This window comes from Streptomyces sp. NPDC058685, assembly GCF_042714725.1.
Lineage (GTDB): Bacteria > Actinomycetota > Actinomycetes > Streptomycetales > Streptomycetaceae > Streptomyces.
The window spans coordinates 1-112361 of record NZ_JBHXSL010000017.1 but is presented as its reverse complement, the minus strand read 5'-3'; the positions used below and the strand labels follow the sequence as shown (position 1 = coordinate 112361).

General features: G+C 70.1%; 102 protein-coding genes and 2 pseudogenes (1 of these 104 running past the window's edge). 38 read left to right on the top strand and 66 right to left on the bottom strand.

What is annotated here, in order from left to right; translation table 11 throughout:
- The 3 genes from ACFWU3_RS17035 to ACFWU3_RS17025 form a co-directional block, all read right to left on the bottom strand.
- Positions 1-206 carry the 5' portion of a winged helix-turn-helix transcriptional regulator gene (locus ACFWU3_RS17035; RefSeq protein ID WP_384437460.1) on the bottom strand. 244 nt of this gene lie to the left of the window's left edge, so the window shows 206 of its 450 coding nt (coding positions 1-206); it begins with the start codon at positions 204-206; the stop codon falls past the left edge of the window.
- An 86-nt stretch (positions 207-292) separates the two neighbouring features.
- Positions 293-1456, bottom strand: a complete 1164-nt coding sequence (locus ACFWU3_RS17030) for a thiolase family protein (RefSeq protein ID WP_384437457.1) — start codon at positions 1454-1456, stop codon at positions 293-295.
- Positions 1457-1584: 128 nt separating this feature from the next.
- A complete protein-coding gene (locus ACFWU3_RS17025) occupies positions 1585-2544 on the bottom strand; it encodes a GlxA family transcriptional regulator (RefSeq protein ID WP_384437454.1) in 960 nt (319 codons plus the stop codon).
- A gap of 118 nt (positions 2545-2662) precedes the next feature.
- On the opposite strand from ACFWU3_RS17025, the gene ACFWU3_RS17020 reads away from it, so the two are divergent.
- The 3 genes from ACFWU3_RS17020 (at position 2663) to ACFWU3_RS17010 (ending at position 3940) form a co-directional block, all read left to right on the top strand.
- A complete protein-coding gene (locus tag ACFWU3_RS17020; RefSeq protein ID WP_384437451.1) occupies positions 2663-2959 on the top strand; it encodes a putative quinol monooxygenase in 297 nt (98 codons plus the stop codon).
- Positions 2960-3052: 93 nt separating this feature from the next.
- Positions 3053-3592, top strand: coding sequence for a PaaI family thioesterase (locus ACFWU3_RS17015; RefSeq protein ID WP_384437448.1), 540 nt, complete (start codon positions 3053-3055; stop codon positions 3590-3592).
- Positions 3593-3610: 18 nt separating this feature from the next.
- A complete protein-coding gene (locus tag ACFWU3_RS17010) occupies positions 3611-3940 on the top strand; it encodes a DUF4326 domain-containing protein (protein ID WP_384437445.1) in 330 nt (109 codons plus the stop codon).
- 121 nt (positions 3941-4061) lie between these two features.
- Here the strand turns inward: ACFWU3_RS17010 and ACFWU3_RS17005 are convergent, their stop codons facing one another.
- Positions 4062-6230, bottom strand: coding sequence for a DEAD/DEAH box helicase (locus tag ACFWU3_RS17005; RefSeq protein ID WP_384437442.1), 2169 nt, complete (start codon positions 6228-6230; stop codon positions 4062-4064).
- Positions 6231-6381: 151 nt separating this feature from the next.
- A pseudogene (locus ACFWU3_RS17000) lies at positions 6382-6709 on the bottom strand (DNA-binding protein).
- Between the two features lie 457 nt (positions 6710-7166).
- Between ACFWU3_RS17000 and ACFWU3_RS16995 the strand changes: the two are divergent.
- The 6 genes from ACFWU3_RS16995 (at position 7167) to ACFWU3_RS16970 (ending at position 17922) form a co-directional block, all read left to right on the top strand.
- Positions 7167-8480 (top strand): ATP/GTP-binding protein, encoded by a 1314-nt coding sequence (locus ACFWU3_RS16995; protein WP_384437438.1) that lies wholly within the window; start codon positions 7167-7169, stop codon positions 8478-8480.
- Positions 8481-8506: 26 nt separating this feature from the next.
- Complete coding sequence (locus ACFWU3_RS16990; protein WP_384437435.1) at positions 8507-9322, top strand: RloB family protein; 816 nt, start codon at positions 8507-8509, stop codon at positions 9320-9322.
- A 109-nt stretch (positions 9323-9431) separates the two neighbouring features.
- On the top strand, positions 9432-12047 hold the full coding sequence (locus ACFWU3_RS16985) for an N-6 DNA methylase (RefSeq protein ID WP_384437433.1): 2616 nt from the start codon (positions 9432-9434) through the stop codon (positions 12045-12047).
- Positions 12037-13254 (top strand): restriction endonuclease subunit S, encoded by a 1218-nt coding sequence (locus ACFWU3_RS16980; protein ID WP_384437430.1) that lies wholly within the window; start codon positions 12037-12039, stop codon positions 13252-13254. The genes ACFWU3_RS16985 and ACFWU3_RS16980 overlap by 11 nt, the downstream gene beginning before the upstream one ends.
- Positions 13255-13537: 283 nt before the next feature.
- Positions 13538-17131 carry a type I restriction endonuclease subunit R gene (locus tag ACFWU3_RS16975; RefSeq protein ID WP_384437427.1) on the top strand — a complete coding sequence of 1198 codons (3594 nt, stop codon included), beginning with the start codon at positions 13538-13540 and terminating at the stop codon, positions 17129-17131.
- Positions 17132-17229: 98 nt separating this feature from the next.
- Positions 17230-17922, top strand: coding sequence for a M48 family metallopeptidase (locus ACFWU3_RS16970; protein ID WP_384437517.1), 693 nt, complete (start codon positions 17230-17232; stop codon positions 17920-17922).
- Between the two features lie 103 nt (positions 17923-18025).
- Here the strand turns inward: ACFWU3_RS16970 and ychF are convergent, their stop codons facing one another.
- Positions 18026-19114 (bottom strand): redox-regulated ATPase YchF, encoded by a 1089-nt coding sequence (gene ychF / locus ACFWU3_RS16965; protein ID WP_384437424.1) that lies wholly within the window; start codon positions 19112-19114, stop codon positions 18026-18028.
- 184 nt (positions 19115-19298) lie between these two features.
- Here ychF and ACFWU3_RS16960 point away from each other — a divergent pair, with 184 nt between their 5' ends.
- Positions 19299-19871, top strand: coding sequence for a DUF6542 domain-containing protein (locus tag ACFWU3_RS16960; RefSeq protein ID WP_384437422.1), 573 nt, complete (start codon positions 19299-19301; stop codon positions 19869-19871).
- A gap of 53 nt (positions 19872-19924) precedes the next feature.
- Here the strand turns inward: ACFWU3_RS16960 and ppgK are convergent, their stop codons facing one another.
- Positions 19925-20665 (bottom strand): polyphosphate--glucose phosphotransferase, encoded by a 741-nt coding sequence (gene ppgK / locus ACFWU3_RS16955; protein WP_384437418.1) that lies wholly within the window; start codon positions 20663-20665, stop codon positions 19925-19927.
- Positions 20666-20695: 30 nt separating this feature from the next.
- Positions 20696-21700, bottom strand: a complete 1005-nt coding sequence (locus ACFWU3_RS16950) for a 4-hydroxy-3-methylbut-2-enyl diphosphate reductase (protein ID WP_384437415.1) — start codon at positions 21698-21700, stop codon at positions 20696-20698.
- A gap of 223 nt (positions 21701-21923) precedes the next feature.
- Between ACFWU3_RS16950 and ACFWU3_RS16945 the strand changes: the two genes are divergently transcribed.
- The 4 genes from ACFWU3_RS16945 to ACFWU3_RS16930 all read left to right on the top strand — a co-directional run bounded on the left by ACFWU3_RS16945 (position 21924) and on the right by ACFWU3_RS16930 (position 25480).
- Entirely contained in the window at positions 21924-23234 is a 1311-nt protein-coding gene (locus ACFWU3_RS16945; protein ID WP_384437514.1) for an APC family permease, read from the top strand.
- Between the two features lie 39 nt (positions 23235-23273).
- Entirely contained in the window at positions 23274-24482 is a 1209-nt protein-coding gene (gene xseA / locus ACFWU3_RS16940) for an exodeoxyribonuclease VII large subunit (RefSeq protein ID WP_384437412.1), read from the top strand.
- A 29-nt stretch (positions 24483-24511) separates the two neighbouring features.
- Positions 24512-24763 carry an exodeoxyribonuclease VII small subunit gene (locus tag ACFWU3_RS16935; RefSeq protein ID WP_384437410.1) on the top strand — a complete coding sequence of 84 codons (252 nt, stop codon included), beginning with the start codon at positions 24512-24514 and terminating at the stop codon, positions 24761-24763.
- Between the two features lie 126 nt (positions 24764-24889).
- Positions 24890-25480: a malonic semialdehyde reductase gene (locus tag ACFWU3_RS16930; RefSeq protein ID WP_384437407.1), complete on the top strand. Its 591-nt coding sequence runs from the start codon at positions 24890-24892 to the stop codon at positions 25478-25480.
- A 136-nt stretch (positions 25481-25616) separates the two neighbouring features.
- On the opposite strand, the gene ACFWU3_RS16925 is transcribed toward ACFWU3_RS16930, so the two are convergent.
- A complete protein-coding gene (locus ACFWU3_RS16925) occupies positions 25617-26171 on the bottom strand; it encodes a DUF4245 domain-containing protein (RefSeq protein WP_384437404.1) in 555 nt (184 codons plus the stop codon).
- Positions 26172-26286: 115 nt separating this feature from the next.
- On the opposite strand from ACFWU3_RS16925, the gene glpX reads away from it, so the two are divergent.
- Entirely contained in the window at positions 26287-27318 is a 1032-nt protein-coding gene (gene glpX, locus ACFWU3_RS16920) for a class II fructose-bisphosphatase (RefSeq protein ID WP_313944346.1), read from the top strand.
- A 169-nt stretch (positions 27319-27487) separates the two neighbouring features.
- Here glpX and ACFWU3_RS16915 read toward each other — a convergent pair whose 3' ends face one another.
- The gene (locus tag ACFWU3_RS16915; RefSeq protein ID WP_313944347.1) at positions 27488-27841 is read right to left on the bottom strand and encodes a WhiB family transcriptional regulator; all 354 of its coding nucleotides are present in this window, start codon (positions 27839-27841) and stop codon (positions 27488-27490) included.
- A 152-nt stretch (positions 27842-27993) separates the two neighbouring features.
- Positions 27994-28653 carry a DUF1707 domain-containing protein gene (locus ACFWU3_RS16910; RefSeq protein ID WP_313944348.1) on the bottom strand — a complete coding sequence of 220 codons (660 nt, stop codon included), beginning with the start codon at positions 28651-28653 and terminating at the stop codon, positions 27994-27996.
- Positions 28654-28906: 253 nt separating this feature from the next.
- Here ACFWU3_RS16910 and ACFWU3_RS16905 point away from each other — a divergent pair, with 253 nt between their 5' ends.
- Entirely contained in the window at positions 28907-30604 is a 1698-nt protein-coding gene (locus ACFWU3_RS16905) for a fumarate hydratase (RefSeq protein WP_384437399.1), read from the top strand.
- Between the two features lie 84 nt (positions 30605-30688).
- Here the strand turns inward: ACFWU3_RS16905 and ACFWU3_RS16900 are convergent, their stop codons facing one another.
- A complete protein-coding gene (locus ACFWU3_RS16900; RefSeq protein ID WP_384437396.1) occupies positions 30689-32245 on the bottom strand; it encodes a ricin-type beta-trefoil lectin domain protein in 1557 nt (518 codons plus the stop codon).
- A 137-nt stretch (positions 32246-32382) separates the two neighbouring features.
- On the opposite strand from ACFWU3_RS16900, the gene ACFWU3_RS16895 reads away from it, so the two are divergent.
- The 4 genes from ACFWU3_RS16895 (at position 32383) to ACFWU3_RS16880 (ending at position 38251) form a co-directional block, all read left to right on the top strand.
- Positions 32383-33777, top strand: a complete 1395-nt coding sequence (locus ACFWU3_RS16895; protein WP_384437393.1) for a class II fumarate hydratase — start codon at positions 32383-32385, stop codon at positions 33775-33777.
- Between the two features lie 68 nt (positions 33778-33845).
- Positions 33846-34523, top strand: coding sequence for a DUF402 domain-containing protein (locus tag ACFWU3_RS16890; protein ID WP_384437391.1), 678 nt, complete (start codon positions 33846-33848; stop codon positions 34521-34523).
- A gap of 309 nt (positions 34524-34832) precedes the next feature.
- The gene (locus tag ACFWU3_RS16885) at positions 34833-36683 is read left to right on the top strand and encodes a SpoIIE family protein phosphatase (RefSeq protein WP_384437388.1); all 1851 of its coding nucleotides are present in this window, start codon (positions 34833-34835) and stop codon (positions 36681-36683) included.
- Positions 36684-36769: 86 nt separating this feature from the next.
- Complete coding sequence (locus ACFWU3_RS16880; RefSeq protein WP_384437385.1) at positions 36770-38251, top strand: catalase; 1482 nt, start codon at positions 36770-36772, stop codon at positions 38249-38251.
- A 75-nt stretch (positions 38252-38326) separates the two neighbouring features.
- Here ACFWU3_RS16880 and ACFWU3_RS16875 read toward each other — a convergent pair whose 3' ends face one another.
- On the bottom strand, positions 38327-40555 hold the full coding sequence (locus ACFWU3_RS16875) for a transglycosylase domain-containing protein (RefSeq protein ID WP_384437382.1): 2229 nt from the start codon (positions 40553-40555) through the stop codon (positions 38327-38329).
- A 288-nt stretch (positions 40556-40843) separates the two neighbouring features.
- Here ACFWU3_RS16875 and ACFWU3_RS16870 point away from each other — a divergent pair, with 288 nt between their 5' ends.
- The 5 genes from ACFWU3_RS16870 (at position 40844) to ACFWU3_RS16850 (ending at position 45791) form a co-directional block, all read left to right on the top strand.
- Entirely contained in the window at positions 40844-41779 is a 936-nt protein-coding gene (locus ACFWU3_RS16870) for an SPFH domain-containing protein (protein ID WP_384437379.1), read from the top strand.
- Positions 41725-42003, top strand: a complete 279-nt coding sequence (locus ACFWU3_RS16865; protein ID WP_384437376.1) for a hypothetical protein — start codon at positions 41725-41727, stop codon at positions 42001-42003. Before ACFWU3_RS16870 ends, ACFWU3_RS16865 begins: the two co-directional genes overlap by 55 nt.
- 226 nt (positions 42004-42229) lie before the next feature.
- On the top strand, positions 42230-42754 hold the full coding sequence (locus tag ACFWU3_RS16860; RefSeq protein ID WP_313944358.1) for a PadR family transcriptional regulator: 525 nt from the start codon (positions 42230-42232) through the stop codon (positions 42752-42754).
- Positions 42751-43434: an ABC transporter ATP-binding protein gene (locus tag ACFWU3_RS16855; RefSeq protein ID WP_384437373.1), complete on the top strand. Its 684-nt coding sequence runs from the start codon at positions 42751-42753 to the stop codon at positions 43432-43434. Before ACFWU3_RS16860 ends, ACFWU3_RS16855 begins: the two co-directional genes overlap by 4 nt.
- Complete coding sequence (locus ACFWU3_RS16850; protein WP_384437369.1) at positions 43434-45791, top strand: FtsX-like permease family protein; 2358 nt, start codon at positions 43434-43436, stop codon at positions 45789-45791. The genes ACFWU3_RS16855 and ACFWU3_RS16850 overlap by 1 nt, the downstream gene beginning before the upstream one ends.
- On the opposite strand, the gene ACFWU3_RS16845 is transcribed toward ACFWU3_RS16850, so the two are convergent.
- The gene (locus ACFWU3_RS16845) at positions 45792-46724 is read right to left on the bottom strand and encodes a LysR substrate-binding domain-containing protein (protein WP_384437366.1); all 933 of its coding nucleotides are present in this window, start codon (positions 46722-46724) and stop codon (positions 45792-45794) included.
- A 141-nt stretch (positions 46725-46865) separates the two neighbouring features.
- On the opposite strand from ACFWU3_RS16845, the gene ACFWU3_RS16840 reads away from it, so the two are divergent.
- Both ACFWU3_RS16840 and ACFWU3_RS16835 read left to right on the top strand, forming a co-directional pair.
- Positions 46866-47420 (top strand): peroxiredoxin, encoded by a 555-nt coding sequence (locus ACFWU3_RS16840; protein ID WP_327680734.1) that lies wholly within the window; start codon positions 46866-46868, stop codon positions 47418-47420.
- A 2-nt stretch (positions 47421-47422) separates the two neighbouring features.
- The gene (locus tag ACFWU3_RS16835) at positions 47423-47956 is read left to right on the top strand and encodes an alkyl hydroperoxide reductase (protein ID WP_384437361.1); all 534 of its coding nucleotides are present in this window, start codon (positions 47423-47425) and stop codon (positions 47954-47956) included.
- 144 nt (positions 47957-48100) lie between these two features.
- Here ACFWU3_RS16835 and ACFWU3_RS16830 read toward each other — a convergent pair whose 3' ends face one another.
- The 5 genes from ACFWU3_RS16830 to ACFWU3_RS16810 all read right to left on the bottom strand — a co-directional run bounded on the left by ACFWU3_RS16830 (position 48101) and on the right by ACFWU3_RS16810 (position 53766).
- Entirely contained in the window at positions 48101-48853 is a 753-nt protein-coding gene (locus ACFWU3_RS16830; RefSeq protein WP_384437358.1) for a hypothetical protein, read from the bottom strand.
- Positions 48850-50190 carry an AI-2E family transporter gene (locus ACFWU3_RS16825; RefSeq protein ID WP_384437355.1) on the bottom strand — a complete coding sequence of 447 codons (1341 nt, stop codon included), beginning with the start codon at positions 50188-50190 and terminating at the stop codon, positions 48850-48852. The genes ACFWU3_RS16830 and ACFWU3_RS16825 overlap by 4 nt, the downstream gene beginning before the upstream one ends.
- A 108-nt stretch (positions 50191-50298) precedes the next feature.
- Positions 50299-50988 (bottom strand): transglycosylase SLT domain-containing protein, encoded by a 690-nt coding sequence (locus tag ACFWU3_RS16820; protein ID WP_384437352.1) that lies wholly within the window; start codon positions 50986-50988, stop codon positions 50299-50301.
- Between the two features lie 388 nt (positions 50989-51376).
- Entirely contained in the window at positions 51377-52699 is a 1323-nt protein-coding gene (locus ACFWU3_RS16815) for a PhoH family protein (protein WP_313944367.1), read from the bottom strand.
- Positions 52700-53004: 305 nt separating this feature from the next.
- Complete coding sequence (locus ACFWU3_RS16810; protein ID WP_313944368.1) at positions 53005-53766, bottom strand: isoprenyl transferase; 762 nt, start codon at positions 53764-53766, stop codon at positions 53005-53007.
- A gap of 210 nt (positions 53767-53976) precedes the next feature.
- On the opposite strand from ACFWU3_RS16810, the gene mgrA reads away from it, so the two are divergent.
- Positions 53977-55014 (top strand): L-glyceraldehyde 3-phosphate reductase, encoded by a 1038-nt coding sequence (mgrA, locus tag ACFWU3_RS16805; RefSeq protein WP_384437349.1) that lies wholly within the window; start codon positions 53977-53979, stop codon positions 55012-55014.
- A 383-nt stretch (positions 55015-55397) separates the two neighbouring features.
- Here mgrA and ACFWU3_RS16800 read toward each other — a convergent pair whose 3' ends face one another.
- Positions 55398-55751 (bottom strand): winged helix-turn-helix transcriptional regulator, encoded by a 354-nt coding sequence (locus ACFWU3_RS16800; RefSeq protein WP_384437347.1) that lies wholly within the window; start codon positions 55749-55751, stop codon positions 55398-55400.
- A gap of 113 nt (positions 55752-55864) precedes the next feature.
- Between ACFWU3_RS16800 and ACFWU3_RS16795 the strand changes: the two genes are divergently transcribed.
- Positions 55865-57019: a winged helix DNA-binding domain-containing protein gene (locus ACFWU3_RS16795; RefSeq protein ID WP_384437344.1), complete on the top strand. Its 1155-nt coding sequence runs from the start codon at positions 55865-55867 to the stop codon at positions 57017-57019.
- Positions 57020-57074: 55 nt separating this feature from the next.
- On the opposite strand, the gene ACFWU3_RS16790 is transcribed toward ACFWU3_RS16795, so the two are convergent.
- The 4 genes from ACFWU3_RS16790 to ACFWU3_RS16775 all read right to left on the bottom strand — a co-directional run bounded on the left by ACFWU3_RS16790 (position 57075) and on the right by ACFWU3_RS16775 (position 60850).
- Positions 57075-58628 carry a DUF2079 domain-containing protein gene (locus tag ACFWU3_RS16790; RefSeq protein WP_384437341.1) on the bottom strand — a complete coding sequence of 518 codons (1554 nt, stop codon included), beginning with the start codon at positions 58626-58628 and terminating at the stop codon, positions 57075-57077.
- A gap of 145 nt (positions 58629-58773) precedes the next feature.
- Positions 58774-59556: a class I SAM-dependent methyltransferase gene (locus ACFWU3_RS16785; RefSeq protein WP_384437338.1), complete on the bottom strand. Its 783-nt coding sequence runs from the start codon at positions 59554-59556 to the stop codon at positions 58774-58776.
- Complete coding sequence (locus tag ACFWU3_RS16780; RefSeq protein ID WP_384437336.1) at positions 59556-59948, bottom strand: cupin domain-containing protein; 393 nt, start codon at positions 59946-59948, stop codon at positions 59556-59558. The genes ACFWU3_RS16785 and ACFWU3_RS16780 overlap by 1 nt, the downstream gene beginning before the upstream one ends.
- Before the next feature lie 98 nt (positions 59949-60046).
- Positions 60047-60850: a prepilin peptidase gene (locus ACFWU3_RS16775; protein WP_384437333.1), complete on the bottom strand. Its 804-nt coding sequence runs from the start codon at positions 60848-60850 to the stop codon at positions 60047-60049.
- A gap of 103 nt (positions 60851-60953) precedes the next feature.
- Between ACFWU3_RS16775 and ACFWU3_RS16770 the strand changes: the two genes are divergently transcribed.
- Positions 60954-61358, top strand: coding sequence for a DUF192 domain-containing protein (locus ACFWU3_RS16770; protein ID WP_384437330.1), 405 nt, complete (start codon positions 60954-60956; stop codon positions 61356-61358).
- Between the two features lie 98 nt (positions 61359-61456).
- Here ACFWU3_RS16770 and ACFWU3_RS16765 read toward each other — a convergent pair whose 3' ends face one another.
- The 17 genes and pseudogenes from ACFWU3_RS16765 to ACFWU3_RS16685 form a co-directional block, all read right to left on the bottom strand.
- A complete protein-coding gene (locus tag ACFWU3_RS16765) occupies positions 61457-62524 on the bottom strand; it encodes a phosphotransferase family protein (RefSeq protein ID WP_384437327.1) in 1068 nt (355 codons plus the stop codon).
- A gap of 85 nt (positions 62525-62609) precedes the next feature.
- Positions 62610-63491 carry a hypothetical protein gene (locus tag ACFWU3_RS16760; RefSeq protein ID WP_384437325.1) on the bottom strand — a complete coding sequence of 294 codons (882 nt, stop codon included), beginning with the start codon at positions 63489-63491 and terminating at the stop codon, positions 62610-62612.
- A 283-nt stretch (positions 63492-63774) separates the two neighbouring features.
- Positions 63775-65100 (bottom strand): hypothetical protein, encoded by a 1326-nt coding sequence (locus tag ACFWU3_RS16755; RefSeq protein ID WP_384437322.1) that lies wholly within the window; start codon positions 65098-65100, stop codon positions 63775-63777.
- An 83-nt stretch (positions 65101-65183) separates the two neighbouring features.
- Positions 65184-65813 (bottom strand): OmpA family protein, encoded by a 630-nt coding sequence (locus ACFWU3_RS16750; protein WP_384437319.1) that lies wholly within the window; start codon positions 65811-65813, stop codon positions 65184-65186.
- The gene (locus ACFWU3_RS16745) at positions 65813-66388 is read right to left on the bottom strand and encodes a hypothetical protein (RefSeq protein ID WP_384437316.1); all 576 of its coding nucleotides are present in this window, start codon (positions 66386-66388) and stop codon (positions 65813-65815) included. The genes ACFWU3_RS16750 and ACFWU3_RS16745 overlap by 1 nt, the downstream gene beginning before the upstream one ends.
- A gap of 50 nt (positions 66389-66438) precedes the next feature.
- A pseudogene (locus tag ACFWU3_RS16740) lies at positions 66439-67059 on the bottom strand (pilus assembly protein TadG-related protein); the annotation flags it as partial.
- 44 nt (positions 67060-67103) lie between these two features.
- On the bottom strand, positions 67104-67349 hold the full coding sequence (locus ACFWU3_RS16735) for a hypothetical protein (RefSeq protein WP_313944382.1): 246 nt from the start codon (positions 67347-67349) through the stop codon (positions 67104-67106).
- A gap of 123 nt (positions 67350-67472) precedes the next feature.
- Complete coding sequence (locus tag ACFWU3_RS16730; protein ID WP_384437313.1) at positions 67473-68309, bottom strand: response regulator; 837 nt, start codon at positions 68307-68309, stop codon at positions 67473-67475.
- A gap of 44 nt (positions 68310-68353) precedes the next feature.
- On the bottom strand, positions 68354-69736 hold the full coding sequence (locus ACFWU3_RS16725; RefSeq protein WP_384437310.1) for a sensor histidine kinase: 1383 nt from the start codon (positions 69734-69736) through the stop codon (positions 68354-68356).
- A 105-nt stretch (positions 69737-69841) separates the two neighbouring features.
- Complete coding sequence (locus ACFWU3_RS16720; protein ID WP_384437307.1) at positions 69842-70729, bottom strand: DUF5936 domain-containing protein; 888 nt, start codon at positions 70727-70729, stop codon at positions 69842-69844.
- 15 nt (positions 70730-70744) lie between these two features.
- Positions 70745-71686 (bottom strand): type II secretion system F family protein, encoded by a 942-nt coding sequence (locus tag ACFWU3_RS16715; RefSeq protein ID WP_384437304.1) that lies wholly within the window; start codon positions 71684-71686, stop codon positions 70745-70747.
- Positions 71687-71824: 138 nt separating this feature from the next.
- Positions 71825-73165, bottom strand: coding sequence for a CpaF family protein (locus ACFWU3_RS16710; protein ID WP_327680780.1), 1341 nt, complete (start codon positions 73163-73165; stop codon positions 71825-71827).
- Positions 73166-73205: 40 nt separating this feature from the next.
- A complete protein-coding gene (locus ACFWU3_RS16705; protein ID WP_384437300.1) occupies positions 73206-73559 on the bottom strand; it encodes a TadE/TadG family type IV pilus assembly protein in 354 nt (117 codons plus the stop codon).
- The gene (locus ACFWU3_RS16700) at positions 73556-73909 is read right to left on the bottom strand and encodes a TadE/TadG family type IV pilus assembly protein (RefSeq protein WP_384437297.1); all 354 of its coding nucleotides are present in this window, start codon (positions 73907-73909) and stop codon (positions 73556-73558) included. The genes ACFWU3_RS16705 and ACFWU3_RS16700 overlap by 4 nt, the downstream gene beginning before the upstream one ends.
- Positions 73910-74057: 148 nt before the next feature.
- Positions 74058-75305, bottom strand: a complete 1248-nt coding sequence (locus ACFWU3_RS16695) for a CpaE family protein (RefSeq protein ID WP_384437294.1) — start codon at positions 75303-75305, stop codon at positions 74058-74060.
- Positions 75306-75312: 7 nt separating this feature from the next.
- Positions 75313-76026, bottom strand: coding sequence for a Flp pilus assembly protein CpaB (gene cpaB, locus ACFWU3_RS16690; protein ID WP_384437291.1), 714 nt, complete (start codon positions 76024-76026; stop codon positions 75313-75315).
- A gap of 112 nt (positions 76027-76138) precedes the next feature.
- Positions 76139-76969 (bottom strand): hypothetical protein, encoded by an 831-nt coding sequence (locus ACFWU3_RS16685; protein WP_384437511.1) that lies wholly within the window; start codon positions 76967-76969, stop codon positions 76139-76141.
- Between the two features lie 487 nt (positions 76970-77456).
- Here ACFWU3_RS16685 and ACFWU3_RS16680 point away from each other — a divergent pair, with 487 nt between their 5' ends.
- Positions 77457-79157 carry a chitinase gene (locus ACFWU3_RS16680; protein ID WP_384437288.1) on the top strand — a complete coding sequence of 567 codons (1701 nt, stop codon included), beginning with the start codon at positions 77457-77459 and terminating at the stop codon, positions 79155-79157.
- A gap of 90 nt (positions 79158-79247) precedes the next feature.
- Here the strand turns inward: ACFWU3_RS16680 and ACFWU3_RS16675 are convergent, their stop codons facing one another.
- Positions 79248-80567 (bottom strand): Nramp family divalent metal transporter, encoded by a 1320-nt coding sequence (locus tag ACFWU3_RS16675; protein ID WP_313944393.1) that lies wholly within the window; start codon positions 80565-80567, stop codon positions 79248-79250.
- A gap of 210 nt (positions 80568-80777) precedes the next feature.
- On the opposite strand from ACFWU3_RS16675, the gene ACFWU3_RS16670 reads away from it, so the two are divergent.
- The gene (locus ACFWU3_RS16670; RefSeq protein ID WP_384437284.1) at positions 80778-82130 is read left to right on the top strand and encodes a M14 family metallopeptidase; all 1353 of its coding nucleotides are present in this window, start codon (positions 80778-80780) and stop codon (positions 82128-82130) included.
- 81 nt (positions 82131-82211) lie between these two features.
- On the opposite strand, the gene ACFWU3_RS16665 is transcribed toward ACFWU3_RS16670, so the two are convergent.
- The 4 genes from ACFWU3_RS16665 to ACFWU3_RS16650 all read right to left on the bottom strand — a co-directional run bounded on the left by ACFWU3_RS16665 (position 82212) and on the right by ACFWU3_RS16650 (position 86086).
- Positions 82212-83687 (bottom strand): GntP family permease, encoded by a 1476-nt coding sequence (locus ACFWU3_RS16665; protein ID WP_384437281.1) that lies wholly within the window; start codon positions 83685-83687, stop codon positions 82212-82214.
- A 121-nt stretch (positions 83688-83808) separates the two neighbouring features.
- On the bottom strand, positions 83809-84219 hold the full coding sequence (locus tag ACFWU3_RS16660; protein ID WP_327680796.1) for a RidA family protein: 411 nt from the start codon (positions 84217-84219) through the stop codon (positions 83809-83811).
- 107 nt (positions 84220-84326) lie between these two features.
- Complete coding sequence (locus ACFWU3_RS16655; RefSeq protein WP_313944397.1) at positions 84327-85079, bottom strand: IclR family transcriptional regulator; 753 nt, start codon at positions 85077-85079, stop codon at positions 84327-84329.
- A complete protein-coding gene (locus ACFWU3_RS16650; protein ID WP_384437508.1) occupies positions 85076-86086 on the bottom strand; it encodes a sugar kinase in 1011 nt (336 codons plus the stop codon). The genes ACFWU3_RS16655 and ACFWU3_RS16650 overlap by 4 nt, the downstream gene beginning before the upstream one ends.
- A 196-nt stretch (positions 86087-86282) precedes the next feature.
- On the opposite strand from ACFWU3_RS16650, the gene ACFWU3_RS16645 reads away from it, so the two are divergent.
- On the top strand, positions 86283-87587 hold the full coding sequence (locus ACFWU3_RS16645) for an amino acid deaminase (protein ID WP_384437277.1): 1305 nt from the start codon (positions 86283-86285) through the stop codon (positions 87585-87587).
- 14 nt (positions 87588-87601) lie between these two features.
- Positions 87602-89212, top strand: coding sequence for an amidohydrolase family protein (locus ACFWU3_RS16640; protein WP_384437274.1), 1611 nt, complete (start codon positions 87602-87604; stop codon positions 89210-89212).
- A 40-nt stretch (positions 89213-89252) separates the two neighbouring features.
- On the opposite strand, the gene ACFWU3_RS16635 is transcribed toward ACFWU3_RS16640, so the two are convergent.
- From ACFWU3_RS16635 to ACFWU3_RS16625, 3 genes are all read right to left on the bottom strand, one after another.
- On the bottom strand, positions 89253-89882 hold the full coding sequence (locus ACFWU3_RS16635) for an alpha-ketoglutarate-dependent dioxygenase AlkB (protein ID WP_384437271.1): 630 nt from the start codon (positions 89880-89882) through the stop codon (positions 89253-89255).
- A 46-nt stretch (positions 89883-89928) separates the two neighbouring features.
- Complete coding sequence (locus tag ACFWU3_RS16630; RefSeq protein ID WP_313944401.1) at positions 89929-90135, bottom strand: hypothetical protein; 207 nt, start codon at positions 90133-90135, stop codon at positions 89929-89931.
- Positions 90136-90226: 91 nt separating this feature from the next.
- On the bottom strand, positions 90227-91102 hold the full coding sequence (locus tag ACFWU3_RS16625) for a serine protease (protein ID WP_384437268.1): 876 nt from the start codon (positions 91100-91102) through the stop codon (positions 90227-90229).
- Positions 91103-91318: 216 nt separating this feature from the next.
- Between ACFWU3_RS16625 and ACFWU3_RS16620 the strand changes: the two genes are divergently transcribed.
- A complete protein-coding gene (locus ACFWU3_RS16620; RefSeq protein WP_384437265.1) occupies positions 91319-91591 on the top strand; it encodes a chaplin in 273 nt (90 codons plus the stop codon).
- A 114-nt stretch (positions 91592-91705) separates the two neighbouring features.
- Here the strand turns inward: ACFWU3_RS16620 and ACFWU3_RS16615 are convergent, their stop codons facing one another.
- From ACFWU3_RS16615 to ACFWU3_RS16605, 3 genes are all read right to left on the bottom strand, one after another.
- Positions 91706-92566 carry a tyrosinase family protein gene (locus tag ACFWU3_RS16615; protein WP_313944404.1) on the bottom strand — a complete coding sequence of 287 codons (861 nt, stop codon included), beginning with the start codon at positions 92564-92566 and terminating at the stop codon, positions 91706-91708.
- 18 nt (positions 92567-92584) lie between these two features.
- Positions 92585-93046: a tyrosinase family oxidase copper chaperone gene (locus ACFWU3_RS16610; protein ID WP_384437262.1), complete on the bottom strand. Its 462-nt coding sequence runs from the start codon at positions 93044-93046 to the stop codon at positions 92585-92587.
- A 139-nt stretch (positions 93047-93185) separates the two neighbouring features.
- Positions 93186-93689 carry a hypothetical protein gene (locus ACFWU3_RS16605; RefSeq protein WP_384437259.1) on the bottom strand — a complete coding sequence of 168 codons (504 nt, stop codon included), beginning with the start codon at positions 93687-93689 and terminating at the stop codon, positions 93186-93188.
- A gap of 219 nt (positions 93690-93908) precedes the next feature.
- Here ACFWU3_RS16605 and ACFWU3_RS16600 point away from each other — a divergent pair, with 219 nt between their 5' ends.
- Positions 93909-95156 (top strand): cytochrome P450, encoded by a 1248-nt coding sequence (locus ACFWU3_RS16600; RefSeq protein WP_384437256.1) that lies wholly within the window; start codon positions 93909-93911, stop codon positions 95154-95156.
- Positions 95157-95161: 5 nt separating this feature from the next.
- Here the strand turns inward: ACFWU3_RS16600 and ACFWU3_RS16595 are convergent, their stop codons facing one another.
- The 4 genes from ACFWU3_RS16595 to ACFWU3_RS16580 form a co-directional block, all read right to left on the bottom strand.
- On the bottom strand, positions 95162-95665 hold the full coding sequence (locus tag ACFWU3_RS16595; protein WP_384437253.1) for a DUF5949 family protein: 504 nt from the start codon (positions 95663-95665) through the stop codon (positions 95162-95164).
- Between the two features lie 45 nt (positions 95666-95710).
- Positions 95711-96286 carry a DUF4352 domain-containing protein gene (locus tag ACFWU3_RS16590; RefSeq protein ID WP_384437250.1) on the bottom strand — a complete coding sequence of 192 codons (576 nt, stop codon included), beginning with the start codon at positions 96284-96286 and terminating at the stop codon, positions 95711-95713.
- Between the two features lie 448 nt (positions 96287-96734).
- The gene (locus ACFWU3_RS16585; protein ID WP_384437247.1) at positions 96735-98048 is read right to left on the bottom strand and encodes an FAD-dependent oxidoreductase; all 1314 of its coding nucleotides are present in this window, start codon (positions 98046-98048) and stop codon (positions 96735-96737) included.
- A gap of 90 nt (positions 98049-98138) precedes the next feature.
- A complete protein-coding gene (locus tag ACFWU3_RS16580; protein WP_384437505.1) occupies positions 98139-99485 on the bottom strand; it encodes an ATP-grasp domain-containing protein in 1347 nt (448 codons plus the stop codon).
- Between the two features lie 173 nt (positions 99486-99658).
- Between ACFWU3_RS16580 and ACFWU3_RS16575 the strand changes: the two genes are divergently transcribed.
- Positions 99659-101110: a glycoside hydrolase family 26 protein gene (locus ACFWU3_RS16575; protein ID WP_384437244.1), complete on the top strand. Its 1452-nt coding sequence runs from the start codon at positions 99659-99661 to the stop codon at positions 101108-101110.
- Positions 101111-101120: 10 nt separating this feature from the next.
- Here the strand turns inward: ACFWU3_RS16575 and ACFWU3_RS16570 are convergent, their stop codons facing one another.
- The 10 genes from ACFWU3_RS16570 to ACFWU3_RS16525 form a co-directional block, all read right to left on the bottom strand.
- Complete coding sequence (locus tag ACFWU3_RS16570) at positions 101121-102269, bottom strand: GNAT family N-acetyltransferase (protein WP_384437242.1); 1149 nt, start codon at positions 102267-102269, stop codon at positions 101121-101123.
- The gene (locus ACFWU3_RS16565) at positions 102269-102937 is read right to left on the bottom strand and encodes a lipopolysaccharide biosynthesis protein (protein WP_384437239.1); all 669 of its coding nucleotides are present in this window, start codon (positions 102935-102937) and stop codon (positions 102269-102271) included. Before ACFWU3_RS16565 ends, ACFWU3_RS16570 begins: the two co-directional genes overlap by 1 nt.
- Positions 102934-104088 (bottom strand): glycosyltransferase, encoded by a 1155-nt coding sequence (locus ACFWU3_RS16560; protein ID WP_384437502.1) that lies wholly within the window; start codon positions 104086-104088, stop codon positions 102934-102936. Before ACFWU3_RS16560 ends, ACFWU3_RS16565 begins: the two co-directional genes overlap by 4 nt.
- A gap of 5 nt (positions 104089-104093) precedes the next feature.
- The gene (locus ACFWU3_RS16555) at positions 104094-104840 is read right to left on the bottom strand and encodes a polysaccharide deacetylase family protein (protein WP_384437237.1); all 747 of its coding nucleotides are present in this window, start codon (positions 104838-104840) and stop codon (positions 104094-104096) included.
- Positions 104830-106443: a murein biosynthesis integral membrane protein MurJ gene (gene murJ / locus ACFWU3_RS16550; protein WP_384437234.1), complete on the bottom strand. Its 1614-nt coding sequence runs from the start codon at positions 106441-106443 to the stop codon at positions 104830-104832. Before murJ ends, ACFWU3_RS16555 begins: the two co-directional genes overlap by 11 nt.
- Positions 106440-107825 (bottom strand): O-antigen ligase family protein, encoded by a 1386-nt coding sequence (locus ACFWU3_RS16545; RefSeq protein ID WP_384437231.1) that lies wholly within the window; start codon positions 107823-107825, stop codon positions 106440-106442. The genes murJ and ACFWU3_RS16545 overlap by 4 nt, the downstream gene beginning before the upstream one ends.
- 2 nt (positions 107826-107827) lie before the next feature.
- Entirely contained in the window at positions 107828-109306 is a 1479-nt protein-coding gene (locus ACFWU3_RS16540; RefSeq protein WP_384437228.1) for an exopolysaccharide biosynthesis polyprenyl glycosylphosphotransferase, read from the bottom strand.
- Positions 109303-110517: a glycosyltransferase family 4 protein gene (locus ACFWU3_RS16535; RefSeq protein WP_384437225.1), complete on the bottom strand. Its 1215-nt coding sequence runs from the start codon at positions 110515-110517 to the stop codon at positions 109303-109305. The genes ACFWU3_RS16540 and ACFWU3_RS16535 overlap by 4 nt, the downstream gene beginning before the upstream one ends.
- Before the next feature lie 63 nt (positions 110518-110580).
- The gene (locus tag ACFWU3_RS16530) at positions 110581-111669 is read right to left on the bottom strand and encodes a DUF3344 domain-containing protein (protein WP_384437220.1); all 1089 of its coding nucleotides are present in this window, start codon (positions 111667-111669) and stop codon (positions 110581-110583) included.
- Between the two features lie 67 nt (positions 111670-111736).
- On the bottom strand, positions 111737-111892 hold the full coding sequence (locus ACFWU3_RS16525; protein ID WP_384437217.1) for a hypothetical protein: 156 nt from the start codon (positions 111890-111892) through the stop codon (positions 111737-111739).
- Between the two features lie 21 nt (positions 111893-111913).
- Here ACFWU3_RS16525 and ACFWU3_RS16520 point away from each other — a divergent pair, with 21 nt between their 5' ends.
- Positions 111914-112207, top strand: coding sequence for a hypothetical protein (locus ACFWU3_RS16520; RefSeq protein WP_384437214.1), 294 nt, complete (start codon positions 111914-111916; stop codon positions 112205-112207).
- Positions 112208-112361 lie beyond the last annotated feature (154 nt).

Here is a 112361-nt window from a genome sequence, read left to right as displayed (position 1 = left end):
TGCTCCCGGCGCACGGCCCCCGCCGTCTCCAGCTTGCGCAGCCGGGCCGCGAGGATGTCCCGGGACGCCCCGGTGTTGCGGATGATCTGGTCGAAGCGCCGTACGCCGTGGCTCAGTTCGCGTACGGCGAGCAGTGTCCAGCGCTCGCCGACGAGATCGAGCGCATCCGCGATGGAGCACTCCCTGGGCTGGACGCTCTTCGGCATACGGTTCATTCTAGGCCGCCCGTCTGTGCGGCCGGACGCCGTGGAAGCGCTGGTGGGCGCCCTCGGAAAGGCGGCCCACCGGCGCTTCAGAGGCGTTCGACGATGGTGGCGTTGGCGAGACCGCCGGCCTCGCACATGGTCTGCAGCCCGTACCGTCCCCCGCGGTCCTCCAGGTTGTGCAGCAGCGTGGTCATCAGGCGCGCGCCGCTGGCGCCCAGCGGATGCCCGATCGCGATGGCGCCGCCCCGCACGTTCAGCCGGTCGGCCCCCACTCCCGTCTCCCGCTGCCAGGCCAGCACCACCGACGCGAACGCCTCGTTCACCTCGAACAGGTCGATGTCCCCGATGCCCAGACCGGCCCGCGCGAGGACCTTCTCGGTGGCGGGCATGATCGCCGTGAGCATCAGCAGCGGATCGTCCCCGGCCACGGCGAAGGAGTGGAAACGGGCGCGCGGGCGCAGACCCAGCCGCTCCGCGACGTCCGCGCCCATGATCAGCAGCGCGGCCGCGCCGTCGTTCACCGGTGAGCTGTTGCCCGCCGTGACCTGCCAGCCGATCTCGGGGAAGCGCTCGCCGGTCGGACCGTCGTGGTACGCCGACCGCAGGCCGGCCAGCGCCTGCGCCGAGGTCCCCGGCCGTACGGATTCGTCCCGCTGCCCCGCCCAGGCGACCTCCCGGTCGAACTCCCCTGACTCCCAGGCGGCCGCGGCCCTGCGGTGGGACTCCAGCGCGAAGGCGTCCATCTCCTCGCGGGAGATCTTCCAGCGCGCGGCGATCAGCTCGGCGCTGATGCCCTGTCCGACGAGGCCGTCCGGGTAGCGCTCGGCGAGCCGTCGCCCGTAGGGGTCGCTGCCCGGCAGCACGTTGGAGCCCATGGGCACCCGTGACATCGACTCGACACCACAGGCGATGGCGATGTCGTAGGACCCGCTCATCACACCTTGCGCCGCGATGTGCGCGGCCTGCTGGGACGAGCCGCACTGGCGGTCCACGGTCATACCGGGGACGCTCTCGGGGAACCCGGCGGCGAGCACCGCGTTCCGGGTGATGTTGACGGCCTGGTCGCCCACCTGGGTCACGCATCCGCCGATGACGTCGTCCACGAGGCCGGGGTCGATCCCGGCGCGCTCCACCAGCGCGAGGAGCGTCCTGGCGAGCAGGTCGACGGGGGGTTCGTCGTGCAGCGCCCCTCCCGGTTTCCCCCTGCCGACCGGCGTCCGAACAGCCTCGACGATCACCGCGTCCCGCACTGTGCCTCCCGCGTTCCCGCGGCCCACCCGGTGGACCGCCCGAGTGGGTTGGAATTCACAACCCACCATGCGACGATGCATCCGTGGCGATAGAGTTGTCAATCCCAACCGACTCCTGCGCAGGCGTTTCAGCGGCCTCGCAGCGTCGCCGCCGTGCTGCCGGTGCGCTCGCGCAGCAGGATGCGCAGGGTGTTGGCGTGCTCGTAGCCGACCTTGCGGGCGATGGAGTCCAGCGACAGATCGGTCGTCCGCAGCAGATGCGAGGCCCGCTCCACCCGCAGGTCCTGCACAAAGCGCACCGGCGAGGTCCCGAGCACGCGGCGCACGGTCCGCTGGAGCGTGCGTTCGCTGACGCCCAGGGAGCGGGCGGCCTCGGCGACGTTGACCGGGCCGTCGAGATGGAGCCTCACCCACTGCTCGAAGGCGGCGACCACCGGATCGCTCTGGGCCAGCGCGCTGGGGATGGTGTACGCCGACTGGGAAGGCCGCTCGTCGACGACGAGGTAGCGGGCCACGAGGTCCGCGAGGGCGGGGCTGCCCATCCGGACGACCGCGAGCGCCAGATCGACGTGCCCGAACGCCGCACCCGCCGTCGTCACACCGTCCGATGTGGTGACCATCCGCGTCTCGTCGAGCGTCACCGCCGGGTAGCGCTTGCGGAAGACCGGCGCCAGCCACCAGCTGGTCGTCGCCCGGCGTCCGTCCAGTACGCCCGATTCGGCGAGCAGGAACGTACCCGTACACGCGGATGCGACCGGCGTCCCCCGGTCACGCGCATCGGACACGAGGCGCCGTACGGCTGCCGAGTCCGGGCCGCCGACATGGTCGAGCAGCGCTTCGGGACGGCGTTCCGCGAGCGCGGGCACGATCAGCAGGCCGGCTCCCCCGGCCCGGGCGGCGGGCGCCGTGGTCACGACGTGTCCCGCGCCCGTACGGATGCGGCGCCGGAATCCGATGGTGGTGACCTGCCAGGCGGGTGGCGGCTGCGGAAGCTCACCCCGCATCGCGTTGGCCCCCTCGATCACATCGAGCACCGCCGAGAGCCCGGAATCGAACACACCGTCGTAGACGAGCACCGCAACATCCATGGCGGAAACGGTATCGGATGCGTCGTTCACGCCACTGGGAGCGGCCGGGACGCGACCCTACGTTTGCGGGTGTCCCGCTGGACGGGACTCCCACCACGACGCGACGGAGCGACACACCATGAACATCGGACTGCTGGCCAGGATCGAGGCACGGCCGGAGTACGCCGGCCAGGTCGAGGCGATGCTGGGCGACGCACTGCGGCTCGCCCGCGAAGAGGACCACACCGTCACCTGGTTCGCGTTCAAGGAGAGCGACACGGTGTTCGGGGTCTTCGACACCTTCGAGAACGAGGAGGGGCGGACGGGCCATCTGCGCGGCCGTATCGCCGCCGCGCTGACGGAGGCCGCGGGGACGATGCTCTCCTCGCCGCCGGACATCCGGCCCGTCGACCTGCTGGCCGTCAAGCTCCCCTGACCCATGAACCGCCCGCGGGCCGTTTCCCGGCGGCCCGCGGGCCCCATCCCCCATCCCCCATCCCCCATCCCCCATCCCTTGAGGAGATCCCCCATGCCCGAGCTGACGAGCCTGCCCCGGACGGTGGAGTTCACCGAGCCCCGGAGCCGTACCCACACCTGGTCCCTGCCCACCAGCTACGAGGCCGCCGGCCGGCTGACCGGACTCGAACTGCTCCGCCTCACCATCGACGGCGGACTGCCGCAGCCGCCGATCTGCGGCACGCTCGGCTTCCGACTCGTCGAGGCGGACGAGGGCCGCGCCGTCTTCGAGGGCGACACCGGCGAGCACCTGCTCAACCCCATGGGCTCCGTCCATGGCGGCTATCTCGCGACACTGCTGGACTCGGCACTGGGCTGCGCCGTGATGACCACCCTGGCGGCCGGACGCGCCTACACGACGGTGCAGTTGGGGGTGAACCTGGTACGCCCGGTGTTCGCCGACACCGAGCGGCTGCGCTGCGAGGGAACGGTGATCCACGTGGGCCGCACGACGGCGACCGCCGAGGCACGGGTGACCGGGGCCGACAGCGGCAAGCTGTACGCCCACGCGACGACGACCTGCGCCGTGTTCGCCTGGCAGGGAACGTCCTGACGCCGGAGGATCCACTCCATGACCGCAACGACTGTCGTCAATCTCAAGGGCCACCGCGACGACCCCGGCTACGCGGACGTCGTCTACGTCGGCCGGCCCATGCACCGCGGGGGCTGGCACCTCGCCGGATCCCCGCTGGCGAGCCCGTACCGGCCGGGGAAGGACGGCAACCGGGAGGAGGTGGTGGCGATGTACCGTGACCATCTGCTGTCCCGGCCGGACCTGTTGGCGATGCTTCCCGAGCTGCGGGGCCGCAGGCTCGGCTGCTGGTGCGTGCCGGAGCGCTGCCATGCGGAGGTCGTGGCGGAACTGGCGGACGCGGGGTACGGGGAGGCCGGCGGTGCGTGACGGCGGGCGGTGAGGTGCCTGGGGCGGTGGGTGCCGACGGGCGCTGAGGTGCCGGGGGCGGTGAGGTGCCGGCCGGCGCAGAAGTGCCGGCGCACCGCGTCCGCGCGCCCTCCCCGAGGACTCAGCCCCGAGCCGCGAGCCGTCGCTGTTCCTCCTCGACGATCTGCCGGGCCAGAGATCCGTCCGAGACGTCGATCGCGTCGGGAGTGGCCTCCGCGACATCGCTGCGGCGCGCATAGGCGTCGAACAGCCGTGACTTGTTCTCCAGGATCTCCAGCATCCGCTTGTCCACCCCGCTCGTGGCGAGCAGCCGGTGCACCTGCACGGCGCGTACCTGGCCCATCCGGTGCGCGCGGGCCACCGCCTGGTGCTCGATGGTCGGCTTGATCTGCGGCTCGCAGATGATCACGACGGAGGCCGCCTGAAGATTGAGCCCGACCCCGCCGGCCTCGATCTGGGCGAGGAGCACGGCATGTCCGGCCACCGCACTGAACTCGTCCACGATGTTCTGGCGCCGCCCGGGCGCCACGCTCCCGGAGATCGGGCCGTACGCCTGCGGGCCCAGCGCCTCCCCCACCGTCTCCAGCACATCGCGGAAGTAGGAGAAGACCAGCACCTTCAGCCCGTTGTCCGCGGCCTCGGCCACCAGCTCGCGCAGCCGTTGGAGCTTCGCCGACTTCTCCGCGTGGACGTACGCCGCCCGGCGCATGGCCATGAAGTTGCCCGCGTCCACGGCCTCGGCGTAGGCGTCCAGGTCCGCGACGCTGAGCTCCTCCCACTCGTCCGTGTGCAGCAGGCTGGGCAACTCGGTGAGTACGTCCTCCTGGTTGCGCCGCAGATAACACGGCGCCACCGCCCTGCGGAACGCACGCGAACCGACGGCACCCTCGACTCCCCCGATCTCGGGGGCCAGTTCGGGCTGGAGGTGGCGTACGAGGCTGCGGAACTCCGCGACCCGGTTCTCCATGGGTGTCCCCGTGAGAAAGAGGACCCGCTCGCACTGCGCGGCCCACTCGGTGACGGTTCTCGACCGCCGCGCCTCGGGGTTCTTCACGTAGTGCGCCTCGTCGACGACCAGCATGCCCAGCTCCCCGGCGCCGGGGACGGGGAAGCCGCGCAGGGCGTCGTACGTCGTGACGGCCACCCCGCCGCCGTCCTTCCACTCCGCGAACGCCTCCCGCCGGTCCGGACCGTGCAGCGGGATCGCCCGCAGGGCGCTGCGCGCGGAGACTTCCCGGGTCCAGTTGATCAGCACGCTCGCGGGGCAGACCACCATGAAGTGGCTCTGCCCGGTCGCGGCGAGGTGCGCCAGGGCGGCGATGGCCTGGATGGTCTTGCCGAGGCCCATCTCGTCTCCGAGGACGACGCGCCGCTGGGCCAGCACGAAGCGCGCGCCGAAGGACTGGTAGCCGCGCAAGGAGACCCGGCGGAAGGTGTCGTCGAGCGGCTGCGCGCGCACCCGCTCGGCCACCTCACCGGGCAGGAACCCCTCCGCCGCCGCGAGGTCGGGCCCGCGGCCCGCGATCTCGGCCAGCAGGCTGTAGTACTCGGCGGAGCGCAGCTCGAAGTCGACCCACGCCTCGACGTCGTCGGCCGGCGCACGCAGCAGGTCGACGGAGGCCTGTCCGAGCAGTACGGGTACGTCGTGGCTCCTCGCTTCCTCGGTCACCGCGAGGACCTCGGCGAGCGCGGCGTGGACCCGCTCCCGCCGCTCCTGCCCGGCGAGCCACATCCGCAGCCGCCCACCGGCCGGCGCGGCCGCCACGAGCAGCGGCCCGAGCCGGCGGTCCAGCGCCTCGGCGGCGTCGACGGCCCGACGGGCGTCGGGACCGGCCTCGACGAGCCGGTGCAGGGCGGCGACGAGTGCGGAGGTGCGGGGCTCGGGGTTGTCGACGTCGATACGGACGGCGATGGTCTCCCCGACGGCCTCGGCGATCTGCCGGGCGGCGGCGAGCGCCTGATCGGCCGTCTGCTGCCCGACCCCGGGGATCTGCCGCAGCCGGTACCGGTCGGCGGCCAGCACGTCTCCCACAGAGCGGTACCCGGCCGCCTCGATGACGCCGAGCCTCAGCCGCCCCTCGGTGACGTCCTTCAGCCGCGCGACGGGTATCGCGGCGAGCTCACGGCCGGCCAGCTCGTCGTGCAACGGAGCGAGGGCGACCCTGACGGCCTCGACGGCCCGCCGATGATCCCCGAGAACCGCTTGCGCGGCCCCGTGCAGCGCGCCCCCACCACCGAGCACCTCCCGCGCCCGCCGCCCACCCGGTACGGACCCCGCACTCACTGCCATGCCGCCCCTTGGTGCGTTTCTGCCACTGCGTGGCTGGCATCTTTCCACGGGGTGGTGGCAGGCCGTCGAGACCAGGCGGCGAGCCGGCCGGGCCACAGGGCGTCGTCGGCCGGCGGCGGGGCACCGTGGGAGAGGTGGAGACCAGGGGAAATCACACCGCCACGAGCCGGACCCGCTCGCCGCACAGCTTGGCCATGTCGTCAATATCGGACGTCAGCATGACCACGGGGCGGTGCTGTCGCAAACGCGGCCTCGGCGACGACCGCATCGATCGCGTACTCGTGTCCGTGCAACCCGGCATTCATCAGCAACTTCGAGGCCGCCCTTGCCTCTTCGTCACCGACCGGGACGACCCGCAGCCCGGAAAGCACCCCGTTCAGGCGGGACTTGTTCGTGCGGGCGTGGACGGCTTCGATGAGAATCAGGGGCCCGACCCCCAAGAGTCGGACCCCTCCTGACCTGCATGTTCGCCAGATCAGCGACGTGGTGAAACGTCAGCCGCTACACGTTGAAGCACATCCGGGCAGAGCTACGAGGAAGATCGCCACTGAGGGCGAGCGCCGCCCCCGACAGTCGAGGTAACCCGAAGAAGCGGCAGGTACCCGAGCGCCAAGCCTGCTGGGACACCCAGCGTCGCCAGGGCCCGACCAGTCATGCTCATACCCGCGCCTGACACCCTCCAGCATCAAGATCATCCGCTAAGACGCATCGTCCCCCTTCTAGACGATCATCGAAGATCGAGGGGGGCTGCTCCGGCTTCGGAGGAGCCGGAGCAGCCACCACCACGACGTTGCTGCACATAGATACTCTCTCGCCTGTTAGCAGGGCCGGGACTGGCCGCTGTCAGTCCACCGGCATAGGCTGCGCTTGCGGATAGTCCGCATGGGTTCATGTAACAGCAGACGGGACTTCAACCCGTCTCAGGGGAGGTCGAGGGTGCTCCTCCGCTTTCGGGTGGCCAATCACCGCTCGATCCGCGATGAGTGCGAGCTGTCGTTGGTCGACACCGCAGCTGGTGCCAGTGCAGCGCGAGTGACCACGCTCCGTGACCAGGGCAAGGCTGTGTCAGTCCTCCCCGTGGTCGGCATCTTCGGTGCGAACGCTTCAGGCAAGACGAACCTTCTTCGGGCTCTGTTCGATATGCGGGACGCCGTACGGACATCATTCGCCGAGTGGGCTGCCAAGCCGAGCGTGCCGCGGCAGCCGTTCAAGCTAGACGCGGAAGCCGTGGACGAGACGACGCTCTATGAAGTCGATCTCATGCTGGGCGTGAAACCCGTCCGTTACACGTACGGCTTCGAACTCTCGGACGAGCGGGTAGAAGCTGAATGGCTGCACGCCTACCCGGAGGGTAAACGCGTCGTCTGGTTCGACCGAGAGGCTGACCGCCCAGAAGCGGAGGGCGGAGAGTTCCTCTTTCCCAGCTCCGATCCCGACTCTGACTTCGGATTTCTCGGGAAGCAGGACGTACTCGTGCCCGTCACCCGCCCCGACGCTCTCTTCTTGTCCACGGGTGCCACCCTGAACGACCCGCAGCTTACCGCCCTCCACAGGTGGTTCTTGAACAATTTGTGGCTTATGACTCCCGGCCGGGACGTCAAAGCCAGAAGTGACTGGACCCGGCGGCTACTAGCCGATCCGAAGCGCGGCAAGGACTACCGAGAGTGGCTAATCGAACTGCTTTCCGTTGCTGACCTGGGTATCAGCGGCATCGACATCGACCGCGAGACTGGCGAGATCACCCTGCGCCATCGCAGCTCGGACGGTAGAGACGTCGCCCTCGATTTCCTCGGCGAGGAATCGCTCGGGACACACTCCTGGTTCGCTTTCCTCGGCCCGATGCTCTCCGTCCTCGATGCCGGCGCAGTGCTCCTGGTGGATGAGCTCGATTCCAGCCTCCATCCCACATTGGCTGCCGAGGTCGTTCGACTCTTCCAGGACCCGAAGTCCAACCCACGCAGTGCGCAACTGATCTTCACCACGCACGACGCAACGCTCCTGGGCACTGCAGTCCTGGATCGCCCGCTTGCCCGCGAACAGGTGTGGATCACGTCGAAGAAGACCTCAGGCGCGACGGACCTGTATCCGCTCGCAGCAGCCGGACCTGGCGATGACGAGGACCTGGAACGCGGATACCTGCGTGGTCGATACGGAGGTTCACCCCGTGTCAGCGTGGGCGAGATTGCCCGCGCTCTGGCCTGGCGGGAGAAGGAACGGGAACGCGAGCAGGAGGCGAAGGCGTCAGCGTGAGCGGGTGGGGCGGGCAAGAGCAAGCATTGGGCCTCGATGAGCGCGAGGCGGCGCCGAGGAAGCGGAAAAGGCGCACGGGAAGCAACGACAAAGAGCGTTCGCTGACGACCGTTCAGGTAGCGGAGTATAAGCAAGAGCGGGTCCTCTATGTGGGCTGCGAGGGCGAGTCGACGGAACCCGATTACCTGGATTACCTGGTCAAACGCTTTGGGTCTGGAGAGAGGACGGGGCAGCCTTTCCGAATCGTCCCCGTTTGCAAGGCGAATGGTCTTCTGCCGGAGCAGGTTGTTGAGGCTGTGCGCGAGCATGCCGCCACGGACGAGACCTGGGCGCTTTTCGACCGGGACGAACACACTCAGATTCCACAGGCGCTCGAATACGGCGCGGCCGATAGTACGGAAATTTGCTTCTCCCACCCATCCTTCGACCTGTGGCTGCTTCTTCACTTCCAGGCGTACGGCGGGCGCCAGAGCGGGAAGAGTACAGACGTAGTGAACAAGCTCCGCGCGACCGATCCGGCGTTTAAGCGCTTCGACAAAAAGAATGACAAGAGTATCCAGGGGTCGCGTCGAAAAGCGCTTGAGGGGAGAACTAAGGCAGCCATTGCGCACGCCAAGAGTCTCGTCTCGCAGTGCGAACACGGCGCGTGCAAAGCAAGCCAGCACAAGGCCACTCCTGTCGACCGCACCAGTCTGGACAACCCCGACCACCTGCCTCAGTCCCCCCGCAAGTGGGCTGCACGCTCCGGGCATGCTCTGGACTGCAAGATCTTGGACCGGGACCCGTCCACCGATGTGTGGCGTCTCCTCGTCAGCCTGGGCATCGAGCACGACGACGACTGACGCAGCCTCTTAAGATCGACTACGTCGAGCGGTTTCCGCCCGAAGCCCCGGGGCCACTACGCTGCCCTGGCACTCTCCCTCACTTCCGACCCCCACGAAGGACCGGCGCGTGGCCCGCATCACCCTTCCCCAGCTGGAGCGGCACCTCTTCGCGGCCGCCGACATCCTGCGCGGACGCATGGAGCCTTCCGACTACCGGGACTACATCTTCGGAATGCTGTTCCTGAAGCGCGCCTCGGATGAATTCGAGCCTGAGTGGAAGCGCGTCTATGAGGAGCGGAAAAAGGAGACCGGCAGTGTGGAGCTGGCCTTGAAACGGGCCGACAACCCCGACTTCTACCGCCACGTCTTTTACGTCCCGCCACGTGCTCGCTGGTGGACCGGGCCGCACGTGCTCGACCCCGAACATCAGGAACAGACCGTGCCGGGAATCGAGGGTCTCACCGCAGAGACCAGGGGACCGGACGGAAATCTGATGAAGGTGGGGGAATACCTGGACAAGGCGCTCGTCGCACTCCAGGAAGGCAACAGCAGACTGTCCGGCGTCGCCTCGCATATCGAGTTCAACGCAGTCGCCGGCAACAAATCCCGCTTTACACCGAACGAACTGCTCGCCCTGATCCGGCACTTCAGTCTCTATCGGCTCCGCAACGAAGACTTCGAATTCCCCGACATGTTGGGGGCGGCATACGAGTACCTGTTGGGCCGGTTCGCGGACTCCGCCGGGCAAAGCGGTGGCGAGTTCTACACACCGCGCTCTGTGGTGCGGATGCTGGTACGCCTGCTCGACCCGCAGCCGATGGAAAGCGTCTACGACCCCTGCATGGGCTCCGGTGGCATGCTGATCGCCGCCCGAGAATACGTCGAGGAGCACGGCGGCAACCCCGACGAGCTCGGCATCAACGGCCAGGACCGCAATCCTGCGTCCTGGTCGATGGCCAGCATGAACATGGTGCTGCACGGGATCCGGAAGTTCGACCTCCAGCATGGCGACACGCTCACTGAGCCGCTCCACCTTGACGAGAACAGACGCCTGCGCACCTTCACCAAGGTCCTCTCCAACCCACCCTTCTCCCAGCCGTACGACCAGGCGCAGGTGGCCGCCGCCGACGCTCTACACGGCACGCGCATGAACTGGGGATGGGCACCCGAGAAGGGCAAAAAGGCCGACTTGATGTTCGTCCAGCATATGGTTTCGGTGCTGGACGAGCGGGGTGTGGTCGCCGTGGTGATGCCGCACGGGGTCCTTTTCCGCGGAGGCAAGGAGAAGGAGATCCGCGAGGAGCTGCTGCGCGACGACTGCGTAGAGGCGGTGATCGGCCTCGGCCCGAACCTCTTCTACGGCGTCGGCATCCCCGCCTGCGTTCTCATCCTGCGCCGGCCACGCCGTAAGCACCCCGACCGGAGCAAGAAGGTCCTCTTCATCAACGCCGATCGGGAGTTCACGGTTGGCCGCAACCAGAACGAGCTGGGCCCCGAGCACGTCGAGAAGATCGTCACGGTGTTCCAGCGGGGGCGGTCCCTGCCGGGCTACTCGCGATGGGTGGAGGTGAATGACCTCCTCGCGGAGGGAGCCAACCTCAACATCCGCCGCTGGGTAGACAATTCACCGCCTGCAGAACCGCAGGATGTGCGGGCTCATCTGTACGGCGGCGTCCCGGTCAAGGAAGTAGCAGCGCAGTCAGACCTGTTCGGGGCATACGGAGTCGACGCGTCCACGTTGTTCGCCGCACGCGTCGGCGACCCCGACTACTACAACTTCCTGCCCGAAGACCCTGATGCCACTGTCAGCCGCATTGCGGAACAGGCCGCCACGAAGGAAGCCTCGCTGCGGGCGGCGTACGCCGACTGGTGGAAGAAGGGGGCACTCCTCTTCTCTCAGCTGGCTGAAGATGGAAAGTTGATGGATCTGCGAGCCGGGCTAATCGCTGGCTTCACGGAGTCCATCGGGGGCGTGAAGGTTCTCGACGAGTACCGCACGTCGGGCATCATTGCCGATTGGTGGACGCACGCGCGTTATGACATGAAGGCTCTGGCCGCTGGTGGTTTTGCCCGCGTACTCGAAGGCTGGGTCGACTCGACAGAGGCAATCGTGAGGCCGGCAGAGGGTGCTGTCAGCAGCACCGGCTCTGCAAAGAAGCCGAAGGTAACGATCTCGGCTGCCGATCGCCGCCGCGCGATGGACCAGATGGTCGTACGTCACCTCATCCCGGAATTCCTCACGCAGTACGCAGTCGTAGAAGCGGAGGTCGCAACAACCGACGCAGCGTTCAAGGAAGCGGCGGAAGCGGTATCGGCGGCTAAGCCGACGCCGGAGGAGGGCGAGGACGAGGGTACTTCTCCTGAGGAGAACGCTGCCGAGCCGGTCTCGTCGGATGAGCTAGCCCGTCTTGAGGCTGAGTGGGCAAGGTGCAGGAAGGCTCGTACGGCAGCTATGAAGAAGCGCAAGGCGCTCGACGACCGGTTCCTGACAGAGCTGATTGCAGCCGCGGACGTCGTCCTCGCAGACAAGGAGCGGACTCAGGAAGTTGTCCTGACTGTCCTCAACGAGGATCTGACGGGACGGCTCGACGCGGCAGTCGCAGTAGGGCGCCTGGAACTGGTCGCAGTGTTTCGGCGGTGGGTGGAAAAGTATGCGGTGTCGTTGAGCGAGTTGGAAGGAGAAAGCGACCTGGCAAAGGGGGAGCTAGGGAAGTGGCTTGAGGAGCTGGGTTATGAGCGGTAAACACACGGTCAAGACAGCGAGCTCTTGCAATTGGCGATCTGTGCCACTGGGAGAAGCTGGAACATGGCTGTCAGGAGGGACACCCAGCACCTCTAACCCCGCCTACTGGGATGGTGATATCCCGTGGATTAGTGGCGCAAGCCTCAAGTCATTTCGGATTTCCGATTCTGAGCGTCGTCTAACCCCCCTGGGGGCGAAGACCGGTTCGCGACTTGTCGCCAAGGGCACAACCCTGTTCGTGGTTCGAGGAATGAGCCTCAAGTCCGAGTTCCGCATCGGTGTCGCAGCACGAGATGTGGCATTCGGACAGGACGTCAAGGCGCTCATCCCTGCCGACGGAATCGACGCCTACTTCCTCGCCCATTCCATGCGGGCGCATACCGATCAGATCCTGCGCCTGGTAGAAGATACGAGCCACGGCACTGGGAGACTGGATACCGACCGTCTCCAGGAACTTGCGATCGGTGTCCCTCCACTTCAGGAGCAGCGCCGGATCGTCGCCGCGCACTCGGCATTTGAGCGGTGGATCGTGGCGCTGGACGGAGTGCTTGAAAAGCTCCGAGTTACAGAGCAAGCACTGGCCCCCGCAAAGTGGGATGAGTGGGATCAGGTCCCTCTAGAGACCGTTGCAACAGTGGCGGCCGGCGTAACGCTCGGCTCAGAGCCCGTGGGGGATGGGACGGTTGAGCTGCCCTATCTGCGCGTCGCCAACGTTCTGGACGGTCGCATCGATACGACTGACGTGAAGCGAGTCCGGATTCTCAGTGCACAGTTCGAGCGGTACGCTCTCAAACCGGGAGATCTGCTACTCACAGAAGGGGGAGACCTCGACAAACTTGGCCGGGGCGCGGTCTGGGATGGCCAGATTGAGCGCTGCCTGCACCAGAACCACGTCTTCCGGGTCCGATGCGGTGAACGCATGACGCCCGACTTCCTCGCGCTATACACCGCCTCGCCCGTCGGACGTGCGTATTTCCAGCGAGTCGGCAAGCAGACGACGAACCTCGCATCGATCAACTCGACGCAGGTCAAAAAAATGCCGGTCCCTGTGCCGCCGCTGGACGAGCAGGAACGGCTTCTGGGGCCGCTCCGGGCCGCTCGGAAGCGGGCCGGGGAGCTGGAGAAACAGATCGCCAAACTGCGCGCGGTTCAGCGAGGCGTGATCGAAGACCTGCTCACCGGTCACTCGAAGATGTCCGAGACCTGAACGGATCCGCCACTTCGTCACGGACGGCCATTCCCGCAAGCTTGGTGATACTTGCCGCGGCGGGCGCCCCGATGGGACGAGGCGCCGCAGACGAGGAAGCATACGTACCGGCGATACGCGACCAGAGGCTTCGATTCGGCACTGTCCCAAGTCTCTTGCTGCCCCACCTCACGGCTTGGTCAAAGGCCGAAACGCCTCTGGCTGGATCACTGTCCAGACGTAGGGTTGCCCTATATCCCAGGATGGCACTGGTACGTACTTGTGAGAGGCAGGGAGTTCAGCAGTGGGTGGGCAGCAGGGGCTACCAGAAGACGCCGGACTGGAGCAAGCGGGACCGGAGCATCTGAAGACCGAGAAGCCGCTGATCAGGCAGCTGGTCGGACTCGGGTGGGAGCACCTGGAAGGAGCCACTCCTGGAAAGCCGGTCAGCAGCGCCGCACTGTCTCAACGAGCCACGTACAAAGATGTCCTCTACGGGGATCGCTTCCGGGACGCCGTAGCCAAGATCAACCCTGCCCCCGGAGGCGGCGGAACGTGGCTGACTCCCGCCCAGCTCGACCGTCTCCTCGCCCTCGTCCTGGGCACCGCCCCAGGCCAGGGGCCGGCCGAACGAGGGGTAGCCGCCAACCTCGCGGTCACGAAGTTGCTACGCGATGGCGTCAATGCCCGGACCCTGCCTGGCTGGCGGAAGGGCGACCCCGAGCATGTCCAGCTTGTCGACTGGGACGGGGAAAACGGCGGGCGTAATGATTTCCTGGCAGTGAGCCAGTTCCGCGTGGACCGCGAAGGGCTGTCCCATGTCACCCCGGACCTCGTGCTATTCGTCAACGGGCTGCCTTGGGTTGTCATCGAATGCAAGGCCCCGCTCACCTCTGGAAGCGACAGCAGGGCTGCCTTGGACGACGCTGTCGGCCAAGTCTGCCGGTACGCAAGCCTTGAGTCCCCCGCGCCTGTGCCGGAGTTCACTCGGTACGCTCAGGTCCTGATCGGCACCGACAGGACCTACGCCGAGCTCGGCACCGTCACCTCAACCCCCGAGTACTTCACGCCCTGGCGCACAACTGAGCCCGCGCCCGCCGATGGCTGCGACACCGACATGGCCGTGCTGGTCACGGGGGTGCTTACCCCCGGCCACCTTCTGACGCTAGTGCGAGATTTCACCACTGAGCGCGGCCAGGGCGGTCACACGCTCAAGGTAGTCGGTCGTTATCAGCAGTTCCGGGCCGTCCGCCGGCTCGCCCGAGCGCTCAGGGAGCGCACGACAGCGATCGCGGCAGGACACGAGGCCAGCCAGCGGGGTGGGGTCATTTGGCACACTCAGGGCTCTGGCAAGAGCCTCACCATGGCCTTCCTGGTGCGTCATCTCAGGAGCAGCCAGCAGCTCAAGGCGCACAAAGTCGTTGTCGTCACGGACCGCATCGATCTCGAGAAGCAGATTCTGGAGTCGATGGCCGCGGCTGAGGAGACCGTCCACCGAGCGGAAGGGGTGGCGGACGCACGTGCTCACCTCGCCGTCCGAGTGCCCGATGTCGTCTTGGTCATGCTCCAGAAGGCCCAGCGCGACGACACCGCTTACGACGGGCGCGAGGAGAAGCTGGGCACTGCGGGCCAAGAGAAGACACACGTTCAAGTCAACGTCGCCAATCCCAGTTCACGCATCGTGGTCCTCATCGACGAGGCTCACAGAGGCCAGGACCGCTGGCTACACGCCCGGCTTCGAGCACTGTTGCCCAACGCCGTGCTTGTCGGTTTCACCGGAACGCCCATTATCAGCGACGCACGCAAGAAGACCGAGGAGATCTTTGGGCCGATCGTCGACACGTACACGCTGCGTGACGCCGAACAGGACCGATCTGTCGTGCCAGTGCGCTACGAGGCGTACGACGTGCCTTTGGAGGTCGTTGAGAAGGCCGCGTTGGACGCCAAATTCGACACTCAGGTTCCTGCTGATCCGCAGCAGCGTGAACGCGTGCTGCGGAAGTTTGCACGCCGGAAAGAGGTGCTCGAAGCCCACTCTGTGATCGCGGACAAGGCCGACTACATGCTGCGGCACTGGGCGGTCAACGCTATGCCCGACCGATTCGGTGCCCAGTTGGTCGCAGTGTCCCGGCGTGCGGCTGTCCGGTACCGGAGCGCTCTGCTTTTCGCCCGTGACCGACTGGTCCGCCAGCTCGATGCCCTGGACCCAGCCCTACGCCACGATCCGGCAGCAGTGCTCGGTGCCAACGAGGAGACACGAGAGCTCCTGGCCGTCCTCCCCCACCGGGATGTCCTCGCTTCCATCGACGCCGCAGTGGTGATCCACGGTGATCGGCAGAAAGATCCCGCGGATTGGCGGGACTGGACATTGAAATCCCGGCAAGACTCGCACATCGAGCGATTCAAAGCGGGACTTGGCGATCCGCTCGGCTCTGCGGTCGATCCGTCTTGGGATGTTGATCCGCACGGGATGCCAGGTCAGGGACTGTTCTCACCCGAGGCACCTGTGACTGATGTCTGGACAGCTGGGGAAGAAACCAGCGAAGTGACGGATAAGGATCGTTGGGATACCACGGACGACGATCAGGAAGCAGCCGAGCCGTTGGCCTTCCTCGTCGTCCAGTCGATGCTCCTGACAGGCTTCGACGCACCCGTTGAGCAGGTCCTCTACTTGGACTGTGCCCTCTCCGGTGTGGGACTTCTCCAAGCCGTAGCGCGCACTAACCGCCCATACCCACGCAAGAGGTGGGGCTTGGTCGTCGACTTCGTGGGCATCGGCAACGATTTGGCCCGCTCGTTGCGCGACTACGAACAACATCACCTGCGCCAGGTCTACGGCTACCAGGACGTCAGCGTCGACCACCTCGCACGGGACTTCGCGGGAGATCAGCCCACCGGGGACGGACTGCTCCTTCAGGCAGACGCTGCTGCCGACAAGCTCCTGAAAGACCTGCACAGCTCTGTCTCCCGCTTCCTAGAAGCACGAAACCTAGCCTCGTACGACATCTACGGAACCATTTCCCTGGCCGACGAGCAACGCCGTGAGGCGCTCCTGGAAGAGCTAGCCGACCCGCTGGCACGTGGTGAGTTCGACGAGCTGGTGCGCGCCTTCCTTACCGCCCTCGGCGCTGTCCTTCCCCGTCCGTACGCACTCATCTACGAGCAACTGGCCGGCCACCTCGGCGAAGTCCAGTATCTGGCACGTCAGAGCTACCTGGACGGTCGCGACGAGTTCAGCCCGCGCCGGTACGGCGCCAAGGTGCGCAAGCTCATCGCCGACCACATCCGGGTCACCGGTGTTGAGTTGCGGATTCCTCCCGTCGCGCTGACCGCGCCCGACTTCATGGAACGCGTCGAAGCGAACCAAGACGTACGCGCCAGGACCCGCTACATGATCAGTCGGCTGCGTACGCACATCACAGCGAATATCGGCACGGACCGTGCGCGCTATGAGCTCTTCAGCAGCCGCCTGGAAGAGATCGTCCAGCGGATGCGCCAGGATTTCGAGCAGGCCGCTGCCGACCTCACCCGGCTCGTCGGAGATGTCACAGAGGACGTTGAGGAGCCGGGTCCGAGCCTCGATCCGCTGACTGAAGGGCCGGTGTACCGAGCGCTGACTAGAGAGCTGGAGCAGGGCGACTCTGTCTCCGTGCCTGAAGACGTAGATCTCTACGAGGCAGCGTGCAGCATCTCCGTGGACATAGCCGCGTTGGTGAGACAACCGCACTTTCCGGCACAGCCCGATGCGCGCGACGATGTACGCAGGGAGCTCCGGTTCAGAGTGGCAGACCACCTCCACATCGAGTGGGAGGCGACCGCCGACCTGGCGGCCGGGCTCTTGGAGCTCGCCGTGGAGCGCCGTGACGACTTCCTGCGCTACGGGAGACGGTCCCGTTAGCAGATGCAGCGTCGGCGGCGCTCACGGCCCCTGTCAGCGCCAGATGGTACGAATGACTGGTGAGCCTCACCGTCCAGTCCGCCCTCGCGTCACTCCCAATGCCAAGGGAGTGGACGTGGCAGGTCGTCGTGCGACCACGGCGCCGGACGCTGGGGATTGAGATCCGGGAGGACGGCGGTGTGCTCTTCGCTGTGCCGGCGGACGCCGATCCACAGGCCGTCGCTGAAGCTGTACGCTCTCGGCTGCCCCGGCTTGCCGACGAGGTAGAGCGACGCAGGCATGGCGGAGGGGAACCTGTCAAGGAGCTGGTGGGCGGGACGAGCTTCGCGTACCTCGGGCGCCGCCACCGGCTAAAAGTAGTGCAGGCCGGTTCGGATAAGCGGGTGCGACTGAACCAGGGCTGGCTGGAGCTTCCAGAGACTGAGTCCCCGCGACAAGGTGCTCGCCTGATTGCCCAGTGGTACACAGCGCGAGGTACACGATGGGCATCCGCCCGCGCTGCACCTCTGGCTGAGCGCACGGGTGTCACTCCACGGGGTGTGACGGTCCAAGAGCTTGGAGAACGATGGGGAGCCTGCGAGCCTGACGGCTTTATCAGGCTGCACTGGGCACTCATGCAGCTACCGCCGAGCCTCGTGGATCTGGTTCTCGTCCATGAGCTCACACACCTGAAAGTACCTACCCACGGTGCGGCCTTCCGGCGCAGAATGCGTATGACGCTTGAGGACCTTGACACTCTGGAGCGCCAGTTCAGCGAAGCAGAGCCGAGTCTGTGGCGCGGAGCCATCTGACCGCTAGTGCATGCACAGATTGAGAGCCACGCAGAAGGGCCCGCCTACGGAGGCGGGCCCTTCATGCTCGCGTTCCCGAGAACGAGAGTGGTTTAAATTTCAACTAGATGTTGAAGCGGAACTCCACCACGTCCCCGTCCTGCATCACGTACTCCTTGCCCTCCATCCGCGCCTTCCCCTTCGCGCGCGCGTCCGCCACCGAGCCCGTCTCCACCAGGTCCTCGAAGGAGATGACCTCCGCCTTGATGAAGCCCTTCTGGAAGTCGGTGTGGATCACACCCGCCGCCTCCGGAGCCGTCGCGCCCTTCTTGATCGTCCAGGCGCGGGATTCCTTCGGGCCCGCCGTCAGGTACGTCTGGAGGCCCAGCGTCCGGAAGCCCACGTGGGCCAGCGTGGCGAGGCCCGGCTCCTCCTGGCCCACCGACTGGAGGAGTTCGAGCGCCTCCTCGTCATCGAGTTCGGCGAGGTCCGACTCCAGCTTCGCGTTGAGGAAGATCGCCTCCGCCGGGGCGACCAGCGCGCTCTGCTCCGCCTTGAACGTGTCGTCCGTCAGCTCGTCCTCGTCGACGTTGAAGACGTAGAGGAACGGCTTGGTGGTGAGGAGGTGCAGGTCGTGCAGGAGCTCCTCGTTGCCGGAGCCCTGGACGATGCCCGCCGAGAAGAGCGTGTCGCCCTTCTCCAGGATCTCCTTGGCCTCCTCGACCGCCTTGACCTTCGGCGCGATGTCCTTCTTGATCCGCGATTCCTTCTGCAGGCGCGGCAGGACCTTCTCGATGGTCTGGAGGTCGGCCAGGATCAGCTCGGTGTTGATCGTCTCGATGTCGTCCTTCGGCGAGACCTTGCCGTCGACGTGGACGACGTTCTCGTCCTTGAAGGCGCGGATGACCTGGCAGATCGCGTCGGACTCCCGGATGTTCGCCAGGAACTTGTTGCCCAGGCCCTCGCCCTCGCTCGCGCCGCGCACGATGCCGGCGATGTCGACGAAGTCCACCGTCGCCGGGAGGACCCGCTGGGAGGAGAAGATCTCCGCCAGCTTGGTCAGGCGCGGGTCGGGGACGCCGACCACGCCGACGTTCGGCTCGATCGTGGCGAACGGGTAGTTGGCCGCCAGCACGTCGTTCTTGGTCAGGGCGTTGAACAGGGTCGACTTGCCGACATTCGGCAGGCCGACGATTCCGATCGTGAGCGACACGTTGGCGACTTCCTGAAGTGAGGACTGGCGATGGGCGCCCGGCCCGATGGTGGGCCGATCCCCCAGTTTACGGGCGGCCCCGGCCGCGCAGCGACGGGTGCCGGGAGTCGAACTCTTCGCCAAGGTCACCCAAAGGGCGTGTCCTGTGCCTGATTCCTCCCCACTCGCAACCTACGTTGGTCCGGTGGAGCAGCACAGGACGAGCAACCCCCGGCGCCGGCAGCGCCCGCAGGCACCCCTTTCGCCTCCCGGGCCCCTCTCCCCGCAGGTCGCGGACGGCCCCGCCGTGTACGGGGTACGGGCGGCCCGTCCCGCACGGAACGTGCCCCCCGTGGTCCTCGCCCTGCGCAGACTGCCCAACCCCCGGCTGACGGGTATCGGCGGCGGGCTCTTCGCGTCCGCCACCATGCTGGTGCTCGGCTCGCTGGTCTGGCTGCTGTTCGACGGTTCCGCCGTGGTCTACGGGGTGCTGTTCCTGCCCGTGTGCGCGCTGACCGCGCTCTGGGTGCGCGAGGCGGACCTGGTCACCGCCCCGATCGGTGTGCCCATCGCCTTCGCCACCGGAATCGTGCCGATCTCGGGCGGTGAGGGCGGGATCGGCGGCCAGATCATGGCGGTGGTCACCTCGCTCGCGGTGCACGCCGGCTGGCTGTACGGCGGAACGCTCGTGGCGGGGCTGATCACCTGCGTACGCAAGGTGCGGGCGATGTCACGACGCAAGCGCCGCACCAGGCCCGCACCCCCGCCCCGCCGCTAGGTCCTGTCGCCCGGACAGGACCTGGAACCTCTCTCACGCGGAGAGGAGCGGCGTCACTTGCTCGCCGACGCCATCGCCGCGCCCACGATGCCCGCGTTGTTCTGCAGTTCCGCCGGAACGATCTCGGCCCTGATCCCCTCGATCAGCGGCACGAACTTGTCGGCCTTGCGGCTGACGCCGCCGCCGATGATGAACAGCTCGGGCGAGAACAGCATCTCCACATGGGCCAGGTACTTCTGCACCCGGTGCGCCCAGTGGGGCCAGCTCAGGTCCTCGTCGTCCTTGACCTTCGTCGACGCGCGCTTCTCCGCCTCGTGACCGTGCAGCTCCAGATGGCCGAGCTCGGTGTTGGGCACGAGCCGGCCGTCGACGAAGAGTGCGCTGCCGATGCCGGTACCGAAGGTCAGCAGCATGACGACGCCCTTGCGGCCCCGGCCCGCGCCGAAGGTCATCTCCGCCACGCCCGCCGCGTCCGCGTCGTTCAGCAGGGTCACGCCGACGCCGCCCAGACGCTCATTGAGCAGTCCGGCCGCGTCCACGTCGATCCAGCCCTTGTCCACGTTGGCCGCGGTGCGGGTGACGCCACTCGTCACCACGCCGGGGAAGGTCACGCCCACCGGCCCCGACCAGTCGAAATGACGCACCACTTCGACGACGCCGTCCGCCACCGCATCCGGCGTCGCCGGATGCGGGGTCAGCACCTTATGTCGTTCCTGCGCCAGGTCACCGCGCTCCAGATCCACGGGAGCGCCCTTGATGCCCGATCCGCCGATGTCCACTCCGAACACGTTCATGGACACAACGTTACGGGCAGGGCCCGTCGGTTACTCCCCGGACGCCCGACCCGCCAGCTTCGCGGCCTCCGCGCGCAGATCACGCCGCAGCTCCTTGGGCAGCGAGAAGGTGATGGACTCCTCGGCGGCCTTCACGATCTCGACGTCCTCGAAGCCGCGCTGCGACAGCCACTCCAGCACGCCCTCGACGAGCACGTCCGGTACGGACGCGCCCGAGGTGACGCCGACGGTGGCGACGCCCTCCAGCCAGGCCTCGTCGATCTCGTCCGCGAAGTCGACCAGGTGCGCGTCGCGTGCGCCGGCGCCGAGGGCCACCTCGACGAGCCGGACGGAGTTCGAGGAGTTCTTCGAGCCGACGACGATGACCAGGTCGGCCTCGGCGCCCATCTGCTTGACCGCGATCTGACGGTTCTGCGTGGCGTAGCAGATGTCATCGCTGGGCGGGGAGATCAGCTGCGGGAACTTCTCCTTCAGCTTGTCCACCGTCTCCATCGTCTCGTCGACGGACAGCGTGGTCTGGGAGAGCCAGACGACCTTGGACTCGTCGCGCACCTCGACGTTCGCGACATCGTCCGGGCCGTCGACCAGGGTGATGTGGTCGGGGGCCTCGCCGGAGGTGCCGATGACCTCCTCGTGGCCGTCGTGGCCGATGAGCAGGATGTCGTAGTCGTCGTTCGCGAAGCGGACCGCTTCCTTGTGGACCTTGGTGACCAGCGGGCAGGTCGCGTCGATGGTGGCGAGCTTGCGTTCCGCCGCCTCGTCGTGGACGACCGGGGCGACGCCGTGCGCGGAGAACATGACGATCGATCCCTCGGGGACCTCGGCCGTCTCCTCGACGAAGATCGCGCCCTTCTTCTCGAGGGTCTGCACGACGTATTTGTTGTGGACGATCTCGTGGCGGACGTAGATCGGCGAGCCGTACTGCTCAAGGGCCTTCTCAACAGCGATCACGGCGCGGTCCACGCCCGCGCAGTAGCCACGGGGAGCGGCGAGGAGGACGCGGCGGGCAGGAGGCGTAGCAGTCATGCCCCCCATCGTAAGGCCGCCCAGAAGAGGCGGGAGATCACCGCCCGGGGGAAGACTGATGAACGGTACGCGACGGACGGAGGGCGGGATGGCCGCGGCGGACATGTCCCGGCCGGACGACGGGAACAGCGGTCCGGACGACGGGAGCAGCGGTCCGGACGGCAGGGACGGCGGGCACGGCAAGGACGAAGCGGGCTCAGGTCTGCGGCGCAGTCTCGGTTTCCGTGACCTCATGGTCTACGGGCTGCTGTTCATCGCGCCCATGGCGCCCGTCGGCATCTTCGGCACCCTGGACGCGAAGTCGGACGGCGCGGTGGCGCTCGTCTATGTCGTGGCCACGATCGCCATGGCGTTCACCGCATCGAGTTACGCGCAGATGGTGCGGGTCGCCCCGCAGGCCGGGTCGGTCTTCACCTACGCCCGCAAGGGGCTCGGCGAGGGGCCCGGCTTCATCGCCGGGTGGATGGCGATGCTCGACTATCTGCTGATCCCGGCGGTCGCCTACCTCTTCTCGGGCATCGCGCTGGAGGCGCTGATCCCGGAGGTCGACCGGTGGGTGTGGACGGGGATCGCGGTCGTGGTGACCACGCTCCTCAATCTGTGGGGCGTGCGGGCCGCGGCCCGGGTGGGCTTCGCGGTGCTGGCGATGGAGATCGTCGTCCTGCTGGTCTTCGCCGTGTCCGCGGTGGTGGTGCTCGCCCGGGACGGAGCGCAGCGCGGCTGGCTGTCGCCGTTCACCGGGGACGCGGGCTTCTCGATGACGGCGGTGCTCAGCGCGGTCTCGGTCGCGGTGCTGTCGTATCTGGGGTTCGACGCGATCGCCTCGTTCGCCGAGGAGGTCACCGGCGGGTCGCGGAAGGTGGCCAGGGCGGTACTGCTCTGCCTGGGCCTCGCGGGTTTTCTGTTCGTCGCGCAGACCTATCTGGCCGCGCTGCTCGAACCGGTGTCGTCGGCGGAGCTCGCCGCCGATCCGGCGGCACAGGGCTCGGCGTTCTACGACGCGGTGGACGCCTCGGTGGGCACCTGGCTGCACGATCTGGTGGCGCTGAGCAAGGCGATCGGCGCGGCGTTCGCGGCGCTGGCCGCGCAGGCGGCGGCCGGCCGGCTGCTGTTCGCGATGGGCCGGGACCGCCGGCTGCCGCACATGCTGTCGCGTACCGACTCGGGCGTGCCACGGGTCGCGCTGCTGCTGGCGGCCGCGGTGACGATGGCCGCCGCGGTGTGGGCGGCGCGGCTCGACGACGGTCTGGACCAGCTGGTGTCGGTGGTCGACATCGGGGCGCTCACGGCGTTCGTGCTGCTGCACGCGAGTGTCGTCGGCTGGTTCGTCGTGCGCCGGGCGGAGGGCCGCCCGGACTGGCTGCGGCATGTGCTGGTGCCGGTGGTCGGCACCGCCGTGCTGCTCCTGGTGATCGCCGAGGCGGCCCGCTCGGCGCAGCTGGTGGGCGCCGTCTGGCTGGGGGTGGGACTGGTGGTCCTGGCGGTCCAGTGGAGGCGCCCGCGCACCCCCTTGCCCGGCGCGGAGTCACGCGGCGGGCCGTGACGGCCGGTGTTGTCGTACGCGGCCGATACGCTCGCCCGTATGGCTCTCAACACGTCAGCGGACGCGCCCCTGCCGGTCGGTGAGGTGTCACGGCTGATCGGCGGGTGGATCGACCGGCTCGGCGCGGTCTGGGTGGAGGGGCAGATCACTCAGCTGTCGCGGCGGCCGGGCGCGGGAGTCGTCTTCCTGACCCTACGCGATCCCTCGTACGACATCTCGGTGAGCGTCACCTGCTTCCGGCAGGTCTTCGACGCGGTCGCGGACGTCGTGGCGGAGGGCGCGCGGGTCGTGGTCCACGCCAAGCCCGAGTGGTACGCCCCGCGCGGACAGCTGTCGTTGCGTGCCGTGGAGATACGGCCCGTGGGCATCGGCGAGCTGCTTGCGCGGCTGGAGCAGCTGAAACGGACGCTGGGCGCCGAGGGGCTGTTCGCCCAGGAGCGCAAGCGGCCGCTGCCGTTCCTGCCGCACCGGGTGGGTCTGGTGGTCGGCCGGGCGTCCGCGGCGGAGCGGGACGTCCTGGAGAACGCCCGCCGTCGCTGGCCCGCGGTCCGTTTCGAGGTGCGCAATGTGGCCGTGCAGGGCGTGCACGCGGTCGCGCAGGTGGTGCACGCGGTCAAGGAGCTGGACAGCCTCCCGGACGTGGACGTGATCATCGTGGCGCGGGGCGGCGGCAGCGTGGAGGACCTGCTGCCGTTCTCGGACGAGCAGCTGGTGCGCGCGGTCTCCGAGTGCCGTACGCCGGTGGTGTCGGCGATCGGGCACGAGCCGGACTCGCCGCTGCTGGACCTGGTGGCCGATCTGCGGGCGTCCACGCCGACGGACGCGGCGAAGAAGGTCGTGCCGGATGTCGGCGAGGAGCTGGAGCGGGTGCGGCAGCTGCGGGACCGCGCGCTGCGCACGGTGCGGGCCCTGCTCGACCGCGAGGAGCGGGGACTGGCGCACGCGCTGGCCCGCCCGGTGATGGAGCATCCGCAGCGGATGGTGGAGGAGCGCGAGGCCGAGGTGGACGCGCTGGTCGCCCGCAGCCGGCGGGTGCTCGGCCATCTGCTGGACCGTGCGGACTCCGAGCTGTCGCACACCCGCGCGCGGGTCCTGTCGCTGTCGCCGGCGGCGACCATGGAGCGCGGTTACGCGGTGCTCCAGCGCACGGACGGGGCGGTCGTCAGCTCGCCGGACGATGTGGCGGCGGGCGAGGAGTTGCGGGCGCGGGTCTTCGAGGGCGAGTTCGCGGTACGGGTGTCCGAGTGAGTACGAACGGGGCGAATAGGGTGGGCGGCATGGCAGCCAGGACGGAAGAGAGCACGCTCGGCTACGAGCAGGCGCGGGACGAGCTGATCGAGGTCGTGCGCCGCCTGGAGGCCGGCGGTACGACGCTCGAGGAGTCGCTGGCGCTGTGGGAGCGCGGCGAGGAGCTGGCCAAGGTGTGCCGCCACTGGCTGGAGGGCGCCCGCGCCCGTCTGGACGCGGCTCTGTCCGGTGGCGGCGACGGCGACAGGGAGACCGACGACACCGCCGATTCCGACGACTGAGCAGGTCAGCGGCGTGTGGAGTGTGAGTCGGATCACGATCGGCGTGTAGTTGAAATTTAATCCATCGGGACAGGGTTGACCCCCGCGTACTGAGCACACCCTGCACCACCGGAAGGTTCGACCAGCATGACTCTCGTTCTCGACTCCGCCGCCCAGGATCTCCTCTTCCGTGAGGCCCGCACCGCCAACACGTTCACCGACGAGCCGGTGACCGAGGAGCAGGTGCAGGCGATCTACGACCTGGTCAAGTACGGCCCCACGGCCTTCAACCAGAGCCCGCTGCGAGTCGTCCTGGTCCGCTCCGCCGAGGCCCGCGAGCGCCTGGTGGGTCACATGGCCGAGGGCAACCGGCCGAAGACCGCCGCCGCCCCGCTCGTCGCGATCCTCGCCGCGGACAACGAGTTCCACGAGGAGCTGCCGACCCTGTTCCCGCACTTCCCGCAGGCCAAGGACGCCTTCTTCTCCGAGCGCCCGGTCCGTGAGCAGGCCGCCGGTCTCAACGCCGCCCTCCAGGCCGCGTACTTCATCGTCGGCGTCCGCGCCGCCGGTCTGGCCGCCGGCCCCATGACGGGCTTCGACCCCGCGGGCGTCCAGAAGGAGTTCCTGGACGGCGACCACACGCCGCTGATCGTCGTGAACATCGGCAAGCCCGGTGAGGACGCGAGCTTCCCGCGGTCGCCGCGGCTGGCATACGAGGACGTCGTGACGACCGTCTGACCCGCAGGGCACAGCAGAAGGCCGCCGCACCCCTGAGGGTGCGGCGGCCTTCGGTATGTCTGTCTCCACCTCAGGACGGTCCACCGTCAGAGGCCGTGCCGCGGGAAATCCGGGGTCCTGTGCGGCAGGTTCCGCCTCAGGGCGCCACGGACGGCTCCGGAGCCTTCTCCGCCTCCAGCGCCGCGGCCATCTCCGCGAGCCGCGCCAGGGACGCCGTTCCGGTCACCACGGTCGTCGAGCCCTTGTCCTCGCGCACCAGGGCGTCGTACTTCGCACCCTCCCAGCGCTGCCAGGTCACGCCGTTCACCTGCTGGGTCTTCTCGGTCCGCTCGGCGCGCTGGCTGACCTTCGCCACGTACTTGCGGGCGGGCTCGGTCGACTGCTCCACCGCGACGTACTCGCCGTCCGGGTCGAGGAACCCGAGGTGCCAGGCGTCGGCGGAGGTCCGCGCGTACGTCACCGAGGTCGGCTTCCACTCCTTCGGCAGGCCCTGGGGCGCCGCCACCGGATAGGGTGCCGCTCGCCGTGCCGTCAGCAATTCGACCCGGTAGTCGACCGCCTTGACCGGATCCGCTTTGTCGTCGTGCGGAATGAACACATAGATCACCGCGACGACGGCTCCGATCACCGCCATCGACAGCACCATGTCGCGCACCGTCTGTCTGCCTCGCATACCTGCCACGCCCCCCATGGTCGCATCAAGGGTGCGTGCTCAAACGTGGCCCCCACTGCTCATTTTGTCGACGTACCGATAGAGTCGCAGCACCCTCTATTCCGGCCGTCGTCGTACAGAAAGGTGCGCTCCGATGACCGACAACAGTCTGCCGTCCCAGCTCGAGGTCTCTCCCGAGGCTCCCGACCGCAACCTGGCCCTGGAGCTCGTCCGGGTCACCGAGGCCGCCGCCATGGCCGCGGGCAGGTGGGTCGGCCGCGGCGACAAGATCGGTGCCGACGGAGCGGCCGTCAAGGCCATGCGGACCCTCGTCTCCACCGTCTCGATGAACGGCATCGTCGTCATCGGTGAGGGCGAGAAGGACGAAGCCCCCATGCTCTTCAACGGCGAGCGCGTCGGCGACGGGACCGGTGCCGAGGTCGACATCGCCGTCGACCCGATCGACGGCACCACGCTCAACGCCAAGGGCATGCCCAACGCCATCGCCGTACTCGCCGCCGCCGACCGCGGCACCATGTTCGACCCGTCCGCGGTCTTCTACATGGACAAGCTGGTCACCGGCCCCGAGGCCGCGGACTTCGTGGACATCAACGCCCCCGTCTCGGTGAACATCCGCCGCGTCGCCAAGGCCAAGCACTCCGCGCCCGAGGACGTCACGGTCGTCATCCTTGACCGCCCCCGCCACGAGGGCATCGTCAAGGAGATCCGCGAGACCGGCGCGCGCATCAAGTTCATCTCGGACGGCGATGTCGCCGGCTCGGTGATGGCCGTGCGCGAGGGCACCGGCGTCGACATGCTGATGGGCATCGGCGGCACCCCCGAGGGCATCATCTCCGCCTGTGCGATCAAGTGCCTCGGCGGCACCATCCAGGGCAAGCTGTGGCCGAAGGACGACGCGGAGCGGCAGCGCGCGCTCGACGCGGGCCACGACCTGGACCGGGTGCTGCACACCACCGACCTGGTCAGCGGGGACAACGTCTTCTTCGTCGCCACCGGCATCACCGACGGCGAACTGCTGCGCGGAGTGCGCTACCGCTCGGAGACGGCCACGACGCAGTCCCTGGTGATGCGCTCCAAGTCGGGCACGATCCGCCAGATCGACTCCACGCACCGGCTCTCGAAGCTGCGCGCGTACAGCCAGGTGGACTTCGACCGGGCGCAGTGAGCCGGGCCCGGTGAGCCGGACGCGGTGAGCCGCGGTGCGGTGCGGATGCGCCGCGGCGCCCGAACCGGGCCTGCGGCACACCGCGGCGGTACGACAGAACGGCGACGAAAGGGGCGCCCCATGTGCGGGGGCGCCCCTTTTCGTCTGTCCTTCGACTGTCCGCGTCGTCTCAGGCCGCGGACTGCGACTTCTTGACCTCGACCTCGCGCCGCCTGCGCCTGGCCAGCACCACCCGGCGCTCCGCCGCGGTGAGGCCGCCCCACACGCCGTACGGCTCGGGCTGGAGCAGTGCGTGCTCCCGGCACTCGACCATCACCGGACAGCGGGCGCAGACCCGCTTCGCGGCCTCCTCGCGCGACAGCCGTGCGGCGGTCGGTTCCTTCGAGGGGGCGAAGAACAGCCCGGCCTCGTCCCGACGGCACACCGCCTCCGCGTGCCAGGGTCCGTCCTGATCCGACCTGGCGGGTGCTCGCTGGGCCGGAACGGCGGTGACCTGCAAGGACTGGTAGGGCAGCTGCAGCACGGTCTACTCCTGACGACGGCTTCGCGAGCGAGAGACGATGCAGCACTCCCTACCCGCTGTACGCACTCCTATTCACTGCGTGGTACCGCGCTGAGGAGGCGCGGAACGGCGCAGCGGCGTGCGTGGCCGAAAACCGCCCATGAGGGCGGACGTCAGCGGAAGTGTTTCCGCAGGCGATCGTGGAGGTCGGAGACCCTCCGGCCGCGTTTCGGCTTGGCTTCGACATTGCCGAAAACCGTGTACCCGTTGACGACGACCACGGGCGCCTCGGGGTCGGCCGACTCCAGGGTGAGCACCTCGAAGTTGCCGAAGAAACCGGTGCCGCTGCCGCGCAGCGAGATGTTCTCGGGTACCCGCACCTCGACGTTGCCGAAGATGGCCGTCGCGTTGATCACCGTGAGCCGCTGTTCGAACAGCGCCTCGGTGAGGTCGATCTCGATGCTCCCGAAGAGCGAGAAGGCGTTGGTGCGGCGGCCGACGCGCCAGCGGCCCTTGCGCACGGAGCTGGAGAAGACGGCGATCAGGTTCTCGGCCGGCCCGGCGGGCGCCTCCGGCCCGTAGGCGTACGCACCGGACTCGCCGCTCCTGCGGGTCGCGGGCAGGTCCTGGACCAGCGGTTCGAGTTCGCCGACGGTCTTGGCCCGATAGGCGGCGTCGATCCGCTCGGCATGCTCCTCGGCGTCCAGCCGGCCCTCCGCCAGGGCGTCCCGGAGGATGTCGGCGATCCGGTCCCGGTCGGCGTCGGACGCGCGGATCCCCGCGCCGGGCTCCGCGGGGACGACGGGCTTCTGGGGCTGCTTTTCGAGGTCCACGGAACCAGCCTAGCGAAACGCGATAGATCGCGACTAGGGCCTGTCGTGCGGATCAGGCCGGATCGGTGAGTGGGGGTCCCCCCGCGCCCGCAGGGCGCAGGGGGAAGGTCGGGTGCGTGCGATCCGCGCCGCGAGGCGCCCGGGCGCCGGGTGAGCCTTACCTCACAAGCTCAGGGCCCGAGGGCCGTTCTACGCTGGGAGCGCGCCGCCAACGGAGGCGGCGCTGCTGTCTGCCGAGTGAGGAATGGCCGTAATGCCCTCTGTCTCCCGCCCACCCAGCCCTGCGTTCGCGTACTCCGATCTGCTCCCGCTGGGAGAGGACACCACGCCCTACCGGCTGGTGACCGCCGAGGGCGTCTCCACCTTCGAGGCCGACGGTCGTACCTTCCTCAAGGTCGAGCCCGAGGCGCTGCGCACGCTCGCCGCCGAGGCGATGCACGACATCTCGCACTACCTGCGGCCCGCCCACCTCGCCCAGCTGCGCCGGATCGTGGACGACCCGGAGGCATCCTCCAACGACAAGTTCGTCGCGCTCGACCTGCTGAAGAACGCCAACATCGCCGCCGCCGGCGTGCTGCCCATGTGCCAGGACACCGGCACGGCCATCGTGATGGGCAAGCGCGGCCAGAACGTCCTCACCGAGGGCGGTGACGAGGAAGCCCTCTCCCACGGCATCTTCGACGCGTACACCAAGCTCAACCTGCGCTACTCGCAGATGGCTCCGCTCACCATGTGGGAGGAGAAGAACACGGGGTCGAACCTGCCGGCCCAGATCGAGCTGTACGCGACCGACGGCGGCGCGTACAAGTTCCTCTTCATGGCCAAGGGCGGCGGCTCCGCCAACAAGTCGTTCCTCTACCAGGAGACCAAGGCCGTCCTGAACGAGGCCTCCATGATGAAGTTCCTGGAGGAGAAGATCCGTTCGCTGGGCACGGCCGCGTGCCCGCCGTACCACCTGGCCATCGTCGTCGGCGGCACCAGCGCCGAGTTCGCGCTGAAGACCGCCAAGTACGCCTCCGCCCACTACCTCGACGAGCTGCCCGCCGAAGGCTCCCCCACGGGGCACGGCTTCCGTGACAAGGAGCTGGAGGAGAAGGTCTTCGAGCTCACGCAGAAGATCGGCATCGGCGCGCAGTTCGGCGGCAAGTACTTCTGCCACGACGTCCGGGTCGTCCGGCTCCCCCGCCACGGTGCCTCGCTGCCCGTCGCCATCGCCGTCTCCTGCTCGGCGGACCGCCAGGCCACCGCGAAGATCACCGCGGAGGGCGTGTTCCTGGAGCAGCTGGAGAAGGACCCGGCGCGCTTCCTCCCCGACACGACGGATGAACACCTCGGCGAGTCCGCCGAGGCGGGTGACGTCGTGGAGATCGACCTCAACCGGCCGATGGACGACGTCCTCGCCGAGCTGACCAAGTACCCGGTCAAGACCAGGCTCTCGCTGACCGGCCCACTGGTCGTGGCGCGCGACATCGCGCACGCCAAGATCAAGGAGCGGCTGGACGCGGGCGAGGACATGCCGCAGTACCTCAAGGACCACCCGGTGTACTACGCCGGCCCGGCGAAGACCCCCGAGGGTTATGCCTCCGGCTCCTTCGGCCCGACGACGGCCGGCCGGATGGACAGCTACGTCGAGCAGTTCCAGGCGGCGGGCGGCTCCAAGGTCATGCTCGCCAAGGGCAACCGCTCGAAGCAGGTGACGGACGCGTGCGGCACGCACGGCGGTTTCTACCTGGGCTCCATCGGCGGACCGGCCGCGCGGCTCGCGCAGGACTGCATCAAGAAGGTCGAGGTCGTCGAGTACGAGGAGCTCGGCATGGAAGCCGTGTGGAAGATCGAGGTGGAGGACTTCCCCGCCTTCATCGTGGTCGACGACAAGGGCAACGACTTCTTCACGGAGCCGGCTCCCGCGCCGACGTTCACCTCCATCCCGGTGCGTGGCCCCGGCCTGTGAACGGCTCGCTCCCCGTTCCCCGCGCCGCCCGAAGGACGGCGCGGGGAACGGGAGTTGCTCCGATCTCTCAGATCGGGCCCGCGATCAGCTGAAGCGCTGTGTCGCGGCGCCCGAGCACGGCTGGAGCCGCAGCGGCTCCCGCGCGGCCGCGTGCGTCACACACAGCCCGTGCGCCTCGGCGGGACGCAACGTGCCCGCGGTCCGGACGAAGCGCTGGTTCGCCGCGCCCGAGCAGTCCCACAGGACCAGGGCCGCTCCCGGTGTGTACTGCCCTCGCGGCACGTCCACGCAGCGGTCCTGCGTCAGCTCCGTGAGCAGCGAGCCGCGTGCCCCGTCGAACCACCAGCCCTGGTTGCGGCCGCCGTGGCAGTCCCAGCCGACGACTCCGGAGCCGTTGCGGGTGACCGCGCCCGAGACGTCCGCGCAGGACCCGGTGCCCTCGTTCTTCAGGGGCTTGAAGGCGTCGTCCCAGGCCCCCGCGAACAGGGCCGGGTTCTGCCCCGATGCCGCCGGTGCGCAACTCGCCTCACGCAGACCCGAGGTGTAGAGCTGGGTCAGGCAGGAGGCGAAGGCCGCATGGCCGCGCGCGTTGGGATGGAAGGACTGGCGCACGGAGTTGGAGTCCGGCGGGAAGGGCAGGCTGAGGTCGATGTAGAGGCCCCGTGCCCAGGGCTCCTGCATACAGACCTCGTGGCCGTGGAAGAGCCGGGAGTTGTCGAGATAGACGGCTCCGGTGGAGCGCGCCACCTGGCGCATCCCGCGCTCGAAGGCCGGGACCGCGGTGTTGCGGCCCCACACGGTGTCGGAGTCGTAGCCCATTCCGCCGCACAGCAGCTTGCCCGGGAACTGCGGGTTGTCGCGGAAGTCCGGGCCGATCGGGCTCGGGTAGCCCATGACGACCAGCTGGTAGTCGCCGTCGGCGTACCCGGCGTCGCGCATCACGGTGCGCAGGTCGCGCACGGTCTGCTCGACCTTGGGCACGAGACCGTCGACCCGCGCCTGCCAGCCGGGCGCGTACTTCGGCTCGCAGGGCCCCTGGAAGGTGACGAAGCGGATCACGCAGTCGGTCATCACCGGGCCGAACTGCAGGTCGTCGTTGGCCCCGGCGACCAACAGGACCATCTTGATACGGGTGTTGCGCGCCTTGACGGCCAGATTGTCGCTCTGGACCAGTTCGTCGGCGTGTTGCTTCGAGCCGCCGATCCGGATGTTTCCGGTGCCCGCTCCGGAGCAGGCGACGTTGTACGTGACGTCCGCGGCGATGCCCGTGCGGTGGATGGCGGCCTCGGGCGAGCGATGACACCAGTTGTCGGGGCCGTTGGTGCCCGGCTCGTAGGTGCCGACGCCCTCCCCGGAGATCTCGCTGTCGCCCAGCGATATCAGGCCGGTCCTGCGCTCGTCGAACGGGCGCTCCGCGGGGGTGCCGTACAGCTTGACGGCCTCTGCCGCCCGAATGGCCTCCAGCCCGGGCGGAAGGGGTACGGATGCGGTGGTGCGGGTCTGGTCCGCGGTGGCCGCCGGTGCGGTGACCGCCAGTCCGCCGAGCCCGGCCGCGAGCGCGGCGGTGACCGCGACGGTACGACGGAGTCTGTGCGTGGTGCTGCGCGGGCAGGGGGATCTTCCCCCGAACAGATGCAGCATTGCGCCTCCCCGGTATGTGGTTGCTCCGGGTATTTACTGGCAGGTAGCGCAATGGGGAATAGGCAGAACAAGACAAGTGCTCAACTTTTTCGGGGGTTCGGGACCCGGATGGCAGAGCACCAGGAGGTAGGACACCGATGTCCGACGCGAGCGAGTACCGCATCGAGCACGACTCCATGGGCGAGGTGCGGGTGCCCGCACACGCCAAGTGGCGGGCCCAGACCCAGCGCGCGGTGGAGAACTTCCCCGTGTCGGGGCAGCGGCTCGAACGGTCGCACATCGAGGCCCTGGCCCGGATCAAGGCGGCCGCCGCGCGGGTGAACGCCGAACTCGGCGTCCTGGACAAGGACATGGCGCAGGCCATCGCGGAGGCCGCGGCCGAGGTGGCGGAAGGCCGCTGGGACGAGCACTTCCCCGTCGACGTCTTCCAGACCGGCTCCGGGACCTCGTCCAACATGAACACCAACGAGGTCCTCGCCACCCTCGCCACCGAGCGCCTCGGGCGCCCGGTGCACCCCAACGACCATGTGAACGCCTCGCAGTCGTCCAACGACGTCTTCCCCTCCTCCATCCACATCGCCGCCACCGCCGCCGTGACCCGGGACCTGATCCCGGCCCTGGAGCACCTGGCGGAGGCGCTGGAGCGCAAGGCGGCCGAGTTCGCGGACGTGGTCAAGTCCGGGCGTACGCACCTGATGGACGCCACCCCCGTGACCCTCGGCCAGGAGTTCGGGGGCTACGCCGCGCAGATCCGGTACGGCGTGGAGCGGCTGCTGTCCTCCCTGCCCCGGCTCGCCGAACTCCCCCTCGGCGGTACGGCGGTGGGCACCGGCATCAACACCCCGCCCGGCTTCCCGGCCGCCGTCATCGCCGAGGTGGCCCGTTCCACCGGACTGCCGCTGACCGAGGCCCGCGACCACTTCGAGGCGCAGGGAGCGCGCGACGGCCTGGTGGAGACCTCCGGGCAGCTGCGCACCATCGCCGTCTCGCTCACCAAGATCTGCAACGATCTGCGCTGGATGGCGAGCGGACCGCGCACGGGTCTCGCCGAGATCAGCCTGCCCGATCTCCAGCCCGGCTCCTCGATCATGCCGGGCAAGGTCAACCCGGTGATCCCGGAAGCCGTCCTGATGGTGGCCGCCCAGGTCACCGGCAACGACACCACGGTCGCCGTGGCCGGCGCCGCGGGGAACTTCGAGCTGAACGTGATGCTCCCGGTGATCGCCAAGAACCTGCTGGAGTCGGTCCGGCTGCTCGGCAACGCCGCCCGGCTGCTCGCGGACCGCACGGTCGACGGCGTCACCGCGCATGTCGAGCGCGCCCGCGAGTACGCCGAGTCCTCGCCCTCCGTGGTCACTCCGCTCAACAAGTACATCGGCTACGAGGAGGCGGCGAAGGTCGCCAAGAAGTCGCTCGCGGAACGGAAGACGATCCGTGAGGTCGTGCTCGAATCCGGCTATGTGGAGCGTGGAGCGCTGACCCTGGAGCAGCTCGACGAGGCCCTTGACGTGCTGCGGATGACCCGGCCGTGACGCCGAGGCGCCACACGCCCGCCACCCGCGTCGCGGCGTCGAGCGGGCGGTACTCCTAAGATCTCCTCATGAAAGGCTCGGAACGCATCGAACGCTGGACGCCCGGGGACCACATCCTCTGGCGCTATCGCGGCCATGCCCCGGATCTCTCCGGTCAGGGCGTCCACATCTGCCGCCCGGTGACCGTCGTGCAGGACACCGACGAGGTGCTCGCGGTGTGGCTCGCGCCGGGGACGGAGTGCGTGAAGCCGGTGCTCGCGAACGGCACTCCCGTCCACGAGGAGCCGCTCGCCACCCGCTACACGGCTCCCCGCACGGTCACCCGCGGCCACTGGTTCGGTACCGGGGTGCTGAAACTGGCCAGACCGGGCGAACCGTGGTCGGTCTGGCTGTTCTGGGAGCCGGGCTGGCAGTTCAAGAACTGGTACGTGAACCTCGAGGAACCCCGCACCCGCTGGTCGGGCGGCATCGACTCGGAGGATCACTTCCTGGACATCTCGGTCGATCCCGACCGTAGTTGGCGCTGGCACGACGAGGACGAGTTCGACCAGGCGCAGCGCGTGGGCCTGATCGGCCCGGAGAAGGCCGAGCGGGTGCGCCTCGCGGGTGAGGAGGCCCTGCGGACCGTCCGGGCCTGGGGAGCGCCGTTCTCCGACGGCTGGGAGCACTGGCGCCCCGATCCCGCCTGGCGGGTGCCGGAGCTGCCCGCGGACTGGGCCCGTGCGGCCGTGCAGCTGACGTCCTGAACAGGGCGGAGGTCGCAGGTGCGATGTGACTGACTCCCGTCCAGGAACACGCTCCGGCGCATACGACCTCGTGAGACTCTTGATGCGCCCCCTGGGGGCAAACGTAGGATCGTCGTCCGCAAGGCTGCGCCGTTACCGCAACTGTTGAGCGCAGCACCTGACCTGACCGTAAGTCATCTCGGAAACATCACCAGGGGGTGGAGCTGTGCCGGATGCCTGCCACCCTGTCGACCCCACCCGCAGAGCGGGTATACCGCCTCAAGAGGCGAATGCATCGCACCACCGGCCCGGACGGACGGAAGCCCACGCGTGACGGAGCAGCCCACCTCCCACGAAGGCCGGCAGCCCTTGGCTGCCCGGTCGCAGGAACGCACCCGGCCGCGGGCGGAGGCGACCGGTCCGTCGGCCGTTCCCTCGCCCGGCGGCCCGCCGCAGGATCTGGCGGGCACGGCCCGGCGCGAGGGCGACCGGCTGCGTTTCGTGGGAGCAGCGACCCGGCGGATCGCACGGGGCATCGACCTCGACGAGATCGTCCTCGGGCTCTGCCGGGCGACCGTGCCGACGTTCTCGGACGCGATCCTGGTCTATCTGCGGGACCCGCTGCCGGTCGGTGACGAGCGTCCCGTCTCGCCGTTCGTGTTGCGGCTGCGCCGTACGGACCGGCTGCGTTTAGCAGAAGAGGACGCCGATCTGGGCAGCTCGGGGCCCATCCCCGTGATCGACCCGCACAACGACCTCACACCGGCCGCCGAGCTGTGCGAGGTCCGTTCGGGCGGGGCGCTGTCCGAGGTGCTGCGCGGTGTGCGGCCCGTGTTCGGCGACTCCGCGGCGGCGAGGGCCGCCCTGCCCGAGCTGCTCGGCGCGGACCGGACCGTGCCGAACGGCCATCGGGCGATACTCGCCCCGCTCCGCGGGCGGCGGCGGGTGATCGGTGCTGCCGTCTTCCTGCGCCGGCCGGACCGGCCCGCCTTCGAGCCGAACGACCTGCTCGTCGCCGCGCAGCTGGCGACGCACACAGCGCTCGGCATCGACAAGGCCGTGCTGTACGGGCGCGAGGCGTACATCGCCGACGAGCTCCAGCGCACGATGCTGCCCGACTCGCTGCCCCAGCCGACCGGTGTCCGGCTCGCCTCGCGCTACCTGCCGGCGGCCGAGACGGCCCGCGTCGGCGGTGACTGGTACGACGCGATCCCGCTGCCGGGCAGCCGGGTGGCGCTCGTCGTGGGTGACGTCATGGGGCACTCCATGACATCGGCCGCGATCATGGGACAGCTGCGCACCACGGCACAGACGCTGGCGGGCCTCGATCTGCCGCCGCAGGAAGTGCTGCACCATCTCGACGAGCAGGCCCAGCGGCTCGGCACCGACCGCATGGCGACCTGCATGTACGCGGTGTACGACCCGGTCTCGCACCGCATCACCATCGCGAACGCGGGCCACCCGCCGCCCATCCTGCTGCATCTGGGCGGGCGGGCCGAGGTGCTGCGCGTACCTCCGGGGGCGCCGATCGGCGTCGGCGGGGTCGACTTCGAGGCCGTGGAGCTGGACGCCCCGGCCGGAGCGACGCTGCTGCTGTACACGGACGGCCTGGTCGAGTCCCGGCTGCGGGACGTGTGGACGGGGATCGAGCAGTTGCGGGAGCGGCTGGCCGCCACCGCCCAGCTGACCGGACCGGACCACTCGCCGCCGCTGGAGGCGCTCTGCGACGACGTGCTGGACATGCTCGGCCCGGGCGACCGGGACGACGACATCGCGCTGCTCGCGGCCCGTTTCGACGGGATCGCGCCGAGTGACGTCGCCTACTGGTTCCTGGAGCCGGAGGACGCGGCACCGAGCCGGGCCCGCCGTCTCGCCCGCCGGGCCCTGGCCCGCTGGGGTCTGGAGGAGCTGAGCGACTCGGTGGAGCTGCTGGTCAGCGAGGTCGTGACCAATGCCGTGCGGTACGCGGAGCGGCCGGTGACCCTGCGGCTGCTGCGGACGGACGTCCTGCGCTGCGAGGTCGGGGACGACTCCCCGCAGCTGCCGCGGCAGCGCCGGGCGCGGGACACGGACGAGGGCGGACGAGGGCTGTTCCTGGTGAACCGGCTGGCCAGGCGGTGGGGAGCGACCCGGCTGTCGACCGGCAAGGTCGTCTGGTTCGAGCTGCCCACTCGTACGTAGGCCAAATCTGGACCCTGTCCAAATGTTGCCGACATCGCATCTGCGGAGTTAAGTGGGGCACACGGCCGAAGCGACCACATTCCTCAATGAATGGGAGGACGCTCGTGACCGAGTCATCCCCCGCGACTCCGTACACGACCAACAACGTCGGCATCCCCGTGGAGAGCGACGAGCACTCGCTCACCGTCGGGGCCGACGGCCCGATCCTGCTCCAGGACCACTACCTCATCGAGAAAATGGCCCAGTTCAACCGTGAACGGGTGCCGGAGCGAGTGGTCCACGCCAAGGGATCGGGGGCGTACGGCTTCTTCGAAGTGACCAACGACGTCAGTCAGTTCACCCGGGCGGACATGTTCCAGCCGGGCAAGCGCACCGAGATGCTGGCCCGCTTCTCGACCGTCGCCGGTGAACAGGGCTCGCCCGACACCTGGCGCGACCCCCGCGGGTTCGCGCTGAAGTTCTACACCGAGCACGGCAACTACGACCTGGTCGGAAACAACACGCCGGTCTTCTTCGTCCGGGACACGATCAAGTTCCAGGACTTCATCCGATCCCAGAAGCGCCACCCGGTCACCGGGCTGCGCAACAACGACATGCAGTGGGACTTCTGGACCCTCTCCCCCGAGTCGGCGCACCAGGTGACCTGGCTGATGGGCGACCGGGGCGTGCCCAAGACCTACCGGCACATGAACGGCTACGGTTCGCACACCTTCATGTGGATCAACGCCGGTGGCGAGCGGTTCTGGGTGAAGTACCACTTCAAGACCGACCAGGGCATCGACTATCTGACCCAGGCCGAGGCCGACGAGCTGGCCGGGTCGGACGCTGACAAGCACCGGCGCGATCTGTACGAGTCGATCAAGGCGGGCGACGCGCCCTCGTGGACCCTGAAGGTGCAGGTCATGCCCTTCGACGACGCGCCCGACTACCGCTTCAACCCCTTCGACCTGACCAAGGTGTGGCCGCACGGCGACTACCCCCTGATCGACGTCGGACGGATGACGCTGAACAAGAACCCCGACGACTACTTCATCCACATCGAGCAGGCTGCCTTCGAGCCGTCCAACATGGTGCCGGGCATCGGCCCGTCGCCGGACAAGATGCTGCTCGGCCGGCTGTTCTCCTACCCGGACACGCACCGGTACCGGATCGGCCCGAACTACGCGCAACTGCCGCCCAACCGTCCGCACTCCGGCGTGAACTCCTACGCCAAGGACGGCCCGATGCGGTATGTGCCGTCGAACGCGGCCATGCCGTACGCGCCGAACTCGTACGGCGGTCCCGCCGCCGACTACCAGCGCTTCGGCGACCCCGCCGGCTGGGCCACCGCGGGCGAGATGGTGCGCGAGGCGTACAAGCCGCACCGGGAGGACGACGACTTCGGCCAGGCGGGCACGATGGTCCGTGAGGTGCTCGACGACGCGGCCCGTGAGCGGCTGGCGTCGAACGTCAGCGGCCATCTGCTCGGCGGTGTCACCAAGCCGGTCCAGCAGCGGGCGCTGCAGTACTGGCGCAACATCGACAAGAATCTCGGCGACCGCATCGCCAACCAGGTGAACGGCGGCTGACCGCCTTCGGCGCCGTCCCCCGCACGACCGTGCCCGCGGTACCCGGCATCCGGGTCCGCGGGCACTGTGCTGCCGTCAGGACCTGAGGTTGAGGCCCGGCTCGTCCGGGTGGCCCGGATCACCGTCACCCGGGTCGGGCGGCGGGGTGAAACTCGGCGGACCGGACGGCGACTTGGTCGGCGTCGGCGTCGGGTCACCCGTCGGCGGCTCGGTCTCCGACTCCGTCGGGGTCGGGGTCGGCGTGTCGTCGGGCTTGTCCGTCTCGGACTCCGAGGGCGAGGGGGTCGGCGTGGGCGTCGGTGTGGGGGTGGGTTCGGCCGTCGCCGACTCGTCGACGTCGAGATCGAACTGCGCGTCCGAACCGCCGCCGAGCGCGCCGGTCGTGTACGCCTTCCAGATCTTGGCCGGGACGCCACCGCCGTTGGCGCGGCCCTCGTTGACGGTGTTGGTCAGGGTGACCTGGCCGGTGCCGTCGGACTGCTCGCCGAACAGGCCGACGGCGGTGACGATCTCGGGGGTGTAGCCCACGAACCACGCCGAGCGGTTGTTCTCCGAGGTGCCGGTCTTGCCGGCGGCCTGGTAGTCGCCGGCCGCGTTCACACCCGAACCGCTGCGGACGACGCCCGTCATGGCGGCGGTGACGGTGTCCGCGGCCTCCCGGCTGATGACCTGGGCGCCGACCGGCTCGACCTTGCGCTCGGCCTCGCGGCCCTCGCGCTCGGCCGACTTCACGATCGTCGGCGTGATCTTCTTGCCGTGGGCGTCGAGGCTCGCGTAGACCGCGGCCATGTCCCAGGTGGAGGCGCCCATCGTGCCGAGCGACATCGCCGGCTGCTCGGGCCAGCCGTCGCCGTCCGTCATCCCGAGGTCGAGCGCGGTCTTCTTCACCTTCGGCGGGCCGACGTCGACGATCATCTGCGCGAAGACGGAGTTGATCGAGCTGTTGGTGGCGCGCTGGACGCTGACCTGGCCGTAGTCCTTGTCGTCTTCGTTCTCCGGCGCGAAGGCGACGTCGCTGCCCTCGACCGGGCGCTTGCTGGTGCCGTCGTACCGGGTCTGGAGGCCGATCGTGCGGCCGTCCTGGGTCTCGGAACCGTTCTCCAGGGCCGAGGCGAGAACGACGGGCTTGAAGGTGGACGCCGGCTGGTAGTCGCGGCGCGTGGCGTTGGAGAGCCAGTGCTCGGTGGCACCGACGCCGCCGTAGAGCGCGAGGACCTTGCCGGTCTTCGGGTCGACGGAGGTGGCCCCCGCCTGGACGGTGGCGTCGGCCTTGTCGCCCTTGCGGTCGAGCTTGGCCTCCAGCTGCTTGGCGACCGCCTTCTCCAGGGCCTGCTGGCGCTTGCGGTCGATGTTGAGCGTGATCGTCCAGCCGCCGGCCTTGATCTCCTCCTCGGAGATGCCCATGCGCTCCATCTCGGCCTCGGCGGCGTCGACGAGGTATCCGGTCTGGCCCACCTCCAGGCCGGGAGCGGCCTTGGGGGGCTTGGGCACGGGGAACGTCAGGCCCTGGCGGACCGAGCTCTGAAGCCAGCCCTCCTCGACCATGTTGTCCAGCACGTAGTTCCAGCGCTGGGTGACCAGCTTCTTGCCGGTCTCCGACGCGATCGCCCAGTCGTACTGGTTGGGGGCCTGGAGCAGGGCGGCGAGGTACGCGCCCTGGCTGACGGTCAGCTTCGAGGCGTCGACACCGTAGTAGGCCTGGGCGGCGGCCTGGATGCCGTAGGCGTTGCGGCCGTAGTAGCTGGTGTTGATGTACCCGGCGAGGATCTCGTGCTTGTCCTGCTTCTGGTCCACCTTGAGGGAGATCACCAGCTCCTTGAGCTTGCGCGTGACCGTCTGTTCCTGGCTCAGGTAGTAGTTCTTGACGTACTGCTGCGTGATGGTCGAGCCACCCTGCTTGCCCTTGCCCCGGAGGGTGTTGAGCACACCGCGGGTGGTGCCCTTGAAGTCGATGCCGGAGTCCTTGAAGAACGTCTTGTTCTCCGCGGCGACGAAGGTGTACTGGACGTTCTTCGGGATCTGCTCCAGCGGCACGATCTCGCGGTTGATCTTGCCCGTGCGGGTGATGACCTTGCCGTCGCTGTACTTGTAGACGTTGCTCTGCATCTCGGCCTGGGCGTTGGCCGAGGGCACGGGGACGAGCAGATAGATGATGAAGAACGCACCCAGGACGAGCAGGCAGAAGCCGAGGAAGGTGCCCAGCAGCTTCCTCCAGGTGAAGAAGCGCCGTATGCCCGTCCGCCCGGCTCTGTTCGCCCGGCGCGCTCCGCGCTGCCGGGCCTGTCGCGCTTCCGCTCGACCCATCGCTCGTCCGCTCCGCTCTTCGGTCTCTGTCCGTCGTCGCCCTGGTGCTGGTGGTGGGTGGTGCCTTCCGGGCTCCGGACCGGAAGCAGCTCAGAAAGCTAACACCGGTCACCCAGACAAACGGCTACCGATCCGGTCTTTTCCGGACGTGACAATCAGCACCCCGTCTCATGGAACCGACTCACGAGGGGTGCGGAGGGTTGCGGCAGGCGTTAAAGTGTTATCACTTTGCTAGCCGGTCGGGCTGCGCCCAACAGGGCTGCCCGGCCCGGGAAACGGGGAGCGCACATGTCTGCTGCCGGATCGACGACACCCGACGACGTACCCGAGATGCCGGCCCCACAGGTCCGGGAAGTCCCTGCTCACAGCATCGGCGGCGGTCTCGCCCTGCTCCTCGGCCTGCTCGGGCTCGCGGCCGGGGTCGTGCTCGTGGTCGCCGGCTCCGCGTCCGGCTCGACCGGTCTGAAGGTGGCCCTCATCACGATCGGCGTCATCGTGGCGATCGCGGCGTTCTTCGCGATGTGCGGGCTCAACATGGTGGCGCCGGGCGAGGCGCGGGTCGTCCAGCTCTTCGGGCGCTACCGCGGCACGATCCGCACCGACGGACTGCGCTGGGTCAACCCGCTCACCTCGCGGAGCAAGATCTCGACGCGCGTGCGGAACCACGAGACCGCGGTCCTGAAGGTCAACGACGCCTACGGCAACCCCATCGAGCTGGCGGCCGTGGTGGTCTGGAAGGTCGAGGACACCGCCCAGGCCATGTTCGAGGTCGACGACTTCCTGGAGTTCGTCTCCACCCAGACGGAGGCGGCCGTGCGGCACATCGCAATCGAGTACCCCTACGACGCGCACGACGAGGAGGACCTGTCGCTGCGCGGCAACGCGGAGGAGATCACCGAGAAGCTGGCGGTGGAACTGCGCGCCCGGGTGGACGCGGCGGGTGTGCACATCATCGAGTCCCGCTTCACCCATCTCGCCTACGCGCCCGAGATCGCATCCGCGATGCTCCAGCGCCAGCAGGCGGGTGCGGTGGTCGCCGCACGGCGGCAGATCGTGGACGGCGCGGTCGGCATGGTGGAGGCGGCCCTGGCCCGGCTGACCGAGCAGGAGATCGTGGAGCTGGACCAGGAGCGCAAGGCCGCCATGGTGTCGAACCTGATGGTGGTGCTGTGCGGCGACCGGTCGGTGCAGCCGGTCCTCAACACGGGCACGCTCTACCAGTGACGCCCCCGCCCGAGCGGAAGCAGGTGCTGCTGCGGCTGGACCCGGCGGTGTACGAGGCCCTGGCCCGGTGGGCGTCCGACGAACTGCGCAGCGCGAACGCGCAGATCGAGTTCCTGCTGCGCAGAGCGCTGTCGGACGCGGGCCGGCTGCCGTCCACGACCCGCCCGATCCCGAAGAGGGGCCGCCCGCCGATCGCACGGCCGGAGGAACAGCAGGAGCAGTGACAAAGAACAGCGGACCCGCGCGAGACCGCGCGGGTCCGCTTCTTCCGTGGCACCGGTCTTCCGTGGCACCAGTCTTCCCTGGCCGGTCTTCCGTGGCACCGGGCCCGGCACCTGCCGGCCGACAGCACCGCGCCGGGCCCGATGACCGCTTCACCCACGGGTCCCCCACATGGCTCTACACCCCGGGTATACACACCATGTATACGCCGTGTGTAGAGTGCTCCGCATGTCCATCGGTCACACCCTCCTCGGGCTCCTCGAGTCCGGTCCGCGCCACGGCTACGACCTCAAGCGCGCCTTCGACGAGAAGTTCGGCCACGACAGGCCCCTGCACTACGGGCAGGTCTACTCGACCATGTCCCGGCTCCTGAAGAACGGGCTCGTCGAGGTCGACGGCGTCGAGGCGGGCGGCGGGCCCGAGCGGAAGCGCTACGCCATCACCGACGCCGGGATCACCGACGTCTCACAGTGGCTCGCCGAGCCGGAGAAGCCGGAGCCGTACCTCCAGTCGACCCTCTACACCAAGGTCGTCCTCGCCCTGCTCACCGGCCGCAGTGCGGCCGATCTGCTCGACAGGCAGCGTGCCGAGCATCTGCGGCTGATGCGCGTCCTCACCGACCGCAAGCGCCGCGGCGACCTCGCCGACCAGCTCATCTGCGATCACGCCCTCTTCCACCTCGAAGCCGATCTGCGCTGGCTCGAACTGACCGCCGCCCGGCTCGGGCAGCTCGCGAAGGAGGTCGGCGCATGACCCCGGCCGGCTCCCTGCTCGTGGCCGAGGACCTGCACAAGGCGTACGGCTCGACCCCCGCCCTCGTCGGGGCCTCCTTCTCCATCCACCCCGGCGAGGTCGTCGCCGTGATGGGGCCGTCCGGCTCCGGCAAGTCGACGCTGCTGCACTGTCTGGCCGGGATCGTTCCGCCCGACTCGGGCGCGATCGGCTACGGCGGGCGTGAGCTCACCGACATGTCGGACGCGGAGCGCAGCACACTGCGGCGTACCGAGTTCGGCTTCGTCTTCCAGTTCGGCCAGCTCGTACCGGAGTTGACCTGCCTGGAGAACGTGGCCCTGCCCCTGCGGCTCGGCGGCACCCGGCGCAAGGCCGCGGAGCGCGCCGCGGCGGAGTGGATGGAACGCCTGGAGATCGCCGACGTGAGCGGCAAGCGGCCCGGCGAGGTGTCGGGCGGTCAGGGCCAGCGGGTCGCCGTGGCCCGTGCCCTGGTCACATCGCCGCGCGTGCTGTTCGCCGACGAGCCGACCGGCGCGCTGGACTCGCTGAACGGCGAGCGGGTGATGCAGTTGCTGACCGACTCGGCCCGCGAGGCGAACACGGCGGTCGTCCTCGTCACCCACGAGACCCGGGTCGCCGCCTACTCCGACCGCGAGGTCGTCGTCCGCGACGGCAGGGTCCGCGACATGGCGGGCGTCTGATGAACCGCGGCTCCTCCTGGATACGGGACCTGGCGCTGGGTCTCCGGTTCGCCGTCACCGGCGGGCGGCCCGGCTGGGCCCGTACCGCCCTCACCGCACTGGGCGTCGGTCTCGGCGTCGCCATGCTGCTGTTCGCGGCGTCCGTGCCGGGCCTTCTGCAGACGCGTGACGACCGCGCGATCGCCCGCGCGGTGAGCCTCGACGAGGCGAAGCCGTCGAACAGCTCCTTCCTCTTCAACCGAACCAGCACGCTGTACCGCGGTGACACCGTCAACGGCCTCGTGATCCGTCCCGACGGCGGCGACGCCCCCACACCTCCGGGCCTCACCGAGCTGCCCGCTCCCGGCGAGATGGCCGTCTCCCCCGCGCTGGCCGAACTGCTCGACTCCCCGGGCGGCTCCCTGCTGAAGGACCGCTTGCCGTACAAGGTCGGAGCGACCATCGGCAAGGAAGGTCTGACCGGGCGGGCCGAACTGCTCTACTACGCCGGCAGCCCCGTCGGCCTGGAGACCGGCGCCGAGGGCCGGGCGGACCACTACGGTGACGCGAGCCCCGGCGATCCCCTGAACGCGGTGCTGCTGCTGATCGTCGTGATGATCTGCGTCGCCCTGATCCTGCCCGTCGCCGTGTTCATCGCCACCGCCGTGCGCTTCGGCGGGGAGCAGCGCGACCGCCGGCTGGCCGCTCTGCGTCTGGTGGGTGCGGACCAGGCGATGACCCGTCGCATCGCGGCGGGCGAGTCCCTGGGCGGCGCGCTGCTGGGTCTCGCCACGGGCGCCGCGCTCTTCGCATGGCTGCGGCAGCTCGCCGGTTCGGTGACCGTCTGGGACGTCAACGCCTTCCCCTCCGACATCGTCCCGAGCCTCTGGCTGACGGTACTGATCCTCGTCGCGGTGCCCGCCTCGGCGATCGGTGTCACGCTCTCCGCGCTGCGCCGTGTGTCCATCGAGCCGCTCGGCGTCGTCCGCGACGCGGCTCCGCGGCGGCGCCGACTGTGGTGGCGTCTGCTGCTCCCGGCCGTCGGTGTCGCGCTGCTGCTGCCCCAGTCGGGGAGCATCGGCATGGAGGAGACCGGCATCGCCACGTACCAGATCGCCGCCGGCGCCATGCTGGTGCTGATCGGCACCACCTCACTGCTCCCGTGGCTGGTGGAGGCGGTCGTCGGCCGGCTCAGGGGCGGACCGGTGGCCTGGCAACTGGCCGTACGGAGGCTCCAGTTGAGCAGCGGTACGGCGGCCCGTGCGGTGAGCGGAATCGTCGTCGCGGCGGCGGGGGCCATCGCGCTCCAGATGCTGCTGACCGCCGTGCAGAACGACTTCATGCGACCGACCGGGATGGACTCGGCCCGCGCGCAGCTGGAGACGCGGGTGCCGGCCAGGAACGGCACCCTGGCCCGCGGCATGATCGACGAGTACGCGCGGACCAAGGGCGTCCTCGGCGTGGTCGGGTTCATCGAGGCGGGTGTCGAGCGGCCGGGGCCGCAGCGTGCGGGTGAGGACTTCATCCCCACCACGCAGTTGACCGTCGGCGACTGCCCCTCCCTGAAGGAACTGGCGAAGATCTCCTCGTGCCGGGACGGCGATGTCTTCATCGTCCGGACGCCCGAGGGTCAGGGACCGCCCGACGACTACCTCGCCAAGACCGCTCGGGCGGGCGCCCAGGTCAACCTCCATCCGGAACAGTGGAGCCAGGGGAGGACCACGCGCCCCGCGCCCGCCCTGTGGCGGGTACCGGAGTCGGCCCGCACGGTGGACTCGCGGCCCGATCCGATGGGGGACCTGGCCTTCGGCATCATGGCCACACCGTCGGCCATCGACGTCAAGGCGCTGATGTCTCCCGAGGCCAGGACGATGATCAAGCTCGATCCGGCGGTACCGGACGCGGCCGAGTACGCCCGCAACACGGCCGCCGCCATCGACCCGCTGACCTTCGTCAACACGCTGCAGAACTTCGAGCGCGACAGTCAGTATTCCAGCGTCCGCACCGGGCTGTTCGTCGGCGCGACCGCCACGATGCTGCTGATCGCCGCGTCCATGCTCGTCTCCACGTTGGAGCAACTGCGCGACCGCAAGCGGCTGTTGTCGGTGCTGGTCGCCTTCGGCACCCGGCGGGCCACGCTGAGCTGGTCGGTGCTGTGGCAGACGGCCGTGCCGATCGTGCTGGGTCTGACCCTGGCGACCGGCGGCGGGGTGGGCCTCGGTCTGGTGCTGCTGCGGATGGTGGACAAGCAGGTCGAGGACTGGTGGGTGTTCCTGCCGGTCAACGCCGTCGGCGCCGCGCTGATCCTGCTGGTGACACTCCTCAGCCTGCCCGTGCTGTGGCGCCTGATGCGCCCCGACGGACTGCGTACGGAGTAGTCAGCCGAGAACCCGCACGGGCAGGGAGCGCATCGCGTCCCGCAGCGCCAGGGCGAACTCCTCGAACTCGCCCTGGCGTGCCGCTCCCGAGCGCATCGCCAGGGCGATGCGGCGCGCCGGGGCCGGGTCGGCGAACCAGCCCGTCTGGAGTCCGCCGCGTCCGGTCTCCACGTCGACCGCCGTGCGCGGCAGCAGGGTCACGCCGAGTCCGCCGGCGACCAGCTGCACCAGGGTGGAGAGCCCGGCCGCGGTGGTGGTCACCGGTGTGCCGTCGCGGCGGCCGGCCTCCCGGCAGATGTCGAGGGCCTGGTCGCGCAGACAGTGGCCCTCGTCGAGCAGCAGCAGCGGGAGTTCGCGCAGCGCGTCGCGCGGTATGTCCTGGCGGCCGCCGAGCCAGTGGTCCTCGGGGGTGACGAGAACGAAGTCCTCGTCGAACAGCGGTAGTTCCTCGATGCCGGGCACCCCGAGGGGGACGGCGAGCAGCAACAGGTCGAGGCGGCCCGCCGCCAGCCCCTCCAGCAGCGAGGAGGTCTGCTCCTCGTGGACCTGGAGGTCCAGCGCGGGGTACTTGTCGTGCACCAGGCGCAGGACGTTGGGCAGCAGATAGGGCGCGACGGTGGGGATCACGCCGAGCCGGAGGACTCCGGTGAAGGGCGCCCGTACCGCTTCGGCCTCCTCCATCAGCTCACCGACAGCGTCCAGCACCGCCCGGGTCCGGGCGGCGAGCCGCTCGCCGGCGGACGACAGCAGCACCTTGCGCGTCGTGCGCTCGACGAGCTGGACACCCAGTGCCACCTCCAGAGCGGAGACGGCTCCGGAGAGTGCCGGCTGACTCATCCCGATTGATGCCGCCGCGTCCCGGAAGTGCAGATGCTCGGCCACGGCCGCGAAGGCACGCAGCTGTGCGAGGCTCGGCTGTTTGCCCCTGTTCATGCCACCCACTGATAGCTACCTCCGATCGCGACGACCGAGTCTAGCTATTTCTTTGATCAATGCACTCTGTGCCAGGATCAAGATCCGTCCAACCCCCTGGAACACCCCAAAAGGGAATTCCATGTTTTGCAAGGAGAGCGCGTGCTCACTGTTGGTGACCAGTTCCCCACGTACGAACTCACCTCCTGCGTCTCGCTGGAGACCGGCAAGGAGTTCGAGGTGATCAACCACAAGTCCTACGAGGGCAAGTGGAAGGTCGTCTTCGCGTGGCCCAAGGACTTCACCTTCGTCTGCCCCACCGAGATCGCCGCCTTCGGCAAGCTGAACGACGAGTTCGCCGACCGCGACGCTCAGATCCTCGGCTTCTCCGGTGACTCCGAGTTCGTCCACCACGCCTGGCGCAAGGACCACGCCGACCTGCGTGACCTGCCCTTCCCGATGATGGCCGACTCCAAGCACGAGCTGATGCGCGACCTCGGCATCGAGGGCGAGGACGGCTTCGCCCAGCGCGCCGTCTTCATCGTCGACCCGAACAACGAGATCCAGTTCACGATGGTGACCGCCGGCTCCGTCGGCCGTAACCCCAAGGAGGTCCTGCGGGTGCTCGACGCCCTGCAGACCGACGAGCTGTGCCCCTGCAACTGGAAGTCCGGCGACGAGACCCTCGACCCGGTCAAGCTGCTGGCCGGTGAGTGATCATGGCACTCGATGAGCTCAAGTCCGCACTGCCGGACTACGCCAAGGACCTGAAGCTAAACCTCGGTTCGGTCATCGGCAACAGCGACCTCCCGCAGCAGCAGCTGTGGGGCACCGTGCTGGCCTGCGCGATCGCCTCGCGCTCGCCGAAGGTGCTGCGCGAGCTGGAGCCGGAGGCCCGGGAGAACCTCTCCCCCGAGGCGTACACCGCCGCCAAGTCCGCCGCCGCCGTCATGGCGATGAACAACGTCTTCTACCGGACCCGGCACCTGCTGTCGGACCCGGAGTACGGAACGCTGCGCGCGGGCCTGCGGATGAACGTCATCGGCAACCCGGGCGTGGAGAAGGTCGACTTCGAGCTGTGGTCGCTGGCGGTCTCCGCCGTCAACGGCTGCGGCCAGTGCCTGGACTCGCACGAGCAGGTGCTGCGCAAGGCGGGCGTGGACCGCGAGACGGTCCAGGAAGCCTTCAAGATCGCCGCGGTGATCCAGGCGGTCGGGACGACGCTGGACGCCGAGGCCGTCCTCGCCGAGTAGACGAGCGACGACCGATCCACGCGAAGGGCCTCTGCCGACATCACGCCGGCGGAGGCCCTTCGCGTGGGTCCGGGGGTTTCGGGGGTCCAGGGGGCCGGAAGTCCGGGGGTCCGGGGCTGCCCGCTGTCCGCCCGCTCAGCTCAGCTAGCTCCGGAGCTTCGCCATCAGCGCCCGCATGTCCTCGACCATGAAGGGCCTGATCTCTGACGCGTCGGCCGGGGTGACGTCGGTGTCCGCTCCGGACAGGGCGCCGGGCGACACGGTCATGGTGAGGACGGCCTGCCCGTCCAGCACATGCAGGCCCGGGATGCCGGAACCGCCGGACCGGACGAAGTAGGCGCGCTCGCCCAGCCCTTCGACCCGCTCCATGGCGATCTCGGTGTCACCGAAGAACATGTCCGTGCCCACGTCGGCCTCGAACTCCGGCCCCGGGTCCGTCTTCTTGTGCAGCGCGTACGTGACGAACACCGTCGTCGGCGTGTGCTGGTCCGCCTCCTCCGCGGCGGAGTCCACCAGGTGGATCCAGCAGGTCGCCATGTCCCTGGCCGCGTGCTCGCGCCCGGACGGCCGCGGGGAGTCCACCTTGCCCAGCGTGGTGGACAGCGCCTTCACCTCCGTGTCGAGGCAGAGGTTGCGGCTCTCGCGGTAGGCGCCCATGTCCGGGCCCCGGCTCTCGTGGACGTACAGCACGGCCGCCCACACCGCCGAGGCCACCAGCGCGCCACCGAGAGCCCACCGCCGGGCCTGCGGGGGCGGGCGCCGGAACCACGGCTCGTCCGCCGTCGAGACGGTCTCCCCGGCGGCGTCCCGGTCCCCCGCGCCGTCCCTCCGCTGACCGGGGATCTCCGGTTCGCCGAACGGCTCCTCGTCACCGACCAGTTCCGGCTCGGAGATCACTCCCGCTCCTGCGGTCCGGGCGCGCCTTCGGGAACGGCCACGGCGCCGGGCGCCACCTCGACGATCGTCGCGCCGTGCGGCGGAGGCGCGGCGAGCAGGGCCTGTTCCTGGCTGTACACCCGCAGATAACCGACGACGGTGTTGGTCACGGCCACCAGCGGCACCGCGACCACCGCTCCGCCGATGCCGGCGGTCAGGCCGCCCGCCGCGACCGCGAGGACGACGGCGAGGGGATGCACGCGGACCGCGCGTCCCAGGATGAAGGGCTGCAGTACGTGCCCCTCGATCTGCTGCACGGCCAGGACGACGATCAGCACCATCAGGGCGGTGAACACGCCCTGGGTCACGAGCGCGACGACGACCGCGAGGGCGCCCGAGATGACCGCGCCGACGAGCGGGATGAAGGCGAACAGGAAGATGAACACGGCGAGCGGCACGGCCATCGGGACATCGAGGAAATAGATGCCGATACCGATGAATATCGCGTCGATCAGGGCGACTATCACCGTGCCGCGCACATACGCGGTCAGGGTGCGCCATGCCCGCGGCCCGGCTCCGGCGACTCCTTCGCGGGCCTGCGCCGGGACCAGCTTCAGCGTCCACTGCCAGATGCGCTTCCCGTCGTACAGCAGGAAGAGCGTGGAGAACATCGCCAGCAGGATGCCGGTGAGGATCTCCACCATCACCGTCACGCCCTGAAGGCCGGCGGACGTTATCTCCTCGGTGTTGGTGCCGATCGTGTCGCTGAGGTTCTTGGCGATGTCGTTGATCTGCGACTCGGTGACATGGAAGGGGCTGTCCAGCAGCCAGCGCTTGAGCTCCTCGATGCCGTCCCGGACGCGGTCGGAGAGGTTGTCGAGATTGTCCATGACCTGCCACACCACGAACCAGCCGACCAGGCCCATGATGACGAAGCCGGCGATCGCGGTGACCGCGGTGGCGAGCCCGCGCGGCAGGCCGATCCGGCGCAGCCGGGCCACGGTGGGCTGGAGCATCGCGGTGACGAGCAGCGCCGCGACGAAGGCGAGCACCACCAGCTGGACGGCACTGATGATCCTCATCAACACCCAGAGCGTGCCCGCGAGTACGAGAAGCCGCCAGCCGGCCTCCGCCGCGACCCGCATGCCCCAGGGGATGGCGGAGATGGGGTCGGGCTTGGCCACGACAGCCGGGGCGTACGCGGGCGGCGCCGGTATCCGCTCGGGGCGGGGGGTGGCCACGACGACCTCGTCGGCGAGGTCGTCGGCCACGGCTTCCTTGCGGCGCTCGTCCAGCCGCTGGGACGCACGGGTGATTCCCGCACCCAGCCCCGCGAGCCAGCCTGGCAGTCCTGACATGATCTTCTCTCTTCCCCCCACTGCTCCCCCCGCATTCCGAACGACGGTACACGCACGAAACCCCTCACCGTAGGACGGTGAGGGGCCGCGTGAAGTTGAGCGACGGCTCTAGTACCAGTTGTTGGCCTGCCAGAACGACCACGCGCCGCAGGGGCTGTCGTAGCGCTCGTTCATGTAGTTGAGGCCCCACTTGATCTGGGTGGCCGGGTTGGTCTGCCAGTCGGCGCCGGCCGAGGACATCTTCGAGCCGGGCAGGGCCTGGACGAGACCGTACGCACCGGAGGACGGGTTCTGCGCGCGGTAGTTCCAGGTGGACTCGTGGTCCACGATGTTGCTGAAGCACTGGAACTGGTCGGCGGGGACCATCTGCCGGGCGATCGCCTGAACCTCGGCGACGGAGTAGGAGCCCTTCGCGGAGAAGCTCGAAGCGTCGCGCACGGAGTCGCGGTTGGCCCGCTCTTCCTTCTCGCGCTCGGCCTGCGCCTTCTCCTCGGCGGCTTCCTTCTTCGCCTTGGCGGTCTTCGCCGCCTCGACGCGGGCAGCTTCCTCGGCGGACTTCTTGGCCGTCGCGTCGGCGGCGGCGGCCTGGGCGTCGGCCTGCTCCGCGAGGGAGGAGACCTGAACCTGGGCCTGCTGGCCCATGGGAATGTCTGCGAGGAGAGTCGCGTCGGCGGCCGTCGCCTCGAGCGTGTCGCCCGCGGGCTGGGTGTTGCCCGAGGCAACGCCCACAACAGCTCCGACGGTGGTGACCGCGGTGGCTGACGCCACGGCGAATCCCCGGACCGAGATCCGGCTCACACGGTTTCCTTCCAGCATCGCGCGCATGGGTGACCTCGCGTACGAATCGTGCCCCTGGCGCTGGCCTCCTCACTGCATGGGGTCACAGGAGGCGCTGGCCCGGTGGGCAACTCCCCTGCGGGAGAGCCCATGAAGCTCGCGGGCGGCACACGACGGCAGGTCTTGAGTTGTGTGTTGCGGTGCACCACGGGTGGTGCGGGTGTGTCGTATGCGGGGCCTGACGGAAGCAAGACTCTGCCGGAAGCCGACGCCGCAAGGCAATTCTTCGTTGCGTGTGAAAGCTCACATGCCGTTTGCCTCAGGAGTTTTACGGAAACCGGCGCACAGCACGACGCCGCCCGGCTACGCTCTTGCGTCTGCCGGGCGGCGCCAACTGCCGTATTAGGTGCTAGATCTGGCCTTCCTCAAGCATTTCGGTCACCAGTGCGGCGATCTGCGATCGCTCGGACCGGGTGAGGGTGACGTGCGCGAACAGCGGATGGCCCTTCAACTTCTCGACCACGGCGACGACTCCGTCGTACCGCCCCACGCGCAGATTGTCCCGTTGCGCCACGTCATGCGTGAGAACGACCCGGGAATCAGCCCCGATTCGGGACAGAACGGTCAACAGGACGTTCCGCTCCAGGGACTGGGCCTCGTCCACGATGACGAACGCGTCGTGCAGCGAACGGCCCCGGATATGGGTGAGCGGCAGCACCTCGAGCATGCCGCGCCCGAGGACCTCCTCGATCACTTCACGGCCCGCCACGGCGGAGAGCGTGTCGAAGACCGCCTGCGCCCAGGGGCTCATCTTCTCGGCCTCGGTGCCGGGCAGATAGCCGAGCTCCTGCCCGCCCACCGCGTACAGCGGCCGGAAGACCATCACCTTCTGGTGCTGTCGGCGCTCCAGGACCGCTTCGAGTCCCGCGCACAGCGCGAGCGCCGACTTTCCGGTGCCCGCGCGGCCGCCGAGCGAGACGATGCCGACGTCCGGGTCGAGGAGCAGATCGAGGGCGATGCGCTGCTCGGCGCTGCGGCCGTGGATGCCGAAGGCCTCCCGGTCACCACGCACGAGCCGGACGTTGCCCTCGGCCGTGATCCTGCCGAGCGCCTTGCCGCGCTCGGACTGAAGGACCAGTCCGGTGTGGACGGGCAGCTCGGCAGCCTCGGGGACGTAGAGCGTCTCCTCGCTGTAGAGCAGATCGACCTGTTCGGCCGAGAGCGACATCTCCGCCATTCCGGTCCAGCCGGAGTCGGTGATGGCGAGCTCGGCGCGGTACTCCTCGGCCAGCAGGCCGACGGAGGAGGCTTTGATCCGCAGAGGCAGGTCCTTGGAGACGACCGTGACGTCGTACCCCTCGGCCTGGAGATTTCGCGCTACCGCCAGGATCCGTGAGTCGTTGTCCCCCAATCGGAAGCCGGCCGGAAGGACGCCGGGATCGGAGTGGTTGAGCTCGACACGGATCGTGCCGCCGAGGTCGCCCATGGGGATGGGGGCGTCGAGGCGTCCGTACCGGATACGGAAGTCGTCCAGCAGGCGCAGGGCCTGACGGGCGAAATAGCCGAGTTCCGGATGGTGCCTCTTGGCCTCCAGCTCCGTGATGACCACGATCGGGAGCACGACTTCGTGCTCGTCGAAGCGGGTCATGGCGTTCGGGTCGGCCAGCAGGACGCTGGTGTCGAGAACGTAAGTGCGCCTGTCGGGCATGCGGCGCTTTGTGCTGTTCACCACGGAAGGACGTACCCCCTCGGACGAGGTCGGGCTGCGACGGCGTCGCGGGCGACTGGGCCGGGCTCTGGCCACGATGCGCGGGCCGAGCACCGGCCCTCCGCGCGGTCCGCACAGGGGGTGCGTTCCTTCGTGTGCAAAGGGCCTCCCGGGTGAGCGGTCTCGGCCGCTCACTGAGATACGACGTTCGTGGATCGGACGTCGACCTGGAAGGGATATTCCCTCGAACACGCGCTGCCATGCCATGGCATATGACGACGTGTGGGTGAACAGAGGGTGATCAGCGCCGCGGAGGCCCCGCGGGGACCTCAGTTTCCGTAGCGGCGGTGGCGCGCGGCGTAGTCACGGAGCGCACGCAGGAAGTCCACCTTGCGGAACGCCGGCCAGAAGACTTCGCAGAAGTAGTACTCCGAATGGGCGCTCTGCCAGAGCATGAATCCGGACAGCCGCTGCTCGCCGCTGGTGCGGATGACCAGGTCGGGATCGGGCTGGCCGCGGGTGTACAGATGTTCGGAGATGTGTTCGACGTCGACGATCTCGGCCAGCTCCTCGAAGCTGGTGCCCTTGTCGGCGTGCTCCAGGAGCAGGGAGCGGACCGCGTCCGCGATCTCCTGCCGCCCGCCGTAGCCGACGGCGACATTCACCAGTATTCCGTCGATGCCGTCGGTGGCCTGCTCGGCCTCCTTCAGCACGGACTGGGTGCGGGCGGGGAGCAGGTCGAGCGTGCCCACGTGGTGCACGCGCCAGCGGCCGTCGGCCGCCAGGTCGCGGACCGCGTTCTCGATGATGCCGAGGAGCGGGACGAGCTCCTTCTCCGGACGGTCCAGATTGTCCGTGGACAGCAGCCAGAGGGTGACGACCTCGACATCGGTCTCGGCGCACCAGCCCAGCAGCTCCTGGATCTTGCTGGCGCCGGCCTTGTGACCCTGTTCGGCGGTACCGCCGGATGCCTTGGCCCAGCGACGGTTGCCGTCGAGGATGACGCCGATGTGCTTGGGCACCTGGGCGTGGTCGAGTCGGCCCTCCACCCGGCGTGCGTAGAGCCCGTACACCAGGTCACGCAAGTTCACGCCAGTCCACCTCTCGGTTCCGTCGGGCTCACCCGCCCTGTACCCGGGGCCCGGCCCGCGGCGCGGCCGCCGTCGGGCGCCCTGCCCCGGGTGAACGCAGCACCGGCCTCGGCCCCCGCCGGGCGGCAATCCCCGAAGCCGCAACAGTACTGCGCACGGGCCACAGCCACCCAACCCGGTCTGTCACAAGTCCGTGATAAGGAGGGATACGTGACTCATACCTCCCCGTTCCTCGCTTCTCCCGAACGCTACGACTCGATGGAGTACCGCCGCTCCGGCCGGTCGGGACTGAAGCTCCCCGCCCTCTCGCTCGGCCTGTGGCACAACTTCGGCGACGACCGCGCCCTCGACTCGCAGCGCTCCATCCTGCGCCGCGCCTTCGATCTCGGCGTGACGCACTTCGACCTGGCGAACAACTACGGCCCGCCGCCGGGTTCCGCCGAGCTCAACTTCGGCAAGCTCTTCGCGCAGGACTTCGCGCCCTACCGCGACGAACTGGTCATCTCGACCAAGGCCGGTTATCTCATGCACCCCGGGCCGTACGGCGAGTGGGGATCCCGCAAGTACCTGCTCTCCTCGCTCGACGCCTCCCTGGACCGCATGGGGCTCGACTACGTCGACATCTTCTACTCGCACCGCTTCGACGCGAACACTCCTCTCGAGGAGACGATGGGCGCGCTGGCGACGGCCGTGCAGCAGGGCAAGGCGCTGTACGTGGGTGTCTCCTCCTACACCGCGGAGCAGACCGCCGAGGCCGCCCGGCTGCTGAAGGAGATGGGCGTCCCCGCCCTCATCCACCAGCCCTCCTACTCGATGATCAACCGCTGGATCGAGGACGACGGGCTGCTCGACACCCTGGAGAGCGCCGGCATGGGCTGCATCTCCTTCGTGCCGCTCGCCCAGGGCCTGCTGACGAACAAGTACCTGAAGGGCATCCCGGAGGGCTCGCGGGCCACCCAGGGCAAGTCGCTGGACCCGAAGCTCCTTTCCGACGAGGTCGTGCGCCGGCTGAACGGGCTGAACGACATCGCCTCCGGCCGCGGCCAGTCACTGGCTCAGCTGGCCATCAGCTGGGTGCTGCGGGATCCGCGGATGACCTCGGCCCTGATCGGCGCGTCCAGTGTGAAGCAGCTCGAGGAGAACGTGGCGGCTCTGGCCGGTGCGCCGCTGAGCGAGGATGAACTGCGGGAGATCGACACCTACGCGATCGACACCGAGGGCACCAACATCTGGGCGGCCCGCAGCTGACGGCTGACGCCGCGTGAGGCCGGGGGAAGCGGTGGCCTCCGCGCACCGGCGGAGAGGGGCGGAAGTCGCTCACCTGACGGGTGCGGCGGCGGCCGCACGGGCCGGGACAGAAAACCGGGCCGGTCCGTGGGGGGGATACGGACCGGCCCGAGGGGGGGTTTCCACCATAACCCTTCGTAAGTGGTGGTGCGTGCCACGCCGTGCCGGAACTACGCCACGGATGCGGCGAACGGAGGGCCCCTTGTAGCCCGGGAGCCCGGAAACCAGGGGCTTTTGGGCTCTTCGGGCATCCCGGGCCGTACCCCCCAGGGGGGACCCCGGGTACGGGCGCGCCGTTGACGCGGTGACGGGGTGTAGGGAACGGCCGTCCGTCGGCCGGTCCGTCAGGCCGAGGATTCTTTCGTCTTGTTGGCGATGATCTGCTCCATGAAGGTGTCGCCCCACAGTCCGAGGGGCAGCAGCGCGGTGTTCAGCGCCTCCCCCAGCTCGGTGAGGGAGTACTCCACCCGGGGCGGCACTTCCCGGTAGACCTCGCGGTGCACCACACCGTCCGCCTCCAGCTCGCGCAGCTGCTGGATCAGCATCTTCTCGCTGACGCCGCCGACATGGCGCTTCAGCTCCCCGAAGCGGTGCGTGCCGTCGTGCAGCGCCCAGAGGATGAGCGGCTTCCACTTGCCGCCGACGACGTCCACGGCGGCGTCGAGACCGCAGCTGTACGCACTCTTCACCTTGGCCACGGCAACTCCTCCGACACCCTCGATACTTACCGTTTCGCCAGTACACCACCGTTCGCGGAGCGCGGTCCGGAACGAGGACAGGATCTGGCCTACACGGCTCCTACCGTCCTGTCATGACGACGCGCGAAGTGACATGGACCGAGGCATCCGCCCGCAGGCTCCGCCGCCAGGGCCTGGTCACCCCCGCCGAGGACTCGCCCGCCCGGATCACCGCCGCCATGCTCGGCGCGCACGCGCAGGTCCTCTCCGCCGCCGAGCTGTCCGTCGCGCTGCGCCTGGACGGCGGTGCGACCCGGACGAGCGTGCGCGAGGCGCTGTGGACGGAGCGCAGCCTGGTGAAGACGTACGGACCCCGCGGCACCGTCCATCTGCTGGCGGCCGAGGACATGCCGATGTGGACCGGGGCGCTCTCCGCGATCCCCGCGGGGTCGAACCCGATGCCGCCCGATGTGCGGATGACGGACGACCAGACGGAGCAGGTCCTGGCCGCCATCGGCGACGCGCTGACCGGCGCGGAGCTGACGATCGACGAGCTGACCGAGGCGATCGTGGAGCGCACCGGTCCGTGGGCGGGCGATCGGGTGATGGATGCCTTCCAGGACAAGTGGCCCCGGTGGCGCCAGGCGACACATCTGGCGGCGCACCGCGGGCTGCTCGCCTTCGCCCCCAACCGCGGGCGCAAGGCGACCTGCACGAACCCCGGCGTCACGCCGATGGAGGGGCCGGCCGCGCTGGAGGTCCTCCTGGAGCACTATCTGCGGGCGTACGGACCCGCCTCACCCGCGCACTTCGCGAAGTGGCTCGCCGCTCCGCGCGCCTGGGCGGCCGGTCTCTTCGAGTCATCGGCGGCCGACGGCCGGATCGAGGAGGTCGTGTTCGCGGGTGAGCGGGCATGGGTGGCGGCCGGGGACACCGAGTTCGCCGACGAGGCACCGCGCGGGGTGCGGCTGCTCCCCTACTTCGACGCGTTCACCATCGCCTCGCAGCCACGCGAGCTGCTCTTCCCGGGCGCCGCCCGCGAGCGGGCGCTCGCCGGTGGTCAGGCCGGGAACTTCCCCGTCGTCCTCGTCGACGGGGAGGTCCGTGGGGTGTGGCACCAGAAGCGGTCGGGAAAGCGGATCGCGGTGACGGTCGAGCCGGTGGGCACGGCGCTGGAGCGCGCCCGGACGCATCGTGCACTCGAGCGTCAGGTGGAGCGGGTCGCCGAAGTGCTGGAGGGGACGGCGGAGCTGACGGTCGGTACGGTCACGGTCGGGCCGCATGCCTGAGCGGCGGTCCGTACGGTCACGGTCGGGCCGCATGCCTGAGCGGCGGTCCGTACGGTCACGGTCGGGCCGCATGCCTGAGGCGCAGCAGGGTGATGCCGTCCTTCTCGGCGATCCGCTCGTAGCCGTACCGGCGCTCGGCGGCGTCGAGTTCGGCGGCCTGCTTCTCGGGCGGATAGGGCCAGTGGCCGGTGCGGTACGGCCAGGCCTCGGGTGCCTCCCGGTCGTGGATGATCCACTCGGCCGTCGGGCGCGGCAGCCGGTCCTTGTCGTACTCGTAGAGCCGGGCGTCGACCGGGAAGGTCGGGAAGAGCACCACGTCGCAGCGTGAAGTGAGCTGGGGCACCAGGCGGTTGGAGGCGGCCACGGACGCGCCGTCGGGGATCTTCGCGAGCAGGGAGCGGGCGGCCTCGATGTGCGGTGTGGTGCGCCATGTGGCCCGCTGCGCCAGCTGGGCCAGGGGGAACGACGGCAGCATGACGACGGTGACGGCGAGGACCGTGGCGAGGGAGGCCCGCACCTGCCGCGCGGCGAGCGGGTGGTCGGCCGCGCCCCAGCGCCGCAGGGTGTCGATGAGTCCGGCGAACACGATCGGCATCAGAACGGCGCTGTAGTGGAAGGAGGTGCCCCAGTGGAAGCCGTTCTGGGAGAGCATCCGCCAGGCGAGCGTGGGCACGGCCAGCAGGGCGAGCGGGGAGCGCAGGGCGAGGAGCGCCGAGGGCGCGAACACCAGGATGAGGGTCATCGCCTTGATGTCCGGGCGCAGCGCGTCGAGCGGGGCGAAGACGAGGGTGCCCAGCAGGGTGGAGTGGCCGCCCTCGCCCAGGTTCACACCGTGGGCATAGCCGCCGGCCGGGTTGAACGCGGGGAGCAGCACCTTGATCTCGATCACCGAGGCGATCACACCGGCGGCCGCGGTGGCGACGCCGAGAAGCCGCGGTCCCTTCCAGGCGACGAAGCAGCCCAGCGCGGCGAGCGTGAGGCCCAGGTCCTCCTTGACCAGGACCAGCGGCGCCGCCCAGGCCACGGCCGCTCCCCAGCGCCGCCGGCCGAGCGCGACGACGGCGAACGACAGCAGCGGTACGGCGAGCGCGACCTCGTGGAAGTCGAAGGCGGCGGCCGACGCGATGCCCCAGCTGAGTCCGTACCCGAGGGCGACGGCGTGCGCGGACCTCCGGCCGAGTACGCGCTGCGCCCAGGCCACCAGCGGTACGGCGCCGAGCGCCAGCAACGCGGACTGGGCGAGGAGCAGACACAGAGGGGAGGGCCACAGGCGGTAGAGCGGGGCGAGAACGGCGAGCGCGGGGTGGAAGTGGTCGCCGAGAAGATGGAAGTTCTCCCCGCGCAACGGGACGATCGGGGCGCGCAGTTGGGAGTAGGCGCGGATGGCCTGCTCGAAGATGCCGAGGTCGTAGCCGGTGGTGCGCAGCAGCAGATGACGGCGCACGGCGACGGTGGCGTAGAGCAGGAAGAAGACCGCCGCCCAGCTCCAGGGGAGGAGGGCGGCGGGGAAACGGGGAGCGGTGCGTGTTGCGGGCTCCGGCGAGGGCGCGGGGACGAGGGATCGCAGGACGCTGCGCCGAACCGCCGAGTTGTCAGAAAATGTCCGCATACCTCCGGATGCTAGTACCTCGACCGGCAATGTCCGCCCGTTGGGGAGCGTCGTCCGGTGCGTGCCATCGCACGGCGGCCGGCAGCCCTGGTAGCGGCGCCGGAAGCGGCGGCACGGCAGGGCGGCGCTTGCCGAGGGAGGCGGACTAGACGGGCTTGACCGCCTCGATGAGGAAGCGCGTCGTCGTGGCGACGAACGGTCCCTGCGACTCGATCCGTTCGTGGAGTGCCGCGAGCTGCGGACGGTACTGGTCGACCGTGAACCCGGGGACCATCCAGATGACCTTGCGCAGGAAGTAGACGACGGCCCCGATGTCGTGGAACTCGGTCCGCAGCGACTCCGCCCGCAGATCCACCACATCGAGCCCCGCGGCCTGCGCCGCGGCCCGCGCCGCCTGCGGGTCACGGGCGCCGCGCACCTCGGGCGGCTGCGGCCCGAGGAAGTACTCCACCAGCTCGAAGACGCTGGCCGGGCCGACCTCCTGCGAGAAGTAGGTGCCGCCGGGCCGCAGGACGCGGGCGATCTCCTGCCAGTACGCACGGACGGGATGGCGGCTGACGACGAGGTCGAACGCCTCGTCGGCGAACGGCAGCGGCGGCTCCTCGGGATCGGCGACGACCGCCACGCCCCTCGGCCGCAGCAGGGCGGTGGCCTTGGCGACGTTCGGCGGCCAGGCCTCCGTCGCGACGGCGAGCGGCGGCAACACCGGTACGGAGGCGAGCACTTCACCGCCACCGGTCTGAATGTCCAGCGCCGCCGAGGCCCGCGCCATGCGCTCGGCCATCGACCGGGCGTATCCCCAGGAAGGGCGCTGCTCGGTGGCTCTCCCGTCCAGCCAGGAGAAGTCCCAGCCCTCGACGGAGACGGCGGACGCCTCCTCGATCAGGTCCTCGAACGACCGTGGTGTGCCGTGCTGCTGTGCTGTCATCACAGGGCGTGTCCCGTCGTGCTGTCGACATGGCCGGGGATGTCGCCCTCGTGCCGGTCACCGGTCGACTTCGTGCCGGACGGCTCGAACATGAGGATGGAGCCGCCGGGCGAGGACGGCTTGTGCTCGGTGCCCTTGGGGACGACGAAGGTGTCGCCCTTGGTGAGCTCGACGGTGGACTCGGTGCCGTCGGCGGCCCGCAGGGCGATGTCGAAGCGGCCGTCGAGCACGAGGAAGAACTCGTCGGTGTCCTCGTGGACGTGCCAGACGTGCTCCCCGGCGGTGTGGGCGATGCGTACGTCGTAGTCGTTCATCCGGGCGACGATGCGCGGGCTGTAGACGTCGTCGAAGGTGGCGAGCGCCTCGATGATGTTGACCGGCTGGGTGTCCATGGGACCGATACTGCGCGCCGGGACAGCGCTCTGTCTTCTCGTTATGGGCGGCTCGCGGTGTGCGGCGTGCGGGTGGGGACGGCCGGGTACGTGCGGGGTCAGCCTCGGGCGGCGAGCGCGCCGAGCAACAGCCCCAGCAGCGCTCCCGCCATCATGAACGGCCCGAAGGGGATCGCCGTCCTGCGGCCTGCGCGGCCGAGGGCCATCAGGGCGACCCCGTACAGCGAGCCGAACAGGAAGCCCGCGAAGGCGCCGGCGAAGAGCACGGTCCAGCCGTACCAGCCGAGGACGACGCCCAGCGACAGAGCCAGTTTGACGTCACCGAAGCCCATGCCGTTCGGATGGATGACGAAGAGGACGAAGTAGGCGCCGCCGAGGACGAGTCCACCGAGCAATGCCGTGGCCCAGGAACCGGCGTGTCCGGGCAGCAGGGCCACCGGTCCGAGAAGAAGGGCTGCCGCGGCGGCCAACGGCAGGGTCACCTGGTCGGGCAGCCGGTGCACCCGGAGGTCGACGACCGCGAGCAGTACGGCGAAGGGCATCAACAGCAGCCAGACGGCCAGTTCGGGGCGGATCCCGGTGGCGGCGGCCACCGAGACGCAGGCCGCGGTGGTGACCAGGGGGACGCTGACGGGTGTCGCGCGTGTCACGGGTGCGTCCGGGGAGCGGCCCGCGGCACCGTCGGCCGCTTGGCCGGACACGGCCGGTACCGCCGTCGCGCACGTCGCGCACCGGGCTCCGCCGATCCAGCCGCGCACCGGACCGGCGAAGCCGTGCCCGGAAGGACAGCTGTCGCGCCATGGCTCCCCCGGCTCGACGGAGAGCCGGTACGCGCCGCGGGGCACGAGCAGGCCCGCGGCGGCGCCCCACAGGGCGGCGACGGCGAGCAGCGTGGCATACACGGCACAGAGCGTAGGGGCCCGTTCCGGCCGCGGCCATGGGTCCTGGGGCCCACTCGGGGCATCCGGACCCATGACCGGAAGGCCGGCGCTACGGTCTACGACCATGAGCGGACGGCGTCGGTGGCGGGACGGCATGGGGGTGTTGCGGGTGGCCGGGCGGGACGCCGCGGTGCCGGTGGAGATCGCGGCGACGTACGGTCCGCGGCGGCGCGGGCTGCTGGGCCGGGACGGGATCGCCGGGGCCATGCTGCTGACGCCGTGCAACAGCGTGCACACCTTCCGGATGCGGTTCACCATCGATGTGGCCTATCTGGACCGGGAGTTGCGGGTCGTGGAGGTCCGGACGACGGTTCCGGGGCGGCTCGGGAGACCAAGGCTGCGGGCGCGGCACGTGCTGGAGGCGGAGGCCGGGGCGATGGCGGAGTGGGGTGTCGTCGCCGGGGCACGCCTCACGATCGAGACAGCAGGTACGGCAGGTACGGCAGGGTCGGGGCCGGCCGACCGGTGACGCCCTCGGCCGGGCCACGGGCTCGGCCCCTCCGGGCTGCGGACCGGGCCCTTTGGGCGGCGAACCGGGCGGCCCGGCGCGTGAGTTCGCCCGGCTGTCTACGACGACGGTCTGCGGGTGGGGACCGTGCCGAGCCGGGGCCATCGCTGTCGGACCCGGTCACGCAGGTCCCCGGCGAGCGCACCCAGCGCACCCAGCGCCTCATGGCACCCGGCCGTCCCGGCGACCACGTCGAGCCGGTGCAGCAGCCGCTCCCGTGCGGTGACCGTGCCCCACTTCCAGTCCTCGTCCACCGCACGGGCGAGCCGGTCGACCGTGCCCCGGCGAGCGCGCTCGACCAGGGCGTCGCCCCGGATCAGCCAGCCCGCGCAGGCGTCGGCGAGATCGCCGTCGACCTCGGTGCCGGTCGCCGCACGCCAGGTGGTGCGGTACATCTCCTCGGCCTCGGACAGCATCGGCTCGGCGGCGTCGGTCACGCACCAGCAGGTCGGGAACCCGATGCGCAGATACGCGAGTTCCATGAGGCCGTTGCCCAGGCATGCCTGCTCGAAGTCGACGAATCGGATGCCGTCGCGGGTGTGCAGATCGTTGCCGGGACAGGGGTCGCCGTGCAGCAGGGCCGTGCGTCCGGCCGGTGCGCCGAGGCGGTGCACGAGCGCGCCGAGTTCGTCCTCCGCCGACGCCGGAACGGTGGCACCGAGACGCCGGGCGAACGCCAGGAACGCGGTCACGTCGCGCTCACCGGGACCGGTCCAGCGGGGCAGCTCCGCCTCGTCGCCCGTGGCCGCGGCATGCAACCGGGCTAGGCCCTGTGCGTACACGATCTGCCAGCCCTGGGCCGGTGTTCGGTGCTCCACATGTTCCAGTACGAGCACCCGGTCGTCCGGGTCCGTGCCGAGCAGGCGTGGCACCACCGCGGGACGCACGCGTCCGGCGAAGCGCAGGGCGGTGGTCTCACGGCGGTAGCGTTCGTCGGCCGCGGCGTCGGCTGCTTCACCCCTGGCCCCGTCGGCTGCCTCATCGGCGACGAGCTGCTTCACCACGGCGGCCGTGCCGTCCGCCAGTTCGATGCGCCAGACCGCCGACCGCGGGCTGCTGTCGAGCAGCCGTGCCCGCCGGGGCGGACCCAGCTCGTCCCGCAACCGGTCACCGAACGGCACTGCCACCCTCGTTCCTCCTTCGCCGGCACACCTGTCGTCAGCACGCGGGCCGGACCGCTCGCCCCCGTCAGGCCGTCAGGCCGTCAAGCCGTCAAGCCCAGGGCAGCCGGGAAGGTCGTCGTCTCCACCACCAGCCGCGGTCCGCCATCGCGGAGCCCGCCCTGGTCAGGCGTCCGAGCAGCTCTCCCCCGTCGTCCGTGGTGTGCGTACGGAAGAGTACGTCGAGCGTCTCGGCGGAACGAGCGATTTCCGCGGCCAGGGTGCCGTGCACGGTGGACAGCCGCTCGGCGAGCCGGTCGCGGGTGCGCAGGTCCTCCAGATACAGCTCCTCCGGGTAGCGGCCGGTCGGCGCCCAGTCGGCCGCGATCCTGCGGACGAGACGTTCCCAGAGCAGCAGTTCCTCGCGGGCCCGGTTCTCCGGGCCCCGAGCCGGCGACCTGCCGTCCGCGTCGGTGAGGGCGGCGAAGGCGTCCGTCACCGGGGTGGGCACCTTCTCCTCGCGGAAGATCTCGGGCAGCAACTGCACACGTGCCGAGGGCAGTTGGGCGATGGCGGTCTCGACGGCCTCGACCTCGACCACCAGGGCTCCGCCGCTCGCGCCCGCCTCGACCACGCGGGCGCGCGTCACCGTGCCGTCCGGGGCGGCCGCCCAGTACGCGGAAGGAACCGCCTCCTCGGCGGGGTACAGCACCGTCGTACCGCTCAGGGCCGCGAGGCTCCGCGCCGCCTCCGCCTCGTCCGGGGGGTCGGGCACGGCGTCCGCGACAGAGACCTCCCAGGCCAGCGCGACATCCCCGGCGACCGCGTGATAGCCGCAGAGCACGAGTGCGTTCCAGTCGCGGCCGTCCCGGCCCTCGGCCGAGTCGTCGTCGGCGATGTCGACCGCTGCGGAGGGCACGCCCACCGCCCGCGCCAGTGCCACCGCCATGGCGGACACGGTCAGCCGGTGGACGGTCAGAAAGCTGTAGATCACGAAGAGGTCCCGTCGTCGACCCGGCCCGCACGGTCGACGGCCGGCCGGCCCGACCGGCCCCCGCGCTTCCGCGGGCCGAGGAGGCGCGCGCGGGGGCGCGGCAGCCCACGGCACACTCGACGGCGGGCCCGACGCACAACCCCGTGTGGCGACATGAAGCGACGGTAAGGAGCGGATGTGCCGGGGTCATGGGCCCCCGGGCCCAATCGTGGGCCCCCGTGACCTGGGCCTTGTGTCCGACCAGCGGCGCGGCGGCTCAGAAGGCCCACGCCGCCCGGCCCGCTCAGTGGGCGCGCGGCTCCCACGGCAGCGGCTGCCGTACGTGGCGGCCGCGGCCGCGGCGGGCCAGCAGGGTCCAGGCGACGAGGATCAGTACGAGAGCCGTGCCCAGGCCGATCCCGGTGTAGCCGCCGGCCCGGTACAGCGCACTGTTCCCGGTGCCGCTGCCGGACGCCGCCCGCCCGTCCTGCGCGGCCGCCCGGTCCGCGTCGGTGAGCCCGAAGCCGGCCGCGACGGCGTCACCTCGGTACGCCGGGCCTTCGGCGCGATCGCCCTCGACGCCGACCCGCAGGGTCAACGGCAGTGCGGTGTCCACCCGTTGGTCGAGCGAGACCCGGACGTAGTACCAGCCCGAGAAGCGCATGGCCCCCGTGTCGTCCCGGGTCGAGGTCCGGTTGGCGAACGCGGCGGGTGCCGTGCCGAGCGACACCTCCGAAGGGCCGCCCCGGTATCCGGCCGCCGCGTTCTTGACGAACCCGCGGCCCGTGTTGAACAGCGTCAGCCGCAGGCCGTCCGGAACCGAGACGGTCCGGCCGCCGGCCGTACCCGCGAACTCCGCGTCGAGGAAAACCTGTTGACCCCACTCGACGGGCACCTTGTAGAACCTGCTCTCGCCGGGGCTCAGCCGGTCCTTCCACACGCCGTGGCCGACAGCGGGCGCGTCGTTGAAACCGGATCCGCCGTCGACGCCGTTCGGTGTACCGGTGACGGGTTCCGCCGGGCTGGTCGCCCAGGACGACGGCGCGGGCGTCTGCGACCCCGCCCCGACCCCGGGCTCCGCCATGTACGTCAGCTCCAGCGGCCAGTCACGGGCCCCGGAACCGGCTCCGGAGCCGATCCACTCGACGCTGTAGACGTAGTCACCGGCCTCCTGGCACTCCCGGCCCTGACCGATGCGCCGCGTGGCGTAGTCGGCGACGGGCCGGGCGGTGGAGCTGCCGAACGTGACGTCGTTGCTCACACTGCACTTCTCACCGTCCGCGGACGCCAGCGTGATCCGCACGCCCTCCGTGGCGCCGACCGGGCTGCCGGGCGGCGGAGCGAGTACGGCGGAGACATAGGCGTTCGACACGTCGTCGAGCACGACGCGGTAGAACTTCCGCTCCCCCGCGGAGACGGTGTCGGTGTACGTCCCGGGCCGCAGCCGCGGGCCCTCGGCGCTGGACTGCGCGCCGTGGACGGGCTTGGCGTCCGGGGCGGTCCGGTAGGCGGCGGCCGGGCCGCTCGGGGAAACGGCGGCCGCGGACGCCGGCGCGAGGAGAGCCCCGGTGACGAGTGCGAGGAGAACTCCGCGGAGAGCCGCCACCGTTGCCGCCCGTACCCGTCTCATCCGCGCGCTCCTCGGCCCACTCGGTCGACAGCCGGCCCGCAGCGTACTGCGGGCCGGCTGCGGGACGTACGGCGGGAACGCGTTCAGTTGGTGCCCCCGGTCGGGAAGGAGACCTCAACCCGACGGTTCTTGGTCCGGCCCTCCTCGCTGGAGTTGTCCGCGATCGGATAGTCCTCGCTGTAACCGCGGACCTCGTAGGTGATCCCGGCGTCGTCGAGCTGCCCGCTGAGCACCCCGTGGACGGCGTCGGCGCGCTTCTTGGACAGGACCCGGCCGTGCTCGTACGTACCGAGGTTGTCCGTGAACCCGAAGACGCGGATCTTCTGGGCGTTGTGCTTCTTGATCTCGGCGACGATGGCGGAGATACGGCCGTTGGCCTGGGGGGTGAGCTTGGCGCTGTCCTTGCCGAACAGGACCTCGGCCTGGAGCGCGAACTTCAGTGAGGACGTGGTCTCTTCACGGCGCTCCTCGCCGCCCTCGGTCTCCACGATGGAGACGATGTCCAGCACACGCGGCTGAGCGAGGGTGGCGCCGTCGCGCATCTTCAGGCCGGGGTTGCTGCCGTCGATCTCGGGCGGGGTGTACGTCGACTCGGTCCCGGGCGGGACGCTCGGGTCGTCGTCGACGGGGGCGCCGGACGCGGCGGGGGCGGCGGTCAGCTGGATGCTGGTGAAGAGGAACAGGGCGGCGAGGGAGACGGGTGCCGCACGCATCAGGAGATCTCAATCGTGGCGGTGGGCATGAGGGGGATCTGGAGATCGAGGGTGGTGGTCTCATTGGGGGGTGCGGGGAACTGGGCGAAGAAGTCGACACTCTGGCCGCCCTCGAATGCACTGAGGCCAGTGGTCGTCAGGGGAAAGCCGTCGGTGTCGCGCAGGACGTAGTAGCGCTTCTTCCCCACCTTGTCGACCAGGGTCACCCCGGCGAATGACCTGCCTGTGCGCTTGACCTGGGTCTCTTCACCGTTCCACTGAATCGGGGGAATCTGCCGTTTCCCGGTCGTGTTCTTCACCGCTCCGGAAATCGTCAGAAAGCCACCGCCGTCCCGAACGGCGCTGTGGATCACGAACTCAAAACCGTTGCTGCCGTTGATGGTGGCCAAGGTCTTGCTCTTGTCCGGCACGGTGTTGCCACCGTCGTCGCCGGACTCTTCCGGCTTGCCCGCTTCCGTGGACGCCGAGCTGCTGCTCTTCTTGTCGTCGTCGGAGCCGCTGTCACCGCCGCCGCACGCCGTCGACAGCGACAGAGCCGCTGCCACAAGGACGGCGGTCACTGCCCTGCGGGTCATCGCTCCGTGCCGAATACTCATGAGTGGTGTTCCTTTGCGTTCGGTCGGGGTCACTCGTCGACCAGCCGGACGGTGAAGAGTTCGGACAGGTCGGGAAGTGGATCCGTGTCTTCCGGGTCGATGTCGATGGGGCCGTCAGGGCAGTGCAGCGTCCCCAGGGACTCCGGTTCTGCGGGGGGCGACGGGCTGGGCTCTTCGGGCTCGTTGCCGTCACCCGGCGAGGGCTCGTCCGAGGGCTCGTTCTCCGAGGGCTCGAAGGTGCACAAGGGCTCCACGACAGCGGTGGCCTTCGCCTCGGCACGCTTGTCGGCTGTTCCCGGGAGGATCGTCTCTCCGAGCGGCTGGGAATCGACGGTCACCCGGAAGCCCCACCGGCCGGGGCCCAGAAAGTCGCACCCCGCTACCGTCGTCTCGTTCTCACCCGCAAATCGGCCGGCTGCCGCGCAGCCGCCGCCGGGATCCCCGATCACATCGCCGTCGAGAAGGCTGCCCAGGAAGTCCAGGTCGAGTTCACCGTCGCCCAGGACCCGGTCGCGGGACTCCATGGCGGCAGCGAGGGCGGCAGCGTCGGCTCCGGACTGAGCACCGTTGCGGGTGGCTCCCGCCTGACCCACGGCAAAGAACGCGAGCGCGAGAAAGAGCAGGCCCGCCACCATCGCGATATAGATGGGAGCGGCCTGCCCTGCCTCACGGGTACTACCAGCAGGGAGAGGGACTACTCCCCACCGCCTCCGCCCAGAATCTCGTTGACCTTGGTCGTGAGGCCCGTGGCGATGTCGTTCGCCACCCCCGACCCCACCAGCGCCGCGATAATCAGCGCCACCAGCACGATCACGCCCACGTACTCGACCGCGCCCTGGCCCTCGTCGCGGCGTTCCTTCATCGCCAGTGCCGTCGCGGCCACCCAGGCGGCCACGTACACACGGGTGTTCACGATCGCCTTCAGCGTCACGTTCGACATCGACTTCCTCCAGGCCGGTCCGGCTGACAGCGCGTGCACCGTACGCCCGGGGCGGGACGGCGGACATGGGTCTGTGGGCCCAAGGGTGGGCCCAATCGGGGCAGCGGGGTGTGCGTGACGCCCTCACGCCGACCCCCCTCGTGCGAGGCTGCGCCAGACGGCGATGGCCTCGCCCCGGCTGCCCGCGTTCAACTTGGCGAAGATGCGGTTGATGTGGTTCTTGACCGTCTTCTGGCTGATGAAGCAGGAGGCGGCGATCTGCTGATTGGTCATACCCGACGCGATCAGGTCCATCACCTCCACCTCCCGCTGACTCAACTCGGTGATCACTCCCCGCAGTTCACCGGCTACATCGGGGCCTGAAGACGAATGTGCCACATTCGCTTGCGTAAGCGAAGACCGTTGAGCAAATTGCCGACCGCTCCGCACCCCTGCGAGCAGGGCCCCCGACGCGGAGTGGGTGAAGGTCGCCCGGCCCGCCTTGATGTCCCTTACGGCGACGACCAGTTGGTCCGCGGTGAACTCGCCGTGCACCAGATAGCCCCCGGCGCCCAGGCGCAGCGCCTCGTGCACGATCTCGCTCTCCCGGCTGTAGGTCATCATCAGCACCGGCGCGAGGCGTACCAGATGCGGAAGCGCGGCGAGGCCGTCGACCCCCGGCATCCGGACGTCGAGCAGGATCACGTCGGGCCGGTGCCGGACCGCGGCTTCGTAGGCCGCGCGGCCGTCCGCAGCCTCGGCCACGACGTCGAGGTCGTCCCGGCCCTGAAGCAGGACCGTGAGCCCGGCTCGTACGACGGGGTTGTCGTCGGCCACGACCACCCGCAGGGGTGGGGCAGCCGCCGGTAACTGCGTAGGCAGCGCGGGAAGTTCGTCGGAGGTGTGCGAGGACGTGTGCTGCGAGACATGCGACTGAAGGCTCCAGTGCTGTCCCGAGGTGCGGGAGTGCTCGTCCGGCATGGCTGCGGCCTCCTCTCGAAGGGCGGGGACAGGGGGTGGCGTTGTCAGGTGACCGTTCGTGTGCGCTGTGCCTCGGGGGTGTACGGCGTCCGGCGGCGGGACGGCCCGGCCGGCTGCCGGGGTATGCCCCCGACCACCCCCAGCGCGACCACCGGCAGTTCCAGGCGGACCTCCGTGCCCTTCGCCGCCCTCCCCCGGCCGATACGGATCCTCGCGCCGATGGACGCCGCTCTCTCCACCATGCCCACCAGACCGAAGTGGCCCGCCTGACGCAGCCCTTCGAGGGAGGTGCCGGGCGGCAGGCCGCGGCCGTCGTCGTACACGCTGATCCGCAGCACGTCGCCGGTGACTCCGGCCGATACGGCGAGGTAGGTCGGCCCGCCGTGGCGGTGGGCGTTCTCCATGGCCTCGGAGGCGATGGTCAGGGCCTGACGGGCGACGGCGGGTGGCACATGCGGGGGCGGCCCGTCGCCGAGAGGGCTGAAGGAGGCCCGTACGCCGTTGCGGCGGGCGAAGTCGTCCGTGCGTGCCGCCAGTTCGGCCAGCAGGTCGACGCCGCCGTCGAGGCCGGACTCCCGGCGCAGGTCCGACAGGAGTTCGCGGGCCTCGGCCGCGGCCCGGCGGGCCGAGCGGGCCACCAGGTCCGCCTGGTGCTTGACGGTGAGCGGGTCCATCCGGTCGGCGGAACTCGCGAGGCCGTCGGCGGCGAGCGCCAGACCGTGCAGGGTCTTGGCCACGGAGTCGTGCATCTCCCGGGCGAGCCGGGCCCGTTCCTGCTCGACCGCGCCGCTGACGGCGAGCCGGGCGCGCGCCTCCGTCAGCGCCTGGCTGGCCGCTCCGAATCCGAGCATCAGATTGCGCAGGGTGCTGCCGATGGCTCCGGCCAGGACACACAGGCCGGGCAGCAGCAGGGCGGTGAAGCGGGCCTCGGCCTCGGCGTTGACCGCGTATGCGCCCGCGATGATCAGCGACTGGAGGACGGCGAACACGGCCGCTCCGCGCCATCCGGAGATCAGTCCGGCCAGCAGCGGGGTGCACATGGTGACGTAGGCGAGGGTGGAGTCGGGCGAGGCCGTGATCAGCAGCAGCGCGCCGAACGTCATGTCGGCTCCGAGAAGCCACGGGTGGCGCAACAGGACGGGCCCGAAGCGTTCCCAGTCCCGCAGGAGGACGTAGGAGCTCATGAAGGTGACCAGTACCGCGGCGCCCACCAGCCAGGTCGCCGGGCCGGGGCGGGTGCCGTCGAGAGCGAACGGAGCGGCCAGGGCGATCATGGCCAGCCGGAATCCGAAGACCTGACGGCACAGCGCCTGGAGGGCGTTGACCTGAATGGGCAGTGACGGCAGACGTGCGGGGCCCGTGGAGGCCACGTCGGCCGGTGTCTCGCCCGCGTTTCCGCCGCTGAGCACGGCTTTGCCGGGTGCCATCGTGTCCACCTCCCCTTCGGTCGTTCCTCTGTGTCGGCGGGTCCGGGCGGTCTGTGCGGCCCGGGTCCGGGCCGCCGGATGTGCGGGTGTCCGGGTGGGCGGTGGTCAGCCGCCCAGGACGTCTCCGAGGTCGACCCCGGAGCCGTAGTAGAAGCTCATGACGATGAGGATCATGGTGGCCGGGAGCATGACCAGCGTGACCACCAGCGTCGACTTGGGCACGGCCTTCGCGGCGTTCCGCCGGGCGTTCTGCGCGTCCGTACGGCGCATGTCGGTGGCGATCTGGATCAGGGTGTCGACGATCGGCGCACCGAGCTCCTCCCCCTGCTGGAGGGCGGTGACGAACATCGACACCTGCTCGGAGTCGTTGCGCCGGCGCAGCTGGTCGAAGGCGTCGCGCCGGCTGACCCCCATGTCCATCTGCCGCAGGGTGATGCGCAGTTCGTCGGACCAGGGGCCCTGGTACTTCTCCGCGACGCGTTCCAGCGCCTGGCGGAAGCCGAGCCCGGCGGAGACGACGACGGCGAGGACGTCGAGGAAGTCGGGCAGCGTGCGTTCGATGTCCTCACGGCGTCTGCGGATCGCCGCGCGGATGATGACGTCGGTCCAGAAGAGTCCGAACAGCAGGGCGAGGACGGCGATGACGATCTGGCCCCGCAGCAGCATGGAGAAGGCCGCCAGCACGCCCAGGAAGCCGTACACCGCGCGGCGGGCGGCGTAGCGGTCGACGGTCATGCCGGAGGGGTTGCCCGCCATGTCGAGCCGTCTGCGGACGGCGTCGACCCGTTTGGGGCCCATGGCGCGCAGCACGGCGGGGGCGTACCGCATGCCGAGGCGGTCGATGCCCGAGCCGACGGCGGTGGTCCGCGTCGAGCCCACCTCCAGCGCGAGCGCGAGGTCGCCGGGGAGCCGGGCGTCGGCCCGGTACATCCGGATGCCGTGGAAGATCCCGTACACGGAGACCGCGAGGAGCGCGGCGAGCAGAAGTCCCATGGTGTCGTCGCCCTCTCAGACCTGGATCCTGGACATGCGGCGGATGAGGAAGGCGCCCAGCGCGTACAGGCCGAAGGCGATGAGCGTGGCGAGCTGGCCGACCACCGAGCCCGTCATCTTGTCGAGGGCGCCCGGGGTCATCGCGTTGATCATCAGGAGGAAGCCGAGCCCGAGAAGGGGCACCGCCAGTGCGGTGACCTTGATCTGGGAGAGCATCGTGGTGACCTCACGGCGGGTCTCCTTCCGCTCCTCGAGCGTCTCGGTCAGGTTCCGCAGCGAGGTGACGACCTGACCGCCCGCGCGGTTGGCGAGGATGAGGGTGGTGACCAGGACGATGAGCTCGCGGGAGGGCAGCCGTTCGGCGAGTTCGCCGAGCGCGTCGTCCAGGGACTGTCCGAGCGCCAACTGGTCGGCGACCATGCCCAGTTCATGGCCCGCGGGGTCGTCGAGCTCCTCGGCCGCCATCGCCAGCGCGGTGCGCAGCGCCAGTCCGGCCTGGGTGGCGTTGGCGAGGACGCGGGTGAACTCGGGGAGCTGGGCGATGAACGCCTCGGTGCGCTTGACGCGCTGCCAGTTGAGGAAGGCGTTGGCGCCCCACAGGCTCGCGACGGAGGCGAGCACGCCGAAGAAGGGGGCGAAGATCGCGCTGACGACGACGTACACGGCGAGCAGGGCGGCGACGACGTAGACGACGTACTCGCCGGGCGTCAGGTCGAGGCCCGTGACCGCGATCTTCCGTTCGATGCGGTTGCCGAGCCGTGTCCCGCGCAGCCGCCGGTCGACGCCGCCGAACCGCCGCCGCCTGCCGGAGGGAAGGGCGAGCGGGCCCGTCTGCGACATGCGCTCGACGAGTGCCTGGCGCTGGGCCCTGCCGGAGGAGTACGCGTGCACGCCGACGACGCAGAGCACACAGGCGAGCAGCGTGACTCCGATCGTCAGGAGCGGGAGGTTGTCCATGGCGGCGGGACCTTCTCGGGGTGCGGTCGGGGGGTGGTCGAGTCGTCGGAGGCGTCGGGGTCGGGGTGGGGGTGGTCGAGTCGTCGGAGGGGCGGCGGCATCAAGGTGGTCGGGGTGGCCGGCCGGATCGTGGCCGTGTCACAGGAGGGACCTGCGCACGGCGAGCTGGGCCTCGGAGGCAGCGATACCGAAGGCCGGTGGCAGCGGTTCGTTCTTCATGTAGAGGCGTTCCGCGACCCGCCGCGGCACCGGGTAGTACTCGAACCGCCCGTGGATCCGTCCGTCGGCGGACATCGGCTGGGCGTTGAAGCGGCAGACGGAGACGATGCGGTACTCCTCACGGCCGTAGGAGTCGACGACGGCGATCTCGGTGACCCGGCGAGAGCCGTCGGCATGCCGGGTGAGCTGCACGATCACATCGACGGCGCTGTTGATCTGGTCCTTGATGGCCACGAACGGGATCTCGACCTCGGACATGGACGCCAGCGTCTGGAGGCGCATCAGCGCGTCCTCGGCGCTGTTGGCGTGGACGGTGGCGAGCGACCCGTCGTGACCGGTCGACATCGCCTGGAGCATGTCGAGCGTCTCTCCGCCGCGGACCTCACCGACAATGATGCGGTCGGGGCGCATACGCAGGGAGTTGCGTACGAGGTCCCGGATGGTGACGCGGCCCTTGCCCTCGACGTTGGGCGGCCGGCTCTCCAGGGTGATCACATGCGCCTGCTGGAGCTGGAGCTCGGCGGAGTCCTCGATGGTGACGATGCGTTCGCCCTCGGGGATCAGGGCGGACAGGGAGTTGAGGAGCGTCGTCTTCCCGGTGCCGGTCGCCCCGGAGACGATCAGGTTGAACTTGGCCCGCACCAGTCCCGCCAGCAGCAGCGTCATCTGCTCGTCGAGCGAACCGATCGCGATCATCTCCGCGAGCGTGAACGCCCGGGGGAAGCGCCGGATGGTGAGGATGGGGCCGGTCAGGGACAGCGGGGGGATGATGACGTTGACGCGCTCCCCGGAGGGCAGCCGCGCGTCGACCATCGGATTGGCCTCGTCCACACGGCGGTTGACGGTGGAGACGATGCGCTCGATCGTCTGCATCAGCTGCTCGTTGGACGAGAAGCGCAGCGGGAGCATCTCCAGCCGGCCACCCCGCTCGACGAAGACCTGCTCATGGCCGTTGACCATGATCTCGCTGATCGACGCGTCCTCGAGCAGCGGTTCCAGGATGCCGAGGCCGAGCGCCTCGTCGACGACGCGGCGGATGAGCTGCGAGCGCTCGACGGTGGACAGCACCGGGCCCTCGCGGCTGATGATGTGGCCGAGTACGCGCTCCAGCCGGGCCCGCCGTTCGGCGGCGGCGAGCGAGGACATCTCCGCGAGGTCGATCTCCTCCAGGAGCTTGGCGCGGTAGACCCCGACGAGGCGGTTCTCCTCGCTGTGGCCGTTGACCGGCTCCGGACTGCTGATGCGTGACCGCAGGCTCATGACGTCATCTCCTCTCGCCGTCCGCGACGGTGTGGCGGGGTCATTCGTCGACCGGCATGGTGACGGACCGTTCGGCGGAGCCGAAGTCGAAGACCGGCAGCAGGGCGGGGACCTGGATCGTGACGGTCGCCGTGACCTCGCCGCCCCCGGCGGGTGCGCTCACCTGGGCCCCGTCCGCGAGCCAGTCGCTCATGGCCGCGTAACCGGCTGCCTCGCCGCCGCCTTCGCCGTGCGAGGCGACACGGGCGGCCGCGCGGGCCGCGGTGCCGGCCTGCTGGGCGGTGTAGGCGACGATGCCGAGCTGGATCGCGGCGAGGGCGACGAAGAGCAGCAGGGTGATGACGCCCGCGTATTCGAGGGCGGCCTGGCCGCGGTCGTCCCGGCGGCGCCTCACGGCCTGTCCTCTCGGGCCGCGGAGGCATCGGCATCGAAGCGGAAGGGGAAGTTCACGCTGCCGGGGAACAGGACGGGTACGTCGAGGCTGACCGTGGCCGTCACGAGGTCGCCGGCCTCGCCGCAGCTCACGCTCGCACCGCCCTGCCAGGCACCCGGCAGGTCCTCCGTGCCGGCGGCCGAGCAGTCGCCGTCCACCGCCCCCGCCCGGGCCGCCGCGTCCGCGGCGTTCCCGGCGAGCGAGAACGTGTAGCCGAGCAGCGCGGCCTGCCACAGCAGGACGAGCGTCGCGAGAATGACGGGGACCGTGCCCGTGAACTCGATCGCGGCCTGCCCCCGGTCGCCGCGCATCCGCGCCACCACCGATGCCCGACCCCGGTCATCGCGGGACCGCGCCACCACGGGCGCCTCACCCCGTTCGCCACGCCACCATGTCATCGCGCATGTCGCCGTCACTGTCGCTGGAGATCTCATCGCTCGACGTGCCCCCTCACCGCAGTCACCTCGACCGTGCCCGCCGGACACCGATCGATCCCCTGTCGCCGCGCAACCTGCCCTGTTTCTGGTCACCTGCCGGAGCGCGTACGAGGCCGAGTTCGCCCGCCAGCCCCCACACGGCCTGCTTGACGGTCGACCGGGACTCCAGGTCCTGCATCCGCCCGGCGTCGACGACGGGCTGGAGCTCCTTGAAGTTCGCGGGTACGGCGATCCGCGAGACCCGGGTGCCGGTGATCTTCTCGATCAGCGGGGGCTGGATCTCGGTGCCGCGCGTGTGCCGGTTCACCACGGCGACCGTCTCCTCCGCCTTGCGGATCTGGAGCCGGTCCCACATGCGCACCATGCGCTTGGCCGCGCGGACGGCGACCACGTCCGGGGTGGTCACCAGCAGCGTGATGTCGGCCATCTCGATGGCGGCCGCGTTGGCGCTGTTCATCTGGGTGCCGCAGTCGATGATCACGACCTCGTGGCGGTTGCGCAGCGCGCTGACGATCTGGCGCACGGCCCGGTCGTTGACCTCCTCGCCTCGTTCGCCTTCGGCGGGGGCGAGCAGCAGCCCCATCCCGGTCTGGTGGGCGAACAGCGCGTCCTGGAGGACGCGCGGGGATATGTCCTGGATCCCGGCGAGGTCGACGATCGAGCGGCGGAACTGCACATCGAGGTACGAGGCGATGTCCCCGGCCTGGAGGTCGAGGTCGGCGAGAGCCACCGGACGGCCCGACGCCTGGGCAGCGAGGGCGAGTTGAACCGCGATGACGGTGGTGCCCACACCGCCCTTGGCGCCGCTGACGGTGACCACCGTGCCGCCGGGCCCGCTGAACACGTCCCCGCCGTGGCCGAGATGGCGCCGTACGCCGACGGACCAGCCGGCGGCGGCCTGGACCCGCTGGGCCAGTTCCTCGTACGACAGCGGCAGTCCGACCAGTCCGCGGGCGCCGGAGTCCATGGCGGCCGAGTAGAGGACCGGACTCGCGTCGCCCGACACCAGGACCACGCCGACCGCGGGGAAGCGCAGAGCCACTTCACGGATCAGCTCCAGTGCGGGGACCGGTCCGATGCGCTCGTGGACCAGCACGACCTCGGGCAGTTCGTCGAGCGACTCGGACGCCAGCCGGGCCAGCATGTCGAGCAGCGAGGTCGAGTCGGCGACCGGCGCGGCCGGCTCCGCGTCGGGGAGCTGGCTCAGCAGGGTGGTGATGGACCGGGCCGCATCGGGTTCGCCGACGGCCGGGAGGATGCGTGTGGTCATACAGCCCTCACCTGTTCTTGTCTTCGTCGAGGGTGTAGGTGCTGTCTCCGGGGCGCAATGTGGCCGGGCTCCCCTTGGCGAGAAGCGCGAGGCGCACATGCTCGGCGAAGGACTCGGCGTACGCGACGCGCTGGGCGTCGGTGGTGTTGAGCGCGAAGGTGATCGGCACGGCCTCGCGCGGGCCGCTGGAGCGCTTGTCGTCCTTGGGTTCGAGCGGCGTGAGCCGGCCGACGTCGATCACCTTGGCGTTGGGGACGATGATCCGGGACTGGTCCGGGTCGCCTTCGTCCTTACCGGCGAAGGTCGCGAAGATGTTGACCAGATCCCCCGGGGTGATCTTTCCGGCCACTCCGGTGGCGGCATCGATCATGATCGCGATCTCCTGCTCACCGGAGGCGAGCACCGGCCGCTTGACGATCATGTCGTCCTGGAGCAGCGACCCCTTGCGCAGCTGCGTCACGGCGATCTTTCCGTTCACCACGGACAGGTCCGTCACCGCGCTGTCGGAGAGCCAGCGACGGGGCATCGAGATCTTCTCGAACTGGTTGCGCCGCAAAGGCGTATAGGGAGAGACATCGGCCTTGAGCCGGTAGGCGGAAACCTCGGGACCGACCTTCGAATTCACGTCGCCGATCACGGAAATCACGCCGGCGAACGCCGCGAGGGCGCACAGCACCGAGAGGAGCAGAAGTATGATGCCGCGGCGTTGGCGTGAATTCATGGGCTGGACAACCTCGTTCGCAGACGTGGACTGGCGGAGCGGACAGAGCGAGAAGTGCGGTGGGGGACGCGCTTTCGGCAGGCCGTTCGATACGGACGGCCCGGCCGGCCGTTCACGGTCCGTGGTACGAGGACGTTCCCCGGCTCAGCGCTCGGGGCTCGTGCGTGCGGTTCTCGGCCGCCGCGAGCGGTGCGGAACAGAAGCCGCAGCGGTCACCGATGAGTTCGATTCCGCACCAGGTGCACACCTCTCGCCGTACGGATGAAACCAGCTGGTAGAGAACGGAGATGTCGGGTAGGAAGGCCGCGAATTCGATCAGCCGGCCCGTGCCCCACCAGACCGGCGAGTCGGCGGGCAGCCGGGCCTCCTCCAGGCTCTGCGTCTGCCATGCCGGGGCCAGGGTCGCGGTCACCCAGTCGGACTGGAGCTGCCCCGTGGCCACCGCGAGCCGGGTGACGAACTCGGGGCCGGAGAGCAGGCCGGTGCCGATCCTGATCAGCTCGGGGTCGGGATTGGCGAGGACGCCGAACTGCGAACCCGGAACCCATGATTTCGCATGGGATTTGAGGCTCACCGGCACCCGGTCGAGCCGGGTGACGGAATTGAGCAGCGCTCCGGCATAGATGTAGTGGGAGAGCAGCCGGGCCGCGGACGCGACGATTCCGGCGCTGAAGTCGCAGATCGACAACTGCCTCAGTTGACGCACCAGGACGGCGGTCGCCAGGGGTGGAAGATCCACTTTCAGGAGCGCGATGCGACTGCTCTCCAGTACGGATCGGACCGTGTGCAGCCTGCGTTCGTGGGCGAGCGGAATCGAGGCCGGATAGAGGGCGATCACATAGCCGTGCTGTTCCAGCAGAACCGTCATGTCGGAGAGGGCGGCATCCAGCGGCTGAACGTCCGGCGCCTGCAGCAGAGCCGCCGTGGGCGTGTGGTGGTCCATCGGCGGTAGCACCAGATCTGCGCTGGTGACAGCTATTGCGGTCGGCACGCTGGTTCCCCGTTCAGCTCCGGCCGCCGGGGGACCCGTGACCGCAGTTACCTACTGCTCATCGCTCCTGCCTCAGCACTTTATCCACGAGTTCGGAGGCAGAGAACACCTTTCAGAACCGAGAGCCTCAACTCGCGCACTCTCCGCACAGGCCAAACCGGACGTAGAGGTCAGGAGTTGACTCCCGTCACGCGTGAGTGAATACGGAATGCCGAACGCGCGGTCGAATCAGCGAGCGCGGACACCATGGGCCCCCATGGCGGGAAAGCAGGGCGGACACCCTCCACCTTTGGCTGAAAACCGACGAAGGGCGTCCGTATACGAATCGGTGTCAGAGGTCTTGACAACCCTATTGGTCTGGACCAGTTTGTACGCCCAGCGGTGGCCACCGTTCCGAGACCCCCTCCACACCCCCAACTCCCCCACCGGAGGCTGCAAAGTGGACCGCACCACACGCTCGCGGAGATGGCTCGGCGGAGCCCTGGCGCTCGCCGTCGGAGCCGGTATCTCCATCGTGGGCAGCACAGGCACCGCTCAGGCGGCCGACATCAACGTCGCCAAGAACGCCGGCTTCGAGTCCGGGCTCTCCAACTGGACCTGTTCCGGCGGCAGTGGCGCGAACACCTCCTCCCCCGTCCGCACCGGCTCCTCCGCGCTGAAGGCGACACCGGCCGGCCAGGACAACGCCAAGTGCACCCAGACCGTCTCCGTGAAGCCCAACTCGACCTACACCCTGGCCGCATGGGTGCAGGGCGGGTACGCCTACCTCGGCGCGACCGGAACCGGGACCACCGACGTCTCCACCTGGACGCCCGGCAGCAGCAGTTGGACCCAGCTGTCGACCAGCTTCCGCACCGGCGCGAGCACCACCTCGGTGACCGTCTACACGCACGGGTGGTACGGCCAGGCCGCGTACGTCGCGGACGACGTCAATGTCTTCGGTCCCGACGGAGGCGGCGGCACGGACCCCGAGCCCGGCATCCCCTCCGCACCGGCCGGGGTGTCGGTCGGCTCGGTGACCTCGTCCTCCGTCTCCCTGAACTGGGGCGCGGTGTCGGGCGCGGCGGGCTACAACGTCTACCGCGACGGGACCAGGGTCCAGTCGGCGAGCGGCACCTCGGCGACGGTCTCCGGGCTCGCCGCGAACACCTCGTACCAGTTCCAGGTGACGGCGACGAACTCCGCGGGCGAGTCCCCGAAGTCGGCGGCGGTCACCGGCAGGACGAGCCAGGGCACCGGCAACCCGGGCAACCCGGCCGTGCCGAAGCACGCCCTGACCGGCTACTGGCAGAACTTCAACAACGGCGCGACCGTGCAGAAGCTCCGCGACGTGCAGTCCCAGTACGACATCATCGCCGTCTCCTTCGCGGACTCCACCGCCACACCGGGCCAGATCGTCTTCAACCTCGACCCGGCGGTCGGCTACGCCTCGGTCGCCGACTTCAAGGCCGACGTCGCGGCGAAGAAGGCCGCGGGCAAGTCGGTGATCATCTCGGTCGGCGGCGAGAAGGGGAACGTCACCGTCAACAGTGACGCCTCCGCCACCGCCTTCGCCAACAGCGCCTACGCACTGATGCAGGAGTACGGCTTCAGCGGCGTCGACATCGACCTGGAGCACGGCATCAACTCCACCTATCTGACGAAGGCGCTGCGCCAGCTGTCGCAGAAGGCGGGGACCTCACTGGTGCTGACGATGGCGCCGCAGACCATCGACATGCAGAACACCGGCTCGGAGTACTTCAAGACCGCGCTGGCCGTGAAGGACATCCTCACGGTCGTCAACATGCAGTACTACAACAGCGGTTCGATGCTCGGCTGCGACGGCAAGGTCTACTCGCAGGGCTCCGTGGACTTCCTCACGGCGCTTGCCTGCATCCAGCTGGAGAACGGCCTCGACCCCTCCCAGGTGGGTCTGGGTGTGCCGGCCTCCACGCGGGGCGCGGGCAGCGGCTATGTCGACCCGTCGATCGTGAGGAACGCGCTGGACTGCCTCGCCCGCGGCACGAACTGCGGTTCCTTCAAGCCCTCGAAGACCTACCCGGGTCTGCGGGGCGCGATGACCTGGTCCACGAACTGGGACGCGACGGCCGGCAACGCCTGGTCGAACGCGGTGGGCCCGCACGTGCACGGCCTGCCGTAGCCCCCGGCCGATGACAGGGCCCGTCCCCGCCGCTCTCCCGGCGGGGACGGGCCCTGTCCGTGTCCGGCCTCTCCGGAAGCGACGGGAGGGTCAGAAGAAGTCGGCCCACGGCTGGTCGACGATCTGCTTGGTCGCCAGCACCAGGAACAGCAGTCCGGAGACCACCAGCATCGAGTTGCTGAGCTTGCCGTTGCGCCATTCCCGCGGAGTACGGGCGGAGTTGAGCAGCCACACCAGGGTCAGGGCCAGGAACGGCATGAAGGCCGCGCCGAGGACGCCGTAGATGATCACCAGACGGAACGGCTGGCCCTGGAAGAGCAGCACCATCGGCGGGAAGGTCAGCCACAGCAGATAGAGCCGGAACGGCAGCGACCGCTCGCGCGCCCCGGAGGCCACTTCCTCGCCCGTGACCCCGCCGGCGTCGGCGCGGTCCTTGCGGTAGCGCGCGACGAAGTCGGCGAACATCAGGCTCACGCCGTGCCAGACACCGATGAGCGAGGTGAACGACGTGGCGAAGAAGCCGATGAGGAAGAACGTGGCGGTGGCCTGGCCGTACTCCTTCTCCAGGATGTCGCCGAGCTGGATCAGCCCCTTGTCGCCGCTCGCGATGGCCACGTTGGCCGAATGCAGCAGCTCGGCGCCGACGAAGAGCATCGCGACCACGAAGATGCCGGTGGTGATGTACGCGACGCGGTTGTCGAGCCGCATCACCTTCATCCAGCCGGTGTTGGTCCAGCCCTTGGCGTTGACCCAGTAGCCGTACGCGGCGATCGTGATCGTGCCGCCGACGCCGCCGATGAGGCCCAGGGTGTTGAGGATCGAGTCCTTCTCGTCCGGCAGGACGGGCAGCAGACCGGCGAAGGCGTCGCCGAGGTTCGGGGTGACACGGATCGCCAGATAGACGGTGACCACGAACATCACGCCCACGAGAACGGTCATGACCTTCTCGAAGACGCTGTACTTGTTGAACCAGACGAAGACCAGACCGACGACACCCGTGAGAATGGACCACCATTCGAGGTCCATCACGCCCGGGAACAGCGCCTGGAGGGGAAGGCCGCTGGAGGACATGGCGGCCGCGCCGTAGACGAAGCCCCAGATCACCACGTAGACGACGAAGAACCAGGTGGTCCAGCGGCCGAGGTCGGCCCAGCCGTCGAAGAGCGTGCGCCCGGTGGACAGATGCCAGCGGCCGGCCGCCTCCGCGAGCGAGATCTTGACCACGCAGCCGAGAACGGCGGCCCACAGAAGCGTGTAGCCGAAGTTGCTGCCGGCGATGAGCGTGGCGACGAGGTCGCCGGCGCCGACACCGGTCGCCGCCACGACGATGCCGGGGCCGATGTACTTCCAACTGGACTTGCGGGGTCGGGACACGGACTCGTCGGTGCTGCTCTCGGTGGTGCCTGACATGTGCGGGCCGCCTTCTCACTCGTACCGGCGTGTGGCTCAGGTCACGTAAGCGGTGGAGGAGTGATCGCGCAAGGGGTCCGTACGAATCGGGGACGGGATGGCCGAAGGTTCCCTCTTGACCGGGTCATGCCAGAGTCGCACCATGTGCGCACACACCCGCACGACGTGTCGCACCTGCGCAACCCCCCACCTCCACACCCAGGAGACAGCATGCGACTTCGCATACGCGGCAGCGGCCGGAGGACGGTCACGTTCGCCGCCCTGCTGGCACTCGCGGTGGCAGCACCGCTCACCGCCAACGCCGCGCCCCCGGACGATTCCCGGACCCCTGCGACCACTCCCGCGGCCGCCGCGGAGGAACGGACCCTTCAGTACGAGATCAAGGGCGCGGCCGGTGTCGCGGCCCGCACCGCGATCGCCGCCACCGGCGTCTCGATCGACGAGGCCGACGCCCGCTCGGCCGTCGTGAGCGCGAACGACGCCCAGGCGAAACGGCTTCGCGCGCTCGGCTACGAACTGACGGCGCTGCCCGGCCCGCCGGCCCGTACCGGTGGCGCGGCCGTGGAGCCGTTCGACTTCCCGTCGGCCGACTCGCGCTATCACAACTACGCCGAGATGACCGCGGAGATCGACCAGCGCATCGCCGCCCACCCGGCCATCATGAGCAAGCGGGTCATCGGCAAGAGCTACCAGGGCCGGGACATCGTCGCCGTCAAGATCAGCGACAACGTCGCGACCGACGAGGCCGAGCCCGAGGTGCTCTTCACCCACCACCAGCACGCGCGTGAGCATCTGACGGTGGAGATGGCGCTGTATCTGCTGCGCGAACTCGGGGACGACTACGGCACCGACTCACGGGTCACCAACGCCGTCAACGGCCGGGAGATCTGGATCATCCCTGACGTCAACCCGGACGGCGGCGAGTACGACATCGCCTCCGGCTCGTACCGCAGCTGGCGCAAGAACCGGCAGCCCAACACCGGGTCGTCGGCCGTCGGCACCGACCTCAACCGCAACTGGAACTTCAAGTGGGGCTGCTGCAACGGCTCGTCGGGCTCCCCGAGCTCCGAGACCTACCGCGGCCGCGCCGCCGAGTCCGGCCCCGAGGTCAAGGTCGTGGCCGACTTCGCCCGCAGCCGCGTGGTCGGCGGCAAGCAGCAGATCAGGACCGGCATCGACTTCCACACGTACAGCGAACTGGTGCTGTGGCCCTACGGGTACACCACCGCGGACACCGCGCCGGGGCTGACGAAGGACGACCGTGACGCGTTCGCCGCGGTCGGCAGGAAGATGGCCGCCAGCAACGGCTACACCCCTGAGCAGTCGAGCGACCTCTACATCACGGACGGCTCGATCGACGACTGGCTGTGGGGCAACCAGAAGATCTTCGCGTACACCTTCGAGATGTACCCGACGGGCTTCGGCGGCGGCGGCTTCTACCCGCCCGACGAGGTGATCGAGCGCGAGACCAGCCGCAACCGGGACGCCGTGCTGCAACTGCTGGAGAACTCGGACTGCATGTACCGCTCGATCGGCAAGGAACAGCAGTACTGCGCGAGCTGACCTGCGCGGGCACGGGGGAGGCGCCCGGGACGGATACCGTCCCGGGCGCCTTCGTCCGTGGGCACCCCCGTACAGACGCTCCTAGACGACGAGACTGAGCGCCGCCGCGACCGCGAAGCCCGCGACCGACAGCACCGACTCCAGCACCGTCCACGACTTCAGGGTGTCGCGCTCGGAGATGCCGAAGTACTTGGAGACGATCCAGAAGCCGCCGTCGTTGACGTGCGAGGCGAAGATCGAACCGGCCGAGATGGCCATGATGACCAGGGCCAGGAAGGCCTGCGAGTGACCGCCGTTCTCCACCAGCGGCAGCACGATGCCGGCCGTGGTGACGATCGCGACGGTCGCCGAACCCTGCGCCACCCGCAGCACCAGCGAGATCAGATAGGCGAGGACGATGACCGGCAGGCCGACGTCGTTGAAGGTGTCGGAGAGCGCCTGGGCCACGCCGCTGGCCTTGAGGACGGCGCCGAACACACCGCCCGCGCCGACGACGAGCAGGATGTTGCCGACCGGCTTGAGCGACGAGGTCGACACCTGCTCCAGGGACTTGCGGGACCAGCCGCGCCGGATGCCGAGCAGGTAGTAGGCGAGGAACAGTGCGATGGTCAGCGCGACGAACGGGTTGCCGAAGAACTCGACGACCGACCGGAGCGTGGACTCGTCCAGCGCGATGGAGGAGAACGTCGCCGCCAGGATCAGCACCAGGGGCGTACCGATGATGAGCAGCACGGTGGCGAGCGACACGGGCGCCTCGGTGGCGCCGTCGCCCAGCCGGTCCTTGCGCTCGGCGGCTATCGCGGCCTTGGCGTCCTCGGCGGCCTCCAGCATGTCCTGCGGCACCTCGACGAACAGCCGCTTGCCGATCCACGCCGCGTACGCCCAGGCGGCGAGGACCGCGGGTATGCCGACCACGAGGCCCATCAGGATGACCCAGCCCAGCGAGACCTTGAACAGACCGGCGGCGGCGACCGGGCCGGGGTGCGGCGGGAGGAAGGCGTGGGTCATCGACAGGCCGGCCAGCAGCGGCATCGCGTAGAGGATGATCGACTTGCCGGAGCGCTTGGCCGCCGCGTAGACGATCGGCGCGAGGACGAAGATGCCGACGTCGAAGAAGACCGGGATACCGAAGATCAGACCGGTCAGTCCCATGGCCAGCGGCGCGCGCTTCTCGCCGAACAGGCCCAGCAGACGCGAGCTCAACACCTCGGCTCCGCCGGACACTTCGAGTATCGCGCCCAGCATGGTGCCGAGTCCGATGATGATCGCGACATGGCCGAGGATGCCGCCCATACCGGTCTCGATGACGGAGACGGCCGCGGACTTCTGGACGGTGCCGAAGAGTTCGGTCACGGAGAGGCCTGCGGCGAGGCCCACGGCTATGGAGACGGCGAGCAGCGCGACGAACGGCTGGAGCCTCATCTTGATGATCAGCACGAGGAGAAGCGCGATACCGAGGGCGGCGACGGTCAGCAGACCGGCGGTGCCGTCGATGAGGTGGAGCAGTCCACCGGTGTGCGGCGGGGCCGGTGGCGGTGCGTCAGCGGCGAGGAGCATGGGGGAACCTGTCGTTCGAGGTGTTTTCGGGTAGGGGGGACCGCGGCACGGCGCCCCGGGGACGGGCGCCGGGCCGTGCGGAGTGGGGTGGGGGGTGTGGTCGGGCAAGGTCAGCGGATGATCAGCCGAGAACCGCCAGCGCGTCGATCTCGATGAGGAGCCCGGCGGGCAGTCCGACGTAGACCGTGGTGCGCGCGGAGGCGGGAGCCTTCAGGTTCTGCTCCGCGAAGTACGCGTTGTAGATCTCGTTCATCTCGGCGAAGTGGCCGACGTCGGTGAGGTAGACGCGCATCATCATCACGTCGTCCCAGCTCGCACCGCCCTCTTCGAGGACCGCCTTGACGTTGGCGAGCGTCTGGAGGGTCTGCTCGCGCAGCGTGGGGCCCGCGGGGGTGGGGGCCTGGCCCTCGACGGCCGGGAGGAATCCGACCTGCCCGGCGACCTGAAGGATGTTGCCCTTCTTGACGCCGTGGGAGAACTTGGCGGGCGGCTCGGTGTGGGTGGCGGGGGTGATCGCGGTCTTCTCGGTCATGGAGCTTCCTTCGGGCGGTGTCGTGCAGAGGTGGGTCGTACCGGCGGTGTGCTCGGTCGTACTCGATGTATCGGTCGTACGCGGTCGAGCTCGATGTTCGGCCGTCATCAGTGCGGAGTCACGGAACCGGAGTACTCCCGGCTGATGGCGTCGGCGGTGCGGCGCACCAGCGGGAGCAGGGTGAGGAGTTCCTCGCCGGTGACGACGACGTTCGGCGCGGACACCGACATCGCGGCGACGACCCGGCCGTCGGCGCCCCGGATGGGTGCGCCGATGCAGTTGATGGACTCCTCGTGGCCGCCGAGGTCGGTGGCCCATCCCTGTTCGCGTACGACGGTGAGTTCTCTGAGGAACGCACCGGCGTTCGGCGTCGAACGGGATGTGTACATGGGGTAGTCGAGCTTCTCGGCGACCGCGCGCCGTTCGGGCTCGGGCAGATCGGCGAGGAGCAGCTTCGCCACGGCCGCGACGGTGATCGCGACGGGCTTGCCGATCCGCGAGTACATCCGTACGGGGTAGCGGCTCTCGACCTTGTCGATGTAGAGGACTTCGCTCTCCTCGTACACGGCGAGATGGATGGTGTGCCCGATCTGCTCATTGAGGGTCACGAGATGGGGGTGGGCGATCTCGCGTACGTCGAGGTTCTCGACGGCCTCCTGCGCGAGGGCGAACAGCCGGGCCCCGAGCCGGTAGCGCTGGTCCTGCTGGCGGTAGACCAGTCCGTGCTCGTGGAGCGTACGCAGCAGCCGCAGCGCGGTGGACTTGTGAACGCCGAGGCGTTCGGCGACCTGTCCGAGGTCGGCGGGTCCCTGGGCGAGCAGCGGAAGGATGCTCAGCGCGCGGTCGACGGTCTGGCTCATGACGTACGTACCTCCTCATCCACGGCTGAGGTCCAGCCGGGGCCGAGTCGAAGTCTCCCCCAGGCCGCGTCGTCCAGTTCCGCGAGGCGGTCGGCGTGTGCGGTGGAGGGCGGGGTGCCGAGGTCACCGGGGACGGTCAGGGCGGCGGCGGCCATGAGGTGTCCGTGCCGCAGCCGGTCCCGCAGCGGGAGTTCGCGCAGCGTCCCGGAGAGGAAGCCGGCCGCGAAGGCGTCGCCGGCCCCGACCGGGGCGACGACGTCGACACGGGGGGCGGGGGCGAAGACCGCGCCCGGCGCGGCGTCCTCGGGCCCCTCGGCCGTCTCGGGCACGGGTCCGGTGTAGGCGGTGGCGCCCCGGGCGCCGTGCTTCACGACGACGACACCGGGCTCCGGGAGCGCCTCGCGGATAGCCGCCCCGCCGTGCAGTCCCCACGCGTCCGCCGCTTCGTCCTCGCCGACGAAGACGAGGTCGGCTCCGCGGGCCAGCTCCAGCAGCACCTCCGGTCCCGAGGCGTCGCGCCACAGCCCCGGCCGGTGGTTGACGTCGAAGGAGACCAGCGGCCGCCCCTCGCGCCGTTCGGTGAGTTCGAGCATCAGCGCCAGGCAGTCGGCGGAGAGGGCGGCGGTGATGCCGGACAGGTGCAGGACCCGCGCGCCGGTGAGTTCCGCGTACGGAAGGGTCATCGGGGCCATCGCCGACGCCGCCGAACCGGCGCGGTAGTAGGCGACTTCGTGCGCGTCGGTGGACCGGTCGGTCGCGGTGCGGAAGTAGATGCCGGTGGGCCGGTCCGGATCACGGCCGACGGCCGAGGTGTCGACCCCGTACGCACCGATCGCCTCGATGAGGTGGTCGCCGAACCCGTCGGCGCCGACCCGGCTGACCCACTTCACCCGGTGCCCGGCCGCGGCGAGGGCGCAGGCCACATTGGACTCGGCACCGCCGATGGTGCGGGCGAAGGAGGGGACGTCGGCGAGGCGCCCGGGCCGTGACGGCATGAACGTGACCATGGACTCGCCGAGGCAGATCACCTCGGTCGGGTCCGCGGCTGCGGTGCCGGTCACGCTGCTCACCCTGGGGCCTCCTCGCGGGTTCTGGGGCAGCCGGATCCATTGACCCGGCGTTGCGCCGGATGTTAGACACCATTGAGCGTTATACGCAATGACTGTTGCAGATGTTGCAATGAGACCTTTCGAGGAGGCTCCCATGGCCGCCGACCGGCCCACCGACGCACGCGGGAACGAGCGCGTGGAGCAGCTCGGTGACGAGCGTGTCGACCACCGCTTCAAGGCGCTCCCGCCGGACGCGGAGGGCCTCACGGTCGCCCAACTCGCCGCCGAGCGGCGCAACCTCTTCGACGGCGGCTTCACCACGCCCGTGCTCGCCCTGTCCGCCGAGTCGGTCGAGCACAACCTCGCCCTCCTCGAGACGTACGCCGAGCGCCACGGTCTGGCCTTCGCCCCGCACGGCAAGACCTCCATGGCGCCGCAGCTCTTCGTGCGCCAACTGGAGCGCGGCGCGTGGGGCATCACCGCCGCCGTTCCCCACCAGGTCCGCGTCTACCGCGCCCACGGCATCCGGCGGATCTTCCTCGCCAACGAGGTCGTCGACGCCGTCGCCCTGCGCTGGCTGGCCGGCGAGCTGGATGCCGACCCCGACTTCCGCTTCGTCTGTTATGTCGACTCGGTGCGCGGCGCCGAGCTGATGGACGAGGCCCTGCGGGACGCCGGGGCCTCCCGCCCGCTCGATGTCGTCGTCGAACTCGGCGCCGGCGACGGCGCCCGCACCGGCGCCCGCACCGAGGCCGACTGCGCCGCGATCGCCGACGCCGTCGCCGCCGCCCCCACACTGCGCCTCGTCGGAGTCGCGGGGTACGAGGGAGAGGTGCCGCAGGCCGACGGCGACCGGGTCCGCGCATGGCTCCGCCGGCTGATCGCGCTCGCCACGGACTTCGACAAGGCGGGACGCTTCGCGGCCACCGACGAGATCGTCATCAGCGCGGGCGGCAGCGCCTGGTTCGACGCGGTGGCCGACGTGTTCGCCGAGATCCCCGAACTCTCGCTGCCGGTCTGCAAGTTGTTGCGGTCCGGCGCGTACGTCTCGCACGACGACGGCCACTACCGCCACCTCACCCCGTTCAACCGCGTCCCCGACGAGGGAACCCTCCAGCCCGCCTTCCGCCTCTGGGCCCAGGTCGTCTCCCGCCCGAGCGGCGAGCAGGCCTTCGTCAACGCGGGCAAGCGGGACGCCGCCTACGACCTCGACCTCCCCGAGGCGCAGGTCGTCCGGGACGGCCGCACCGGCGAGATCCGCCCGGCCACCGGCATCACCGTCAGCGGCCTGTCCGACCAGCACGGCTGGGTGCGCACCGCGCCGGAGACCGAACTGGAGGTCGGCGACTGGATCGGCATGGGTCTGTCCCACCCGTGCACCTCGTTCGACAAGTGGCAGCTGATCCCGCTGGTCGAGGCCGACGGCACGGTCACCGACTACATCCGCACCTTCTTCTGAGAGGCGGTCGTCCCATGGACCTCGTCATCCGCGACGCCCGTGTCATCGACGGCTCCGGCGCCCCCTCCTACCGTGCGGACGTCACCGTCGACGGCGGCCGCATCGCCGCGATCCACCGCGAGGGCGACGGCCCCCGCCCGACCGCGGCACGCACCGTGGACGCGGCCGGACTCGCCCTGTCCCCCGGCTTCATCGACATGCACGCGCACAGCGACCTCGCCCTGCTGCGCGACCCCGCGCACGAGGCGAAGGCCGCGCAGGGCGTGACGCTCGAAGTACTCGGACAGGACGGCCTGTCGTACGCCCCCGTCGACGACCGCACGCTCGACGCGGTCCGCCAGGCGATCACCGGCTGGAACGGCGGCGGCCGCTCCGACACCTCCGTCGACTTCGACTGGCGCACGGTCGGCGAGTACCTGGACCGCCTCGACCGGGGCGTCGCGGTCAACGCCGCGTATCTGATCCCGCAGGGCACCGTGCGGATGTACGCGGTGGGCTGGGACGACCGCCCGGCGACCGGGGCCGAGCTGGACCATATGAAGCGCCTGGTGGCCGAGGGCCTGGAACAGGGCGCGGTGGGCATGTCCTCCGGTCTGACCTACACGCCGGGTATGTACGCGAAGGACGCCGAACTGACCGAGCTGTGCCGGGTGGTGGCCCGCTACGACGGCTACTACTGCCCGCACCACCGCTCCTACGGCGCCGGCGCCCTCCAGGCGTACGAGGAGATGGTCGAGGTCACCCGGGACGCCGGCTGCGCACTCCATCTCGCCCACGCCACCATGAACTTCGGGGTGAACAAGGGCAGGGCCCCCGATCTCCTCGCCCTGCTCGACAAGGCGCTCGACGAGGGGGCGGACATCTCCCTCGACACCTACCCCTACACCCCCGGCTGCACCACGCTCGTCGCCGTGCTGCCCAGTTGGGCGAGCGAGGGCGGTCCGGACGCGGTGCTCGCCCGCCTCCGGGACGAGGCAGCGGCCGAGAGAATCCGCCACCATCTGGAGGAGATCGGTTCGGACGGCTGCCACGGCGTGCCGATCGAGTGGGACACCATCGAGATCTCGGGCGTCTCGGACCCGGCGCTCGCCTCCCATGTCGGCCGGACCATCGACCAGACCGCGCGGGCGCGGGGCGAGGCCCCCTGGACCACCGCCCGCCGGCTGCTGATCGAGGACGGGCTCGGCTCGACGATCCTCCAGCACGTCGGACACGAGGAGAACGTCCGGGCGATCATGCGCCACCGGGTCCACACGGGCGGCAGCGACGGCATCCTCCAGGGCGCCAAGCCCCACCCGCGCGCCTATGGCACCTTCCCGCACTATCTCGGCCGCTACGCCCGGGAGCTCGGCATCCTCTCCCTGGAGGAGACGGTCGCCCACCTCACCTCACGCCCGGCGGCCCGGCTGCGGCTGCCGGACCGGGGCCTGGTGCGCGAGGGCTACCGCGCCGATCTGGTGCTGTTCGACCCGGAGACGGTCGCCGCGGGCTCCACCTTCGAGGAGCCGCGCACCCTGCCGACCGGCATCCCGCACGTCCTGATCGACGGCCGGTTCGTCATCGAGGACGGCGTACGGACGGATGTACTGGCGGGCCGTTCGGTACGCAGGACACCGCGCGCCTGACAGCCCGCGGACAGGCGTCCCGCCGTCCCGGCCGGGCGGTTCAGTGCACGCCCTGCGGCCGGAACTGGATGCTGATGCGCGGCCCCGCGGCGCGTGTCGTCTTCGGCACGGCGTGCTCCCAGGTCCGCTGGCAGGACCCGCCCATCACGATGAGGTCGCCGTGTCCGAGCGCCCGGCGCACGGACGGGCTCCCGCCCCGGCGGGGGCGCAGCAGCAGATCGCGGGGCGCGCCGACCGAGAGGATGGCGACCATGGTGTCCTGCCGGGACGCCCGCCCTCCGGTGTCGCCGTGCCACGCCACGCTGTCCCGGCCGTCGCGGTAGTAGCACAGCCCCGCCGTGGTGAAGGGCTCACCGAGTTCCTCGGCGTAGTGCGCGTCGAGGGCGTCGCGGGCCTCGTCCAGCACGGGGTGCGGCAGCGGGTCGCTCTCCCGGTAGTGGGCCAGCAGCCGGGGCACGGCCACCTCGCGCTCGTACATCTGCCGCCGTTCGGCGCGCCAGGGAACACCGGAGCGGAGCTCCTCGAAGAGGGCGTCCGCCCCGTGGAGCCAGCCGGGCAGGACGTCGATCCAGGCGCCGTCGCCGAGCACGGTCCGCCGGACGCCGTCCAGCGGACCGAGTCGGATCTCGTCGGTCTGGTCGAAGAGCGAGCCCTGGAGATGTGCGGCCATGCTTCCAGGGTACCCATAAAACCGAACAAGCGATCGAATAGCTGGGTCAGCGGGGAAGGATCTTGCCGGCGGCGTCGGCGACGGGCGCGAGGACACCGCCGGGCGGGGGCTTGATGAGGTTGCGGTCGATCTCGTTCGAGGCACCCGCCCTGCCGCCCGGGTCCGGAGCGGCGGCGTGGGCGGTCCCGAAGGACGTGACGGCGAGGGCGCATGCGGCGGCCGCGGCAGCGGCGGCGTACTTGTGGCTGATCACGCCCGGTGCAACGGCCGGACCACGCGACGGGTCACGGGTCCGGCCGCCGTCCACCCCTACGACCGGGGCAGCGTGCGCCCCGGGCCAGGACCTACGGCTTGGGCAGCGTGCAGCCCGGCCGGCCGAGATCGATCTTGTTGTCCAGGCCGACGCACGGGACTATCTGGTACGTCTGCTGGCCGTAGTTGATGCCCCGGCGCACGGTGACGTTGCCGCTCTCGTCCACCTCACAGGGGTTGTTGTCCGTGCACCGCCCACCGGACTCGTTGCCGGTGTTGTTGACGGCGACGACCTTCCCGGTGGCGTTGTCGACGACCGGTGAGCCCGAGGTGCCACCGATGGTGTTGCAGCTGGAGGTGTAGCGGACCGAGTCCTTCCAGGTCCACTCGCCCTCCTTCAGCCGGTAGGCGAAGCCGTCGATCGAGCAGCTGTAGATGCGCTTCCAGTACCCGGAGACGACCTTGATGGCCGTGCCCTTGACCGGGTGGGCCGCGTTCACCTCCAGCGCTTTGATGCCGTAGCTGCTCTCGATCTGCGCATAGGTGCGGGTGAGCTGGTAGAGCGAGACGTCGGTGTCCGTCATCGTCGCGTACGCGATCTTGCTCGCGCGCAGCGTCGCGACTCTGCTGCCCGCCGAGTTGAGCAGGCTGAAGCCGCGACTGGACGGCTGGTCGACGATGACCTCGCCCGCGGCCGGGAAGCCGCTCTCGATGCAGTGTCCGTTGGAGAGTACGAGGGCGGGGTCGTCGGGCTCGGAGGCCGGCATGCGCACCACCGATCCCGAGCAGTTGCTGAGCGCCACCGTCCCGGCGAAATCGACGGCTTTGACGTCGGCCGGGGCCTTGGCGCGGGGTTCGGCGCTCGTGGCGGCGGGCGCCGCGTCCGGTGCGGCGACCGCGACGGCGGGTGCCGCGCCCGCCCCGAGGAGTGTCAGAGCGAGAAAAGCGCCGACGAGAGGCTTCTTCATGTGGGGGTCCCCTCTTGCGACTTCTGTGACCGAAGGAGTTCCTTCGGTTTGTCATGCGCATTGTTGGGGTCCCGCTCCAAGCCGACAAGGGACGGAATCCGGTCAGCCGCATCTCACGACAACTTCGGTTGCCACCGTTACCCCCTCCGGGTCGGCGCGTTGAAGGAACGTGAAGGCCACACGATGTGGTCTGGCTCTCATCTGCAAGGAGAACTGATGTCGCGTATCGCGAAGGCTGTGGCCGTCGTCGCCGGATCGGGCGCCATCCTGGCCGGCGGTGCCGGTCTGGCCGCCGCCGACGCCGGAGCGGAGGGCGCCGCCGCCCACTCCCCCGGTGTCGCCTCGGGCAACGTCATCCAGGCGCCTGTGAACATCCCGGTCAACGTCTGCGGCAACACCGTCAACGTGATCGCGCTGCTGAACCCGGCGTTCGGCAACCAGTGCGTGAACAACGGCGGGCACGACAAGGACGAGGCCTACGGCGGCTGAGCCCACCCCCCACAGCACCGAGGCCTCTCCCTTCCGGTCGGAAGGAAGAGGCCTCGGTCGTTCACCGGGCACCGAATCGGCCGCCTCCTGCCACGGCAGGAGGCGGCCGGTTCGCTATGCGTAGCGGTAGAGACGGCTGTGGTCGAGCAGCGCCGACGGCCGTACGTTCCACGGCGGCATCGGCTCGTCGAGGGCGAACACCCGTCCTGCTTGCGGATCCGAGGCGGCGAGCCGGGTGCGCGGCAGATAGCCGGAGCGCGGGTGCGCCTGCTGCCAGCGGATCCAGAGCAGATCCATGAACGCGTGATGGAGCCAGAACACCGGGTCGTTGGGCGAGGTCGCGCCCAGCATCAGACCGCCGACCCAGCGGTGCACGCGGTTGTGGTTGCGCCATCGTGCGGGGCCGCCGGCGCTCCAGCCCTCGATGGCGTTGCGGAAGCCGGTCTTCGCGGTGGAGTCCCAGGGGGCCGCGTCGTAGGCGGGTTCCCTGAGGGCCTTGGCGACATCGTTCTTGGTGGGCAGCGACACGGGGTCCGAGGGGCGGCCGAAGTTCCGGGTCAGGAACTTCCCCTCGGTGACACGGGCGTTGATCCTCCAGTTCCCGTTCGAGTACGCGAACGGGCCGGTCATCACCTGCCGGTCACCGGTCCTGCCGTTGCCTCCGAGGAAGTCCTCGGCCCACAGGGAGGCCGCGGGCGTGTTGTCGGTCGTCCAGTCCCAGTAGGGAACGGACACCCCCGGGTCGACCTTCTGGAGAGCACGCTCGAACTCCAGCAGGAACCTGCGGTGCCAGGGAAAGAACGACGGCGTCATATGCGCCGCACGCGGGCCCTTCTCGGCGTCGGGGACGTAGTACTCGCCGTGCATCCGGACGAACTCGTCGTAGCGTCCCGAGCGCTTGAGCGCGAGCAGCGCGTCGACCAGCCGCCGCTTCTCGCTGCGGCTGAGGTTCCGCTGGTTCTTGCGGGTGTGCACCGGTGGGCCCCTCCCGGTTCAGGTGCTGGACGAGGAACTGGACGAGGAAAACGAGGAGTGCGCCGGGGACAGCGCCAGCTGTTCGGCGCCCAGTTCGTCGACCGCGGCGCGAGCCACGTCACGCAGCGTCGGGAACGACTCGTAGTGGTTGACGAGGCTCAGATAGCTGCCATCGGCGCGCCGCATGACGTGCAACGGGCGTCCGTCGATGCGGACTTCGACACTCGGCAGCCCCTTCGCCGCCGCGGCGACCTCGCCGCCGGAACCGGCGGGGACCATATAGGTCGCGGTGCCCTCGATGCGGCGGCCCCGGTACATCTCCGTGAACCGCTCCAGCCCGGGTCCCGAAGCGGCGTCGGTGGCCGGTGCGCCGGTGCCGGGCCTGCGGGAGACGACCGGCGCGAGCACCCCGGCCGTGCCCGCGACCACACCGATCGTGAACAACGCGCGCAGTGCGGCGCGACGGGTGAGGATGCGCATGGGTCCACTCTTTCGACGTGTCCGTGCTTCGGTGTTGTCAACGAGGCGGCCGCCAAAGGGTTCCTCGTCCGGGTGGCCGGATGTACGACTGTCACTTTCACCGTCGTACGGGCGCCGCCGGCCACCCGGGCACGGTGCGTCAGCTCAGCAGCAGACGGGCGACGGGGTCACCCACGACCGAGGGCGCGAGCACCGCGAGCTCGGGCAGCACCGGCTCGGGCTGACCGAAGTGGTCGGGGCGCGGCGCCGACAGTGGTGCGCCGACGGACGCCCCCGGGCTGCTCAGCTCGAGGTCGGAGGCATCCGACTCGGCGGTCGCGACTCCGAGGTTGCCCTCGCCCAGCACGTTCTCCACCGGCAGTTCGAGCAGGGTCTTCGGCACCTCACCGGTGAACGGCACCTGCGGCACCGTGCCTTCCGGCAGCAGCCGCCCCGTGACATGACGCGGGGCCTCGGGCGCACCGGGCACCAGCACCGGGATGCCGGTGCTCAGCGCGGGGGCCTCCAGCGGGACAACCGTCTCCAGGCTCTCCAGCGGCAGCGTGACCGGCACCGACGTACCGGCGACGGCGGGCGCGGCCGCCACCGCCGACGCCATGCACGCGATGACTGCCGCAAGAGACCCTCGGGTGGTCAACTTCATTGCTACGTACGTCCCCTCTGGCTCAACAGACTTTCCGTCGACCTGCTCCAACGAGCCGGATGGCTGAACCAGTGCAAAGTTCCCCTGTCCGCAGCAACGCGTCCCTTGACGCGGGGCGTCACGCGTTTGTGGGAATTCGTCCACTGTCGGGTCGCTGTCGGTCGTCCGGCCCTCGCGGGTGGGCCAGCATGGCCGCCCGAGCCCCAGGAGGTAGTGGCCATGAAGGTCCCAAAGCAGTCGTCCGCATCGCCCCCGCTGCGCGTGGAGGACGTCGATCTCGCCGATCCGTCGTTCTGGCGACTGCCGCGCTCCGTCCGCCTGGAGTCGTTCGCCCTGCTGCGCGGCCTCCCGGCGCCCGCGCACTTCGGCACGGCGCCCGGCTTCCACGCGCTGGTCCGCCACGCGGACGTCATGGAGGCGAGCCGCCGGCCGAAGGAGTTCGCCAGTGCGCCCGGGGTCACCACACCGGAGCCGGCCGCCTGGGCCAAGGCGGTCTTCGGCAACTCGATGGTCAACATGGACGGTCCCGAGCACGCCCGGATGCGCAGGATCGTCTCGCGGGCCTTCACCCCGAAGCTGCTCGCCGACGCGGAGGACGATGTCCGCGAGGTCGCCCGGCGCATCGTGGACGAGATGATCGCCGAACGCCCGCGCGACTTCGTGGCGTCCGTCGCCTCCCGTATGCCGTTCGAGATCATCTGCAATCTGATGGGCATTCCCGAGCGGTGCCGCAGGGAGATCGCCGAACGGATCGACCAGGCGTCGGAGAACGTCGGGGTGAAGCGCGGGCTGCGGATGCCGGGGCGCGGACTGCGTGCCCTGGCCCATATGCAGCTGGTGATGGCCAAACTGGCCCGGGAACGGCGCAGCCGCCCGACGGGTGACCTCATTTCGGCACTGGTGACCGCCGACATCGACGGCCAGTCCCTTTCCTCACGACAACTGGGCGCCTTCTTTTCCCTGTTGCTCGTCGCCGGTGTGGAGACCACGCGCAATGCGATCGCCCACGGACTGGCGCTGCTGTCCGGGCATCCGGATCAGCGCGCCCTGTTGATGTCCGACTTCGACCGCCGTGCCGACGGTGCCGTGGACGAGATCGTGCGCCATTCGACGCCGATCATCCAGTTCCGCCGTACCGTCGCCGCACCGTGCGAGCTCGGTGGCCGCGCATTCCACCCCGGCGAGAAAGTGGTGCTCTTCTACGCGTCGGCCAACCGCGACGAGGCGGTTTTCGAGCATCCCGACGTCTTCGACATCACCCGCGACCCCAATCCCCATCTGGGGTACGGAGGCGGCGGGCCGCACTACTGCCTGGGGGCCCATCTGGCGCGGCAGGAGATGAAGGCGCTCTTCCACGAGCTGTTCACCCGGCCTCGCGATCTGCGGGCCGTGGGCGCGGCCGAGCTGGTCGATTCCAGCTTCGACAACCGCGTCCGCGCCCTGCCGTTCGCCTTCGAGCCGCGCTGAGCGGCTCAGGCCCGCAACTGGCCCACCGGCAGCAGGACATGGGCCGCGGTCAGCAGCGTCTGCTCGTCGCCGAGGAATGCCTGCATCATCTCCTCGGTGACGGGCCGGCCCGGGGCCGCCTCGACCCACGGCCGGCTCGCGATCATGAAGTGCACATGGCCCCGCCCCTCGGCAGCGGCGAGCCACTCCTTCGGGACGGTGCACTGGGCGTTCAGACCGGGCAGGGTGAGGACGGCCTGGCCGCCCTCGACGAGCAGCCGGATCGGGGTGTTGAAGGATGCCTGAGTGGCATCGGTCATGCCACCGCCGGTCTTCAGCCCCAATTCACCGATCATGTGCAGAGCGGCCTTTTCTCCGGCCTCGGGGCCCTCCGCGCCGTCGCCGAGCGAATAGGCCAGCAGATAGGGCATGTCGTGGCCGGCTTCGGGGTCACCGGTCCAGGCGAGAACGGAGAGAGTTCCCAACTCGCGGCGCTGAGCGGGGTTTTTTGCGGTGTTCGCAGTGGTCATGGCTCGGCACCCTAGTGCCCTGACCGACCCCGTCCCTCCCTGCATTCACCTGGATGGGGGAAGCTGAAGCTGCCAGGCGAGAGGCGAATCTCCGACGGTGCTGTGGAACCGCATGATCCGTGCGTTTTCCGGGACTTCGAAAACCATCCAGCCCTCGGCATGTTCACCGGCCGCAAGGGTGTTCCATGCAGCCGGGAGACCCGTGGTGATCTCGCCCGTCTTGACAGCCGGATGACGGCGGCCCTTTTCGTCGGTGACCCATGACTTGCTGACGCGCGCGTCGTAGGACGTCCCGCCGACATTGACCACGGAGAGGTCGACACCGATCCACCGCTTGCCGGCCGCGGGCCGGTGCGTGGCGCGGACACCGCGGGCGGGGTCGACGTAACCGAGGGCCGACACCCGCAGATGCTCGCCGAACGCCCGGCCGCCGAGGTCGACCGTGTCCCCGATGAAGGCCGGCGCGCGGGCGCCCGTCCCTCCTGGCCCGGACGCCTTGGCGTCGGCCGCATCCACGGCGGCGGGCGACGGCGGTGTCCGGTCGCCGTCGGAGGCGCTCTGACAGGCGGTGGCGCCCATCGCGAGCGCCGAGAGGAGCAGCACGGAAGCTACCTGACGCATCGGACCCCTTTTGGTGCGAGCCGTTTTCCGCATCATCACGGCCTTTCCACCGGAAAGCCGCCATCCCGAGGCGTGTCGCCGCCCGTGTCTCCCACGGTGGTTCGAGGGCGCGCGCGGGGGGCGCACAGGCGCGGCGCACCACCCGGTCTCGAAAAACCGTTCCTGCCGTACCCCGTGTCCACCCCCCGGCAGTGACTTCGGCCGCGGGCAGGCGTTTGCCGACTTATGGCAAGGACAACAGCGCCTGCCCGATGGCAGCGCGTCCAGACGCTCTCCACGCCGGATCCGGGTCCGCGCCCGGCGGGCCCGCCCACCGGTGGCAACCCCATCTACGACCAGCTGTCGAAGGAGTGGGCAGCCGCAGGCCGCACCCTTCCCGGCAGGCCCGACCTGGAGTGGAATCACCTCTCCCACTTCCCGACACCAGCCGCCAATCCCCCCGACCCCTTCAACGGTCCTCCGCCGTCCCGCAGGGGCTGGCTCCACGACGACCGCCACCCGGCCTGACCGCGGGCACCGGCCCCGCGGCGACCGGCGCGGCAGGCTGCGGCACACGGGCCGGAGTCCTGTCGCGCAGCCGTCTGCGCACCCCGGCGACGAGCCGGTGTGCGGTGAAGGTCGCGCCGTGGACGAAGCGCATGGAGGGGCCGAAGGTCGGCGCGGCCAGCAGCCCGGCGAAGAACAGACCCGGGCACGAGGACTCGAACCCCGCGCTCAACTCCGGTGCCCGGCTGCTGCCGACGGTGGCGACCGCCCGCCGCAGGGAGGCGTCGAGCAGTCCCAGCCGGTCGAGGTCCGGGACGAAGCCGGTCGCCGCGACGACATGGTCGGCGTCCAGGGTGCTCGCGCCTCCTCCGGGTCCGCCGAGGACCAGCCGTACCCGGCCGCCCCGGACCCCGGCGCCGTGCAGATGGTGTCCGAGCAGCGCGGGCACCTGCTGTTCGTAGCGCTCCCGCAGCCACCACGCGCCGGCCGGGCCGAGCGCCGTGTTCGCGATGCGCTCCCGCGTGGAGGCGGGCAGCTTCCGTACGGCCCACGGCGTCTGTGACCAGATCCAGCTCGTCCAGCCGGTGCCGAGACCGCTGTGCGGACTGCGCAGCGACCGCAGCGGGCCGCGCTCCAGCGGTTCGGGCACGGTGTTCCAGTTGAGCCGGTCCGCGCGGGCCACCAGCCGCGGCCGGGCGCCGCGTTCGGCGAGCAGGGTCGCCGTCTCCAGCGCCGCCTGGCCCGCCCCGACGACCACGACGTCCCGGCCGTGGAAGCGGTCCAGGTCCCGATGACCGCTGCTGTGGGAGACGTACTGCGTCGGCAGAGCGGCCAGCGCACCGGGGATGTTGACGAACGGCATGACCCCGACGGCCAGGACGACGGTACGGGCGTGCACCCGCTCGCCGTCTGCCGTCGCGAGGTGGAATCCGTCCCCGGCCGGCGCGACCGACGTGACGGTCCGCTCGTCGACAACGGGGACCGCGTGCTCGGCGAACCAGAGCCCGTAGTCGGTGAACGCCCCGATGGGGAGCGGCTCTCCGTGCCGGGTGGCGAAGCCCCGTTCGGCACCGAAGCGCTCGAGCGTGCGGTCACCGACCGGGTCCGAGAGGTTGGACGACCACGGCTCCGACTTCAGGAACATGCCCTCCGGCATGTGGTCTCGCCAGGAGGCCATCGTCCGGCCGAAGACCTTCGTACTCATCCCGGCCGCTGCGGCATGGGCCGCCACCGACAGGCCGTACGGGCCCGCGCCGATCACTGCCACGTCGTACATGGTTCGCTTCTCGCTCTCTGCCATCGGGGCTCGGGTCGGTCAGGGCCTCGGGGCCCTGACGTGGGGGGCCGCGCGCGGGGGCGCGTCGGCTCAGGACAGGGACGCGGCGTCGGGCCGGCCGGCGGAGCCGTCGGTGGCCGACTCGCGCGGCCGGGGCGGGCTGTGGGAGGCGGCCGCGGGGTGCGGTCCCAGCAGGGCCCGCAGCCGGCCGGCGCCCTTGGCCAGCCCGCGGCCGAACCAGGCCCGGGTCATGGAGAAGAAGGGCCGCGGGTCGTCGCGTGCGAACCAGGCGGTCTCCACGCCTTGCGCCGGGCCTTCCGCCGGCGGTCCGGTGGGACTCCCCCGGCGTACGGACACGGCGGCGGGCCTCCCCCGGCGCGCCGACACGGCGGCGGAGAGCAGCGCGTAGTTCTCCGCGACGAACACCCGTCCCGGGCGGGCGGACGGGCCCGGCACGAGTTCGCCCGTGAGGTCGAGGTACAGCGCCCGCACGACGTCCAGTCCGCCCGTGTCCGTGAAGAGCCGGAACTGGGCGCCGGGTCTCGGATTGACGTCGAGCAGCTGATAGCTGCCGGTGGACTCCTCCCGCCGGAAGTCCAGGTCGAGGATCCCGTGGTAGCCGACATGGGAGACCAGCCGCAGAGCGGCCGCCTCCACCTCGGGGTTGGGCTGCCAGCGGCCCATCGCGGTGAGGCCGGTACCGACCGGCCAGGACAGCTGCTTGCGTCCGCTGCCCCCGTGCAGACAGGTGAAGTCGCGGCCGAAGTAGCCGTGGAAGAACCAGTCGGACGCCGGCGAGTCGGGCAGGAAACGCTGGAGGAGCAGTCGGCTCCCGGCGAGGGGGCTGCGGGCGAAGAGGCCGCGCGCCTCCTCCGCGGAGCGTACGAGTGTCGTGCTGCGCAGCCCGGTGGCGGGGGACAGCAGCCAGGGCCGGCTCCACTTCGCGACCAGCGGCACCCCCAGCCGGTCCGCGGCGCCGGCCGCTTCGGCGGGGCTGCCGGGGACGACGGTCTCGGGATGGGCGATCCCCGCGGCGGCGCACAGGCCCACCAGCTCGGCCTTGTCCGCGAGCCGCCCCGGCAGTGCGGCGGGCTGCGCGGGAAAGACGTAGCGCTCGGCGAGCCGCGGACCGTGCGCGGCGGCGAGGATCGCGCTCACGTCGTCCATGGCGACCAGGACGGCCCGTCGACCGATCCGGTCCGAGACGCGCAGCAGCATCTCCACGAAGGCCTCGGGAGTGACGGCTCCCCTCAGCCCCGGATGGGCCCGGTGCAGAAAACGGGAGCGGGCGACCGGACTGTGGGCCGCCTCCACCACGGCATGCACTTCGACGCCCGCGCGACCCAGCGATCTGACCGCCCCGAGTGTGCCGTGGTGAAAGGGATTTCGGTCGAGTCGCAGCACCAGAGCGGGAACTCCGTCGTCGAACGGTGGCATCAACGTCACAACTTTCACCTGGATGGTCCTGAATTTCGCGCCCTGTATCGCGAATGGCCTACTGACGAGCTTTCAGACAGCCCATTAGTAAGACTTTCTGCCTACGGTCGTGTACGTCGTGAATGCGACAGCACGAACAGGTCTGACAGGCCGCCAGCTCGCAAGGAGGAGCCATGACCCAACGGCGCCGGCTCACCGGCACCTGCATCGGGACGGTTGCCGCCGGTCTCCTGATCTCCGTGGGCGTGTACGGAGATCTGCCGGCGGGCGCCGCCCCGGCCGACGACCCGACGCCGGCCCCGGTCAGTGCCTCGTCGGTGGCCATGGGCGCCTATCTCCACTACGGCCCGGACGGCCTCCGGCGCATGGCGGAACTCTCGCGATGGCTCGGCGGCGCGGAACTGAAGGTCGGTCACACCTATCTGCCGGGCGACCTGTGGACCAACATCGCGGGCGGCTCGCAGTTCCTGGACGAGTGGGCCCGGTGGCGGCGCGGCGCGGAGGACCGGCTGTTCGTCCTCAACGTGCCCATGCTGGAACGGAACGAGGCGCGCGTCCCCGACCACGAGGTCCGCCGACTGCTGAGGGCGGGTGCCGAGGGTCAGTTCGATCACCACTTCCGGACTCTGGCAGGCCGTCTGGTCGACCTGGGTGCGCCGGACACGGTGATCGTGCTCGGCTGGGAGATGAACGGCATCACGTACACGCACCGCTGCGGCCCGGATCCGGCGTCCTGGAAGACGTACTGGAATCGCATCGTCACGGCCATGCGTTCGGTGCCGGGGCAGAAGTTCCGCTTCGACTTCGCCCCGAACCGGGGGACGGACGCGATTCCCTGGACCGAGTGCTATCCGGGCGACGACGTCGTGGACATCATCGGTATGGATTCGTACGACCAGGCTCCCGGACGGACGTTCCAGGAACAGGCGACGGCTCCGTACGGACTGCAGCAGCAGGTCGAATTCGCTGCGGCGCACAACAAGGCGATCTCGTACCCGGAATGGGGACTCTTCCGGAACGGCGACAACCCCGAGTACATGCGCGGAATGCTGGAATGGATCGAGCGGCACAAACCGCTCTACCAGACCATCACAGACTACTGTCCGCACGGCGTCTGGCAGTGTGATGACAACCCCAAGTCGTCGATGGTCTTTCGGTCGATGCTGTTCGCGAAGCCGGTTCCTCCGACGCCGCCTGTCGTGCCCACTCCCCCGGTCGTGCCGACTCCTCCGGTCGTGCCCAGTCCGCCCGTCGTGCCGGTGCCCGTCCCCAAGCCGACGCCGAAGCCGGCCGAGACGACACCGGTGCCGGTCCCGACGCCCGTGCCTCCCACGCCCACTCCCACACCGACTCCCACACCGACACCGACCGCTTCGGTGACGCCGAAGCCGGTCGAGACGACCCCCGTCCCGGCCACTCCGACCACGCCGGCCGCGCAGCCGACCCCGTCCTCCACGCCGGTCAAGCCGGCGCCGAAGCCGACACCCACCGCGCCGCCCAAGGAGACGAACTCCATCGAGTGGTGCTTCCCGGTGAGGCTCGGCGCCTGGTTCGGACAACAGGGCGCGGGCGTGTACGACCGGCAGATCTGCATCCGCGTGCCGCTGCCCGGCAGCGGGTTATAGCGGGCACGGTCTAGCGGGGCCCGGCCGCCCGCAGGTCGTTCAGGCGGGCGCGCCACTGCTGCGCGGCGGGGAACCGTGCCTTCACGGTCCCCGCCGCGTGGTCGCGCCACTGGGCCCGCCCGGCGTGCAGGGAGAGCGCCGGCCCGAGCCGGGACGGTGCCATCAGCAGCCGCTGGTTGGTGACCGCCTCGGGACGCCAGTGGTTCTTGTACGACTCCTTGCCCCGCAGCAGGCTCACCACCCTGCGGCCGGTGGCCGCCGCCAGGTTGACGTCGTGCCGGAGCAGCATGGTCGCGACGTCGATCTTCTTCTCGCGCAGCTCCGGGTGGGCGCCGTAGAGGTAGCCGCCGGTGAGACCGTCGGACATCAGAGCCACGTTGGCCGCCACGACCTCGCCGTCCAGCCGGTACTCGGTGAGGGCGGCGTTTCCGTCGCGGACCAGCCGGCGGGTCGCCCGCACCAGATGTTCGGCGAACCTGGGGCGCAGATGCTCGACCGTCACCCCGCGTCCCCGCCACTGGAGTTCGTGCAGCCGCAGAAGGTGCTCCATGGCGGCGGGCACCTCGTGCTCGGTGACGGTGTGGCCCTCGATCTTCAGCGCGTCGATCTTGCGCAGCTTGGCGCGTACGCGCTGGGCCCGGCTGGCCGGCATGCGCTTGACCAGCTCGTCCATCGGCTCCGCGGGGAGCTCCAGACAGACGGAGTCGGTGAGCCGTCGCCGGGGGCCGGTCCAGCTCTCGTAGAGCCGTTCGGCAGCCGCCCCGGGCCGTACCTCGCGCAGATCGATGACCGCGTGGCGGGCCGCGTGCCGAAGTCCCCTCTCCAGGGCCTCGATCGCACAGTCCGCGTGCTCGTCGTCGACGAGGATGTCGCCGTAGTCGGAGATTCCGCCGCCCAGGGACACGAGCAGCGGCATCGGACGGTGGACGAGCATCAGTGGAGCGGCCGCGATCAGCCGCCCGTCCAGGCGTACGAGTACGATCCGCAGCCGTCCGTCCGTGCCGTAGGAGAGCCACCAGGACTCCAGCCAGGCGTGGCTCTGGAACGGTGTGGCGGTGGAGCAGCGGCGTTGCAGCTCGTCCCACTCCGGCCGCAGCCGTGCGAAGTCGCGCTGGTCGCGGACCAGCGTGACGGCCAGGCCCTCCCGTTCCGCGTCCATCAGACCAGCTCCCTCTCGGCCGCGACGGAACCGGCCGGGGCGGGAACGGTTGTCGTGGCCGAGGGCCTGCGGCCGCGGCGGGGGCGCACGAGCAGGAACAGCCCGCCCAGGAGCCCTCCGGTGCAACCGCCCACGGCCGCGGCGAGAGGGGCCGACGGGGAGACGGGCTCTGCGGGCGGGATGGCCGGGGAGAAGCTCATCAGCCGCACCCCGGTGTTCTTGGCCACCTGGTTGCTGCTGACGAAGACGGCGTCGGCCACCGCGTTGGCGAAGTCGGCGGCCGCGGCGGGCCGGTCCGACGTACCGGTGATCGCGATCATCGGCGAATCGGGCGAGGTCTCGGTCCGCACCTTGCTGCGCAGGGTCTTCGGGGAGACCCCGGCGGCCACGCGGGCGCCCGCGAGGGTGGAGTCGCTGGTGGCGATCCGGCCGTACGCCTGCGCGAAGCCAAGGGCGGCGCCGGGCTGGGCGTCCTTGTCGGAGACGGCGACGACATAGCTGGTGGCCGCGTACTGCGGTGTCGCCGTCAGGCCGTACACGGTGCCGCAGAGCGCACCGGCGAGTACGCACGCGGGCAGCGGCCACCACCGGGGCAGCGAGGTGTTCCTGGCGCGCAGCCGGCCGTGCCCTCGACGGGTGGCGGGTTCCTGCTGGGGCGACTCGGTCATCGGCGTGTTCTCTCGGTCGAGGGGGTGGGCATACGGGAAGGGCTCGCGGTGAGCGCGTGCGCGTAGACGTCCATGAGGCGTTCGCTGCTGCGGGCGATGTCGTAGTGGGCGACGGCCGGCGGCGGATCGAACCGCTCCGCCGCGGCCGTCATCCGCTCCCGCAGGAGGGCCGTCAGCTCCTGCGCGGTGCCGTCGATGCGGCGTGCGCCGGGTGCCTGACGGGACGGCAGGTCCTCGACGGCCGGGCAGGTGCTGTGCAGCACGGGCAGACCGGCGGCCAGCGCCTCGACCACGGCGAGCCCGAAGGCCTCCTCGCGGGAGACCGAGACGAACACGTCCATGGCGCTCAGCAGCGCCGGGACGGCGGGGGCGGCCGCGCCGGCGTGGGCGTCGCACTCACCGAGGAATCGGATGCGGTCGGCGGCGTCGAGCCGGGCGGCCAGGGCGTTCAGGGTGGTCAGTTCGGGTCCGTCGCCCGCCACCAGGAGCCGGGCGCCGGGGAGCCCCGCCACCGCGCGGACCAGGACGTCGAAGCGCTTGCCGGGCACGAGGCGGCCCACCCCGCCCACCACGAAGGCGTCCGGCGGGATGCCGAGCCGGGCCCGGGTGGCGAGCCGTTCGGTGGCGCTGAAGCGGAAGCGGGCGGCGTCGATGCCGTTGGGGACGACATGGATCCGTTCGGCGGGCACGCCCCAGTCGGACAGCCGGGCCGCGACCGTGTCGGAGACGGCGACGGTCGCCGAACCCAGCCGCTCGGTGCCGAGGTACAGCGCACGCGTCGGGCGGGTGAGCGGCCGGCCCTCGATCTCGGCCTGCCCGAGCGAGTGCTCCGTGGCGACGGTGGCACGGACACCCGCGAGCCGGGCCGCGATCCGCCCGTAGACGCAGGCGCGGTACAGATGCGTGTGGACGAGGTCGTACGCGCCCCGCCGGATCAGCCGGGTCAGCCGGGGCAGCGCCTGGAGGTCCCGGTTGCCCCGCATACCGAGGTGCAGCACGTCGACGCCGTCCGCCCGCAGCCCGTCGGCGACCGCACCGGGGTTCGTCAGCGTCACCACGTCGCAGTGCACCGGAAGATGGCGCAGCAGCACCCGCAGCTGCTGCTCGGCACCGCCCGCGCCGAGGCCGGTGATGATGTGCAGCGCCTTCACCGCGGTCACGTCCCGAGCCGGTGCCGCAGCCGCTTCACCGTCAGGCGCAGCCCCTGGTCGGCCTGGCTGATGTGCGTACGGGGCAGGGCGTGCGGACCGGCCAGGGCGCCGGGCCGGATCGCGCAGCCGTAGGAGTAGCCCGCTTCCCGCACCGCTTCGACGGCCCGCTCGTCGACCGTGCCGTACGGATAGCAGAAGCCCTCCGGGACCGTGCCGGTGAGCTGGTGGATCCATTCGCGGCTGCGCAGGGTCTCCTGGCGCAGGACCTCGTCGTCGAGCGTCGTCAGGTCGACGTGGTAGAGCCCGTGGGAGGCGATCTCGGTCCCGGCGGCGGCGGCGGTGTGGATCTGCTCCTCCGTCAGCAGCGGCTTGCGCGGGCCCTCCGGGTCCCATTCGTTGTTGCCGCCGAGACGCCCGGGCAGGACGAAGAGGGTGGCCGCGCAGTCGTGGCGCTCCAGCACCGGCACGGCCTCGTCGACGAAGTCGGCGTACCCGTCGTCGAAGGTCAGACCCACGAGGCCGCGGTCCTCGCCGCGGGCGCGGGCGCGCATCAGGGTGCCGACGCCGACGCCGGTCAGCCCGCGGCGGCGCAGCCACCCGAGCTGGAGGTCGAGCCGGCCGGGGGCGACGGTGATGCCGTAAGGGTCGTCCGTCGGATCGGCCACCGAGTGGTACATCAGGATCCAGGGCCAGGCGGAACGGCCGGTGCGGGTGGGTGCGACGGGGTGCGTCTGCGCCGTGTCAGCGGACATGACGGATCCTTTGCCGGGTCAGGGTCAGCAGATGGAGGACTTCCGGGGCTCTGACCGCGAACCCCGTGACGAGGAAGACTGCGGGCACCAGCAGACAGCCGGCGACCGTGCTGAGCAGGGGGTCGGCCACCAGTGGAGCGGTCAGCCCGCCGGCGAGGGCGGCGACGGCGGCGGCGACGGCGAGCCGGCCGAGGGAGACGCCGATGGAGCGCACCTCGATGGCGATCACCCGGGAGCCGAGACCGCACAGCAGCAGTACGGCGGTGGTGGAGATGCCGGCGGCATTGGCCGCCGCGATGCCGTACACACCGAAGCGGCCGACCGCCGCCGCGCCCGCGACGATGGTGACGAGCAGACCACCGGCCATCGCGGCGGCCGGGTACCAGGTGGGCCGCCCGGCGGAGAAGAAGGGCCGGCCGAGCGCGCCGACCAGACAGTGCCCGAGGAGCCCGGTGGCGTAGACACGCATGACGGTGGCCGTGGTCTCGGTGTCCTGCGCGTCGAACGCACCGCGCTGGAACAGGACTTCGATGAGCTGGGGGGCGTAGCCGAGGACGAGGGCGGTGCCGAGCAGCACGACCATGCCGGCGAGCGCCAGATCGTGCTCCACCCGGCGGCGGGCGCGTTCCCGGTCGCCGTCCGCCATCGCCTTCGCGACCACCGGGAAGGTGACCGTGCAGATCATCAGCGACAGCACCATCGGCAACTGGGCGACTTTCTGCGCGTAGTTGAGATGGGAGATCGCACCGCCGGGCAGGGACGAGGCGAGGAACCGCTCGACGAGGACCTGCGACTGCCGGCTGACGGCGAAGAGGACGACCGGCGCAAGGACGGCGAACCCGATGAGCGGCGGGGCACTGCGCTGCCGGGGGATGCGCCTGGCGCGCCTCGGCCGGGTCCCGGCCACCCGCCGGACGAACGACGGGAGTTGTACGAGCACCATGAGCAGCCCGCCGACCGCGACCCCGGCCGCCGCGGCGCGTACGCCCCACAGGGAGTGCAGCGCCAGAGTGGTGGCGATGATGCCGACGTTGTAGGCGAGATAGACACCGGCGGGCGGCACGAAGGTGCCGTGTGCTCTCAGGGCCGCGCTGAAGTACCCGGCGATCCCGAAGGTGAGAACGGTCAGCGCGGTCAGCCGGGTGCAGTCGACGGCCAGTTGGGGCTTGTCGAAGCCGGGGGCGAGCACCCCGACGACGAGCGGCGCGCACACGATCAGCAGGGCGGCGGCGCAGGCGAGCAGTGCGAACAGCCGGGGCAGGGTGGCCGTGACCAGCTCCCTCACCGGGTCGCGCGCGCGGTCGGCGGCGCGCCGGGCCAGGGCGTGACTGAAGGCGGGCACCATCAGCAGCGCCATCGCGTCCTCGATGAGGAGCGTGGACGCCATCTCGGGCACGGTCCAGGCGATCAGGAAGGCGTCGCTGTCGGTGCTCGCGCCGAAGATCTGGGCGATGGCCTGGTCGCGTACGAGACCGAGGAGTGCCCCGGCCGCGGTCAGACCGGCGGTGACGGCGGCGGCCTTGGCGAGGAAGTTGCCGAGCCGGGGCGGCTCGGTGCCGGTCGGTGCGGGCCGTACGACGGGTCCGGTGCTGGTGTCGTTCACGCGGCGGTCTTCTCGTCGCGAGCGGCCAGCGCCCACCAGGCGGCGAGGCCGAGGACCACGCCGGTGAGGACGGTCGAGGGGCCTCCGATGTCCGCGTACAGGAAGTCGACGGTCTGCCAGAGCATCAGTCCGACGGCGGCCAGCCCGCAGTCCGCCGCCGCCGTGCGCACCCGGCGGGCCCGGACCAGTCGGCGCACTCCGCCGACGAGGACGGCCGCCCAGCTGCCGACGAAGGCGGTGAGGCCGATGAGGCCCTGCTCGCTGAGGACCAGCAGATACATGTTGTGCGGCGACAGCAGGGGCTGCTTCTGGAAGGCGTGACCTGCGCCCGCGGTGTCGCTGCCCGAGGAGAGGCCGATGGAGGCGTGAGAGTCGCGGTGGGCGGGGAAGCCCTTGAGGCCGACGCCCGCGGCGGGCTGCTCCCGCCACATGCTCGTCGCGGCCTCCCACATGGTGTACCGGTCGGTGACGGAGCGGTCGGGCGCCGCGGTCACCTGGGTGATGCTGCTGAGCCGCTGGGAGATCATCTCGGATCCGACGCCGAATCCGCCGACGAGCACGACGCCGAGAGCGGTGAGCACGGCGAGTGCCCGTACGGCCTGGCGCAGCCCCGTCAGCAGGATCATGGCGAGGGCGGCGACGGCGGTCGCGATCCAGGAGCCCCGGCTGAACGACAGCGCCAGGGGCACGATCAGCACCCCGGCCGCGGCCGGGGCGAGAAGACGGACCTTGCGGGGCGTCCCGGCGGGCGGGCGCAGCGCGAGGGCGGCGGCGGCCAGCAGTCCGTACGCGACGACCGTGGCCATGCCCATGACGTCCGTCGGTCCGAAGGTGCCGACGGCCCGGATGTCCTCGCCCATGTACGAGGCACCGGTCCCGGTGGCGTACTGGTGGATGCCGATCGCCCCCTGCACGAGGGCGAGAGCGGTGAGGCAGCCGATGACGACACGGAAGTCACGGGCGTCGCGCAGCAGCAGCACGACGGCGGCGGGCACCAGCACGAAGACCTGGAGGTAGCGGACGAGGCCCGGCAGGCCGGCCTGCGGATCGGCGGCGGTGACGGTGGCGACGGCGAACCCCACGGCGGGGATGCCGAGAACGATCGCAGCGACCGGGGTCAGCGGTCTGGCCCGCATCCGCATCACGCGCACCAGCGCGAACAGCACCAGCACACCGGAGGCCAGGTCGGCGGGTGCGAGGCCGCCGGAGCCCGCCTGGCTCTGCGGGCCGAGCGGGGCGGCGAGCAGCAGGACGGTCACGATCAGCGGCAGCAGCGGCCACCAGTGGGCCGCTGCCCGGCGGACACGGTCGGCCGTCGGCGGGGGCCCCGCCGGGGGGCCGGCGGGCAGGACGGCGGGCTCGGCGGCCCACATGACGCTCATGCTCAGCTGCCTCCGAGCCGGAACAGCGAGACGGCGGTGCGCGCGAGGATGCACACGTCCTGCCAGGGCGTCCAGGTGTCGATGTAGTGGTTGTCGAAGCGGGCGCGCTCCTCGATGGAGGTGTCACCGCGCAGTCCGTTGATCTGGGCGAGGCCGGTGATGCCGACGGGCATCCGGTGGCGCGCCTGGTAACCGGGGTGGATCCGGCTGAACGTGGCGACGAAGTACGGCCGTTCGGGCCGCGGGCCGACCAGGCTCATGTCACCGCGCAGGACGTTCCACAGCTGCGGCAGTTCGTCGAGCGACGACTTGCGCAGCACGGTGCCGGTGAGGCTCATGCGCCGGTCGCGGGCGACGCTCCAGCGGGTCGCGGACTCGTGCTCGTCGGCCGGTCGGATCGTGCGGAACTTCAGCAGCACGAACGGCCGTCCGTCCAGGCCGATGCGCTCCTGACGGAAGATCACCCCCGGCCCGTCCGCGAACCGTACGGCGAGGGCGCACACCGCCATCACGGGAGCCGCCGGGAGCAGCGCGACGGCGGCCAGGACGATGTCGACGACACGCTTGACGGCACGGGCGACGGGCCGGTGCAGCCCGGCGTCGAGGGGCTGCGCCGAGAACCCCCACAGATGGTCCTGCCCGGCCGCGCGGTACGCGGGCCTCCCGGCGGCCGCGCCGCCGTCGACCAGCCAGAGGCGGCAGCCGTGTTCGGTCAACAGCGGCACGAGCGCGCTGGTTTCGGCGTCGCAGTTCGGCTCCGTGGTGAACACGGCGTGCCGCACGGAGTTCTGGATGACCGCGCGGGTGACGTCCTGCCTGCCGACCAGCACGGGCAGCGGCCCGGACCCGCCCTGCGCCGGTGTCCGTCGCAGGGCCACCTGACCGACCGGCCGCATCCCGTACTCCGCGTGCTCGTACAGCGCGTGGACGACCTGTTGGGCGAGCGGCCCGCCGCCGATGACCAGTGTCGACTGCGGCCGGCGCGCGGCCGTCCAGCGCCGGAAGCGGTAGACGAGCGAGCGGGCGCCACAGCAGAGCACGGTCTGCGCGACGGCGGCACAGGCCAGCGTGGTCCAGCCGGTCGCGTACCCGCCGCTGTACGCCGTGAGCGCCTCGGCCACGGCGATCCACTGCACCAGCGCGAGCAGGCCGACCGTCGGCAGTTCGGTGAGCGCCGAGGGGGACAGGCTCGGCCGGTAGAGGCCGCGGCATGCCTGCGCCGCCGGCTGGAGGACCGCGAGGAGGCCGAGGACGACCGGCGGCCAGGGCAGCCGGGGAAGCAGCAGACCGGCGGCGAGCGCCACGGCGAGCACGTCGGCGGCGAGCAGTGCCAGGACCGGACCGCGGCCGTCGATGCTCCGCGGGCCGAGCGCCGCGGCCTCGCCGTCGGAGGCCCTGCGGGGCGGGTGGATCGTGGCGGCCGGGCGCTGGACGGCCCTGGCCTGGGCGGCTCGGGGCGCGGGGGCACTCTCCGTCGTCATCGTGTGATGCGCTTCCTCGTCAGGGGGCGGGGCGAGCTCAGAAGGTCCTGGTAGAGGCCGGACACAGCGGCGGCGGTCTGCCGTACGTCGCAGGTCGCCCGCATATGGGCCTTCGCCTCCCGGCCCAGCACACGGCGCAGTTCCGCGTCCTGGAGCAGCCTGCCGAGGGCGGCCGCGAGGGCCGGCGGGTCGTCCGGCGGTACGAGGGAGTGGGCCTCGTGGCCGGACGGCAGACTCTCCCGCGCCCCGCTGACGTGGCTCAGCACGACCGGCCGTCCGCAGGCCATCGCTTCGAGCGGGGCGAGCGCCATGCCTTCCCAGCGGGAGGGAAGGACCACGAGATCCGCCGCGCGCAGCCACGGCCTCACGTCCCGGACCGCTCCGGCGAACAGGACGCTGCGCGGCGCGGTCCCGGTGAGCCGTGCTCGGTCGGGGCCGTCCCCGGCCAGCACCAGCCGGGCGTCGGGGGCCAGTTCGCGCACCCGGGGCCAGGCGCGCAGCAGGACGTCCTGACCCTTCTGCCGGCACAGCCGCCCCACGCACAGGACCAGCGGGGCATCGGCGGGCAGGTCGCCCAGCTCGGGCAGGGCGAGCCGTGCCCGCTTGCGGCGGGCCTCCTCGTCGATGTCGTCGTGCGCCTCACCGTCCGTGTCGTCCTGCGCGAAATGACCGAGGTCGATCCCGTTGGGGATCACGGCCCAGCGGGCGGCGATCCCGGCCCGCTCCCCCGCCTGCCGTTCGCTCTCACTGACGCAGAGCGTCCGGGTGCTCCAACGGGTGCCGTAGCGCTCCCACGTCAGCGCCAGCCCGGCCGCGCGCCCCTCCACCGCGTCGAAGGACCAGGCGTGCGGCTGGAAGACGGTCGGCACCCGCCCCCGCACGGCGAGCCGGGCGACGAGCCCCGCCTTGGCACTGTGCGCATGGATCAGCTGCGGACCCGTGTCGCGGATCAACCGGGACGCGGTCAGAACCTCTCCGGGCAGTCCGGGACCGGGGGCGCGGACCGCGGACCAGATCCGCACGCCCGCGCCGGCCGCCGCGGCGCTCTCGGCGAGTCCGCCGCCGGACGGGCAGGCCACGACCGGCCGCAGCCCTTCGGCGACCTGAGCCCGGACAAGGTCGGTGACGACCCGCGCGACTCCCCCGTCCACCGGCTGGACCAGGTGAAAAATCGTCAGTTGGCTCGGCTCAGCCCGACTGCTGTGCGGCACGTGCGGCTCTCTTCGGACGTGGACTGTGGATCTGGCTCAAACGAGCAGGGCCGCATCGGAATGTCAGCGGCGGGTGTCTGCCTGCACGAAGAGAACGCCGAGGAAGTATCCGAGGTTTTCGGCGTTGAACCGGAAAATCAAACTCGTCCCACCGGACACGAGTGCGGGCCCGATGTCGAACACGTCGGAGTCGTATCCCAGTGTGTTCATATGGCCTGGTTGACGGCTGATCGCACCGGCCGGATCGGCGATCGTGGAGTTCATGACATCGGTCGCCGGATTCGCGGAATCGGAAATACCGAACGCCTTTCCGCCGGGCGTACGGACGTCCACCCGGTCGCCTTTCCGACCACGGTCGCCGTCGTACGAGACGATCCCGGCGCGGCCCTTTCCGCGCGCGGGGACACGCAGACCGCCGACCTGGACCTCCTGGATCCTGCGCCGGGCGTCCAGCGTCTCGAAACCGTCCCAGAGCGAGATCTGACGCAGCGGCTCCGCGCCGTTCTCGTACGCGACGACCAGCGTCCAGCCGCCCCAGGCACCGGCCTTGGAGTGCCCCATGGCGACATTGATCTGGGCGACGGTGTAGAGACCGGAGCCGCTCTGGCGCACCAGTGGAGTCACGTCGGCGGACGCCTGGTAGACATCGCTGCCGGCCGTGTCTCGGTGGGCGACGCGGGTGTCGGCGAGAACCGCCTTGTACCGGCCGCCGGGTTCGGCGATCAGGATCCGGCCGTTGTCCTTGGGCGGCTTCTGCTCACTGACCCGCAGGTTTCCGCCCCAGTACAGACGGGCGTACGTCACCCGGGAGTGCGCCGGCAGATCCAGCACGGCCCGGCTGGAGTTGTAGGTGTTGGGATCGTCGTCCTCGTCGACGTAGAACATGTCCCAGTCGTTGTTGGCTCCCGCGCCTCCCGCGCGGACCGCCGAACACGATGTCGCCGAAGGGGACTTCGGGCTGCGGCAGGTGATCGCGGAGTTGGCGGTGCGCACGACACCGCCGTGCTGCACGGCCTGATACCGCTGGGTGAAAGGAAGGCGAGGCGATTCCTCAACCGGGGCGGCGCCGGCCGGAAGGGGAGCGGCCGAGAACGCCAGGCAGAGCATGGCGCCGAGGGCGCCTCGCGCTGCGAAGCCGGTCGACTTCGACATGTACGGCTCCCCATGTTCGATCAACGCGACAAATCAGAAGGCACTTTGTCAGAGATCGGGTGGAAAATCACGCAGGGCTCGCTCTCTCCGTGAACACACCGGCGAGAAGGCCGCACAAGGGCAGACGTTCGACACCGAAGAACAGTTGATACGAGAATTCGAGCAGGGGTTTCTCCGGCGTCGAGGGCTCGTTAGCCAAGCCGACGATGGCGATGAACGCCACGGAGAAAGGGATACGAAAAAGATGAAGCACTCGAGGATTGCCGCGCTCGTTGTCGGCTCCGTCGCCGCGATCGGGTCGGCCTCCCCCGCACTCGCCGCCGACATGACGGCCATGCCCCCGATGAGCCTCAACGGCGGCCTGACCAAGGCGCTCTCCTCGACGCAGGATCTCGGCCAGGCGGACACCTCCGCGGTGACGGACGTGGCCCGGACCGTGACCGACCTCAACAACGTCAAGGGCCAGGCCCCGCAGCAGGTGCTCAAGACCGCGGCCTCGCTGACCCCCATGCTGGGCGGGGTCGAGCTCGGCGGCTGAGCCTGCCGTCACGGCACGAATGCGAGCCGGGCGGGGTGCGCAGCCACACGGCCGCACCCCGCCTTTGTCGTGCCCTCGCCTTGTTTCGTGTCCCTCGTGCCGAGCCGTGTCGTTGCCGGGCGGCCGGACACAAGGGTGGCGCCCCGGTCAGGAC

What these genes read in the sequence shown, in the direction of transcription:
- ACFWU3_RS17025 (WP_384437454.1), bottom strand. Translation starts at nt 2,544, where the DNA reads ATGGATGTTGCGGTGCTCGTCTACGACGGTGTGTTCGATTCCGGGCTC.
- ACFWU3_RS17020 (WP_384437451.1), top strand. Translation starts at nt 2,663, where the DNA reads ATGAACATCGGACTGCTGGCCAGGATCGAGGCACGGCCGGAGTACGCC.
- ACFWU3_RS17015 (WP_384437448.1), top strand. Translation starts at nt 3,053, where the DNA reads ATGCCCGAGCTGACGAGCCTGCCCCGGACGGTGGAGTTCACCGAGCCC.
- ACFWU3_RS17010 (WP_384437445.1), top strand. Translation starts at nt 3,611, where the DNA reads ATGACCGCAACGACTGTCGTCAATCTCAAGGGCCACCGCGACGACCCC.
- ACFWU3_RS17005 (WP_384437442.1), bottom strand. Translation starts at nt 6,230, where the DNA reads ATGGCAGTGAGTGCGGGGTCCGTACCGGGTGGGCGGCGGGCGCGGGAG.
- ACFWU3_RS16980 (WP_384437430.1), top strand. Translation starts at nt 12,037, where the DNA reads ATGAGCGGTAAACACACGGTCAAGACAGCGAGCTCTTGCAATTGGCGA.
- ACFWU3_RS16970 (WP_384437517.1), top strand. Translation starts at nt 17,230, where the DNA reads ATGCCAAGGGAGTGGACGTGGCAGGTCGTCGTGCGACCACGGCGCCGG.
- ppgK (WP_384437418.1), bottom strand. Translation starts at nt 20,665, where the DNA reads ATGAACGTGTTCGGAGTGGACATCGGCGGATCGGGCATCAAGGGCGCT.
- ACFWU3_RS16950 (WP_384437415.1), bottom strand. Translation starts at nt 21,700, where the DNA reads ATGGGGGGCATGACTGCTACGCCTCCTGCCCGCCGCGTCCTCCTCGCC.
- ACFWU3_RS16945 (WP_384437514.1), top strand. Translation starts at nt 21,924, where the DNA reads ATGGTCTACGGGCTGCTGTTCATCGCGCCCATGGCGCCCGTCGGCATC.
- xseA (WP_384437412.1), top strand. Translation starts at nt 23,274, where the DNA reads ATGGCTCTCAACACGTCAGCGGACGCGCCCCTGCCGGTCGGTGAGGTG.
- ACFWU3_RS16935 (WP_384437410.1), top strand. Translation starts at nt 24,512, where the DNA reads ATGGCAGCCAGGACGGAAGAGAGCACGCTCGGCTACGAGCAGGCGCGG.
- ACFWU3_RS16930 (WP_384437407.1), top strand. Translation starts at nt 24,890, where the DNA reads ATGACTCTCGTTCTCGACTCCGCCGCCCAGGATCTCCTCTTCCGTGAG.
- ACFWU3_RS16925 (WP_384437404.1), bottom strand. Translation starts at nt 26,171, where the DNA reads ATGGGGGGCGTGGCAGGTATGCGAGGCAGACAGACGGTGCGCGACATG.
- glpX (WP_313944346.1), top strand. Translation starts at nt 26,287, where the DNA reads ATGACCGACAACAGTCTGCCGTCCCAGCTCGAGGTCTCTCCCGAGGCT.
- ACFWU3_RS16905 (WP_384437399.1), top strand. Translation starts at nt 28,907, where the DNA reads ATGCCCTCTGTCTCCCGCCCACCCAGCCCTGCGTTCGCGTACTCCGAT.
- ACFWU3_RS16900 (WP_384437396.1), bottom strand. Translation starts at nt 32,245, where the DNA reads ATGCTGCATCTGTTCGGGGGAAGATCCCCCTGCCCGCGCAGCACCACG.
- ACFWU3_RS16895 (WP_384437393.1), top strand. Translation starts at nt 32,383, where the DNA reads ATGTCCGACGCGAGCGAGTACCGCATCGAGCACGACTCCATGGGCGAG.
- ACFWU3_RS16890 (WP_384437391.1), top strand. Translation starts at nt 33,846, where the DNA reads ATGAAAGGCTCGGAACGCATCGAACGCTGGACGCCCGGGGACCACATC.
- ACFWU3_RS16880 (WP_384437385.1), top strand. Translation starts at nt 36,770, where the DNA reads ATGAATGGGAGGACGCTCGTGACCGAGTCATCCCCCGCGACTCCGTAC.
- ACFWU3_RS16875 (WP_384437382.1), bottom strand. Translation starts at nt 40,555, where the DNA reads ATGGGTCGAGCGGAAGCGCGACAGGCCCGGCAGCGCGGAGCGCGCCGG.
- ACFWU3_RS16870 (WP_384437379.1), top strand. Translation starts at nt 40,844, where the DNA reads ATGTCTGCTGCCGGATCGACGACACCCGACGACGTACCCGAGATGCCG.
- ACFWU3_RS16860 (WP_313944358.1), top strand. Translation starts at nt 42,230, where the DNA reads ATGTCCATCGGTCACACCCTCCTCGGGCTCCTCGAGTCCGGTCCGCGC.
- ACFWU3_RS16855 (WP_384437373.1), top strand. Translation starts at nt 42,751, where the DNA reads ATGACCCCGGCCGGCTCCCTGCTCGTGGCCGAGGACCTGCACAAGGCG.
- ACFWU3_RS16850 (WP_384437369.1), top strand. Translation starts at nt 43,434, where the DNA reads ATGAACCGCGGCTCCTCCTGGATACGGGACCTGGCGCTGGGTCTCCGG.
- ACFWU3_RS16845 (WP_384437366.1), bottom strand. Translation starts at nt 46,724, where the DNA reads ATGAACAGGGGCAAACAGCCGAGCCTCGCACAGCTGCGTGCCTTCGCG.
- ACFWU3_RS16835 (WP_384437361.1), top strand. Translation starts at nt 47,423, where the DNA reads ATGGCACTCGATGAGCTCAAGTCCGCACTGCCGGACTACGCCAAGGAC.
- ACFWU3_RS16825 (WP_384437355.1), bottom strand. Translation starts at nt 50,190, where the DNA reads ATGTCAGGACTGCCAGGCTGGCTCGCGGGGCTGGGTGCGGGAATCACC.
- ACFWU3_RS16795 (WP_384437344.1), top strand. Translation starts at nt 55,865, where the DNA reads ATGACGACGCGCGAAGTGACATGGACCGAGGCATCCGCCCGCAGGCTC.
- ACFWU3_RS16790 (WP_384437341.1), bottom strand. Translation starts at nt 58,628, where the DNA reads ATGCGGACATTTTCTGACAACTCGGCGGTTCGGCGCAGCGTCCTGCGA.
- ACFWU3_RS16785 (WP_384437338.1), bottom strand. Translation starts at nt 59,556, where the DNA reads ATGACAGCACAGCAGCACGGCACACCACGGTCGTTCGAGGACCTGATC.
- ACFWU3_RS16780 (WP_384437336.1), bottom strand. Translation starts at nt 59,948, where the DNA reads ATGGACACCCAGCCGGTCAACATCATCGAGGCGCTCGCCACCTTCGAC.
- ACFWU3_RS16770 (WP_384437330.1), top strand. Translation starts at nt 60,954, where the DNA reads ATGAGCGGACGGCGTCGGTGGCGGGACGGCATGGGGGTGTTGCGGGTG.
- ACFWU3_RS16755 (WP_384437322.1), bottom strand. Translation starts at nt 65,100, where the DNA reads ATGAGACGGGTACGGGCGGCAACGGTGGCGGCTCTCCGCGGAGTTCTC.
- ACFWU3_RS16750 (WP_384437319.1), bottom strand. Translation starts at nt 65,813, where the DNA reads ATGCGTGCGGCACCCGTCTCCCTCGCCGCCCTGTTCCTCTTCACCAGC.
- ACFWU3_RS16745 (WP_384437316.1), bottom strand. Translation starts at nt 66,388, where the DNA reads ATGACCCGCAGGGCAGTGACCGCCGTCCTTGTGGCAGCGGCTCTGTCG.
- ACFWU3_RS16735 (WP_313944382.1), bottom strand. Translation starts at nt 67,349, where the DNA reads ATGTCGAACGTGACGCTGAAGGCGATCGTGAACACCCGTGTGTACGTG.
- ACFWU3_RS16730 (WP_384437313.1), bottom strand. Translation starts at nt 68,309, where the DNA reads ATGCCGGACGAGCACTCCCGCACCTCGGGACAGCACTGGAGCCTTCAG.
- ACFWU3_RS16725 (WP_384437310.1), bottom strand. Translation starts at nt 69,736, where the DNA reads ATGGCACCCGGCAAAGCCGTGCTCAGCGGCGGAAACGCGGGCGAGACA.
- ACFWU3_RS16720 (WP_384437307.1), bottom strand. Translation starts at nt 70,729, where the DNA reads ATGGGACTTCTGCTCGCCGCGCTCCTCGCGGTCTCCGTGTACGGGATC.
- ACFWU3_RS16715 (WP_384437304.1), bottom strand. Translation starts at nt 71,686, where the DNA reads ATGGACAACCTCCCGCTCCTGACGATCGGAGTCACGCTGCTCGCCTGT.
- ACFWU3_RS16710 (WP_327680780.1), bottom strand. Translation starts at nt 73,165, where the DNA reads ATGAGCCTGCGGTCACGCATCAGCAGTCCGGAGCCGGTCAACGGCCAC.
- ACFWU3_RS16700 (WP_384437297.1), bottom strand. Translation starts at nt 73,909, where the DNA reads ATGCGCGGCGACCGGGGGCAGGCCGCGATCGAGTTCACGGGCACGGTC.
- ACFWU3_RS16695 (WP_384437294.1), bottom strand. Translation starts at nt 75,305, where the DNA reads ATGACCACACGCATCCTCCCGGCCGTCGGCGAACCCGATGCGGCCCGG.
- cpaB (WP_384437291.1), bottom strand. Translation starts at nt 76,026, where the DNA reads ATGAATTCACGCCAACGCCGCGGCATCATACTTCTGCTCCTCTCGGTG.
- ACFWU3_RS16685 (WP_384437511.1), bottom strand. Translation starts at nt 76,969, where the DNA reads ATGGACCACCACACGCCCACGGCGGCTCTGCTGCAGGCGCCGGACGTT.
- ACFWU3_RS16675 (WP_313944393.1), bottom strand. Translation starts at nt 80,567, where the DNA reads ATGTCAGGCACCACCGAGAGCAGCACCGACGAGTCCGTGTCCCGACCC.
- ACFWU3_RS16670 (WP_384437284.1), top strand. Translation starts at nt 80,778, where the DNA reads ATGCGACTTCGCATACGCGGCAGCGGCCGGAGGACGGTCACGTTCGCC.
- ACFWU3_RS16665 (WP_384437281.1), bottom strand. Translation starts at nt 83,687, where the DNA reads ATGCTCCTCGCCGCTGACGCACCGCCACCGGCCCCGCCGCACACCGGT.
- ACFWU3_RS16660 (WP_327680796.1), bottom strand. Translation starts at nt 84,219, where the DNA reads ATGACCGAGAAGACCGCGATCACCCCCGCCACCCACACCGAGCCGCCC.
- ACFWU3_RS16655 (WP_313944397.1), bottom strand. Translation starts at nt 85,079, where the DNA reads ATGAGCCAGACCGTCGACCGCGCGCTGAGCATCCTTCCGCTGCTCGCC.
- ACFWU3_RS16650 (WP_384437508.1), bottom strand. Translation starts at nt 86,086, where the DNA reads ATGGTCACGTTCATGCCGTCACGGCCCGGGCGCCTCGCCGACGTCCCC.
- ACFWU3_RS16645 (WP_384437277.1), top strand. Translation starts at nt 86,283, where the DNA reads ATGGCCGCCGACCGGCCCACCGACGCACGCGGGAACGAGCGCGTGGAG.
- ACFWU3_RS16640 (WP_384437274.1), top strand. Translation starts at nt 87,602, where the DNA reads ATGGACCTCGTCATCCGCGACGCCCGTGTCATCGACGGCTCCGGCGCC.
- ACFWU3_RS16635 (WP_384437271.1), bottom strand. Translation starts at nt 89,882, where the DNA reads ATGGCCGCACATCTCCAGGGCTCGCTCTTCGACCAGACCGACGAGATC.
- ACFWU3_RS16625 (WP_384437268.1), bottom strand. Translation starts at nt 91,102, where the DNA reads ATGAAGAAGCCTCTCGTCGGCGCTTTTCTCGCTCTGACACTCCTCGGG.
- ACFWU3_RS16620 (WP_384437265.1), top strand. Translation starts at nt 91,319, where the DNA reads ATGTCGCGTATCGCGAAGGCTGTGGCCGTCGTCGCCGGATCGGGCGCC.
- ACFWU3_RS16610 (WP_384437262.1), bottom strand. Translation starts at nt 93,046, where the DNA reads ATGCGCATCCTCACCCGTCGCGCCGCACTGCGCGCGTTGTTCACGATC.
- ACFWU3_RS16605 (WP_384437259.1), bottom strand. Translation starts at nt 93,689, where the DNA reads ATGAAGTTGACCACCCGAGGGTCTCTTGCGGCAGTCATCGCGTGCATG.
- ACFWU3_RS16600 (WP_384437256.1), top strand. Translation starts at nt 93,909, where the DNA reads ATGAAGGTCCCAAAGCAGTCGTCCGCATCGCCCCCGCTGCGCGTGGAG.
- ACFWU3_RS16595 (WP_384437253.1), bottom strand. Translation starts at nt 95,665, where the DNA reads ATGACCACTGCGAACACCGCAAAAAACCCCGCTCAGCGCCGCGAGTTG.
- ACFWU3_RS16590 (WP_384437250.1), bottom strand. Translation starts at nt 96,286, where the DNA reads ATGCGTCAGGTAGCTTCCGTGCTGCTCCTCTCGGCGCTCGCGATGGGC.
- ACFWU3_RS16585 (WP_384437247.1), bottom strand. Translation starts at nt 98,048, where the DNA reads ATGTACGACGTGGCAGTGATCGGCGCGGGCCCGTACGGCCTGTCGGTG.
- ACFWU3_RS16580 (WP_384437505.1), bottom strand. Translation starts at nt 99,485, where the DNA reads ATGCCACCGTTCGACGACGGAGTTCCCGCTCTGGTGCTGCGACTCGAC.
- ACFWU3_RS16575 (WP_384437244.1), top strand. Translation starts at nt 99,659, where the DNA reads ATGACCCAACGGCGCCGGCTCACCGGCACCTGCATCGGGACGGTTGCC.
- ACFWU3_RS16570 (WP_384437242.1), bottom strand. Translation starts at nt 102,269, where the DNA reads ATGGACGCGGAACGGGAGGGCCTGGCCGTCACGCTGGTCCGCGACCAG.
- ACFWU3_RS16565 (WP_384437239.1), bottom strand. Translation starts at nt 102,937, where the DNA reads ATGACCGAGTCGCCCCAGCAGGAACCCGCCACCCGTCGAGGGCACGGC.
- ACFWU3_RS16555 (WP_384437237.1), bottom strand. Translation starts at nt 104,840, where the DNA reads ATGTCCGCTGACACGGCGCAGACGCACCCCGTCGCACCCACCCGCACC.
- ACFWU3_RS16545 (WP_384437231.1), bottom strand. Translation starts at nt 107,825, where the DNA reads ATGAGCGTCATGTGGGCCGCCGAGCCCGCCGTCCTGCCCGCCGGCCCC.
- ACFWU3_RS16540 (WP_384437228.1), bottom strand. Translation starts at nt 109,306, where the DNA reads ATGACGACGGAGAGTGCCCCCGCGCCCCGAGCCGCCCAGGCCAGGGCC.
- ACFWU3_RS16530 (WP_384437220.1), bottom strand. Translation starts at nt 111,669, where the DNA reads ATGTCGAAGTCGACCGGCTTCGCAGCGCGAGGCGCCCTCGGCGCCATG.
- ACFWU3_RS16520 (WP_384437214.1), top strand. Translation starts at nt 111,914, where the DNA reads ATGAAGCACTCGAGGATTGCCGCGCTCGTTGTCGGCTCCGTCGCCGCG.